Source organism: Vibrio sp. Y29_XK_CS5 (assembly GCF_024181835.1).
Taxonomy (GTDB): Bacteria; Pseudomonadota; Gammaproteobacteria; order Enterobacterales; family Vibrionaceae; genus Vibrio; species Vibrio harveyi.
On sequence record NZ_JAMZAM010000004.1, the window covers coordinates 173,015 to 288,357 of the forward strand.

The following is a 115,343-nucleotide window of genomic DNA, read 5'->3' on the forward strand; positions in this document are numbered from 1 at the left end:
TTGGTTTTTGTTCGACCCAAGCTCGATTACGCTAAACCCGATCGGTCTAGTGGCTATGCTCTCTGCCATTATGTGTATTGTGATCGGTAGCAGCGTAACTAAGTCTCTAGGTTCAAGAATGCATTGGTGGACGGTACTCACTTGGCAACTTATTTTAGGCGGCGTTGTTTTATCTATCGCGGCAGGTGTACTAGCAAGCATTAACCCTGAGCCATACGTTCAAGCAGTCGAAAACATCACTCTAAAAAACCTAAGTGGACTACTGTGGGTAATCATACTCAACACCGCACTCGGCTACGGCATGTACGTGTGGTTATTGCAGCGTATGTCGGTTGTGGACTTTACTTTCGGTGGCATTGCTAACCCTGTTGCGGGCATTGTCTCTGGTTTGGTTTTGATGGGTGAAAGCTTCACGCCTATTCAATACAGCCTAATGATCGGCATGATTACGATGTCACTTGTGCCTCAGTTGGTTCTTTCACTCAAAGAAAAGCGCAATGTCAGCCTCACTAAACCTTGTGAATCCAAATAACGCAGAGCGTTAACAGATCTCATTAATTCACAATAAAAGCCCGAGTTGATGATCGGGCTTTTTGTTGTTTCGTTAATCCCTTCACCTTTATCGTTCTATAAAAAATGCCCACCGAATCGGCAGGCACTTTGTACTGTTCTATACCCAAGTAACCTCGAGATACTAGATGGCGCTCTTTAAGAGAGCTTCTTCATTTGCATCCCCATAAAGATAAAGCTAATGCCTTCAATCAATAATGAGATACCAACAAAAGTGCCTAGCAATGTAGTCGAGAACGCAGGAGCGTCGAGCAACATAAAGAAGTAGCCACCAATCAGAACAGAAATCACGCCACTGAACACGATCACATTACTGCTTGGTAAACTGCGATTACTTAAGCCGAAAAATACACGGGTTAAACCATTTAGAATCATCACGATCACCATCAACATAGTAATGGTCACCAAACCTGCCAATGGTTTAAACAGAATGAACAGACCGCCGACAATATACAGCACAGCACTTAATACGTACCAAAGCTTCTCTTTCCACACATTAATAGAAAACGTGTGGTATGCCTGAACCAAACCACTGAACAGTAGTACCGCACCTACGATAGTCGATATCGTTACGCCCGCAAGCGCTGGCAAACTCATAGCACCAATGCCCATTAAAGAGATAATAACGCCAACGATAACGAAGTATTTCCAGCCTTTAGACAAAAATGTAGGCTGTTGTGATTGATTAGAATTTTCCATTGAATGCCTCTTGAATTAAACGCGAGCCGCCTTTTCAGTCTAGTCTAATAAAACATAGGGAGTTCACAGACTTAACAGAAATACGTGTCCCGTTTGCATAATTGGATGTTAAACCTGTATCACATCATCGGCTATACGCTATTTTTGAATAATAAGTTTCAAGATTGCTGGATTAAACCAGTGCAAAACAAAGAGATGGAGAGTAGGATGAGCGGCTTTCTAACGCCTGTTGCCTGACCTCTTCAAAGAAGTTCTCACTTCTTCATTCAGGTTACATTTTGAGGATGACATTTTGCTCGATCATCACATTCGCACTTTCATAGCAGACAAACTCAGTTCCGTGGGCATCAATAGTGACCCTTATGGCATCGAACTCACAACCGTTTTCATTCTTGCGAGCTTAACCGCAGCAGCGATCAGCTACTTGATAGTGCATCACCTGATCGTGCGGTCAGTCAATAATGTTCTACAAAAAGCCAATAAACCACTCGCTGAAAGCTTGGCGAAGTATGATGTCTTAGAGAAGCTCTCATTACTGATCCCAATCATGGTGTTGGATGTCTTTATCCCTCTCGCCGTAGGTCACTACGATTGGTTAGCGAACATCTTTGACCGGATTCTAAGCATCTCTATTTTAGTCATTTTTATCTGGATGATCTTTGCCCTGCTTGATGCGTTAAATGACATTGCGACGTTTAAAGGCATCACGAGAAGAATGCCGATCAAAAGCTTCGTCCAACTGATAAAACTGTTCACCTTCTTTGTTGGTGTTGTGGTTTCCATGTCGATTCTTGCCAACGAATCACCGGTGATTTTCCTATCAGGTTTAGGCGTTGCGACGGGCTTCGTCATGTTGGTGTTTAAGGATACGATATTGGGCTTTGTTGCAGGCATTCAACTATCTGCAAACCGCATGATCAGCCTGAACGATTGGATTCAAATGGACTCTTACGGTGCGAATGGCACAGTAGAGGAAATCTCACTCACCACAGTAAAAGTTCGAAACTTCGATAACACCGTGAGCATGCTGCCTGCTTACGCATTGGTGCAAAACGCCTTCATTAACTGGCAAGGCATGTCAGATTCTGGCGGTCGCCGTATCAAGCGCTCCGTGAATGTTGATGTCACATCAATTCGCTTCTTATCTGATGAAGAAATTGAAAAGCTAAAAAGCATCCGAATCCTTCGTCAGTACATTTATGAAAAATCGCGTGAAATCAGTGACTACAATCAAGAAATGAGTGAGGAACCCGCCTTCGGCAACCTACGTCAAATGACCAACTTAGGTATGTTCCGCGCTTACATTAATGCTTACTTGAAAGCGAACAAAGACATTCACCAGTACATGCTGATTATGGTGAGGCAGCTAGAGCCGACACCAGAGGGTATTCCGTTGCAGGTTTACGCTTTTACCAATAATACTGACTGGGCTTACTATGAAGGTGTGCAAGCGGACTTGTTCGATCATATCTACTCAATCATGCCTTTGTTTGGTCTGCGTCCATACCAAATGTTCACGAGTAATGATGCTAGACAAATCGCTTTAGAAAAAGTAACCAGCAAGAGCAATTCATAAGACATCTTAGAGAGTGGAGTTTACTCTTCACTCTCTAAATTTAGGCTAAGACGTTTTCGATCATAACGATGCTCGGCAAGCACGCCCCCTTCAACCTTATATCTCAAGCCATATTTACCAATACAGCCTCGCAACCTTAAACGGGTTAAATCCGACAAATCAGAAGCAGTGCCAGCTTTATCAACCAACTGAATCCAATATCTCTCCATTTTATCCTTCATGCCACTTCCCCAACTAACATTTATATATTTAGGGAGATTCTGGCAAATATCCGAGGAAGTCTGGATAGCATACGCTAGAACATTTCTGAAAGAATGCCTATGAGAATCGCATAAAACCGAATTAAAAGGCTAAAAACAGCACTTTCTGCCTGATTTTCTAATCTTAGCTATATACCTCGAGATACCTGATTCAGCGAGAACGAATTGGTTTAAAGACGCGGCGGTGGTTTAAAGGTCTAGTGGGTCTAAATCAAGAATCCGCTACAAAGCATGCAAGCTAAGCCCCTTACTATTTGCAAAGGATGCCCTTTGGGAGCGTGTCGTTGAAAAAGAGAGATTTATGAAAAGAGAAGGGAAAGAAAAGGAAAATGATTGAAAGAGAACAGGCTCTCACCTGCTCTCTTGGGTTTATGAATTAAAGACGGATTTCTTCAACTGTAAACGAGCCGTTATCAAGTTTACGTTTAAGCTCCTGCTTTTGGTTAAAGTCTATCTTTTTCAAATCAACCTTTTTAATTCGGCTGTCATGCATGGTTGTGTAGTAAAGCGCACCATTTCCTTGGTCGATCACTGATGTCCATTGAGTGGCACTTGGCAAATTTGGGATATGCTCACGATATTCGGCGTTAAACTCAGTACCAATTGGAATATCGAAGTTGTTTAGAATATGGAACGCTTGAGAGACCGCTTCTTGCGAGTTTTTTGATTCTGGCGCGGTATTAACAAAGAACGCAGCACGAACAAAACGTGATGGCGGCGTAATGTCTCCCGGCAAACCTAAGAAACCAGAGCCAATACCAAAAGATTTCGCTTCAACGTCACCAAACTTGGTCGGCGCACTGGTGCCCGGTTGCAGATGGATGTAGTTGTTCAAGTTCGTTACTTGCCATGGGAAGGTTGGCGAATTAGTCAGTACACCCACCTCATTGTCGTAAATATGTACCTGACCACCATCCATAATTTCAATTACGATGTTGTTGCCTGCTTTATCAGTAACACGCCAATGTCCGGTTGGTGATGGCTGCCCTTTTTCATCGATATACACTGGCACAATATCGATGTTTTTCATTGCGGTTTTCACTTCTTCAACGGTTTTAAATTGTGACAACATCCAACGGACAAAGTCCATATCAGCGATACTATTTGCGCGATCTTTCGGGTTGTAAGCCTTTAAAGAACCGTACCCTTTAAAGTAGAACAAACCAGCTGTTAGCCCTTCTTCGTTAATACCTTCGCCAATAAAGCGGTCATCACTCACTGAAATACCAACAAATCCATATTTGCTCTTCCAGCTTAAACCGTGCTTTTGGTCTGGCATGGTTGATGTGAACATATAGTCACGCGGGGCGACAATCAGTTTACTATTGAGATCGCTCTCACCCCATTCAATCGTTCGAGCGTGAATATGGTCATTTGCAGTAGTTGAAAGAGAGATGCCAGTACAAGCGATTGCAGGCGCAATAATACTGGCAGAAAGTGCCATAGCTAGGAGGGTTTTCTTTATCATTTTTAGATCCACCAAGGAGGGGTAACATTTCGCGATTGTATTCCTTTTTAAGTAACTTACAATCGAAAATATATAAAATCGGTAGAATATAGAGAATGAACAACTAAAGCGCTCAAAGTGATTAGCTTTGAGCGGATACCTAGCTAAGACAAAAGACTATAAGTAAAAAGTGACACTGTCATTGATTTCCAAGGTATAAGAAATCGTCCTCTAACCCAGTCCCTCCCAATTGAAATCACAACAACCCCTAGTTATTACAATCGTAACTAATGCCCTCATACATGGTACTTATGTCGATGTACTTTTCGTAGTTCAGGTACGCGACAATTCGAGCATCGGTATTGAACATCAATCGATTTACCGCATGTATCGCATCATAAAGATCTTTACCGTCCACCCCGGCTTCCTTAAAGCAATGTCTGACATAACGGTAATCTTTGTAGATCTCGTATGCCAAGAGCTGATTATTCGCATCGTTACTCGAGAAGTCGTGTTGCAAAATGCTTGAAGAATATTGTACGTAACGCAAAAGAAAATCGTGATTAATTTCACTGATTTTGAGTGCTTTCAACACTGCTTCCACGTCGTCACGGATGTGATTGTGATTCTTGTCGATTCCTAACAATGAATCGGATACGTCCTTCTTAATAGAAGGATTTGATATCACCCTCTCTAACTGCGAACTCATACTTGGTCCAATAATGACCTCCGCTGAATATATTGGGTGGCTAATGAATAGAAAAAAGGTAGAAGCGATAACGCATCGAGAAATAGACATTTTAATTATCGTTGTATAAAAACAAAATTAAATGCTATCGATTAATGATTGAAAAATGAAATAGACATTTATTATTCCATAATAAATATCAGTAATAAAAGAGCTTGGTAAGTACCAAGCTCTTTTACTAAACAACCCCACTTAATAGTGAGCACATAAAAATTATAATGACAACAGCAAACAGTGGATTACACATTAGTCTATCGTTAATACAACTCGACGGTTACAGCCAGATACTTTGTTTTCATTTACCTTACAAATCGGCGCAGACTCACCGAATGCTTTTTCAACAATCCTGTTGCCTAGACCTAACCCTTGTTTCAGGTATGTTGTTGCGGCATTCGCGCGACGAGCAGACAAGCCTTTGTTATAAGCCTGAGAGCCGACCTCATCAGTATGCCCTTCAACAAGAACACGAGTACCTTCGTCAACCAGTTCCAAGTATTGCGAAATCGCTTGTTTGTGAGTGTCTGTTAAACGATATTTATCAGTATCATAGTTGAGGATCAACGACATCGAGTTCTTATCAAAGGTGCAGCTGTCGGTCGCATTCAACCCTTCAACCTTAACTACTCTCTTATCCTGTACAATAGAGCGTTCTTCATTTACCGTCACCGCTAACTTACCAACAACCTGAGTGACTTTTGTTTCGGAACTTTTAAGAATTTTAGAGCTCACGTAGTTTTCATCATGATTAATACAATTAGCGAGTGCGACATTTGAGGTAAAAATAATCGCGATTGATAATAATTTTTTCATTTTAATCTTTTAATCGTCCTGTCTCTTCGTTAATCAGATTTAATATGTATTTGTAGACATCTTTACCATTTTTTGCGTGATAAATATTTTTCTCGCCAACACAATCACCGAATCCATCGTCCTTTTGTACGTTGTAGTTAACACCTATAACGCCCATAGTGACTTTTGTTTTTTCACCTTCTAACTTCGCGTGTTCACTTTGAAACTTATTTTCTTTGCTAGAAATTCTTTTCTTGAGCTGTTCACAAAGGTTGTGTTCACGCACTAATGACTTCAAGAACTTGTCGTAAACTTGTTGATACTGAATATAACCATAACTGTCTCGATAACTTTTCGTGACCACGTCGTATTTGTTTCTATACGTACTGTTTCGATGGAGATAGTCAGGGAACCGTACGTCTGTATCTGCACCATCAGAAAGGAAGATAAACACCTGTTCTGGGTTACGCTCTTCTTTCTTAACTTTGTCTGCCTCTTTCGCTGCTGCAATCAGACCTAACCAAGAATTGGTGCCGCCGCCCCTAGCAGGCATTACCTTATTCGAATTCAAGATATTGATAAATTCCTGATAGTTGTCTGTTATTGGAATATCTCGTGCCTGATTGTAATAACTAGAGTGGTACACGTTTTGTTCATCCACAGACTGGTCAAACATATCATCGACAATGCTTTGGAAAGATGCTTCTGTGTGAGAAAACTCACTTGCATAGTCGTAGAATTTTAGTCTGCGATCTTTTTTATCGTATTTCACGTTGTAGGCGTTGTAAGTCAACAAGGCAACGCGACTCTTCTTATTCTCACCGGTTTTGAAGTCCTTCAAATCTTCGACAACTTTGGTGATCGTTTCCTTCACCACCTGCATCTGGGTTTTGTTGTTTTGCCCATACCACAGGTTACTCATCGATTGACTGGTATCCAGTATGAAGTAGATATCCACCGGTTGAGGTAAGTATTTCCGGGTGATCGAGTCGCCAGACACTTTGAATTTTGGCTCTACGCCGATTTCATTATGTGAAATCCATGAATCATGCTCAGAGGTCGCAACCACGGTGAAGTCTGCAAATGGCGATAACTCATTGGCTTTCTGAACACAACCGTCTTTGTACTCACACTTCTTGGTCGATACGTTGATCTGAATGTCGCTAATATTGTCGGTAATATATAAGTCGACAATTCTCTGCGCATAGTCTTTGTCTTCTTGATTGTCTTTACCTGGACTTGCAATCAAGGCAAGACTCGCAACTTCAGCCGCCTCCTCTATTTTTGAGTGCGCAAGCAAACGTTGCGTATAGCCAACAGAAAACGAGAAAGTGATGATTAATATAGGGAGAAACGAAAGAAATATGATCCCAGCAACCCCTTTTTGCTTAGTGAAGCGCTTCATATTAAATCCTTGCAAATGAATAGGAACTGGTCACGACTTTGATCGGCTCACCGCTCATAAGACCGATAATGTTAAACGGCGTTTTGTAGCAAAGAGACACATGATAAAGAGGAAGGCGTCGGTTCTGCGTAGTCAAAGGCAATAGTTTTGTTGCTTTTTCCACTGTAATTTCCTCTAGATCCGGAAAATTACACCCTGCCGTCATGCCTTTTAAGGCGGTGGTTCTAACAAGCTTCTTGTCTTTATCAATCAAAGATAGCTCTATGACTCGCATCCCCAGCTCATTTTCATCAAAATCTGGTAGTGTGCGTTTCAACATGCCTTTCGCCATATCGAACGAATTGTTCATGTGTGTCTCGCACTGCTTACCTCCTGCGCCACAAATATCGAGCTCATTGGCAAACAACTGTCGGCGTTCACTAATAACACTGACGATTGAATACACAACCCTATCCAACTGCCCTTTTTTATTAACGGCGATGGTGTAGTTGATATGCATGGCAATAATGGAGCCAAAAAAGAGTAAGACCAATGCAAGCTCAACAATAAAAGCACCGGTTTGCTTTGACTTAGTTACCACAACTGATCTCCTCTCCTAACTTGAACGTACAGCGCTCGTACTCCTGAACCGCGACCATCTCGCGACTAATGTTCATGCTTGGCATAACAAAGTTAAACAGAGGCTGATAGGTGAAGCTCAATTGGTATATGGCAATTGGCATGTTGACTGAGTTTTCAGCAGTGTCGCCTTTCTTGATGTTTGGGCATTCACTCAACACTTTTCCACTGCGATTACAATGGATAAAGTCAGTTAGGTTTTTAAAGTAATAAACCGATGCCGAAACTGTTGAGTGATCAACAACTTTTGACCATAGTGCACCACCACTTGATTCAAGCTTGGTTTTGATTACGTCTTGGTAATCGATTTTTTCAGTACTGTGAGAGCTGCCTTGCTTTTTACTGCTCATCACTGCTGTGGTTAATGCATGATCCGTCACACCCATTGAGTACGTTAAAACCGACAAGTCAAACCAAGTAAACAGAACCATTAGTAAAACTGGCAAGCCCATTGCGGTCTCAACTGTCAAACTTCCCTTTTGAAACTTGATCATAGCTCGACGTACCTTTTCTTCGTGTAATCAACAACAAAAGCACCTTTGACATCCATGTTTTCAAGAAATTTCTTTGCGTCATTGATGTCACTGAACTCACCAATGCAGTAACGCTTCCATAAGCCGTGCGTGTAAGAATACACACTTCCATAATTGCCTTTCAGATAGTTTAAGTAATCCGAAGGAATCACCTTATAGGTTGCCAAAACTTGAATTCGGTAAATTGACGGCGCTTTAGGGCGTAAATTTTTTGGATCTAGAACTGAGCGTGCTACGTACTTTGGTTTCAAATCGACTGATTTCGTTTCCATTTCCATATTTTTCTTTTCCTTTACTTTAGCGACCTGCTTTGGTGGAGCTTTTTTCGTTACTTTTTTAGGAAGCGGTTTGACGCTCTGCATGAGTTTTTTCAGTTTGACTCGCGCTTCTTGTTCACTGCTGTCGTGCTTTAACACTTCCAATGCCACATCAGGTCGGTGTGATCGAGTCGAAGCTAATAGAAGATTTGAACGGACTTTTTCATCGTTCGGATTAGCCGCAAACAAGCTGTATAGCAGCTCCATTGCAGGTTCTGGACGACCTTGCAGCATCATCACGACGGCAATATTGTTATTCGCTTCTCGGTCAGACGCGCCGTTTTTCTTGCTGTCGTTGAAGTTGGCGATTGCACCGCTGTAGTCTTTCTTACGCGCTAAAATCTTACCCTTTAATAGATAATAATTACCTTCCGGACCACCATTTTCTAAATAATCATCTAAATAACGATCACTTGCGTCATAATTACGCTTTAGATATTCCAACTTAGCTAAGATGTAAATAATCTCTGGATCTTCGAGGTCTTTTTTCTCAAGAGTATTTATATATAATTCGGCAGACTTTTGATCTTTGTTATCGAGATATAAGTTAATCAGTTTTATCTTATAGCTTGGAACTTCAACCAAATTTGCTTTATAAAACTCGATCAATTGTTCAGTTTGTCCAGAGTTAGTCAGCAATTTTTCTTTGGTTACTAATTCCTGATTGATGGTGGAACACCCACTTAAAAGCAATAAAACAAAAAGGGAGATATAGTTTTTTACATTCATTATCCTAGCATCCTCATTATCCCTGGCGCTGCGATTAGAACAACAATAGGAACCATGATAAAAGTGATCATTGGTATGGACATTTTTGCCCCCATCTTTCCTATTCTTTCTTCCAAATCGAGCATGTTTATTTCTCGAATATCAGAAGCGAGGGAGGCTAATACCGCACCTACTGATGAGCCGTACTTCAAGCTTTGAGTAAGTGTCATAACAAAGCTTTGTGCCTCTGGGGTTGGAACCAGATCATAGAACTCAGTAAGTGCTCGATCCAAACCAACAATTTTGGCTCGTTCTGAAGTTTTTTTAACAACATAAGCCAGGTTTTCATCGACTGTTTTTAACTCGTTCGATAAATATTCCAAGCTCGCTTCGAGCGTCATCCCGGTATGCACACACACGTTCATTAAGTCGAGTAAGAAAGGTAGTCGACTACTCACGTGACGAACATTCGCATTCCCTTTCGAAGAGATGTACATATCTGGCGCAATCAAACACACAAGCATCGAGACTGAGAATGAAATAAACGCAGATGAAAACTCCATGTCTCCTTGCATGTAAGAATAGCCAATAAATGCTAAACAAAATAACAGCGGTATAATCTTCAGCAGGTAATAGGCCTGTGCAATAAAATCACTATGAATCCCTGCTCTAACTAAGTTGTTTTTCGTTTCTTCTTTATTAAAAGACAGACGCGAAAGTTGTACTGCTAACTTTTCAGAAAAAGGCGTCTTTTCTTGGGTTGAGTCAATGATCTTTTTTGTCGAAATATTCGCTTTGGTTTTATCAAACACTTTTAATGAGTAATACGCGACAGATAATGAAATAAACAACCCTAATGCTAAAAAGATTAATTTTATATCGACCACTACTTCACCCCTCTTAATATCATGTAGATAAAGAAGAATCCGATGGCTTCACTGATCAACACGTAATAGAAAATAGGCTTCCCCCCATCTTCGAACATCACGAAGTTATAGTTATCTGGGCTTGTGAACTTCAAAATCATGATAAAGATAACTGGCAGAGCCGCGATGATTTTTGCTGAAGCACGCGCCTCTGACGTCAGTGCATTTTTCTTCTTCTCGATCGCCCTTGCTTCAAACATGATTCGGTTGATACGGTTAATGACGTCTTTTAGTTGGCCACCTCGACTCAAGTTGATTCGAATCGTCGCCGCAAAGAAAAAGTACTCAACATAAGGGAAAGACGAAGCACTTCGCGCCAATACATCATCTGGGTCTTCACCGATAAGTAGACGCTCTGACATCTTCTTGAACTCTTCGCCTACTTCATTATCAAGCTGAGTACCCACGTATTCGAACGCATGGACAATACTCTGACCCGAGGAGAGCGCACCAGAAAGAATGTTCAGCGCATCCGGGAAGTTATCCTTGAATCGCTGCGCTTGGATGCCACTAAGTTTGAGAATAAACATCACAAACAATATTGGCTCCAAAGCAAGCAGCACTTTCCAATACTCAAACATGAAGAACCAATCGTTAACGAAGTAAACCGCTAATGAAGATCCCGCGAAAAAGCCAATCAATTTGATTCCTGCATTAGGACTCAACAGCTTTTTCAACTGCTTAAATTTATCCTTAATCTTTTTTCGGTAGCTGATATCAAAGCTTTCTGAATCGATAACCGCTCGAGAGCCAGAAACGCCCTCGAACGTATTAGATTGCTCAATGATTGATGTGATTTCTTTCTGTTTTTTCGAATGCCCAATAAACAGAAACAACGCAACTACAACCCATAGCAAAATGACAATCAGCATCATGAGAACAGCTCCTGCAGCGCCCCATCCAAGCCAAAGAACTTCGCGCGCTCATAAATTACAGAGCGCTTAGAAAGACCTGGCGTTCGAAATTCGCCCGAGATCTTGCCTTCATCACCCATTCCGTTGTTTTCAAACCGGAAGATATCTTCCATAACAACGTTGTCACCTTCGAGACCAACAATTTCACTGATAAACAAGATCTTACGACTACCATCATGGAGTCGTCGTACTTGGACTATCAGGTCAACCGCACTCACGATGGTTCGACGAATCGCCTCAAGCGGTAGACTGGCTGTCGCCATCATTACCATACTCTCCACACGAGCAATCGCATCACGAGGGGTGTTCGCGTGAAGCGTAGACATTGAGCCATCGTGACCAGTGTTCATTGCTTGAAGCATTTCAAACGCTTCACCACCACGACACTCACCAACAATGATTCTATCTGGTCGCATACGCAGGGCGTTGATTACCAAATCTCGCGCAGTGATTTCACCCGTCCCTTCAACACTTGCTTGACGAGTTTCCAATCGAACAATGTGTGGTTGTTGCAATTGAAGTTCGGCCGCATCTTCAATGGTAACGATACGTTCACCACTACCAATGAAACCGGACAATGCGTTCAACAAGGTTGTTTTACCTGAACCCGTACCCCCAGAGATAAGGATGTTGCACTTACAATGGCTGGCAATCGAAAGCAGCTTTGCCATTTCAACCGATAGCGCGCCAAACTGAACCAAGTTTTCTAGCTTGATTTTTTGCTCTTTGAACTTACGAATCGAAATGGATGTCCCATCGATTGCAAGAGGCGGAATAACAATGTTTACACGACTTCCATCTTCCAAACGAGCATCACAAAGCGGTTTTGATTCATCAATTCGACGCCCCACATTTGAGGCAATACGCTTAGCAATGGTGTTGAGCTGTTTCTCGTTGACGAACTGAATTGGTGACTTTTCTACCTTACCGTTCAATTCGATAAAAATGTCTGAGGGACCATTGATCATGATGTCCGAGATTTCATCGTTATCGACCAACGCTTGAAGGGGTCCAAGACCTTTCAACTCGTCAAGCAGTGCTTTAACCAGCTCTAAACGCTTTAAGCTACTGATTTGAAGTTGCTTCTTCTCAATAAGAATATTAACGGAATCTTTTAGTTGGCTCTCAAGCTCCAACGGTTCAACGTCAACTAACGAGGCTGCATCTAAGGCGTCAAAGATTTCGTCCCGGATCTCGATATAAACTTCTTTCAAGTGATTCATTTCTTAAACCACGCGAACTTTTTCTGTACTTTGACTTTTTTACCCGTCAACGAATTCACAATATTGGCAATGGCAGGTGCAAACTTAAGCTTTGCCGTGTTTTGAATGCCTTGTTGAATAATGAGCTTCTCTAGATTGGCTTCATAAGCAAAATCAATCGCGTCTTTTGCTTTGATTTTCTCTTTCGCCCCTTGAAGCGGCATCATGTAGTCCTTCTGAGATCGCGTCATCGAGAAAATCACTCGATGCTCAGACTTACCCAACTTCTTCTTGATCGAGTGGTACGCTCTTAGTGACGCCACGGAAGGTTCACAAACAATAAAAATACGGTTGTATCGGTCACTGATGTCTTCTGCTGTCAGCTCATCAATCGCACTAAGCGGCATGGAATCAATGATAAAATTGTATTGATCAACCAGTTCGTTAGAGATGCGAAACAACGAATCTACATGATCGCTCAAGCAAGCAACGTTCTTTTCTAATGTGAGGAAGTTGAGCTTATCTTTAACGGGTTTTACATAGCTTCCAGCAATCGCGGCATCCAGTTCAGACTGGTTCAAATCAATGCTGTTTTGCTGCGCTTTTAGCCCTTTTAAGCCTAGAAATATGTCTGAGTTTAGTGCGATGGTGTCATGCTCAACAAGCAAGGTTTTTAAGTTCGCTTGTTGACTCAAACTGTGTGAAAGAAAGGCACTGATCGTCGACACGCCCACCCCACCTTTGCTACCAAGCACTAAGACTCGCTTGGCAATGCGAGACTTCTTCTTAACTGTTGGTGAGAATGTTGCAGCACTTGACTCTTTAAGCGCCCCTAACAAACCATCGAGTTCAGGGTCCCAAAGAATGTAGTTGGCACCCAATGACAGGACTTTATCTCGCATCAGTATTGAGTCCATGTTACTCACTACAATAAGAGAAATGCTGACGTCTAATCTTGAAGAGATCTCCGCAACTTCTGAAATCAACTCACCACATGCTCTTAAGTCAAGAATGACATGTTTTATTTCAGCGTTAGTTTTATGCCAACTTTCGTCATCAATATCGTCGACTTTTAAAGGTGAAGCGAAACCTTCGATTGCATAGAGCTCGTCGATTGCTTGAAGAAAAGCCAAATCATCTGAAACAACCAGATCAATGGTGTTGTTCTTCTTATCTTTGCTTGATGAAGTCGTTTTGAATAGGTTATCTAAATCCATTTTTTACTCCGCCACAGGATTCGTCATACTCAAGCGTCTGTTGTATTCCAAGCTGCACCCAAATGGATGATGTTTAAGGGTGTTGAATGAAACAGCATCACAAGTTTGCTCTTGCATCTTGTGGTATTTCGCAACGATTTTTACGCCTTTGCTTTCGCTGTTTGCGTTTAGGGTATAACGCAACTTGTTTACGCCTTTGGCTTTGATTTCTTTTACAAAACCATCAACAAACTGACTTTCTTTGGCGTCGTAATTGATCGCAAATGTCGACTTTGGATACTGAAGATTAATTTGATTGACGAAGTTAACTGACTTATCCATCGCCACTTCTTTGTTTGTGACTCGAAACTCAAAGGTTTCTACAATTGTGTCTACGGTTGTTTTGTTTGGTGTTACCGATACCGAGCAACCCGAGAGTAATACAGAAACCACCAACAATAGGTTTGCCTTCATTAGTTAAAGCCTCCCGCCTTTATCGTATTTTCCAGCTCTTCGTCATCAACATTTGAAAGATCAAGTTTCAACAAACGCTCAAGGTCACTTGTTCGTTTAAACTTCGGCAGTTTGATATCGGTTTCTTTAACAGGATCGACGAGGTTAACTGTCGCTACGATAATCAGCTCAGTCTTTCTTCTTTCAGTATTGGTTTTACTAAACAGTGCACCCAAAATCGGGATATCACCCAGGTAAGGGATTTTGGCTAATGATTCCTGTTCTTCTGATGTCAACAGACCCGCTAGAACAAAGCTTTGACCATCTTTCAATTGCACGGTCGTTTGGGCTTTGCGAGTCCTCAAAGAAGGCACGCTGACTAGACCAGTATTCACGCCATTTGTCTTATCAATAGAGCTCACTTCCGGCAGCAGTGACAAACGAATGTTTTCAGAATCCGTTACCTTAGCCACCATCGACAGCTTTACGCCGTACTCTTTGTAAGTAACAGAGATGCCGTCGTTATCGCGAACTGTAATAGGAATTTCACCACCAACTAAAAAGCTTGCGGACTCACCGGAAATCACAGATAAATTTGGCTCGGCAAGCACTTGTCCAATGCTGTCATTGCCACTCGCTGAAATAACCGCAACGATATCCTCAGCAGTAAAGTCCAAAATCTTATTGACGAACTGACCAGCAGTACCAACAGTCTTACCGTTTGTTTCGGCGTATGAAACTCCCAATTCGGTCAAGAATGAACTGGAGACTTCTGCAACCGTCAGTTTTACGTTGATTTGCTCTGTCGTGAGAACTTTCAGGTTGTTGATAATGTCTTCATACACATAGCTCGCTGTGTAATCGAGAGGGTCACCATCTTCGCCGTTTGCGTTAGTAAGCTCAAAAGTATTTCTTTCTTTGCTCTTTTTCAGCATTTCACCTACGTGGCGATACACCTTGTTTTTGATTTCTTCGCTGCTCACGACACCATCAATGACAACCTGCTCACCAATGTTGGTCAGCTTAATATCTTCATCGGGATATCTTGCAATAAGTGTTTGTTTTAAAAGCCTTAAGCTTTTATTTACGACTACTTCTGCGTTGTAAATTTCGTTTCCTGCTCGGTCGTAAGCGATAATGGAAGTGGCACCACGGCCAATGCCGTAAATCACTAATTTCCCGTTTGCGATGACCTTGTAATCCGCAATTTGGGTATCCGCGACAAACACGGTATCAATGTTGCGTTTTACATTAATCGTCTTCGCTGCACCTTTATCAAGGCTTAATAGATCCCCAGCTGACGCGGAAGCTGGGAGAAGCAAAACCAATCCCAGCGTGACTGATAATATATTTTTATTGAACACCCTTAATTCCCTCTCAGCTGTCGAACGCCAAATCGATGCTCAATCAAATCGCTACTTTTTACAGATAAGTATTTATGAACCATCTTTGCTGGAACCAAGGTAATGGCTCCGATCTTCTGCGCCATTTCTAGCTTAAGTACCTGTTTAACGGTCAACGCGATAATCAAGCCATATTCTTCATTTGATGAATCATCATCTTCAGCAACGTTCATCGCTTGCAAGACCAAAGCCCCGTCAATGATGACGTTGCTTGTTAAGCTATCGATATCGGAATAGCCACTTTCTAATAAATTGGATTGAGATGAGGTTGTGGCTACAAAACTGACGCGATCGCCAGGTTGAATAGGAAGCGCTTCCACAATGCTACTGCCTTGCGACAAGTAGTAATAAGGCACTTGGTCTTTTTTAAGTGAAAGATACATGTAATCTTTTTCACCAGGATTAGAAACCAAGTCTGGTGTTAATTGCATACCTTCTTTGACGTCTTTCGCCCATAGCGCACCTGAATCAATCTTAATGCTCGAGTAAGGAACGTATGAATGCTGTTTTGCTTCCGACTCGGGAAACTCACGAATATCTATTGCATTGGCGTTAACCGGCTCAGCTTTGTTTACAGCTTGATTAACGAATGCGACCTCTACAAACACTTCATTTTCGACCACTGCCACTGGCTCAGGCTGATCAAAAAAATCGCTGACGTAGAAAAAAGCCAAAAACATAGTGATGGCAACAAATACAAAAACTAATGCTCTACTCATAGAATAAAAACCTTAAAAGAGAGGGAATCCCCTCTCTAGGCGCTTTAATTTTATAATTGCCCGTTCGTATAATTAAACAGACCCTTTTCCACTATTTTGCAGCGCTACTCATCGAAGTCTTAATTGCAGTCATGGCTTCAGTAAGAGTGTCTGATAATGTGCCATTCTTGAACACAAGCAAAATGATTGATGACATTGCAACCGCGATGATTGCGTATTCCACCGCAGTTACACCACGTTTGTCTGCCTTGAATTTATTACGGATATTACGAAGTTTAGAATTGATATTTAAAAGCATGTTTACCTCTATTTATTTAAATTAGCCACTCATTTAGTGAACGTAGAAAATCTACCTCAATAGAAACAATCACACCAATTAAGCTTTTTTATTCATTTATAAATAGTTGTTATAAACACATGTAATCCGTTACATAATAATTTATTATTAGGAAGCAATTGAATTCCAATCTCCCTCCATTAAAATAGTAAAATGAATTATATAAAATTTATCTTTTGGCTAACCTGCCTTGCCAGCGTGATGTGTATTTTTTATGGTGATATTCGCTATAGGATTGTGAAGCATCGATTCATTTTTCTTATCAGTGTTACCTCACTAGCTAGCTTGTATTATTCTCCAGCTCCTTTTAATCAAGTTCTGGTGAGTACATGTATTTTTATTGCATTCTTTTTGCTTTGGATGATGAACGTAGTTGGAGGTGGGGATGTAAAATTAATCGGTGCACTATTTTTAGGTGTACATAGTGAATATATGTTATTAGCAATGATTGCTATTGGATTATTGGGCGGAATTCAAATTCTTTTGATGTGGATGACGGCCATTTTTCGTCAAACTACTCCTTTTAAAAATGGCATTCCTTACACAATACCGATCGGTATTAGTGGACTTTTTTTCTTTTATCTATCCCTTGTTTCTTGACTATAAATACAAACGCCATGCCTATTTATAATAGGCATGGCGTTTTACTACATTACTTCACAACTGGTCAGTAAGGAAGTGGGAGGTTTTCTACTTACCACTCCTTTAGATGTGAGTCGGAAAGTTTCGGTAATCAAACTTCTTAAACGTTCTTGATCAATTTTCTTGGCTGCCGAATCGTTGCACCAAACATACATCTCAATGTATTTTGGTAATAAATATTGGCTACATTTGTGATCACCTAAGGTCCAACTTGGACAAACGACAAACGTGTTTGCTGCTTGTAGTTCGTTAATCATCAGTCGTGATGATGAGGTCGTAAGCCAATGTTTTACCTTAGAAATATCTACACCAAAAGAATCAAGAAGCACCTCGGCATCTCGCCTAGAAAGAGAGTTGCAAAAGACGATTCGCTCGGGATAGCACTCTTCAGGATCAACCGCGCAGTCACAAGCTAAAATGTATTGTTCTCTGTTTAGGGGAAATACACGCCCTTCCACAGATGTGGTATCACCGATGGCAAACACCAAATCGTGGTTTTCTTTATCGACACAATTAAGGTCGCTATAACTTGTCACAGCCAACTCGACGTCGTTATATACTCTGAAAGAACTGATTACTTTTGCGACTAACTCAGGGGCGAATGAATCAGAAATCGCAATAGAATACCGATCAAACATATCAACTTGAGCCAACTCATCAAATAATTGATCATATAACGACATCGTCTGATCCGTATAATCTAGTAATATTTGACCATGTTTAGTCAAGTTAAAACCATCCTTTCGGTCAAAGACTTCTGCGCCTATAGTACATTCAAGTTTTTTAATATGTTGTGAAACGGCTGGTTGGGTTAAATATAGACTTTCTGCAGCTGCAGTAAAACTTCTATGCCTTGCAACATGTGAAAAAGTGCGTAAGTACTTTACATCAATGGTTCGTTTATTAGCTTTCATTTAATTAACACCAAGACCCAATAATTATCCGATAGTTATAATTGTTATACATCCATAAAGCTACACATTGAGCCAGTTAATAATTGGCTTCCCGCTATAACTCAGCGTCTTATTCTACGTCTAACTATTCAACAGTTGTATAAGAAACATGTTGCTTATTTCTCAAATTTGCAACTGATCAGAGGAGATTTATTTTGGTGTAAATAACTGTTTTATTTATTATTTCGCGTTGCGAAATAATTGGTTAAAAAAAGATAATTTTATAATATTGTGTCTTAATCACCCCCTTTATGAGGCCTAAACCCCCCCTTTATATTTCGAGTGACTACTTAATAATATGCATACAGTTTTAATTTATAACAAACGATATACATTATAAGAACGACAATATTATTAATGGAAATTAAGTCATTATAAGTATCCATGTATGTGAGTATAAGCTAACGTTATTAAAAATCAATCTAAAACCAACTCATTTATATTCGAACGAAAATAGCAAACGTTTGCAATTTTCGTTCGAATGACCGAGCAAGCATTAAACGACTAAAGAAATGATAATCTTATTAATAACATTACATGTAGAGTGGCTATAGACCATAAGATAAATTTATAATTAGACTTTTGCTTGCTTTTTCTTGCGATATTCAAGTGGTGAGCAATCATTTTCTCTCTTGAATATCTGCCTGAAAAATTGTGTATCCACATAGCCAGAACGACTAGCGACCTCATCAATGGACAGTTTTGTTGATCTCAACAACTCTTTAGCGAAAGACAAACGGCCTAGTTGAATAAACTTAAGTGGACTAATAGAGGTCGCATCTTTAAAACGGCGCTTTAATTGCCTCTCTGACAAACAAGCTTCATTCGCTAGGTCGCTGATGGTAACGATGTCCAAGTCCATAGTAAGAATCCATTTTTGGATTTTAAGAATTAGCTCATCCTTGTGTTGCATGTAGCGAAAGACATCACAATATGAATGCGAGTTTCCACTCCCTTCTATTGTGCTTAAGAATTGGTTACCTAGGTTTCTAGTCTGTTTTCCGAAGTACTCTTCGACAATCTCCAACATGACGTTTGAGTGAGAGTACGGTCCTGAAGATAAGTAGAGATTCCCATCGATGAGCGCTTTCTGCTCTGTCACTAACATGATCTCTGGGAAAAGCTCTCTAAAAAGGTGGGCGAAGTATGAGTGCATTACCGCTTTGTTCTGCTGCAAAAGCCCCGCCTTCGCAACGACAAAAATACCGGTATCAATGGCAACTATTTTGCTGCCTTTTTTATGTAATTTTTTGATCCAATCAACCAGTGCAGGATCAATCTTATCAAGCGATTCTAAGGGGTCTCCTATGGAGCCAATAATTAGTATGTTAGTAAAATCAAAAGATTGCCATTGAGAAGTTGGTTGAACGCTTATCCCTCCTCGACCGCTCAATGGCCGGTTGTTTGGCGTTACGATATGTGTCATGAAACCCGGGAACTCAGCAAACTCAGCCGCTGTTTCTAGGATCTCTAATGAGCTTATTATTGACGCAAAATACCTCCCTGTCGGAGCTAATGCTACGACACGGAGGTTTTTCTTATTGTTTTCCTTCAATCTGCATTCATCCTGTGCATATAAGGCAATGAATTATAATGCTTTTCTACGGAATATCATTCCTTATTATGAATCTGTACAAATTATTACTCTTTGTTCTTAGGCTAATTAGCATCATACACAAAGTAATCCACAAGCCCATTGAGCCACCTTCTTCACTTTTACCAGGATCGGTTTCCGACACAACAGCTTGCTTAACGACCACTTCAACGGTTTTGGTAATGATCGCGCCATCTTTGTCGTTTACCGCCACTTCAAACGTCAGCTTTTCACTTTTCTTGCTGACTTTCGGTAAAGTCACTTCCACATTTGGTGTCTCTGTGGTGGTAAACTTAGCGGTGGTTCCTGAAACTTGGCGCCATTTGAACGAGTGATCAGCTGAGTCAACATCTTTTAGATCAAGGGCTGATAATGTAACTTTGTCGTTTTCTAGGCCCTCTTTACGGCTTGCTTTTACCGCAAACGTTGGTTCATCATTGACCGCTTCAATCGTTATTACAGCCGTTGCAGTGTTAGATTCACGCCCGTTTTCTTTCACAATTGCAAATTCAAACTGGTCGTTACCAAAATAGTTTTCATCACTTTGGTAGGTATCGCCATCTAACTTACCATGCTTAGGCGCGGTTTTAATCACGATGGTGTCACCCTTCTCCAATCCTTGCTGCTGACGCAATTCAAGTGCTAAAGGCTTGTCTTCTTGGGTTTTGTATTGAAGGTTGCTCGCTGTGACAACTGGAGAATTGACGGTGATAACAACTTCACCTTCAGCCGTCGTACCAAAATCGTCAGACACTTGATACTTCATCACTGTTCTCTGCTCAGGAATATCTGAAACAGGTACTGAGTAACGAATTTTCTGCCCAGCAATTTCTGCACTGCCAATCGCTGGTTTTGTTGTGATTTTGTCCAACTTAATGGTGTTATTTGCATCAGAAGAACGATCGTTCGCTAGTACATCAATCGTAACGCTTTCACCACTCATCAACGTCACAGAGTCTCTCTGGGCAGTGATGCTCGGTTTTGCTTGAGGTTTCTCTAACAAAGCAGCAAATGGATAGTTACGACCACGACCTTCGCTTAAACCATTCGTCTTGTACGTATTTGTAGTACCGAAAAACTGCTTCTTTTTCTGTCCGTTAGACAAGTAAGCATCTAAGAATGAGTAGCTGTATTCCGGCTTTGCGTTTTCTAATTCAATCACCAACAGCTGTTCGCCGTCATCAATCTCAAATGGTGCAGCAAACATCACTCGACCGCCCGAATCAGGAATCGCACCCGATGACACTTCAACTTGTGTATCAACGTTGATAGATGCATTCCCCCAGCGGTTAGTCGTTAAGTCATACTTAAACATGCGGTAGCGCATATCGGCATTTGGCTGAATTGGTTTCGCATACAAGTAGAAACCTACCAATGTCTTGTAACCTTCGTTGTTATCTAACCCAAACCCTATTGTGTTATTGCGTGAGTCTTCATAAACGTAAGTTCTTGACAGTGAGGTGATCCACGCCGATTTATTGTTTGAAGAAGGTATTGACGCTCGTAGCGATCCATTTTGCGCTGTGCTCGCAATATCATTAATTGAGATATTGGTTTCGCGCCCGCCAGTGATTGTTTTTAGCGAAGGCGATGTATCGTCCGTAACTGTCACTACATTGCTTGAACCAGGGAACACGTCCCCCTGATCAGACCAACCACGCGTTTGTAATTCATCAAGCCCATCCGCTTGGAAAACCTGTACTTGCATTGGACCATTGTCGTTAAAGCGATTGTCCACGCTCACTGCTGTGATTAGTAGCCCTTCACCAGATAACGCACGGTCATATTGGTTTTTGCGGCGGTTTTCGAAGTACGCTCTAGGTCCTTGTTGCTTCAAGTAAGGGTCGAGATACATCACTCCCTCGCCTTGTGCCGTTTCAATGGTCGCGGAACCAGAAGTATCAATGACCTTAGGTTTAATGAAACCAGCAGCTTCCTTACTCCACGCCAGCATATTGACCGGAGTTTCCCCTGCGTAGCTATCGCCTTGTTTTCTTGCCCAGCTTCCTCCGCCCATAAGACCCCATTGGCCCACAGAACCAGAATGCTTGTAGGAGTATAAATCCGGAAGTCCAAGCATCAAGTGTCCAAGCTCATGGGCAATGACCCCCATCGTAGACTGATGATTGCCTTGGAAGTCCGCAAACAAACAGTAATCACGGATCGTCTTACCATCGATCTCAACTGTATTGTGACTGAAGCGGTGAGGCCAGATATATGGTGTGTTAATTGAGCCCGCAGATTTATCGTATCCTGCAAATACAAACATCACCGACAGCTCATCAGGGCTAATTTTGTCATCGTTGTTATCGTCGTAAGTCGACAAATCTACGTAACGATCTAACTTATCGTAAGCCGCCTTGAACGCCGCTTTTAGCTTACCATCACACGTCGAATCATTTTTTGAATGGCAATTCGGATGTGCAATATCCAGCGTAATATCGATAACACCATCATTCGCTGTGCCTTGTGTTTCTCTTGCCGGTTCAACGATATAACGTCCGTAACTGTTCTTGTGGAAGTAGTCTTTGACGCTTTGTTGGTTGTCACCAAAAATCACATCGGTAAAGTCGTTCACAAACGCTTCATCATTGAAGCTTACTTGGACAACCAACAAAGGCTGATGCTTTGGGTCATCTGTCGCGTTAACCGCTCGAAGTGGCGTTTGCTCAAAATAGGCATCGCTTAGCGGATCAATACGACTAGAAGGTACTAAAGAGGACGTCGGACTGACTTTTTCTTTTAACAGTGCTTTCACTGATTGTGGTGTTTCTAATTTGGCTTCCACACCAATTGAAGTCGCAACAAAGCGACCATCAACCACTTCGTGTTGACCATAAAACCATCCTGTATCTTCGTCATAGACGTAGATAATGCCTTCCCGGTCTTGATACCAAAAAGATTCTTGGTCGCCATAAAGTTTTAGCTCTTTCCTAGAGCCGTCATTTAATTGGAATTCATGCCAAGTAGGTGCAGGTAACGTATTAGCATGGGCAAAAGAAGCCATCAGTGTACTGATGATCGGAAAATATATTTTTTTCATATACTCGTCGACTAAGGTTAAAAAGTGACGTTATGTATATCAAAATCAATTTTTCCTTCCCAATTAACAATTCTACTAACGTTATAAAAAATGGTTATCTGATTAATATCACATTTAAATATCCTCAAGGATCATAAGACATATTTATTTTCTTATTAAATCCTATTATTTAACTATGGATTAGTAAAAATATATATTTAAATCCCATTTTAATTACAATACTAATTCTATGAAAAATATTACAACCGCATGTCTTCTTTTATCCATGCTTGGTGTTTTAACTGGATGTGGTGGCGATGATTCTTCCGGTGGTGTCACGACAGTTCCTATCGCTGATGTGGATTCCGGCGATAAAAATGATGACACCACTGACGCAGATTCAGATTCAGATTCAGATTCAGATTCAGATTCTACAGCAGATGACGACGATACGGATACTGTCAACGATGACGACACCGTTACCGATGATGATACAACATCAGACGATGATAAAGACTCAGATGATGACACTACGGGTGATGATGACTCTACCAAAGACGACGGAACCACTGACGACGATACTGACGTAGATGACGATACCGAGCTTTTCCCACACAAAGGAAAATGTACTGTTACGGAACTTAACCTTGACCGAGTTAATATCGAATCACGTGTCGCCAACAGCGACTACGAGTGTATGAGAACTTGGTTCTCCCCTTCTGCTGAACAAGCAGATACCGTTTTTAGCACATTGAGTGTCACACGAATTAACGCTGGCTTAAAAAAAGCAATTGAAGCTTATAAAGGGAAAAAGGAACAAGCTCAGCAGATTTATTACTTGGGCGAGTTTATCAAAGCAGCGTATAAGAACCGACACGACACGTTTGCACGAGACTTACAGCCTTTCCCTTCGGAATTGGGCGCAGAGATCGCCGCTACGATCCAAGAGTTTTTACGCTCACCACACGCATTAACAGATGGACGTGAACAACAAGAAGCACTGGCATCAATGTTGATTGTTGTTGATAGCATTAGACAACTTGCCATTGCCGCTCCCGATGTTTTCGCTGTTCTCGATACCTTTTCTGAAGACAAAAGCGAGAGCTACTATTATCGTAAAGCGATCAACAATGTTTTTATCGCTATGGCAGGGCATTCCCAAACCAAAGCGTTTTACGATCTTATCGAGTCTGACCCACGTTATATTCATCGTTTGAGTGCTTTTATAACCAACAACGAATGGGCGATCGGAACGGATTCTGAACAATTGCTCGGCAACGCCGCCCGTGAGCTCGCTAGACTTGTCAAAACCCAAGATGCGAGCACAAAACAAGTCGTCATCGATGCTTTGCGTAGCTTGTTGGCACGTTACCCACTCGGTGGCAAATCGGACCGAATATGGGTTGGTATTGCTGAAATGGTCAATGCTTATGCGCCGGATTACCTAGAACAACTCGGGCTTGGTAATGCGAAGCAAGATCTAAAACAGAAAATCATGACATTCAGTTATGACTGTCGTGGACCTGCGCAAATACTCGCTCAGGAAATGACTGAAGCTCAAGCAGTGACAAGCTGCGAAACATTGAACCTGAAAGAAGATGACTTCCACCAAATTGTTAACACGGGATATCAGCCTGTCGCTGATGATCATAGCGACAGTGTTGACGTTATTGTTTTTAAAACCAAAAACGACTATTCAACCTACTCTAGCTTCCTATTCGGTAACACGACCAACAACGGCGGACAATTCCTCGAACGAGACCCTTCCAAGCAAGGAAATGTACCTCGATTCGTCGCTTATCAAAACGGATGGGATGACGACTTTTCGATTCTAAACTTAGAGCATGAATACATTCACTATTTGGACGGACGATTTAACCAATACGGTGACTTCCACGAGACAATGCGCGAAGGTAGCATCGTTTGGTGGTTAGAAGGCTTCGCTGAATACATGCACTACAAAGACGGCTATACCGCAGCATTAGTACTTGGTAAAGACAAAACTCATACTTTAGATGAAGTGTTCCATACCAACTACAGCGACGGTTTGAATCGTGTTTACCGTTGGGGCTACCTAGCCGTGCGCTTTATGTTAGAAAAGCATCCTGAAGACGTAACCGAGCTTTTGGGATATTCACGTACCGGACAATACAAAGAGTGGGTTAAACTCCTTGAACGACTCGGTCCTACCTACAATACAGAGTTTCACTCATGGCTAGATGAAGTAACCAAAGACATTGATGACACGGACATTTCTAAGCCGAAGCCAAAAGAAAAACCGAAGAAAATTGAGCTCAATACCAGTGTTCAAGTTAGTGGTGAAAAGTTCGCAGAGAAACTTTTCTTCGTCGACGTGACGCAGAACTTCAATCAATTGGAAGTATCGATTACCGGTAGCGGTGACGCCGATTTATATGCTTGTTATGACAAAGTCTGTCACTACTTTGAGTACGAGTGGACCAACTTTACTCATGGCAGTAACGAATCCATTTCGATTCCAAAGAATGAAGACGGCACCATAAAAACGGGTCAATACTATTTCAGCATCAGTGGTCGTGACGAGTTCGACGTAGAGCTATCAGTGGTCGCGAAATAAGCCACTCTCAACCTTCATTAAGCACCTGCTTTCCTCACGGTGCTTAATGAACATTAAATATAATTTATAGCGCTATTATAATTCTTAATTTCCTGAAGCAATTACTTTGGATATAAAATGCAAAACAATGCTTAAGTGTAACGTCGTAATATTAAATTGAAAAAGTGAATAATATGCAAAGGAATAAGCCTTACCTGCCTAACTTCAAATTGACTGACTTTGATATAGAAACATTAGTACAACCTATCATTTGCCCTAAAAGTCAAGAAATTCAATATTACGAAACGTTATCGAAGATTTGTACTTTTGACAAAAATAACATTAATAACGACGTCTTCTTTTCAATTGTAGATAATTCGTTTATTCAAACGCTCGCTTTACAGCAAATTCAATTTTCTCTCGCCCAATACCCACACCAGCGACACTCATTTAATATTAAGCTTTCATGTTTGGCTGACGAGCACTTTGTACAAAAGCTCTTAAGCTTCAACGGAGCCAAGTTCGCATTAGAAATCAGTGAGCTTGATTGCTATACCGAATCGAAAGAAATACACCATAACTTGTCGCAGTTACAGGCAAACAACATCGAAATTTGGTTGGATGATTATCATAGCAACAACAAACTCGCCAATATGTCGCTCGACACCATCTTTTGGGACCGTATTAAAATCGACAAAAGCTTCCTCAAGTACGCGGATCTAGAGTCTATACAAGCGTTAGAGTACTTCTTAGCACCATTTTGTTCTCGTGGTTTGATTTTTGAAGGTGTCGAAGACGCTCAACATCATGAGATGCTTAAAGAGTGCCACTCTTTGGTCCAAGGCTACCACTATTCGCGCCCTTACCCATTGCAGTCTGAAGAAGCTGTTTCGTTGTGTTCTTAACAAACGACTTTCTTTTCCTAGCCATTCCTCCAGATAACGAAACGCCCAAAGATTCCCTTTTTGGGCGTTTTCACTTTCAAGCCGCGTTCAAACTCAATCATCCGTAATCTAGCTAAGGTATTGATCTCAGTTTGCACATCCAATTTATGTTGTTTCAGGTCAAGTAACCACACTATAAACATAGAAATACAACCTTTCTGATACAACACTTAATAAAAAGGAGGTGCGTATGAAAAGATTCAAAAACATCTTGTTCGTTAGCCAAGGATTGGCTGGCAAAAGTGACTCACTGGAACAAGCAATGAAACTTGCCACAATCCATGACGCTCGCTTATCTGGGCTTATCGTGTGCCCTGAGATGCCATCCAATATGCGCGAATACCAACAGACCTACGAAAATTCTCTGATAGACTCACTATTTACTGACATTAAAACCGCACAGTTGAATGATCCTTTCTCTGACGATGTAGAGCCTTTCCCAATCAGCGTTGAGAGTGGTGACAAACCTGTTGTCTCTATCATTCAACAAGTTAATAAACATCACTACGATCTGGTAATCAAAGATGCTGAGCCACTGGATGAGGGAACAAAAGGGTTTAAAGCGCTCGATATGAAATTATTGCGTAAATGCCCTTGCCCTGTATGGCTAAACCGAGCAGCAAAACATGTAACGGTATCGAAACGAGTGGCGGTGGCTATCGATCCCATCATTTCCAGTGAAGAGCAACAAGAATTAACAGTTCATCTTCTCCAGTTAGCCCACTCCATCGCAGACTCCTACAACCAACAATTGCACATCGTGTCTTGTTGGGAGTATCAGATGGAAAGCTATCTAAGGCATCATATTTGGATTCAGATTGAAGATGAAGTGCTCGATCAACAAATCGATGCTCACCGAATCGCACACCGTGAAGCATTGGATTCCATCATCCAAATTTCTGAAATTGATGGTGAGTTCTTTATCCATCACTTACACGGCTCCGCTGATGAGCAGATACCAAACTGGGTCAATAAAGAGGATGTAGATGTGCTTGTAATGGGCACCATTGCTCGAACGGGCATTCAAGGCATGGTCATTGGTAATACTGCAGAGAATGTCTTGCAGTCACTTGACTGTTCTTTGGTGGCGTTAAAACCAAAGAGTTTCGTTTCTCCCCTTTCGGTTTGAGTCAAAACACCAACACCTGGAGGGAATATAAGGACGAAATATGCCTATATGCCCAAGTGACTTCAAGGTATGGATTCTGCGCGTTACGTTAGATTTGAACCCAAGGAACACAGGTTGCAACGGTCATTAAAAAAGGATGCCACTTGGCATCCTTTTGTTTTAAATCACTAAAGCGCAATTAAACGTCGTAAGTTGTCGACGCTGTGTTACCGCCTGTACCAGTCCAGTTTGTGTGGAAGAATTCACCACGTGGACGATCCGTACGCTCGTAAGTGTGAGCACCGAAGTAGTCACGTTGAGCTTGAAGCAGGTTCGCTGGTAGACGAGCAGTTGTGTAACCATCTAGGAAAGATAGCGCAGAAATCGTACATGGCATTGGGATACCAGACTCTAGAGATTTCGCTGCTACTTTACGCCATGCCGCTAGGCTGCCTTGTAGGATGTTTTTGAAGTACTCATCAGAACCTAGGAATGCGATATCTGGGTTCGCTTCGTACGCATCACGAATGTTGCCTAGGAAAGCAGAACGGATGATACAACCACCACGCCACATTAGTGCTACGTTACCGTAGTTTAGGTCCCAACCATTTTCGTTCGATGCTTCGCGCATTAGCATGAAGCCTTGAGCGTAAGAGATGATTTTAGATGCCAGTAGTGCTTGACGTAGTGCATCAACCCACTCTTGCTTGTCGCCTTCAACTGGTGTGATTGTCTTACCGAATAGAGACTCAGCTTCAACACGTTGGTCTTTCAATGCAGATAGGCAACGAGAGAATACAGATTCAGAGATAAGAGTCAGTGGAATACCTAAGTCTAGTGCGTTGATACCAGTCCATTTACCAGTACCTTTTTGGCCCGCTGTATCTAGGATCTTCTCTACTAGTGGTTCACCGTCTTCATCTTTGTAGCCAAGGATGTCAGCAGTGATTTCAACAAGGTAGCTATCTAGCTCAGTCTTGTTCCAATCTGCGAATACAGCTTGCATCTCATCTGCAGACATACCAAGACCATCTTTCATGAACTGGTAAGCTTCGGTGATAAGCTGCATGTCGCCGTATTCGATACCGTTGTGTACCATCTTAACGAAGTGACCTGCACCATCGTTACCAACCCAGTCACAACAAGGCTCACCAGCGTCAGTTTTCGCTGCAATACCTTGGAAGATAGGCTTAACAGCTTCCCATGCTTCAGCAGAACCACCAGGCATAATAGATGGACCAAAACGAGCACCTTCTTCACCACCAGATACACCAGTGCCGATGAAGTGGATGCCTTTTTCACGTAGTGCAGCAACGCGACGGTTTGTATCTGGGTAATTAGTGTTACCGCCGTCAATAATGATGTCGCCTTTGTCTAGTAGAGGTACTAGAGCTTCGATGAACTTGTCTACAACTTCACCTGCGCGAACCATCAACATCACTTTACGTGGCGCTTCTAGCTTCTCTACTAGTTCTTCTAGAGAGTATGCACCGATGATGTTTGTGCCTTTCGCCGGACCTTCCAGGAACTCGTCTACTTTAGCAGCAGTACGGTTGTGAGCCACAACTTTAAAGCCGTGGTCGTTCATGTTTAGGATAAGGTTTTGACCCATTACAGCAAGGCCGATTACACCGATATCACCTTTCATTGTTTCTCTCCAATTGTCTTTTATTCGACCAGCGACCGTCTTAAACGATTTTCGCCGCTGCGTCTAAATCTAAATACCATTCCGTCAGACCCGATGTCGCTTGGATCTTCGCCGCCGGATATGGAAGTACGCGTGCTGGTGAGCTGTTAATCTCTTCAATGATATCTGCTTTACCAGCACCAAGTACTAAGTAACTGATGCGCTTCGCTGCTTCTAATACGCGTGCCGTCTTTGATACGCGAATCTGACCAGACTCAGGATGAGACGCCAACACTGATAGGTTCTCATCATCGTAGTTTGTCTGACCTGGGAACAGTGATGCAGTATGACCATCTGCGCCAACACCAAGCAAGATCCAATCAAACACAGGAGTGCCATTTTCAGTTGGAATCACTTCTGCCATCTCTTTCGCAAAACGTTCTGCTTCTACTTTTGGCTCTTCTTCACCACGGATACGGTGAATGTTCTCAGCAGGAATATTGACCTGCGTAAAGAGTAGAGCATTTGCTTCGCCATAGTTGCTTTCTGCATCATCAGGCGCAACGCAGCGCTCATCACCCCACCAAAAGTGGAGGTTTTGCCACTGAATTGACGTCGCGTAAGCCTCTGTTGCCAAAAGCTTAAACAGCATTTTAGGTGTGCTGCCGCCAGAAAGAGAGATGTGAACAGGTCGGCCCATTTCGCTAAACGCTTTCATATCGTTAGCAAGGCTTTCTACTACCTGCTCTGCTGTTTGGTAGATCTTGTGGTTGATCATAGTTCGCAGTAGTCCGTATCTGTTAGGTTTTTACAAGGGAAACGCCATGCGCGGTTAGCTCGCTGTAGCAAGTCGTCCGCTTCTTTTGGTCCCCATGTACCACATGCGTATCCGAATAGCGCTTGTGGGTCTTGCTTGAAATCTAGAATTGGTTGCACGTATTTCCAACACGCTTCAACCGCATCGCTACGAGCAAATAGCGTCGCATCACCGTTTAGGGCATCAAGAAGTAGACGCTCATAAGCAGTTAGCATTTGGGTTTCTTGCAGGTCAGCGTAGTGGAAGTTCATTTTCACTTCCTTCGCTTTAAAGCCTGCGCCCGGCTCTTTCAGACCAAAGCTCATTTGGATGCCTTCGTCTGGCTGAATACGAATAATCAGCTTGTTCTCTGGTGCGTTTTGTCCAAACACTGGGTGTGGTGTTTGTTTAAAGTGGATAACCACTTCTGTCACGCGAGTCGGTAGACGCTTACCTGTACGTACGTAGAAAGGCACGCCATTCCAACGCCAGTTGTTGATGTAAGCTTTCAGACCGATGTAAGTCTCAGTACGAGAATCGTCTGCTACGCCGTTCTCTTCACGGTAACCTGGAAGTTGTTGACCACGAACTTCAGACGCCGTGTACTGACCCAATACTAAATCGTTACGAAGTGCGTCTTCATCCAGTGGTTTAAGACACTGAAGCACTTTCACGACTTCATCACGCATCGCGTCAGCATTGATTTGTGCAGGTGGCTCCATACCAACCATTGCCAGTACTTGTAGCAAGTGGTTTTGGAACATGTCGCGAACCGCACCTGAACCATCGTAGTAACCGCCACGCTCTTCTACGCCTAAGAATTCTGCGCCTGTGATTTCCACGTAATCAATGAAGTTACGGTTCCACAACGGCTCAAACATAGCGTTAGAGAAACGAAGTACAAGCAGGTTTTGAACCGTTTCTTTACCTAGGTAGTGGTCGATACGGTAGATCTGATGCTCTTGGAAGTGTTCGTGGATCTCTTTATCCAGTGAACGCGCTGATTCAAGGTCGTACCCGAATGGTTTCTCAATGATCAGACGCTTCCAACCATCTTCCTCATTGTTCAGACCGTGAGCTGCAAGGCTTGCAGGAATCACGCTGTATAGGCTTGGTGGCGTTGCAAGATAGAAAAGCGTATTACGTTGTTCGAATTGGTATTCGTTTGCCAGTTGGTCTAAGCGTGTCGCCAACTTGCTGTAATCTTGTGTGTCAGAAGTATTGATTGCTTGGTAATGCAGGTGATTGATAAATGCATTAAGCGTTTCTGGCTCAGTTTTCTCCATTTCCTGAAGCGATTTTTTCAGCTTTTCGCGGTAAGAATCGTCGCTGTACTCAGTACGACTTACGCCAAGAATGGCAAAATTCTCTGGAAGCTGTTTGTTCGCATAGAGGTGGTAGAGAGCAGGAATTAACTTACGGTACGTAAGGTCACCTGAAGCACCAAAAATAACGATGCTGCTGTTTTCTGGTATTACCATCATCTTTCCCTTAAAAACGAGGTACTTATTGTGTGCCCGGATACGGCTAAAGGATTGAGCCAACCCTATCAATGGCACTCAAAAATAGAAAATTGGTCTTACCTATTACGTTGATAGGTAAAGCCTATAGTCTCAAATCACTACAACTACTGAGCCCCTTAAACATAGTCAGGTTCTCAACATTTGGAGGTCATATAAGACGCTTATGTCTCTCGAGTACAACCTTGCACTCTTCGGAGGAGATTTCCGACACGGGGGCGTATTGTCTACGACTATTTGATTTACATCAACACTTGGCGGTGCAAACGTTTAAATAATTTACACAAATCATCATAATTAATTGAATTAAAAGAAATAAATACCCTGCCCGGCCTAGTGATAAAATTTAAGCAAAAACTCTAAAAAGATTATTTATTGTTCAATTTTGCAATCCATTACATAAGCTCTGTGCACTATGCAGAATTTACAACTCTACTTCATAGTTGTTGATAATGATACTTAATTAAAGATAATGGAGAATTCTATCAGCACACGTTAGGACTGCTATGAATCAGGGCTCAGCAAAACAGCAATCGACGCATCGTATTCAAGGCGTATTGGATTACATTCATAGTAATCTTGATTCCCCTTTGAGCGTTGATGACATTTCGCAACAAAGTTGCTGGTCTCGCTGGCAGTTGCAGCGCGTGTTTCAACAGCAAACAGGACTTTCGGTTGCAAACTACGTTAGAGAGCTTAAGTTAAGCTACGCAGCAGAGCGATTAGTCGGCGGAAGTGAGCGCTCTTTGGATATTGCGCTGGAAATGGGGTTTGCCTCCGAGCACGCATTCAGCCGCGCATTCAAGCAGATGTTTTCTGTCAGCCCTCGCGAATATAGAAAGAACCAACAGTTATCAGGGTTACGTAAACCATTTACGTTACGCCACCTTCCAGAAGCGTCGCACAATGACGGGCACTTTATCGAAGTAAAGATAGAAACGAAACCAAGCTTTTATCTACAGGGGCTTTCTCAACCAATCAGCGGTTTGTTCTCCCCTTCTCCAAACTTCCATTACAAAGTCCCGCAGTTGTGGCTTCAGCTTTCTCTTATTGCCGATCAAGTCGAAGAGCCACCAGTTCGCCATCTCGGTGTTATTGATGTTACCCACCCTCACTTTGATGGTTCGAATCTTCAATATTGGGCAGGTTATGAACTCGACGACAATGTCCATTTACCAAGCATTCCAAATGCAGTGTCTGACCAGTTAGAGACCTTATTCGTACCACAGCAAACTTATGCCGTAATCACTCACATCGGTAAGGCAGCGAAACTTGCACAAACCCTTGAGTGGTTCATCATGTGTTGGTTACCTGCTTCAAATTATCGCGGCGTCGATGGGTATGAGCTTGAAAACTATCCGGCAGACTACCAACCCGACAGTGATAACGCCCAAATGCAATACTGGTTACCCGTAGAGCGTTGTTACAGCCGACACTCGAAGTAAGAGAAAAGTCCTATCCTTTAGAGCGAGTTGCACCAAATTGTTAACTTTTCTATTTTTCCCATCTATAAAATACAAATAACAATCATTATCAATAACTAGAAAAAGTAGTGGAATTAGGAAAAATGGAAACCCCGATTAAATTTCATCGCTCAACACTTGCAGTTGTTGTTTCTGCGCTGATCGCAGGACACGCTGTTGCTGACGAAGACGTAACTCAACTCGAAACAATGACCGTATTAGGTGAGACTTACCGAAATACGGCAACAAAAACGTCATTAGAACCAGAAGAAACCCCACAGGCAATCACCATCATCACGAAGGATGAAATGGATTTACGCGGAGTGAGCACGGTCAGCGAAGCACTTCGTTACTCATCTGGTGTAAATACCGAACTACGCGGTGGTGCCGTTACGCGTCTAGACCTATTCAATATCCGTGGTTTCATTAACTACACCAACTTCTACGATGGTCTCCCTCTCCTATTCAACGGTTGGAACTTACAGCCACAAATTGATGCAGCTGCGGTTGAGCAAGTTGAAGTGTTCAAAGGACCTACGTCTGTTTTATATGGAAACATTCCACCAGGCGGCATGGTCAACATCATCGCAAAGACTCCGCAATCTGAGCCAGCTAACACGGTATCAGTCAGTACTGGCACCAACAGCCTGAAAGAAGTGAACTTCGACACCACGGGGCAAATTGGTGATTCAAACGTGAACTACCGCATCGTAGGGATGGCGAAACAGCGAGATGGGCAAGCAGAGACATCAGAAGACGAGCGTTATCTGATTGCGCCGTCATTCGACTGGCAAGCGACAGACAAAACGCTTGTTAATGTCAACGTGTACTACCAAAACGATCCTTCGGCAGGTATTTACACCACAGTTCCAGCAGCGGGCTCCGTTCTCGATAACCCACTCGGTTCGTTGTCTCCTGATACTTACTTGGGCGACAAAAACTGGAACACCTATGAACGTGAAGTGTTGATGATTGGCTACAAAATTCTGCACGACTTCAACAACAACTGGCAGTTCTTGCAAAATGCACGCTACATGACAGCTGACTCGTACCAAGAAAACACGTACAACAGCCCATTAGCCGCTGATAATCGTACGATTGGTCGTAATGCTTACCTCACGGATGAAGATTCAACTTCATTTGTGATTGATAACCAATTATCAGGCTACGTTGCCCATGGCAATTTCGAGCATAACTTGCTACTTGGGTTAGATTACCAATACCTAGATTCTGATGTGAAATACAAAGACACCTTAGGTTACTCACTTACGCAAGACATCTTTAATCCTAATCACAATCAGATTGACCGCGACGCTCTAAAGTTCGCTTACCAGCAGGCACTGGATATCAAGACGAAACAGCTTGGCGTTTACTTCCAAGACCAACTTCGCTACAACAACCTTGTGATGATTGCCGGACTTCGCTGGGATAAATACGAATCCGACACCAACACTGTGAGTGATTACCTAGGCACAGTCACACCGAGCAAGGAAAAGCTTGATGAAAACAACGTATCTTTCCGAGTTGGTGCGTTATACGAGCTTGATTTTGGTCTGTCTCCTTACCTGACTTACTCAGAGAGTTTTGAACCAATCGCGGGAGCTGATGCATCAGGTAAAGCGTTCGACCCTTCTACTGGTCATCAATGGGAGCTGGGCTTCAAATACGCCCCTCTGGGTGGTGACGTATCAGGCAACCTAGCGCTGTTCCATATCACCAAGAAAAACGCGATCTTGACCGATCCTAACAACCCATACGCACCGCAATACCAAGCTGGTGAAGTGGTTTCTCAAGGTGCAGAGCTAGAAGCGAAATGGCAAGCAACGCCGCAAGCTGACCTAACGCTAAACTACACCTATATCAATATGGAAATTAAAGAAGACAGCTATTACCACCAAGAAGGCAAAACGCCAGTGTGGGTACCAGAACAAACCGCTTCTTTATGGGCAAATTACTACTACGAAGGTACTTTAACAGGGCTTCGCACCAGTGCTGGCGTTCGTTACGTAGGTAAAACAGAAATGGATGCACAAAACAGTGACCAAGTGCCAGATTACACCTTGGTTGACCTAGCGGCGAGCTATGACTTATCGGCGGCTTCACAATCACTCGACGGCGCAAGCGTCACGCTGTCTGCGAGCAATATCTTTGATGAGGAATACTACAGCTGTTATGACAAGAACAACTGTTGGTTTGGTGCTGAACGATCTATCGAAGCGAAGCTTGAGTACAAGTTCTAACGCCTAACAAGCCGCTCAAACAAGTTCTTTTTCGAGAACATAAAAACAAACTGTATATCTCACAAATCAAAAGCGGTGGCTACCAATAAGCCACCGCTTTTCATTTCTCTTAGCTTTTACTACAGAACGCTTCTGAACAGTATTTAAAGTTCGAATTAAGTTACCTTGTCACTTTTCTATAACAACGCTCAGGTCGCCCTACCGTGCCATAGTTTAAGTCTGCCTCTAATTCACCAGAACTGATCAAGTATTCCAAATAACGTCTGGCCGTTGTTCGGCTGGCACCAATTTGCTCTCCAGCTTCATCCGCCGTATACATCTCTTCACCGACGAACAATCCTCGAATTTTATCCAAAGTTACCCCATCAATCCCTTTGGGCAATCTGTGCGACGACGTGTCTGGTACCACATTTGATTGCAGCATCTTATCAACTAAATTCTGGTCCAAGCTTTCTGCGACATTGAGTTGTTGGCGTTGCGAAATGTACTTTTGCAATGCGGCCTCCAACCTTGGAAACATCACTGGCTTAAGCAGATAATCAACTACCCCGCCTCGCATCGCTTGTTGCAGTGTATCTACGTCTCTTGCCGCGGTAATTAAAATCACATCACAAGTTTGATTGTTCGCACGCAACGTATTGAGGATCTCTAATCCTGTTCCATCGGGTAAGTACACATCCATGAGCAGCAAATCAGGCTTGAGCACCTCAAGCTGTAACTCTGCTTCCATCCGTGTCGTTGCAATGCCCACCACTTCCAAGCCAGAGAGTTGGCTCAGATATTTATGATGTAACTCTGCAATGGCAATATCATCCTCGATGATCATGACTCGCGTTGCCGTATTCATACTTGTTCTTCCTTAGGCAAATACACGGTAATTCTCGTTCCATGTTCTGTATTTGGTAGCATCTCAACATAACCGTGATAACGCGTCGCCAGTTGATTAACAAGATGCAATCCCACACCTCGATTCTGACGCGACTTGGTTGAAATGCCCTTTTTCAAGAGCTCTTGTGGCTCAATGTTTTCCGGCAGTCCACACCCTTGGTCGACAACCTCTAAAATCACTTCGTTGCCATAATCACTGATCGACACATCAATGCTGCGGCGCTCTAATGCAAACGCAGATTCAACACGAATAGCAGACAGCGTCGCATCGAAAGCGTTGTCGATTAGGTTGCCAAGTACCGTGACCAGATCTTCTGCATTTAACCACTCAGGTAATGGCTCCAATCGACTGCCTTCTTCTACCACTAACTGTAATCCCAGTTCACGTGCACGCTCGGTTTTACCCAGTAACATGCCAGCAATAAGCGGGTCTTTGATGGTATCGCGTAAAAATTCTATCATCGCTTGATAGTGCGCTGTCTCTTGCCCAATCAATTGTTGAACCGCTTCGAGTTCCCCCATCTGAACCAATCCGCTGATCGTATTAAGCTTATTTCTGTGCTCGTGAGTCTGAGAGCGAAGCAAATCGGCGTATTCTTTAGTTTGCGAAAGCTGTTCAGTAAGTTCGTTTATTTCATCACGCAGACGGAAACTGGAAACCGCACCGACGATTTTTCCTTCGACGTAGATTGGCGAACGGTTGGCAATTAAACGCTTGTGATTAAGGAAGATCTCGATATCGTGATCTTCTTGCCCTGTTTCCAGCACGGTATACAAATCGCTGTCTCGCAGGGTATCTGTCAGCGGTTTATTCAGAGCCAATTCCCTTTCAATACCTAAAATCTGACACGCACTTCGGTTGATGGAACGCAATACACCTTGGGCATCAATACTTAATACCCCTTCTTTAATGGTGCTCATGGTGACGTCGAGTTCACCGTACAAACGTCCAATTTCCTCTGGTTCAAAACCCAAAATGGCACGCTGAAATTTTCGGGATGCATAGTTGGAAACAATCGCGTTGGCAGCAACAACGATCAATGCCATTAAGATAAGGAATGCAAAGAAAGGCTCGATGCGGTCTTGTAAGCGTTCCAGCAAATAACCGACCGAAACCACACCAATGATGTTGCCTTGTTGATCGAAAATTGCCGCTTTACCACGGACGGAATAACCCAATGATCCTTGAGCCGTCGAGATGTATGATTTACCTTCCACCAGCGCTCGTTGGTTGTCGCCGCCTTTCATTGGCTTACCGATGCGCTCGTCGACAGGGTGAATCAAACGCACACCATTTTTATCCCCAATCACAATGAACGCAGCACCAAGTGCCTCAGTCATTTCACGAAACCGCTGTTGATAAGGATCGGTATTCTGAGACTCAATCATTTCGCGAACAATATGAGAAGTAGACAAGAAACGAGCAACGCCAAGCGCTTTCTCCCCCATCTCTTGTTCTTGGTCGAATTTTAGGTAGGTAAAGCCCGCAGCCACCAGAATAAGAAGTTCGATCAACCCCGACAGCGTCATAATAATAAGCATGCGCTTACGAAAGCTGATCCGACTCCAACTCATTGATATTTCCTTTATCTTCGCCAGTTTTCCACGTCACTGTGGCACACTTGCCTAAGTTAACACTGAGTTAACATGCTCGCTCTAATCAAATGACAAATCTGTGAACAGACGAAACGTTCTGAACGGTTTACGGTTAATTTATAGGCGTGCCGTGCTTTCTTCAGTTCGAACAAACCCGTTCCAACACTTAGCTTTGTCACTCATGGCTCATTTAGCGCATTTATAGCCGCCGTGAAATATCAAAATTCAATCATAATGCTAACGAAATAATGTTGTAATTTATTCAACATCATACATAAATTGCCATCTAAATCTTGAACATGATCACACCAAATTTAGCGGTTTTTGAGGCGTTTTTAGACTTTCGATCGTATAATTTTTAGTCAAGAAGCCTAGCAGAGCTTCGAATAAAGAAAGCAGCCAACTGGAAGTCTATTTAACGCTCAACACTTGCGTCAGTAAATTGAAGATACATTGATAAAAATACAAATACTGACCGTAGGACAACCACTTAGACACCATCTGCAATTGCAATAACTATAAACAGAGGTGCTTTTATAGTTAGAAGGAACACCAAAACATGGAACGCGATACATTTGGAATTTGCCTGAATAAGGCTATGCTGTCAGAGAATATGTATTCAACGTTTACGCACGTCAGGGCTTATGAAAAGAGTGACACCAGTTCTTCTGATCTCAAGGTGCTGCTTTCATTCCCACAGATGAGTGGTAAAGACTTACTGAATACTATGCGAGGCTCTCGTCAGCTTGAGTGGAGAGCAGAATTTCACTGCCCTTCGATGAAGTGAATCAGTACAAGTCACACAACAACGGTGCGTCCAGCTAAGCCCCACTTAACTGGGCGCAACATTTAACCAACATTTCTTTTGCCCAATCACTTAACACTTTGTAGTGAATACTTTATATTAGAGCTTATACTCTAAAACAAAGTAGCCACTATGAAACAAACCGGAAAGTTCTGGATTTTGGGTCTTCTCAGCAGCTCAATTTCTCTTGCCTGTCACTCGGCTCCCATCACATTCGATGATGCATGGAATTTGTTGTTAGAAAACAACTATTCCCTTAAAGCACAACGTGCCAATGTTGAAAGCTACGAATACCAACAAAGCGCAACTGATAACCTCAATTTACCGCAAGTCAGTATTGGTGCGAACTACACACGCTTAGATACCGACGTAACACTGTCTGGTCAGCAAATTCTCGACAGCACTGGGCAACACATTAGCGTGCCACCTGTTTTCCAACCTATTTTTAGCGCTCTTGCGAATACCACATCGACGATCACCGAACGCGACATCTTCTCTTCTTCGATTCGTGCTATCTGGCCGATATTTACTGGCGGTCGCATCAATGCAGCTCAAACCGCCGCAGAAGGTAAAACGGACGAGGCAAAAAGCCAACTCGCAATGGAGCAGCAAGCTCGCTTTGAAGATCTCTCCAAATACTACTTCTCGGTCGTGCTCGCCAAAGAAGTATTAGCAACACGTCAAGCAGTAGAAAAAGGCTTAACCAAGCACCGTGATTTTGCGATTAAAATGGAAGAGCAAGGTCAAATCGCCCGTGTTGAGCGCCTTCAAGCGGAAGCGTCATTAGACAAGGCTAAGGTCGAGACGCGCAAAGCCGCCAGTGACCTGAGTATTGCCCAAGCGGCTTTGGGCAAGATCTTAGCGCAGAACGATTCAGTAGAACCTTCAGAAACGCTGTTTATCAACAACAACCTTCCACCGTTGAGTGCGTTTGTTGATCAAACACTACTGACCTACCCCGGCTTAGATTTGTTGGATGCCAAGCACAAACAAGCGTCGAGCTTAATCAAAGCCGAGAAAGGCAAATACTATCCGGAAGTTTACCTATACGGTGATTACAGCCTATATGAAGACGATTCCCTTGCCAGCCAAATGAAACCGGATTGGCTAGTGGGTGTTGGCGTTAACATCCCTCTGATTGAGTCCACTGGTCGTAGCGAGAAAGTAAAAGCGGCACAAAGCATGGTCACCCAAGTGGATGCGCTGAAATCACAAGCGAAGCAAGACTTGTCGCTTCTGGTACAAAAGACCTACCTAGAAGCACAACAAGCCATTGATGAAGTGCAAGGTCTAGAATCTAGCATCGCCCTTGCGGACGAGAACCTACGCTTGCGCGAAAAAGCATTCACTCAGGGCTTATCGTCCTCTTTGGATGTCGTTGACGCGCAACTGTATGTCGCCAGCGTAGAAACACAGCAATCAGCGGCACGTTTCCGTTATCTGATTTCTTTAACCAAACTATTAGCACTGAGCAGCGAAATGAACAGCTTCGTTCAATACCAACATACTGCTTACGTTCCAGCATCAGCATCCAAAGAGGCAAAATAAGTCATGGCAGCAAAATCTCTAAAACCCGCTCTACTATCACTTTGCGCTTTGGGTGTCGCTTCTTGGGTTGGTTATCAGTTCTACCAAGCGTATCAACCAGAACCGGCACGTTTACAGGGGTTGATTGAAGCGCAGCAATACAGCATCTCTTCTAAAGTTCCTGGTCGTATTGATGAAGTCATGGTGCGCAAAGGCGATGATGTCGAAAAAGGTCAGTTGATCTTTACCCTTCACAGCCCAGAAATAGAAGCAAAATTGGAGCAAGCCAAGGCAGGTGAAAAAGCCGCTGGCGCATTGGCCCTAGAAGCAGAAAAAGGTGCACGTGAGCAACAAATCCAAGCCGCAAAAGACCAATGGTTGAAAGCGAAAGCGGCTGCAGATTTGATGGAAAAGACCTACCAACGTGTAAACAACCTTTATAAAGATGGCGTAGTTGCGGAGCAAAAACGCGACGAAGCCATGACGCAATGGCAAGCATCTAAATACACCGAAAGCGCAGCGTTCCAAATGTACAACATGGCGAAAGAAGGCGCGCGTAGCGAAACCAAAGTCGCAGCAGCAGAAAAAGCACGCATGGCGGCTGGCGCAGTAGCGGAAGTAGAAGCGTATGCCAAAGACACGCAAATCTACAGCTGGTTTGATGGTGAAGTCTCTCAAGTTTTACTGCAGAGCGGCGAACTTGCACCTCAAGGCTTCCCGGTTGTGACGGTTATCGATACCCAAGATTCTTGGGCAACACTGAACGTACGCGAAGATTTGCTCAAACACTTCACCAAAGGCACGACCTTTAAAGCTTACCTACCAGCATTGGATAAAGACGTTGAGTTTAAAGTCACCCATGTTGCCGTAATGGGCGATTTCGCTACATGGCGCGCGACAGACGCATCGAAAGGTTTTGATCTTCGCACATTCGAAGTGGAAGCTCGCCCTACCCAACCAGAGCCTGAGCTACGCATGGGCATGAGTGTTGTGGTTGAGCTGTAATCGCGTTGGCTTAAGATTATGACGATTCAAATCTCACAACGACAAATCCTGCGGCGCGATAAGTGGTTATTATCTTGCCTGACATGGGTGCCGATCTTATTGGTCGTCACTATTTGGGGTGTTTTCTCTGCAGGTATTGCAAGAGATCTCCCGATTGGTGTGGTTGATTTGCAGCACTCGCAGTTGTCACGCAAGATGATTCAATCTCTTGATGCCTCTTCCACTCTTTCTGTTGATTATCACTACACTAGTTCAACAGAAGCGAAGAACGCGATGATCGAGGGTGATATCTACGCTTATGCTGTGATTCCACCTAAATTTGACCAAGACATTCTTTTGCATCGACAACCGCAGTTATCGGTCTTCTTTAACAGCCAATACATTTTGGTCGCCAAGTTGATCAACTCGGCAGTCGCGCAATCTCAAGGGTATTTTGATGCGCAGCTAGAAACCATGGGTAACTTAGCAAAGGGGAATACCACAACGCTTACTGCCGTTGGTCAAGCAGTGCCGATTTCGACTCAGATTACGGCTCTATTTAACCGCAATACCAACTACGCTCAGTTTTTGGTGACAGCGATTGTTCCGGCGATCTGGCAGATCTGTGTCGTAGTCAGCACCATTTTGATCCTCGCGGCGCATTTTCGCCTTTATGGTAACGGCAACAATAGTTTTGCTTTCTTAGGCGAGCGCCCTTTCACTCGACTAAGCAAAATTCTAAGCCAGTACATTCCTGTCTTTATAGCACAAGGCGCGCTGTTCTTAGTCTGGTTCTACATGGTGCTTGATTGGCCGATGGAAGGCAGTTATCTGGTGATGCTATTAGCGCAGTTCGTAACGACTATCGCATGCATCATCATGGGGGCATTGTTCTTCTTCCTATCGATGGACCCAGCTCGCGCGATGAGCTTTGCTGGCGCATTTACCGCGCCAAGCTTCGCATTTATGGGTATTACCTTCCCCGTTTCAGACATGAATGCACTTGCCCATGCATGGAGAGGATTGCTGCCAATTACGCATTACATCGAAGTTCAAGTGGACCAAGCAAGCTACGGCGCAAGTGCGGCACAATCTATCGGCTCACTCTGGCCGATGGTTGGGTACATTATCCCGCTACTGATGACGGCAGCTTTATTAGCAAAACATCGCAACACAGCTTTGCTAAACAGCGCATCTTCAACAGATAGCAAACAGGAGGTTGTATGACACTGTGGCAACTGATTAAAACAGAACTTCGCTCAGTGATGACCAACCCTGTCGTGGTACTGACGGTCTTTGGTGGCGTGGTGTTTTATTCGTTCTTGTACCCGCTTCCATACGCGCAACAAACACCGAGAGAACAGCCGATTGCGATTGTGAACCTCGATGGCAGCCAAACCAGTTTAACCTTAGAGCGTATGGTTGACGCGACGCCCCAGGTTAAAGTCGTGACACGATTACACACGATTGCCGATGCAAAACAAGCATTCTTAAATCGTGAAATTACCGGCTTCTTGGTGATTCCAGAACACTTCTACAAAGATTTGATGCTTGGCAGCAGCCCAACTCTGGCTTATGCCGCCGACGCTTCTTACTTCTTGGTGTACGGCACCGTCGTCGAAGGTTTAGCACAAGCTGGTGGTACGCTTGGCGCTCAAGTTAAAGTAAGCAAGATGGTAATCGATGGTGTGCCACTGAGTATGGCGAGCCATGACTACTCTGCAATCAAACTCAACATGAAACCAACCTTCAACCCAACCATGGGCTACATCGAATACGTGGTGCCAGCGGTGTTTGTATTGATCCTTCAACAAACATTGATCATGGCAGTCGGGTTGCAAACCGGTACTCAGCGCCATGGTCGTGGGTATTGGTCACAAGTGCCAACAGGCGCTCTGTTGCTGGCCAGAACCTTGGTCTTCGTTGCCATTTACTACCTGCTTAGCGCTTACTACTTTGGCTTTAGCTTCGAACGCTTGAACGTCAATCATGTTGCCAATGCCGGTGAATTGTTGACCTTGCTGTTGCCGTTCTTGCTCGGCTGTTGTGGCTTAGGTTTATGGCTCGGTTACTTGTTACCAAGACGCGAGTTGGTGACATTGGTCGTGCTGGTTAGCTCAATGCCATTAATCTTCTTAGCAGGCTTTATTTGGCCGGTTGAATCGATTCCTGCCCCACTACTTTGGTTTGCAGACTTGAGCCCGAGCACTTGGGCAATCAAAGGCTTTTTAGCACTCAACCAAATGGGCGCAACATGGCAGCAAGTCGCAAAACACTGGACTGCTCTTTGGGTGCTTACAGTACTTTGGGGCGGCGTTGCTTACTGGATTGCCAAACGCAATACCAAACCAGTAGTAACAGAAAGCTTAGGTTAACGGCTGTTTATCCAATAAAGCAAAGGGGCTCACGTAGCCCCTTTCTGTTTGTGTGGGTGTTCTAGTGACTGAGCTGAGCTGAAGAGTCATTGACTTACTTCTGGACATTTCTGAGTTACGACCCATAGAGCACTCTGACGATTTGCATTATCTGAAGTATGGCAAATGAATTCAAAAACTCAGCCTGTTCATTACTCTTACTTAGTTATTCATAATCGATTAGTCCGCAGTTCAAGTCTGCGAAGTGTCACCATATACAGAAAGACTTGAGAGTGTTTTTACTTCTTAGGCCTATTGCTTTTCTGCTTGCTGTGTAACATCTCTCAAATTAGCTCACATTTCGGCTTATCATCCTCACCCTGCCAGTATTACTCCATTAAGCCCGATCCCACAGTAGCTCCCTTTGTTGTTTATTGATTTGCAAAATACATTCGCAAAGAAAGTTAAATCAAACAAAATTTGTTCTATTCGGTAATGTCGTGACATTTTTAGTATGCAATATGGAATAAACTTTTATACCATATAGCGCAAACAAACACTCAAACTACAAACACTTACAGAGACAAACAAACATGGATAACCAACGTCAACAACACGAGCGCAGAGTAATATGTTCTATTCAACGCGGGTATGAGAATTCAGAAAGTGACATTGGCAAGTTACGAGCTTTTTATGAAATCTTACCAACAGAAGAAATTGTCCCAATCAATAGCCCTGGAACAGAACTGTTTTGCGAAACGGAACAAGTGTTTGTTACAGGAAGGTTTTCAGAATTAAAGGACAAGTTTGGAGACAAGCTCTTTGAAGCCGTTTGTATTCCAACTAGCTTCGAAGTCCGAGAAGGCGACTGTCGATATGTGACCCGCCTAGGCTCTTGCTCTGACATAAAAGGGCTAACTTGTTGTCAAATATTCGACCACCCATTGCCACCAATCAATGAGCAAATTGTAGTCCTACCATCTAAGCCCTTAACTAAACCTATCCTACTTAGAGACGACGAAAATATCTACGGCCCATTTGACTACTCCTACCTAAAGGACTCATCAAAAGAAGAGCATATTCTAAAAATCAAAGCTATAACTACACCGATCAACACCACTACACCTTCCTTCCATATTGGAAAAATATATTCTCCACAATACATACAGTCACTGTATGAGAAAACTGGTCAACCCACTTTACTAGGAAACATAAAAAAGTGTTTTGAAAACGCCGAGTTCATTGACTACATCTCGAATGATCAAATAATTTCAACTTATGGCTCGAAGATCGCCCAAAATGCTGAAATTCGCATGTTCAACAAGGGTACTATCGCTCAGATTCGTAAGTCATTTGCTTCAAGCCATGAACAACGTAAATTTCCAGAACGTTTCAAGAGACTATTTGAGGCTTTAGAAATTTCAAGTAGCTGGGAAGGAACAAGAAAAGACCTCATTGATAGCTTCTTAGTCACTAATGCTGGTAAAGACTTAATTGCGAAATACATAGATCAACACAGAGAAGATTTCTTCAAAGGCGAGAAGCAAGCCTATATTGAAAAGCTTGAAAACGACCACTCAACTAAAATAGCTGAACTAGAAGAGCTTCAAGAGAAAAAGGAACTCATTGTCTCAGAGATCAGAAAAGCTCAGAGGCAACGCGAGGAAATGGAACTCAACAACGAGTCAACTGAAGCTCTTGAAGCTTTATCGAAAAAGCATCAAGAGCAATTCGATAGAATGATAGAGCAAAAGAAAAAAGAGTTGGATAAAGTAGACAGCCAGCTAACTACACTCACTAGTAAATACTCTGAACTCGATACCGTTGAAAAACTCAATGATGAAATCAAATACCTTGAACGACACAAGAGAAATGAAGAAAAATCCTGTGCGGAGATGCAAGTGGAGGTTGAAAGGGTTCGAGCGGAACTAAAAGCTGAGAATGAAAAACTCACAACTCGACTTCTTAAACTTAAACCAGATGTTGATGCTCTATCAGGGATAGCTCCAAGAAAGAAAGGAGAGTCTATCAATTATTCTGTTCCTGTAAGAACTTCCACTTCCAACGATCCTGATGAAATTAGAGATAGTTTGATTAAAGACACTCTAGAGGCGCTAAATAAGCTAGGAAGAAAAACGGACTACAACACAGTAACTAATATTCTGACTACTGTTGCCCAGTCACAGTTTACTTTGTTCTCTGGCCGTCCTGGTACGGGAAAAACGTCTCTAGCAAAAATGTTAGGAAACAGTCTTGGCCTGCAAAACCGACTATTGAATATCCCTGTAGCAAGAGGGTGGACCAGTTCCAAAGACGTATTAGGCTTCTATAATGCTCTTTCTAGTTCATTCAACTCATCTGCTACGGGGCTCTATGACCTTTTAACTCAATTGGATCGTGAGGTAAAAAAGAAACAAGAAGCAGCTCCTGCAATATGTTTACTAGATGAATTCAATTTGAGTCAACCTGAACACTACTTCAGTCCATTTTTAGAAATGTCAGATCCTGAATCTAAGAGAATAGTTGCAACAGGAGACCAAGAAGTGCCTTACCTTGAAATTCCTCAGTATCTAAGATTCCTTGGAACCATCAACAACGATGAGTCAGTTCAAGCCTTGACCCCTAGAATGCTTGATCGTGCCTCCATCATTAGCTTTGACGAGATCGAACCTGATTATGATTTATCTCTAAATACAGCATCTAGCCTAGGGGAATTAGATATAACACCTATCTCGGGTAATCAGTTTATAGAAGCCTTTTCAGCTAAGTCTCTAGAGCTTCCCCAAGACATTGACAGAACATTGAAAGTGATCATCGATACTTTAAGAGATGACAAAGCTGAATTTGGAACACCAGTAAATGTGTCATTCCGTAAAGTGAAAGCTATTCGTGCTTACCATAACGTTACATCTTCGATGTATATCGATAGTAGGCTTACGGCTTTAGATTACTCGGTGAGTCAGCACATTATTCCGTTGCTCAACGGATACGGCAAGAATTTCGGTCAAAGGTTAGAACAACTTAAAAATGTTATACCTGATGAAATGGAGCTGTCTCAGAAAATGTTGAGAAGAATTATTGATACTGGTGAACAGAACATGTTCACTTACGGCTTTAACTTATGATTAACTGGAAATTAATCTCAGTTCATAATGAAGATGAGGTTGTGCATGACCTCACTTCAATCTCTGACGCACAGATAAATATTAGAGAAACTAGTAATATACAGTTTCTGGTTTCAGTTGATGAGCAATCTTTCGAAAAGCTAGGCCACCCTCATATTGTTCTATCTGACATCCCGTTAGAGTTAGAGTTTAGCCACTTTGATGGTACTGATAGAAACTTCAGAACTACAGAGGAGTTTGGCTCTCACTCTTCTCGCTATTTCTATAACTTCTTTGGCGAGAGTGAAGTGAGTCTTTGCTTTGAGAAAGAAAATAGCTTATATCATTCTCAAACTATCAATATTTTAGCTAGAAGGGACAACGCCCAACTAGCCAACGAGATGTTGAGCTACATAACTAACCATTTAGATGATGCCGTTTCAATTTGCTTCTCTAGAAGCAAACTGTCTGTTGGTTATGACGACTCAAAAAACTTCAATTTTAGCCGCTTAGATATAATCCAAAGTGCTGTTTCTTACCTAACAGAAGCAATTCCTATGTTTGTTCGAGAGCACAAGTATACATGGAAACCCGAACTCGAACTTTCTGAACAGGGGCAGCCAACAGGCCCCGATTCAGTTCATTGGGTTTTGACAAACCTAGATATAGTGTCTCCAGCTAGCATTGATGAAGCTAACCTGCTTTATAATAATAGAGGGTATCGACTAGACTCATTACCCAAAGAAAACATAATTAAGGACAGAGATGTTTTTGAAAACAGGGTGATTCATACCTTTCTTCATAACATCATGCACTTTCTTTATGAGATCAAAGAGCAACTATCAATAAAAAGCAGCACTGATGATGCTTTAGTAGATCAGGAATACGTTAGATTTGACCATACAATGCGCCAGTACACTCAACTAGCATTAGATCACAAGTCGAATCAGATAGACGCGCTAATCTTGTCTGTCGAACAACTCAAGAGAACCTTTTCTACAAAAATTCCAGCTAAAACTCAGCCAGGGATTCAACCTAAACTAACGTCATATGTTGTAAGACATCCTCACTATAGAAAAACATTTGGGCTAATAGAAAAGTGTTATAAAGCTCCTGCACCGACATTTGAAGGCGCAAATTTACTATTGGGACTAAAAAATCTGTCGATAGTATACGAAACAGCTTCTCTTTTGATTGTCCATGAAACGATCAAAAACTGTTTTGATGTTCAGCTCAGTAATCAATGCTACAAAGAGCATGGTGAGCAGCACCCTTTCGGAGGTGTAGAACGCCAAAGGCCTCAAGGAGAAACCAATAATCACTTTAGCTATGAGAGTGAAGCCTTTGATATTGAACTTTTATATGAACCAAAGATATATCCGTTCTCATCAAGTAGCTCTTCTGGGGATCTAGTTGATACAAGTCTATCAAGACGGAATGAGTACGGGGCTCACCACTACTGCCCTGACTTCGTGTTAAAGATCGAATCAAAACACTGGCATAAACCTGTTACCATTGTTCTAGATTCTAAATACAAAGATGCTTCGACTATTAGACGCTTTGATATTGACTCCTTAACACGAAAGTATTTACTAAACATACATCAAGTAAATAGTCAGGGCAGGTTAGGTGTATCTCCTATCAATTTACTACTACTGATGTTTCCTCATGACAAGAGTGGGACAATAGTTCGAACAGTATCTCCACAGCATTGTTTGAACGGCAAATACCCTGTGCTTCCACAAGCTACGGCTATATTAGTAAAGCCAACAGAGCACACACTCTTAAAAGAGCATCTGCTATCAATATTAGAGATTATGAACGCTGAAATGAGGCTAATTAGTTGATCTAAATGGTATATTAGCTCTGCGTTTACTATAAACTACCCCGCTTCCCCACTTCAATGAAGTGGGGATTTACTGGACTTCAGTTAGCCCACAGAATTCAGAAGTAGATTTTGCATAACCTGATTTCTTAACAGAGAACGATAGAACAAGTGCGGGAGCTTGGAGTATTAACGGAGACTTGAATCGGATGACTTTTGATAGAACAAAGCACTAGGACGAGGTGGGAAAGAACTTATGCTCTGAATCGTTTTGGGGAAGATCTGAGCTAGCCACGATAGCTAGCTCATCATTGGACAATTTCGTGTCAGTTATATTACTAAATTAGAATGTAACGGATTAGTTGAGGTATGGAAAAGTAACTCTGCACACACCGGAACCAAAACCGCAGCGACTAAGGTGCGAAGATTTTGGTTTCTGTGTGAACTGCTTTGACACTCATTGAGCCTTCTCCTCCAACTTAACCTCTCGGCTAAGCTGGAAGGCGACAAAACCAAAACGGAGAAGACCCTATGAGATTTTACAACCAACTGCATAACGCACGCGTAAGCGGCAGGTTTTTGCGTAAGTTTGTTGTGTAAAAATGAAGCGAAACGAAATACACAATAAGCTGGAGCGAAAACCTGTCCGCTTGACGAGCTTGTTATATTCGCCGAGTTAGAATTTCCAGCTTACCTTGCCTTCGCAACTAACTTTACCACTTGAATCGGCCTTACAGCTTACAGAACCTTCACCTCTAGGTGTAGGACCCGCTTGGAGGGTGCGAACTTGAACATCTAGATCACCAAAACAGCCACCAAAGTCCGGACTATCAATTACGTCAATAATTCTACTCTTAACTCCCTCAACATCTGTTAAATCACAATCGCCGATGGGAAAAGTAATACAACAATCTTTAATACTAGCCATAACTTAATTTCCTATTGTTAATAGTTACTTCAAAAATGCGCTATTAAAGCGCCCATTATTCCCCAACAAACGCGGATGCTGAGGGAATCTTTCTGTAACCTTCTCGGTAACATTATCTATTAGCGAGGCATAAGACATAGACGTATTTTGTTCTAAAAATCTTGTCGCATAATAAGAAAACGCTCCGTGCCGTAAGCCGTCGTCCATTTTCGCATCCCAAGCAGATTCGATATCTAATGCTGCACTTACTATCACATGGTTGATACCATCCTCTTGATTTAGACTCCCCATGCGCTTAATAGGCAAGTCAGGTATTGTTCGGGCTGCGATGTCTGATGGTAGAACGATAGATCTAGCTATATCTGTTTCATCGGAAATCACTACCGTTCTTGCCATTCCACCGGAGTGGCAAGAATCAAAAATGAATGTGACATTCACTGAATCTGGTAGATTTTTAGATTGAATAATACCTAAAAGTTCATCGTCAAATAGAAGGTGCTCTTGAATGTCCTCTTTCACTTCAGGAAAGCAAACTAATGTTTCATCCATGTTATCGTCTAGATCGCCTGTTTCATAATCTCGTCGCCGGAGCCGCGCGCCGTGACCAGCAAAAAACAGTACAATTTCATCAAGACCATCTCCTGAAAATAGCCACTCTAACCGGTCTAATATATTCATTTTCGTGGCTCTATTATCTGCGAGCAAACGAGTTCCCTCAGTTGTGAATCCATAATGCGATTTCAACAAGGAAGCCCATTCATTCATATCGTTTAAGCAACCGGGTAGATTTGAATACTTACCGTTGTAGTTTGAGATACCTATAAGTAGTGCTTTTTTCATCTTCCTTCCTCTAGATATACTTCAAAATAAAATATAACATTCTTAATAACAGGTCGGCTCGTATTGTCGCCAGCCTAACTTTTAATCGAAAATCATAACCATATAAAACATAGAGCATATTGATATTATTTACTACTTCATCACATGAAAACGAGCCGGCCTGTTATAATTTTTTAACATGGCACGTTATATTGAGTTTCTTCAACATAAATCCATTTATTAACAATAATCTTCCCGTCTACGACTATCTGTAGACATTCACTAACCAATCAACCTTGTCGCCATCATTTGCACGACTCCGCACCACGAAAGGCTTTAAAACGTACAGCACAGCGAGCAAGGTTGTTTAATAAGCGGGTTACTTGTCATACGTTTCGTCACAGATTTGCGACAGAATTACTGTGTTCTGGACAGGACATCCGAACAGTTCAAGAGCTATTAGGACATTCAGTTGTAGCGACGACACAAATCTATACGCATGTTATTGGCGAACATTTTTGCGGTTACTGTAAGTCCACTAAATAAAACCTCTGTTGAAAACCACAAGGCAAACAAATAATCTGGTCGCCGATTTATGTTCGTCATGAACCGAACATAAGAAAAACTAGGGCTTATTTGGAGCAGATAATCGAACTGAGTAAGTAGTCTAAATTACTTTGGGGCAATTTCGTGTTACATACCTTGTCAGCACGCCTTTGGACAAAGAAACGTTACTAAGAATTGACCATTAGCAATTCATGAAGAATATAGGGATTGGAAGAGCAGCTCTTATAAGAGTCTAATCTGTCTGATAAGATCTACACACTAGAGGAAGACGGTGAAACAATATATTTCATCAGAGACATCAAGCTCATACAATGACTCCAACCTCAACCGATACATTAATAATAAGTTCACTGATGGTCTCGCTTTGAACGAGCTACAGATCCAACTTCGGCTGAATAAAATCAATGAACGCAGAAATCCTCTTGGCGACAGAAGAAGATTTATAATAAACCGCATTGATTTGTTCTCGACCGGAATGACTGATTTTTTCTCCCTCTAATAAAGAAATTAATCTTCCCTCAGCAATGTCTTTCTTAACCATAAACCCAGACAGACAGGCGATACCATTTCCCATCAAAGCAAGTTGTCTTACTGTTTCACCATTACTTGAAGTTAGCGTTGGTATTAGTCCAGAAAAACCTTTCAAAGGCCATTCATTAAGCGTTTTCGGCGTTGAAAACCCTATCGTACTATGATGCTCTAAATCACTACTTTGGCTCGGAAAGCCACGCTTTGCTAAATAATCAGGTGAAGCCACAATGTAAAGTAAACTTCTACCCAAAGGCTTCGCATGTAACGTTGAGTCACTTAATGCACCGATTCGAATAGCGACATCGGTTTTCTTCTCTAGCAAATCTACGAACCCTTCGTTGGAGGTCAGCTCCAAATCAATATCAGGGTAAGCTTGATTAAACGACTGTACCAAAGGCACTAACTGATGAAAGACAAATGGACTGGCGGCATCGACGCGTAACTTCCCTTTGGGTAATTCACCACGGGATATGATCTCATCTTCTGCCAACTGCAACTGCATTAATCCTATTCGTACCGAATCAACAAATTGTCGCCCCTCATCCGTTAATTCAATCCGCCTTGTCGTTCTGTTTAATATCGTCACACCAAGTTGGCTTTCCACCTTACTTACCGCTCGCGATGCCCGTGCCACCTGTATATTTAAACTGTCTGCTGCCGCTGTAAATCCGCCAGTATCGATCACAGAAAGTAGAATTTCTAAATCATCCGATTTTGTACGCATTTTTGCCTACCATTTTCTGAACCGTTTAATTTTAATTATTGCATTTATAACAAATATCATTTGTTAAATAACCTATTTTTTGCAATGGAATTTCAACGCAGAATCTCTCCACCAAATCAGGACTCAGCAACATCTTGATAAACACATTCGTTGCTATGTACCTGAACCTAACAAACAAGAGAGTAAATGAAATGCCATTAGCACTACTCGCATTGACGCTTAGCGCCTTTGCCATTGGAACAACAGAATTTGTGATCGTAGGGTTGATCCCAACGATGGCTTCTGACTTAAATGTCTCACTACCATCCGCAGGACTGTTGGTGAGCCTTTATGCACTGGGTGTTGCAGTAGGCGCACCTGTATTGACAGCCTTAACAGGTAAAATGAACCGTAAACACGTGTTACTTGCGGTTATGTCACTATTTGTGATCGGCAATCTATTAGCCTGGCAAGCACCTGGTTATAACACTCTTATCTTTGCTCGCATTTTGACTGGTTTAGCCCATGGTGTATTTTTCTCTATCGGTTCTACGATCGCTACAGGTCTTGTGACTAAAGAAAAAGCAGCAAGTGCGATTGCGATTATGTTTACAGGATTAACTGTTGCGCTAGTGACAGGCGTACCACTTGGGACTTACATCGGTCAAACCTTTGGTTGGCAATCGACTTTTCTGATTGTTGCGTTATTGGGGCTAATTGCGTTGGTTGGTAGTGCTTTCTTAGTTCCGAGCAACCTAAAACAGCCTCCTGCAGCTAAACTGTCATCACAGTTAAAAGTGTTAACTCAGCCAAGACTTCTACTCGTTTATGCGATTACAGCACTAGGTTACGGTGGTACATTTACTGCTTTCACTTTCCTTGCTCCAATTTTGCAACAGGAAACAGGATTCAACGCCAATGCTATCAGCCTTATTATGCTGGTATACGGTGTATCCGTGGCGATTGGTAACATTTGGGGCGGTAAAATGGCCGATAAGATGGGACCAATTAAAGCGCTGACAATTATTTTTTCTGGGCTCGCCGCTATCCTAGTTATATTTAACTTTACTGCAGTTAACCCTATCACAGCGGTAGCGACCATTTTAGTTTGGGGGGCTTTTGCATTCGGTAATGTACCTGGTCTACAAGTTTATGTAGTGAAACTAGCTGAAAAATACACTCCTGATGCGGTAGACGTCGCATCTGGTCTAAACATTGCGGCGTTTAACGTTGGTATTGCTCTTGGTTCTTGGGGAGGCGGTATGATCGTGTCTGAAATGGGGCTGATGCATACCCCTTGGATTGGTGCCGTGATAGTTCTCGTTGCGCTGGCTCTGACTCAAGTCAGTGGTAGTCTTGATAGACGTACAACAATTCATTTGTCAGAAAAAAGCGTACTTGTGAAATAAGCCTTGTAATGTCCACTAAAAGCTGGTCAATACTCTGTATTGACCAGTTCATTCTTAATTTGAATGAATTTAGGTACTACACAATGAAAACCATTTTATCTCCAGAGCAATTCGGGACCAAAAACGGTTTAGTTCAACAGAACTAAACCGTTTCTATCAGGTTAGAAAAATGTTCTTCAAACCATAAATCGTACAATGAGCCTATCTAACGAAAGCTTGGGATAATTGCTGGTATCCCTGGTAGTAGACCAACCAGCGCCATTACGCTTGTTAGCACAACAAACATAATGCCAGGCAACACCCAACGGCTCATTTTACTCAGCTCCCCACTACGTTCTTTACAGCCGACTAAGCCTAAATTATCTAGCAACATGGTGAGAGACCAGCCAAATGCAGGGTTAACGAGCGCTGAAGAAAATACAACAATCGCCGCCGATTGAGTGGTTTTCCCTTCACGCGTCATTTCCATTCCTGCTTCTAGCAAAGGAACAAATACCCCAACAATAAGCGCAACACAAAGTACAGGTTGCCAGATCGCTAAGTCCATTGGGTAGCCCCAAACAGCGGCGATGATACAAAACAGCGCCGTCAGCAAAGCGCCAGCTGGAATTGGACGTTTAGCGATAGCCGCCGGAACGATGTAAGTTCCCCAAGAAGACGTAAAGTTAGTACCACCGAGCAGAGAACCGAACGTCTGACGAATGGAAGCGGTGGTCATGGTATCGTCGATGTTCATATGTACTTTTTCTGTACGTTTTGGATAGCTGATTTTTTGAAACACTTGATGCCCTAAAAAATCAGGCGACCACATGGCTACGGCTAAAATAGCAAAAGGCAATACCACCATGAAATGCTCAATCGTAGGTAAACCTAGCATCCAACCCGTATCTTCCCCCCACCAATACATAGGGTTCATGTTGGGTAAGCCGGGCTCAGTTTGAAAAGAAAACGGCGCGCCCATGGCAAAAGCTAACGTGCCGCCTAGCAAACAACTAAGAGGGACAGCTAACCAACGCTTACGAAAGTGTTCCAATAATGCGTATAAAATAATGGTGCAAAAGATCACGACAAAAGCAAGACTTGTCGCTTCTGGTACAAAAGACCTACCTAGAAGCACAACAAGCCATTGATGAAGTGCAAGGTCTAGAATCTAGTATCGCCACTGATTACTTTCCCTGCAGATTAGTTTTGTAGCCCCCATTGTTCATGAAAAACTTCAAACTCTTCAATAAACACCTTAAAGCGCTTCGGCGTATGTATGCTCTGTTTGTATAAAATATAGAGTGTACCTTCCTCATACCATGTGCCATTGAACAACTTAATGAGCTCGCCGCAACGAACTTGTTCACGCACCTGGTTATCAGGAATTAAACCAATACCAAACCCCTCTTGAGCCAAATTAATCGCGATGTCGATTGAGTTAGTCGTCATATCACCTGTCACTTCAATTTGGCGCTTTTCTCCGCTCTCATTCGTCAGATTCCAATATCTTTCCTGACCTGGTGTGTTCGTGTGAGTAATACATTGGTGTAGCTCTAAATCATGAACATATTTAGGTTCTCCACGTTTTTGAATGTACTTTGGTGAGGCATAGCAACACCGCGTAAATCGAGAGGCTTTTCTGCATACGACTGACTCATCATTCGGTAAAAACGGGGCAATCATCAAATCTACATCTTCAAATAAGCTCAAAGTATTTGGCGTCAATGTATGGAAATGAATGTGAATATTCGGATACTTTTCGTGGAAATCCGGTAAGAAGCTTTTTGTTAAAAACCTCGCCATCGGGTGCAAACAGCCTATACGTAGTAGACCGCTAACACCTTTACGTTCAACATGAAGCTTTTCTACAGTGTGGTCGATAAGATCTAGAATTTGACCTGCAGACTCTAAAAACGTTTCGCCTTGTGGCGTAAGACTAATACTGCTCCCTCTCCTGTGAACCAAAGTAACATTTAAGCTTTCTTCTAATGCTTTGATTTTTCGGCTTAATGTCGGTTGGCTTACATCGAGTGCTTTTGCTGTTTCGGTGTAGTTTAATTTTTTAGCCAAAACAGAGAACATTTTAACGGCTTCGATATCCATGTTTAGCTCCTAATCGTGTCTCTAAGATATTACTGACTATTATGTAAATTTTCTCTGTTCATCACTGTAAGTAAAAAAATATCTACCCTTTATTTGATCTCAACTCTGCTATTCAGTTTCTGAATTGCTGCTATTTCCTACTCGCGTATTGCCAAAAGAACAACTCTATATAATTCGACACAACTTTTCATAACTACCACCTTAGAGTAGGTCTATTCATGCAGTTAAAACACTCTTTACTATTTTCCACACTCGCTTTGTGTACCACGCCTGTCGCGGCAACAACCTTTGAAGCACCCAACTTTTATGGCGACATTTTAGGGCAAGTACGCTGGGAAGCGGGACAAGATTATCAGTCAGAAATTCATCGCGCTAATGCAGGCATCAAAGGTAAACATGATGCTGATCTTTTGCGTGTTATCTATAACCTAGAAGCTGAGTATTCTGAAGATTTAACTCAAAAGGTTACAGAGGAGCAAGACTTCGATACCCGCGTTAGCGAAGCAAACTTAATTCTAGTAACCAAAGATTTCGGCGGCATCTACTTCGGTAACGGGACCACTGGCACCTATAAAGATCTCTACTCTCATGTAGACATTTTTGAAAGCAACAATATGCACCGTTCAAGTAATGCAGCTTTATTTCGTCAAGCAAAATCTGGCGACAATCAACTTGCCTATATGACACCCAAATGGAAAGGTGTGTACGCAAAAGTCGCGGTCATAAGCCCTGACAATAGCAATGGAGAAGACATTGATATTCTTGGTCTGCGCTTATTGTATGTGACTGATAACTTTGATCTGGTACTGAATCGTGCCCAAGTCGACGAGAAACAAATGCCAGGGCATCAAAACGATGACTACGTTCGTTACGCTCTGTCGTCTTCTTACACTTGGGATAACTTCTACCTAGGTGGACTTATTGAACTGAATTACGACGATCCCCAAGGCGACAGCGCGGTATATGGTATCTCAGGCAAATACTCTTTAGATAAGCTGACCTTTAAACTCGGAGCTCAACACAAAGCTTTCGACGATTCCAATAAAGATAACCAAACACTTTACCTAGCAAGTCTTAACTATGCCTTTAGTCAACAGTTCTCTACCTATGTTGAAGTTGCTGAGTACGCTGAAGATTCAGCTACCAATGACCCGGCGAACAACAACGGTGAAAATCGAAATGACAACATTAACATCGGCCTCCACTTCAAGTTTTAACGCCTTGTGCTAAGGATCTAACAGATGAAAAAGCTACTCCTAACGTTGAGCTTACTCTGCACAGCTCAAGCCTATGCAGGTGTCTCCATTACCGACTGTATCATCGTTGAACCCGCTCCAGGCGTCAACAAAACCGGACTGTTTTTTAATGCGAGCTTTACTGAAGACGAAGAAGTAAAAGCACTGAGACTCCCTTCTCCAGAAGCCATTCTAGGAGCGGAAATACCGGAGCTTACCAATGAGGTTCAAATGCACAACACCATTATGAAAGATGGCGTGATGAAGATGCAGCGTTTTCCGAAACTGTTCCTCAAAAAGAACACGGTGACCAAACTAGAACGCGGTGGAACGCACTTTATGTTAATGGACCTTAAGAAGCGCCCACTCGCCGGTGAAAAGTACACGGTCAACTTATGGCTCACCTACCTTTCAGACCAACAATGTGAAGCGAACGTTCTTAAATCTTCTGACTTTCCTCCGAAGCATAAAATGTAGGTGAGATGATGAAAATTATTGAGCAAATTAAACAAGTGAAACGCTCGGTTAAGCTTGCCATTGTCGCAGTCGGCATCGGTATTGGTTTGATCTCAGCACTCCCTGCAACCGAAGTTTTGCATGTATTCAGTACCAATGAATTTTGTGCGTCATGCCATACGATGAAACCAATGGCTGAAACGTTTTCTCAATCGATACATGGCGGCAACAACCAACATGGTTTTGTCGCAGATTGTATCGATTGTCACCTGCCAAAATCGAATATTGTTGAAGAGCTTTGGGTAAAAGGAACATCCGGAACTCGCCACCTATGGGGAGAGTTTGTGCTGGGTATGGAATCGCTTGATTATGATGAACTCCACCCTAAACGTGGTGAGTATGTTTATGACTCAGGCTGCATCAATTGCCACCGAGGCTTGGAAGAGCGCGCTCAAGGTGCAGACGAAAACTCACCCGCATCAGACTTTTCTCACAACCTTGCGTTTAACAACAAAGCTAACGATCCATCTTGGAAGTGTTCGAGCTGCCACTACGATATCGCCCACCCTAACTTAAAGCGTGAGATGCGTTTGCGTGATGAAGAACGAATTCGTAATTTGGCGGCAACTGAGGGCTTATAAATGAAACATTCAACCGCATTGTCACTTGCCATCAGCTTAGCGTTGGCTGGTAGCACTTTTGCAGCAGAAGACATCGATAATGGATACGGTGATTACACCATTAATCGAACGTTTGAAGATTTAAAGAAATCACCTAAAGACTTAAAAGCAGCAAAACGTATTGTGTTTGGTTGTTACCTCGGTTGCCACCGACCAGCAAAAGAGGAAGTACCTGAGACCTTGAGCCCCAAGCTTGAAGGTTTTGATCCACAATGGTTCTTAGACCAATGGTTCTCTATGGATAATGAGCGCCACGCAGGTATCTCCTCTCAAATGAAAGAGATCGTTTACGCTAACCCGCCTCGTGATATGGCATCAACCGCGATCCTTCTTGGTGCACAAAAAATGAAGTACAACCCAATGCCGGATGTACTAGAAAGTGAAGAGTTTAAACGCGGAAAAGAAACTTACGACAGAACCTGTAAAGCTTGTCATGGAGAGCAAGGTGCATCAACACAGAAAAACTTCCCGCCATTGAAAGGTCAAATGCCAACGTACATCTATGAACAGATGATTGCCTACCGCGACGGCAAACGAACCAACGGAGCACTGGCAGGTATCATGATGCCTTACGCTAAGATGCTGTCAGACCAAGACTATCGCGATGTAGCGGCTTATGTTTCTGGTCAACGAGTTAAGCCGATTGAAAAGGAAGAGTTTATTACTGGTATCGGAATGCCCGCACCTAAAGGTTTCAAGTTACCAGAAACAGGTCAAATACAGAACTTTACTGACACCTTTGGCGAAGACTCTGACTACCAAGGTAATGAGCCTAGCTACACTATCTCTGAATCAGGGAAAGTCGTTCTCGACAACAATACTCAGTTGATGTGGGAACGTGACTCCTCCCGAATCTGGATGACGGCGGTCGAAGGTAAAGAATACTGCGCAAACCTAGAAATCGATGGTTACACAGACTGGCGTTTCCCGCTAATGAAAGAGCTATTCTCCATAGCTGACATGGGTGAGTTCCGTCCAGCGATTAATACCGATGTGTTCTTGAACATGCCACGTCAAAACTCTGGTATTTGGACGTTCCCTGTTTCTGATCGTCACGATCACGTTTGGCACGTCGGCTTCCCTGATGCTCATATCATGGGTCAACATACTGCTTCAACCAAGCTGGTTCGCTGTGTTCGCGCGGATAACGACGCCGCATACCACAACATGCAATACGTGGATAACGGTGACGGTACTGTAACAGAAAAAGTGACCAATCGAATGTGGCAACAAAATATTGATTATGTGAAACGCAAGTTCGATGACTCCCTGAAGTACTGCCAAGACTTAGAATATGCTGGCTATGATGACTGGCGCACTCCAGATATCAAGGAGATGAACTCAATTGTTAACTACAACAAAGTTTCTCCAGCTATTGATGAAGAGTTTTTCCCGAACACACCAGTGAAATCATTCTTCTGGACCAGCACCTCTGATGTTGCCGGCCCTACGCTTCACGTAAGACCGCTATCGGCTCGTAAGAAAAACCAAACGCCTGAGCAATTGGATTTGAGGTTTACTGGTGATAACGAAGGTTGGGCGCATGGCTATTTGACAGGACAAGGCTTCGGTATGTCAAAAGACTCCGAGTTCTATACTCGCTGTGTTCGCAACCCTTAGTTTTTCAATGAAGCCCTCTTGAGGGCTTCTTTACTTCCACACCAAGAATGTCGCCCCAAAAATCATTTATGGCTCGATTGCGATGATGCTTTCTATTGTTCGAGGTTACTATGAACAAGATTTTAATTCCCCTACTTACCTCTTTGCTTACCTTTTCTGCGTACGCCGATATCGAAGGTCGATATGACGATGGTGCTCGTTGGGCATTCATTTCTGACGATGACTCAAAAAACGTCGCCGTTATTGACACCTTTACGTTTTCCTACACAGACCAGATCGAACTCAAGGCAAAACCGATTCATCTTGAAGTGTCAGACGTACAAGACGTTCTCGTCTACATCGACGGACAAACACCAACCGTCTATGTCTACGACTTAGTTAAAAAGACACATTGGCAGATGGAGATGGAAAGTGTTCCTACAGAAATTACCTTTCATGCTGATGAAGCCCAACTGGCAGTGGCAATGAAGGATCGCATAGACATTATTAAACCGCTAAAACGTGAATACATCGCCACGATTACCGACATCAAATCGCCGTTTAGCATGAACTTTGATAACGGCGGCTACAACTTGTATGTTTCAGAAAGCAAGTCAGGAAAAACACTTATTTATCGTAATCACGATGGTCAAAGAAGCTATATCAATGTCGGCGAAGGTAACGTATCTGAACTGACTTTGTCACCAGACGCGCGCTTAGCGCTTACCTCCCAATATAAAGATAATTCAGTGGTCGTTTGGGATCTCTCTATGGAAATGGAATTCAACACCTTCCATTTCGACTCACAACCTTGGCGTCCTTACGTGAGTTCAGATTCTGAATATATTGTTCTTGCCAGTGAAAGTGGTCAAGCGCAAGTTATCGAATCCTGGGGAGGTGAAGTTGTCAAGGAACTCAAGCTTACCGGGGCTCCAAAATCTATTCGTACTGGTTGGATCGAGACAATGGGCATCATTGAATCAAAGGGAGCTCTGGACATTTTTGAGCTTTCGACCAATACACCAGTCCAATCTGTCTCGTTAAAAAATGACTTACGAGAAGTGGTTGTGGTTTCAGACTCAAAGACGCTCTTTGCAACACAAGAAGGCTCTTCAAAACTTTTCGTATACGACATCCGCACCAACAAGGTGTTGAAAGAGATCGACACTAAGTTGTCCAAACCCCACCTGCTAGCGATGGGCATTACAAATACTGTATGTCACTAAAGGAACGCACAATGAGACGACAAACTTCCTACACTATCTATGCTTTCCTAGCGGCGTGCTTCCTGAGTTTTAGCGCCGCGGCTAAACCTTTAAAGTTTGAACTGCAAGAGAATACCTTAGGTACGGTGACCGAGAAAAATTGGCAAGGGAAATTCTTATTAATGGGTATTGGTTACACCAGTTGCCCAGACATTTGCCCCACCACTGTCATCGATTTAGCGACAGCGGTGAATTCGTTAAAAGAGGAGACTGATAAGGTCACGCCAATCTTCATCTCTGTTGACCCTAACCGCGATACCGTTGAAAACTTGGACATGTATGTAAAGTACTTTGATCCCAAAATGGTTGGATTAACCGGAACTCAAGAGCAGATCAAAGCAATAGCAAAGAGTATGAAAGCAACCTATGGCTATTCTCTTGAAGGCAAGCCGATTTATCCCCCTCTCCCAAAACAATATGAAGTTTACCACTCTGCCTACATCTACCTTTACGGACCAGACAGAGAGCTTATCGATGTATTTGGCTATGGTGAAGGTGGTGCAAAAATCGGTCAAAGTTTGAAGAGGTATATCAATGAATAAATGGACCTCATTTGCACTGGTTAGCGTAACGCTATGCTTGAGCTTCTCTATAACAGCAAAAGAATGCATCACTCCAGAGGGGTTTAAGCTAGCAAATGCTACTTATCAGCTTACCGAGTTAAAAAGCCCAGTAAGTTTGGTCAATCTATGGGCGGTTTGGTGCCCTCCTTGTTTAAAGGAGTTGCCTGCGCTCGACAGCATAGCGAATAACGAAAATTATAGTGTTGAAACAGTACACATTGGGGACAATCTTCCGGCGATCGATGAGCGTTTTTCTAAATTGGGGATTCATCATTTACCGAAAACCATTGAACCAGACATGGGATCAATTCATGCACTTGGTTTTCAAGGGTTGCCAGCCACATTGGTAGTGATCAATGGTGAAACTAAGTTTCGTTATTCTGGGTATATCAAGCACTCCCCCGAAGTGATTCAAGACTGGCTAACTTGCTTAAGAAAGGAGCTGTAATCATGAAACGTACGCTTATCTTACTTATTCTCTCCATCAGCTTCTCTGCTTTTGCCAGCCCTGAGACTGAAAAAGGCAAAGCGCTATACATCGCCCCTGGGAAAGGTGGTTGCGCCACGTGCCATGGTGAAACCGGAAATGAGCCAGTGATGCCTATGTACCCGAAAATCGGCGGGCAAAGTGAACTTTACCTCTTCAATCAAATGAAGGATTACAAGATGAAAAAACGTAAAAACGGTTTGTTCATGACCATGGAGGTAGCAATGGAACACTACACCGACGAAGAAATTCGCCTTATGGCTAAATACTTAAGCGTAGTGAGCAGCAACTAAGGGCATCGCTCTTAGAAATTCTGCCAGAAGTATTCAGCCAAAACGGTTTAGTTCAACAGAACTAAACCGTTTCTATCAGGTTAGAAAAAGGTTCTTCAAACCATAAATCGTACAATGAGCCTATCTAACGAAAGCTTGGGATAATTGCTGGAATCCCCGGAAGTAAGCCCACCAATGCCATTACGCTTGTTAGTACAATAAACATAATGCCAGGCAACACCCAACGGCTCATTTTACTCAGCTCTCCACTACGTTCTTTACAGCCGACTAAGCCTAAATTATCTAGCAACATGGTGAGAGACCAGCCAAATGCAGGGTTAACGAGCGCTGAAGAAAATACAACAATCGCCGCCGATTGAGTGGTTTTCCCTTCACGCGTCATTTCCATTCCTGCTTCTAGCAATGGAACAAATACCCCAACAATAAGCGCAACACAAAGTACAGGTTGCCAGATCGCTAAGTCCATTGGGTAGCCCCAAACCGCGGCGATGATACAGAACAGTGCTGTTAGCAAAGCACCAGCAGGAATTGGGCGTTTAGCGATAGCCGCCGGAACGATGTAAGTTCCCCACGAAGACGTAAAGTTAGTACCACCGAGCAAAGAACCGAACGTCTGACGAATTGAAGCGGTAGTCATCGTATCATCGATGTTCATATGTACTTTTTCTGTACGCTCTGGATAGCTGATTTTTTGAAACACTTGATGCCCTAAAAAATCTGGCGACCACATCGCGACTGCCAAAATAGCAAAAGGCAATACGACCATGAAGTGTTCAATCGTCGGTAAACCTAGCATCCAGCCCGTATCTTCCCCCCACCAATACATAGGGTTCATGTTGGGTAAGCCGGGCTCGGTTTGAAAAGAAAACGGCGCGCCCATGGCAAAAGCTAAAGTACCGCCTAGCAAACAACTAAGAGGGACAGCTAGCCAACGCTTACGAAAATGTTCCAGCAATGCATATAAAATAATGGTGCAAAAGATCACAACAAAAGCAATGTGGCTCATCCCTATTCCCTCTGCCCACGCGAACAGCTTTTTGACTTGAGAGACGGTTCCAACAAAGCCAAGGTAGAGCAATAAACCACCACACACGCCTTTACTGGTGAGATTTGCCAACATGCTGCCACCTTTACTGATGGCTAACAGTATGCCAAAAGCGCCAATCAGCAGACCAAAGGCCATTGGGTGCCCGCCTGCTGCAACGACGATAGGAATTAATGGGATGAGCGGGCCGTGTGTACCCGCGAGGTTTGCGGTCGGCAACAGAAAGCCTGAGAAAAGAATAATGAAAACAGAGGCGATGAGTAGTTCATAACGTACATTTTCTAAAACAAAGCCTTCATTCAACCCTAGCGCTCCGGCAAAGGTTGCTGCAATGGCTCCCACCATAACAACTTTACCAATGGTCGCGGCCATCGCCGGAATGGTGTCTTCTACCTCGAATCGATAATCTTTAAACGGCAAATTAGGACGCCAACGTTTAGGCGCCATGATTTGCAACTCGTGCTCTAAATATTGTTCTCGGGACTCAAACTCCGAGCTAGGTTTATGTTGTTGTTCATAAGTGAGTTCATCCTCACTGGCTTTAGGCTTATCTGTTCGAATATGTACGGACTCTAAAGTGCTGCTCATTGTGATTCCTTTCGTTCACACTCTAAGGTGTGTTTTTCCAACCAACGTTGTTTGCTCAATAAACGAAGATTAAGCAAGTCGTTGTCTCTATATTCTCTGCGACAAGATCTCGATAACTGACGTTTATGAACCCTTTAAATTAAGTTGCTAGTACCTTATACCAAACGAAAAAATACAAATAGTCTCAGGTGGTTAGACATTAGTCGTAGGGTTCGGGCTAAAGGTATGGGCGTTGTGATGCGATTTGATAGACCTAGTTCAAGGTCTTTGGCGAGAACGAACGAAAGAGGTGGAAACGTGGTGAGCCAACAGCAACAGAAAGCTTGGGTTAGCGGCTTTTTATCCAATTAAGAAAGGGGCTCACGTAGCCCCTTTTTGTCTGTTGATTCATTTATCGCAATTAGTCTAACAGCACATCAACTGGATAACATTTTTCGAAACACTCGCTGCTTCAATGTCTTCCAGCGCACCAGCAACAAACCAATGGCGATTAGGATATAGATGGTTGGCTCTGCTACCTCTGACTTCACCGACCAATAGAAATGAATCGGTGCCAATATAGCCGCTAGGTAAACCCAGTTATGCAGCTTTTGCCATTTAGGACCCATCTTGCGTTGTATAGATTGAGTCGAAGTCACCGCCAGAAGTAACAAGATTACCCACACTGCTGCACCAACGGTCAAGTAAGGGCGTTTGACGATTTCAGAGGCAAGTAAGCTCCAATCTAACCCTAAATCAAGAACAGCAAACGCAACCAAATGAAGCACTGCCCAGAAAAAGCTGTAGAGCCCGAGTAGTCGTCTGACTCGAACTAACAATCCCTGCTTGGTCCAACGCGTAAGCGGAGAAACCAACAAGGTAATAAACAGCGTATTCAGCGCGCTAATACCCGTGTAATGGATAATGCCTTGAACAGGGTCGCCACCTAAGTTGTCGGTATTAATCGCAATAACCAGCAGACCTAAAAAGCCTAAAGAGACAAGATGGATAAGGACCTTAAGCGCAATGATGTGTTTTGGCGTCAGCTTTCTCAATAGAACTTCCTCAGGTCCATATTCTTATAGAGATGCGCCACCTCTTCCTCGTAACCGTTGAACATCAATGTTGGCTGTCTGCGAGTACTGAGCACACTGCCCTCACCGATGAAACGCTCGCTAGCTTGGCTCCAACGTGGGTGGTCAACATTTGGGTTCACATTAGCGTAAAAACCGTATTCATTTGGTGCTAAACGATTCCACGTTGTTGGCGGCTCTCGGTCAGTTAAACGAATTCGAACAATAGACTTAATGCTTTTGAAACCATACTTCCACGGTACAACTAAGCGAAGTGGCGCACCGTTTTGTGGTGCAAGCGTCTTACCGTACAAACCCACAGAAATCAGTGCGAGCGGGTTCATTGCTTCATCAAGACGAAGCCCTTCGACGTAAGGATATTCAATACTGCTAAACGAGCCTTGAGCTGGGAACTGTTTCGGGTCGTAGAGGGTTTCAAAAGCAACGTATTTCGCGTTACTTTTTGGATCCGCCATTTTGATGATGTCTGCTAGAGGAAAACCAATCCACGGAATGTTCATTGACCATGCTTCGACACAACGTAAGCGATAGATTCGCTCTTCTAGTGTGAACTTGTTAAAGATGTCATCGTAATCGAGCTTAATCGGGTTATTCACCAAGCCGTCGATCTCAACCGTCCATGGGTCAGACACGAACTCAGAAGAGTTTTTCGCTGGGTCAGATTTATCGGTACCAAACTCATAGAAATTATTGTATTTCAAAACCTTGCTCTCAGGAGTAAGAGAAAGATCCGCTTGATACTGCTGTGGCTTAGTCACACTAAGATCAATTCGATTATCTGAGACTGGCTTTTCCTTTGACGAGAAGATGTCCAAAATACCAGCTTGTGCATTCGCAGCGAGTGGCATACCGACAACCGCAATGCCTAACTTTTTCAATATTTCACGACGCTCTTTATAGACGGACTCTGGCGTCGCTTCGTTTTCAGATAAAGCCCAGCGATGATTCTTCTTAATCCACATAATCTTCCCCGAATGTGTTCATACTTTAGTAAATAGCGAACTGGTAATACGTTGATTAAGACAGACCGTAGCAATGGCAGTTCTATTTCATAGAAAACGAAAAACCGATATGCATTTAAGTTTGCAATTACTATTCAGCCGCACTGTGGAACACACAGCGACTTCATTATTAACCAAATCTAAAAACTGATTTAGGGATTACCCCTCTTATCATTAACAATCACAACTCTATACTGGCATTGTTCCCAAACTTTCCAATCATGAGCCTTGTGATGCTAGCGATTTCCTCGACTTTAAAATCCGTTCTCGAAAAAACACTGCCGTTAACGGTCGGTCTCTTTGCGATCATGTCAGTACAACTTATTGATGCAGTGTTTATCGGCAAGCTTGGTGTAAACGAGCTTACGGTGCAAGGTATTACCATGCCTTTCCAAGCTGCATTTATCGGCATTCAAGTCGGCATCGGTGTCGCGGCAACATCGATCATTTCTCATGCTTTTGGTGCAAATGACACACGACGAGCTACTAATACGGCTTCACTTGCATTGCTTGTTGGCAGCGCTTTTATCGCACTTATTGGAGTTACATTGTGGTTGATGGAACAAAGTGTGTTTTCCGCGTTTGTCTCTGTGGAAGACAGCGGCGCGCAATATCAGCAACTCGAAGTGTTATTTGGTCAGTTCTGGGGTTTGTGGTTGTTGAGCGCACTATCGAGTGCTGTGCTGTATTTGATGACCTGTGTTTATCGTGCGAATGGTGACACTAAAGTCACTGGCTCCGTTTTTGTCATCGCAAGCCTTATCAACCTCGTACTTGATCCAATCTTTATGTTCGTTCTTAACATGGGGATCGCAGGTGCAGCGCTAGCATCTATGCTTGGTTTTGCCATCAGCGCGGCTTACATGATGCAAAGAGCCAAAGGTCGCCATTGGTTCGCTCCTTTATCTTGTGCTTTAGCCAGCAAAGAGGATTTCAATCTACTGATCAAAACCACGATTCCAACCATGATGAACCAAATCTTACCGTCAGTCAGCGCGTTCGTGACTGTGATATTCATCGCTCATCTTGGAACCAATGAAATTGCGTTTTGGAGTTTGCTCAACCGAGTCGAGAGCTTCTTGCTAATCTTCACATTGGCGCTCACCATGTCGTTACCACCGATGATTGGTCGTGAGCTCGGTGCCGAACGTTTCGATTCAATCCAAGCGCTTGTTCAATCAGCTTCTCGCTTTGTGATCTTGTTCCACTTGGTCATCGCAACTTTGTTGGTGGTAAGTTTACCAATCGTTGTTCCTCTACTATCGGCGGACAACACAATGCAAGATTGGTTGAAGCTAGCCCTTTGGGTGATTCCGTTTAGCTACGGTCCTTTAGGCTTATGTATGGTTGTCACTTCAATCTTCAACGCATTGGGTAAACCCAAAACCGCCCTTTTCGTTTGCTTTGTTAGATTGCTGGTACTGTACATCCCAGCGATTGCGATTGGTTCGTTACAGGGTGACATTTTTACTATCGTCATTGCGGCAACAATAGCGAATGTACTCGCTGGATTGTTTTCATGGTTACAGTTAACGAGCTATGTAAAGCAAAACTTATCCGCTACTCATGCCCCCATGATAGAAGTGAAAACAGCGGAACAATAACAGATAATGAATTAGAAAAGAGAAACGCCCACACCTTCATATAAGTGTGGGTGTTTGTGTTTGTAGAACTGAGAACGCAAAATGTTTAGCTGCTCTTTCTTTTGGCATGTTTTTTGGGCAAGGCGATTTAGCTCTAGCGCGTTAGTATCAGACGAGGTGACATTGGTAAGAATAAATCTTGTTGCACCCTATAAACGAGATCAGTATTCAATCACTTAGACAGTACAACAAAGCGACGCTACATTTTATTCATACGTATTAAACAATCTATCACCTGTATCAGGTCCCTTTCCACCAGAGATGACTTGAACCTTTGCTCCCTCGTACTTGTTATTTGATACTCGTACAGTATATAAATCATAGCTCTCAAGTAGCTCAGTCGAAGAACTTGGGATCACTGTTGTAGCAAGTTTTACAGAGGTAGTATCTGGGAGCTGGTCAATTAGATCAAAAACACTTTTACCCGAATTGATTACTGCATCAACAATTATAATGTCTTTGTCTTTAATAAGTTCGAGGTCTTCATTAGAAACCTTATCATCATAGACGAAAATTATTGATGCATTACTACCCAATTGTTCAAGCTTGTCTGCAATGCCATTGCCAAAACACAAACCTGCACGCATCAAAATCAGTACGGCATAGTTTTTTTGTTGATTCGAAGCTTTTGATATTGGTTCTGCAATTAGCTCTCCTAGCTGATAATGTGCGGTTCTAAGTATATAGCCCATCGACATTGAACCGCTTTTACAAGTCTCAATCAGTTGTTCTACATTATTATTTTGAATGCTTTCATTTAATACGTACATAATTATACTTCTTCTAGTTCACAGAATTTTTTAAGGTCATAAGACACTCCAACTTCAAATATTTGCTCAATATTTGTACACACAATCCCAGCTAAGTAAGATTCCACTGCCTTGTTTAATTTTTCGTGAGCAACCAAATACCCTTGATTTGCTGCTTCTAACATTGGAATATCAATCATCGAATCACCAATAGCCACAACGTACTTCCCTTTTTCCCTTAGTAGATTCGCTATTTCCTTCTTGAACAATGGAGTAACAAGATACTCAATTTCTGGTTTACAACTATTCCCCAACAAAACATCAAAAATTTGATGCTTTTCGTTAACTAAGCTCCAAATATCGAATACGCCTGACGTAACACCGATAACGATTGAATCTTTCTTACTCGATAAATAGCTAGATAAACTCTGACTTAGTTTTATCTTTTGCAAGCTTTGATTCGCAGCTTCTTCCACTTTAATAGAGCTATTCTTTTTGTACAGATTCCAAACTTTAAAGAATTGGTATGACGTATACCTATCATTTCTAAATATATATTTTAACTCTTCTTTTCTTAAGCCTAAATGTCTACAGAAATCATAAGTCCCGTCATTAATTGAAACTGTCTTATCACAGTCAACAAGGATAACCTGATTTGATTTTTCTAGTAATTCTTTATGCTTATTATAAAAACTTAGAGCTGAGCTTTGATTGCAAAGCTTTGAAGAATATGATCTCAGCCAATAAGAAATAAATTGAATACTAGATCGGGTATCTTCATCTAAGATCACTAACTCTTTTCTCTGATTGTTACATATTTTATCCAATTTACATTTTTCGTATTTCTTCCAATTTCGAACTTGTTCCACAGTAACCTCTAAATTTCTTTTATCTCCTTTACTTTTCCTCGAAAAATCTACAACCATTTCTGATGGAGTATCCAAATAAAAGAAGTGATCGTAAACATGTTCATCCTTTTCAGTGAAGACTACTTGGTAAGAATCGCCATCTATAAAAGAATAATGACCATCTACTAGTACGAGATCGTATTCTGAATTTTTTTCATTCACGATATCAGTAAATTTTTCTCGCAATGTTCTTTTTCTTGACTCTTCGAGACTTTTAAAGGGCTGTGAGAACATATCTTGAGCAAGAGCATTCAACGTCTTTGAACCCTCAATATGAATAGCTGTTAACAATGTAGTTTCCTGTAAATAGGCAATTACATTTTTGATTAGATAGTCTTTACCAGATCGAGATACTCCATAGATAGCTAACTTCATCATTTAACCTCAACATATTTGTCATAGTAACATTCACCGTCTTGTAGAGGCTTCATCCTACCCATTTGAAATTCTAAATTTTCAAGGTCCATATCGAATGCACCATAGTTGTAATCTTCATTTCCATAGAATCTGCCGCACGGATAGATACCACGTTTAGTGATGAAAATATTGGTTCGACCTACTCCACAGAGTGTGCCATACATTGTACAGTCATATTTCTTTTTATTATTTTCATCAAGTTGACGAACTTCGAACTGGCTACCTCTAAAATCTTCAAGCAAAGACTGGTATTCGTCCTTTGATATTGTCATACTTTGATCGTGAGAATCAAAAAGGCGTGAAAACGTTACATCCTTAAAATTATTATCTTTAAGGTATGTTCTAAGTTTAGTTTTATTCAAAATAGTTTTGCTGTGCACTGTACAGTTTATAGGTGGCTTGTTCCCAAATTTATACTCATACTTTTTCACTCCACTAAAAACAACATTATATTTCTCCCGACCTAAATTATGAAGCTCTTCATAACCATCCAATGAGAAGCACATCTTTATCGAGTCTTTGTTTTCCAAGAAAAAATCTAATATTTTTTCTGTTAATATAGTTCCATTTGTAATGGTATAGAATGCTAATCTATCCAGATTATTGTTCTTTACATACTCGATAAGACCAACAATTTTTCTATACTGTAAAATAGGTTCACCAGAACCAACTATTCCAATTTTTAAGGTGGTTAAATTGTTAACTCGTGCATAATCATTTAGGTTTTTTGCTATTTTGATTAACTCATCAGTAGTAAACTCTTGCGGTATTCCACTTAACTTCCCATTATCTTCATTATGAAAATGGCAGTAAGCACATTTTAAGTTACATTGCTCTCCAAGAGATATACAAGCTCGATCAATCACTTCAAATTTCCTTTAAATATTTCAAATATATCGCTACTTTTCGGGTTATTTGCATCTAAATAGTCGATTGCTGTCTTGTTATTTCTACACCTAATCATCAAATCAGTTTTTTCAATTAGCATTCTGACCATTTTTATATCGTGCTTAATACAAGCTTTCATCAAAGGTGTATAACCGTTATTATCTTGTTGATTTGTGCAAGAATCGTGAGACAAAAAATAATCTGCCGCTTGTAAAAAACCACTCCACGCAGCAATCATTAGAGGTGTGTTGCCAGCATTCTTACCTCCACTCCCATAGTCAAGATCAGCCCCGTTTTCGACCAACAGCTTTATTATTTCCAATTTCTTAACCTGCGTTGCATGATGGATAGCTGAAAAGCGGTATTTGTGTTTATCCCTTACATCAAGGTTTATTTCTTTTAATGTGAGAAGGTATTTGATCATCGGTAGATCGCGATTTCTTACGGCACAAATCAATGGTGTTAAGCCACTATCAGGACTATGAAAATTAACATCAACACCCAGCATATCGAAATCCATAACTTGTTGAAGTTTCTTCGATTTGACTAAAGAACCAAACTCTATAGAGCGCACGACATCATAATCATTGTCTGCGGTGTGAAACTTCTCTATGTACATATTGGGAGTTATCGCTGTCAGATTTCTTGGTTCTCTAGTCAAAAACTGAAAATAGATATCATCACTTAACAAATATACATCATCGTAAGGACAGGCTTTCGATCTCCTAATTGCTACATCAGCGATCTTTTCGTCATTGTTTCCATCCGTTTTGATGCTTCTTTCTATGCAGAATTTTGCTTTCTTCTCGGTAATGGATTTCATTACCAACCAAGCTTTTTGTTTTGTAGAAGGGTTGCCCCTGTCTTTCAGATTATTCAGTTCTGAAATCACAACTTCTGGTATTACGACTTCTTCAAAAAACTCTTCAAGCTCATCAATGATCGACGGTCTTTTGATCAACGCAGAGGTATCAACAACGATAACCTTTTTCTTGATTGAGGTATTACCAACCAACTCGTCAGTAGAAGTTTTAAATATTTTCGAGAGTTTTAGCAATTGAGACGAAGATGGCTCGTTTTTACCGTTTTCCCAATTTGATATCACAGGTCGAGCAACGTTAAGTTGCTCCGCAAGTTCTTTTTGAGACAGTTTTTGCTCATCTCTAAATGTTTTGATGTTCTTTCCAATTAACTCTGTCAGCATAATTTACACTCATATCCCTTAGCTATGCAACCAACGCCTTATGTGTATTGAAACATAACAGGGCGTTGCCATGGGTACAAGAAACAAGTTGCTGATGTATAAATACTTTACAGCGTGTAACTATGCGTGACACGTATTCTGTCTAGAATGACCTGATTGGGCGATGTTTTGAACATAACTATCACTAGAAAATGCTTAAATGCTGGGACCCTTCCCCGGGATCTGTATTCAACAAACCAAAATAATCTATTACAGAATCGATTAATAAGCGCATACAAAAATAGTTCCCGATTGAATAAAATCATCAGGTTCACATAGCCATATTGATTATGCATTTAGTTGTGCAATAAAGGCATAATGCTGCCCAACTCTTTCGAGGCAAACACGTATTCCCAACATTCGCTCCTACACGCCTTTCAACAGAAACAAACTTCAATGACTAAATATTACCTCTAGAGCCTTTAAGTGAGCCGTGCGATTTGCTCTCTTACAGTCTCTAAAGCGGACTGCAATTGTGGGCGGCTTAGTGGACCTGCAAGTGATATCCTCACCGCTGCTGGCACTTCATACCGACCCACGGCAAACATTTCTGCTTCTCTCACTCTGACCCCATGTTTCAACAACGATTGGTTAAAGTGATACCCTGTTAATGGGTCAGGCAAAGGTAACCATACATTGTAGCCAGGGACGCCAATCTGGATTTCGGGAAATACAGCCTTCCAGATCCGATGACGCGCACTGAGTTCCATCGCGATCTCTTCGTCCACCGCCTGCATCGCTTCGCTGGTTAACCAACGACAAACCAGATCGATTATCAAAGGGCTAACGTACATACAGCTGGCTCGTAGCGCTCGTTGCAGTAACTCTTTGAAAGACAATGGAAGAATGATAAAGCCCAGTCGCAATCCACCCGCGAAGTACTTAGAAAAACTGCCCACGTATAAGGTAATATCCGGAGCAATAGCGACTAAAGGACTCTTTCGATGAGATGGCGGGCAGTAGAGAACGTCGTCCTCAATAATCAACACATTGTAACGACGGCATATTTCTATGATTTTTAGTCTTCGGCTATCTGTTAATTGAGCTCCGGTCGGGTTTTGTATTCCCGGCGTGAGATAAAGCAGTTTTGGGCGATGCCTCTTACAGTGCAATGCCAGATCTTCTGGATCTAATCCATGTTCATCGACTTTTACTGGCACTAGCTTTCGTTCGGATTGCTGACATGCATAGATGAACTCTGGATAACACAGCCCTTCGGCAAGAATAGTATCTTTTGGACGGCTTAATGCTTGAATAATCAGCGAGATCCCGTGTTGCCCTCCATGAGTCCACATTAGACGCCGTGCGTCAATATCGATATTAAACTTGCTCATCAGCCATTGTCGAAGAGTCTCATTATGACCCTGAATGCCATCAGCGGAGTAGTAATCCAACACGGCTGCCTGCGCGATCTCCTCGTGAGATAACTCTTTCAACGCATTCGCCAGAAATTTCGGCTGCGATAATAACAAAGGTCGGCAGCGCGCTAAATCAATGCCTTGTTCTTCCAATACCGGATGATAAAAATGGTTCAGTTCAGTTTCTCTGTTCCGAACATAAGTTCCACTTCCTACTTTTGGCTCTGTTAAGCCCCTCCGCTCAAGCTCCTGATACGCCCTTGTCACCGTTCCAACCGTCACACCCAAGCGATAAGACAAAATACGCTGAGGGGGTAATTTCGTATCTGGTTCGAGTTCACCACTCTCTATCACCTCAGCAATCGCATCAGCCAGTGCCATAAACTTAGGTCCGGAACGACCCGATATATCAGGGACTAACATTGTCTCTCTCCGAAGGGGTACAATTAATTCTTGTATTCAGGATAAATAAGGCCTGACGAAAATGAAATCAAAGAATTGTCACCATGACGCATTAACTGTAGGTCTCTCTCACTTTGCCCCTTTACTCTTGGCTCAGCTGCACTTATTTGAGAGGAAAGGAAATGACAACATTATGGGACCTAATGCCAGCGATGAGTTTATTTGCGTTTGTTACCGCCATCACGCCCGGTCCAAATAACTTATTGCTCGCCAACTCAGGGGCACAATTTGGTGTCCGGAAATCATGGCGACACCTAATTGGTATCCGTATTGGTGTTATCGGGTTAATTCTGCTTTGCGCGTGTGGTGCCGGCGTTGCTCTCCAGACTCATCCAAGTTGGTATCTCGCCATAAAATACATCGGTCTGGCTTACATGTTCTGGTTGATAATAAAGCTGTTGTGTACCAACTCTTTCGCGGGTAAAGCCACCAAAAGCAAACCAATCAACGTAACTCAGGCTACGTTGTTTCAACTAGGTAATATGAAGGCTTGGATGGCATCACTTGCTTTGGTCACAAGTTATAGCCTCCCCTCTAGCTATTGGTTATCTGTCGCATTGATTACTTTCGTGTTTACGACATTCGGACTGTTTGCCAATATGACTTGGGTCTGGGTTGGTCAAAAAATCCGTGTTTATCTCAATACCACATTAAAGCAGCGTATGTTCAATATCAGCCTAGCAGCGATAACATTCATATCATTGTTACCAGTGTTGGAGCACTCAATCTGAGTACTAACGGTTAAGTAATACCGGCTGGTAAATCAAAAAAAGATAAAACGCCCACACTGCTGAACAAGTGTGGGCGTTTTTGATTTTGGCGCCGTACCGAGTAACTGGATGAGCTCAATACTCTTCTGCTCGCTCTACAAAACTGGGACGTGGTGCGCTTCCACTTTTGTTTTATGAATATGGCTCATCTTATGGGTATTAACGAAATCTGTTCCATCCGCAAATTTCTTTTTCACGCTATTTGTCAGTATTGTAATGGTGTTACCAAAAACGGCGTCAGTGTGGCGGGCATATTCACACATCGTTGTCTTAACGCCACGTTCAGCAAACTCCTTCTCCATCTTACGAGAATAAGTAACGAATTCAGCCGGCGTGATTTGCTCGTCTAATTTCGCATTATCTACAACCTTGCTTATCACCTCATTTGGCGTTAGTGATTTATCGAGATTGTCTAAGATCTCCACTGCTTTTTTAGGATGCACAGTTGGCGCTCTTTCACAGGTGTACAATCCATAGAGGAACTCGACAACCATTTCGATAGCTTCTTTGTCGTGTCCACCCATCAGATAGCTTCCGTTACCTACTGCACCACCAGAAAATTTGCTCTCGCCATTAAGGTGCTTAGCTAAATTGCCGTCTGGCTTGATGCTGACACCGATATCGAAGAAGTAGTCTCCGGCATTTAGGGCGAGTAAAGAAACCATGTTCTTTGCAAAGGCAGGACTACCGTAGTTGATGCTTGCCTCATACAGCTCTGTCATCTTCTTCGCAATGGCAGGTGTTGTCATGTTTTTCTTCGTCAGTAATTCATCAACTGAAACGAATTTAACATTCTCAGGAAGCTCTACACGTGAGTCGTAACAGGTTCGACCTTTCGTACGTCTATCGACATAAATAACGTGTTTCACCTTTGGAGTGACTTTAGCATTACTAATTACATTCAGCAGACCATGTTCTTTTTCAACACTTGGAATAACATTGTCTTCGCCACTTTCTGCTTTTGTATTGACCCAGCAATAAGCAACTGTCTTGGTCGGTAGTTTGGAAAAACTCGGTTTTGCACACAACAATGAACTGAGACCACTCTTTTTCTTTTTTTCTTTTAATGGCGTTAGTGCGACGTCGGTGTTTTCGTTGTTGCGCTCAGCAAGGACTCTTTCTCGGTTAGCAGCCCAGCGTTTATTGTCTGCTTGCGTAACTTTTAGTTCTTCCCTTCGAGCTATACGCTGTTGTTCAGCGCGTTCTTGGACGGATTGTTGTGCTTGTTCGGTGTGGTCACTTGGAGGAGATTGATATCGCATTAAGTTTGCCCTAATTACCAAATGTAAGAATTTGTTACAATATGATAAATTCGACACTTAGAATAAAGAGTGGTGATGAAGTAACCGTTCAATAAGGTATTATTACTAAACAAAAGCTCATTATGAAGGGGAAAATTCATTTATTTTCTCTTCGACCTGTTCGCTATTAATACGTTAAAACCAATAAATAATTTATAGTTAAGGTCTCGTCAACGACATTTAAAAAGGGACTCAAATGAGTCCCTTTTTAGTTTCAAATCATCTTAAGCATTCGCTAGTTTTTGTAGCTCTGCTTTGTTTGTTTCTAACCAGGCTTCAAAGCTTTGTGGGTGCTTACCAGTCAGCTTTTCAAATGCCTCACTTGTGCCGTCTGAATAGTTTCCACGGTTGTGTTTGTCCATTGTTACACATAACTCTACGATTGGTGCAGGCAATTCAAACGACTCTAACTGTGCTTGGTAATCCTCATCAGACAAGTTCACCATGGTGGTCGATGTACCCAACACTTTATCTATCACCTTCGCCATTTCCGCATGTGTCATAGATTGTGCACCGTTCATTGGAAGTATAACTTTACCTTGCGCTGGTTTTACTAATGCAGATGCCGCTGCAAAAGCCAAATCTTTACGTGATAACTGAGCCGAGCGACCTTCTGCTGCCGACGTCAACCAATGACCCGATTGTAGAATGCTTGCGAAGTACTCTGCCAAGTTTTCAAAATACCAATTGTTGCGCATGATGGTGGCATGAGGGATGCGACTTTGTTTAATCGCATTTTCAGTAGCTTCATGCTCATGAGCAAACATCACTGGCGAACTCTCTGCAGAAGGCATCGACGTATAAGCGATATGGCTCACCCCTACTTTTTCCGCTGCCGCTACAGCATTCAAGTGTGCTTGAGTACGAGGACCAGAAGCGTCGATGCTAATAAGCAGCATGCTGTCTGCGCCGAGAAATGCTCTCTCTAGTGACTCTGGGCTAGAAAAGTCTGCTTCGCGAACATCCACACCTTGGCTTGCTAACGCTTGCAGTTTGTCTGCATGGCGAGTAGTTACAATCAATTGGCTTGGTTGAACATTTAGCTCTTCAAGCAGTGCTTTTACTACTTGTGAACCTAGTTTACCTGATGCACCTGTTACTAGAATTTTGCGATCTGACATGATGGTTTCTCCATTCAATTCTTAAATAATTTCTTTTTAATAACGCGGAGATGATCAAGCTGCTGTGGCTCCCCGCTGTCGATGGAGACACTATATCGTTTGATGATTGATAGATAATTACCCTTTGATTAAACTGATTGTTAATTACTACTAAACAATAGTGAATAATAAGAACTTCCGGACAATAAGCTATATGATTTCACTCGATGACATGATGGTCTTTGCTAAAGTGGCAGAGAAACAATCCTTTACTCAAGCAGCGGATGAGCTTGATATCGGTAAAGCGCGTGTATCGCAGATCGTCTCTAAACTTGAGCAAGCGCTAAATACACGTTTACTGCATCGCACTACTCGCTCTCTTTCATTGACCGACGCAGGGTTGCGTTACTATGAGAAATGCAAACTGATTGGCGATATTGCATCTGAAGCGAATGCAGAAACGCAAGATGCTAACCAGATTCCAAGCGGTACGATTCGGATATCCACACCTAGCTCAGCGATGGTGGATATACTGAGTGAGTTCATGCACCTCTACCCGGAAATCAAACTCGATATTATTGAGAGTGACAGTTACAGCAACCTGATTGAATCTCGTTGTGATATTGCGCTGCGTGCCTCTTCCGCCCTTGAAGATTCGAGCTTATATGCGATCAAGCTTGGTTATTTCCGAGATGTGCTTTGCGCTACCCCAACCTATCTAAGCAAAGTTAAGGCGGTATCCACACCTGAAGATCTCTTAACACTGGATTGGATTAGTCACCATATCGTTCACGGTGATAAGCAGCTTACGATGACCAATAGCAAAGGTCAGGTGACACGTTTAATTCACAGCCCAAAGGTACAAGTGAGAACCGCTGCGACAGTCAAAGCGTTCGTTCTGAATCATCTTGGTTTTGCCATCATGCCGAGCTTTATGATGAAGGAAGAGTTAGCGCGAGGAGATCTCGTACGTATCCTACCTGATGTGCACGATTTAGAAATTCCGATTTATGCGGTGTACCAAGAGAAAGCGCTAATGCCGCTAAGAGTCCGCACACTGATCGAGTTCTTAAAACAAAAGAGTGATGCGTTTGAATAACGTCAATCACGACTCATCAAAACAGCGCCATAAAGCAAAGCCCACCGACAAGTGGGCTTTGTATTTTACTGCTATCGATACTTTCTACTATGCGTAACAGTAACTAGTAACTCGCTTGGATGCTTACACCGTTGTAGCTTGAATAGCCTTGAATCATTACGTGGTAACGTCCGCTTTGAGTGGCATTAACTGTACATGTCTCACTGTTGCCGTATCTGAAAGGTCGACAATCCCAAGCATTAATCGTTGGCTTAGAGCCAAAGCGTAGATACAAATCTGCATCACCGCTGCCGCCATACATTTGTACCGTTAGACGTTGCCCTGCTTCTACATCTACGTAGTAATAAGCTACCTGCCCTGTTGAACCGCTCAAGCCACTCACTGGCACACCTGAGGTCAATTTACCTTCTGGATCTGGCGTTGGATCAGGACCACCACAATCTTGACCACAATCGGCATCCGTTAAACTGTAAAGCAATTTATTCACACTGCCTCTTGTATCCGTGACTTTGCCACTGGTTGCGCGCTCAACGATCAGCGCTTCCACTTGGCTTGGTGGAAGTGCACTGTTTTCTTGGAGATAAAGCGCAGCAACACCAGCAACATGTGGGGTTGCCATTGAAGTGCCACTTATCGTCTTATAACCGCCATCATACCAAGCAGACTTGATTTGTGATCCTGGAGCAAAAACATCGACACAGCTACCCCAGTTTGAAAAACTAGAACGTGCGTCAGAGCTCGTCGTCGAGCCGACAGTAACACCAGAAGAAACACGCGCAGGTGAGTAGTTACAGGCATCAGCATTGGAGTTACCAGCTGCAAGCATAAAGCTAACGCCGGACTGAACTGCGCTTTGCACTGCGCTATCAAGAGCAACAGATTGCCCACCACCTAAACTCATGTTGGCAACCGAAGGACCAGAAGCATTGGCAGCTACCCAATCAACTCCCGCAATAACGCCGGACGTTGAACCTGAGCCAGAACAGCTAAGCACTCTGACACCAACAATGCTCACGTTCTTTGCCACGCCATACAAAGATCCGCCGATCGTGCCCGCTACGTGTGTGCCGTGTCCATTACAGTCACTGGCATCCGCATCATTGTCGACAAAGTCATATCCCGAAATGGAGCGTCCGGCAAATTCAACGTGCGAGTTGTTCACACCCGTATCGATAACGTAAGCCGTTACGCCCGTTCCATCAAAGTTGGCGCTGTAATTGTTATTGAGAGGCAGACTACGTTGATCAATTCGGTCTAGCCCCCAAATTGCATTACTTTGGTTTACTTCTGCCGAGACTATTGGGTCTAGTGTAAGAATTCTGTCTTGCTCGATGTATTCAACACGTGGATCAGCACGTAACGCTTTCAGCTGTTCAGGAGCTAACGTCGCAACGAAACCGCTGATCGAATTGTCGAATACTGATTCCACTTGTATTGAGTACAAACCAGACATTCGGTCCACAGATTGTTGTGTGAACTGCTGTAATTCAAGTGAATTATTCATCATCATTTGAGGTTGATGAAATACAACGATATAACGATCAGCGATGGCGACGTCTTCAGGCGCAAGCATCAGTGACGCAGGTGTCTGCGCTAAATCCGCATCATTTGGGAGTTCTGTCGATTGCGAAAAAGCGAGAGAAGAATGGAAACAGAGTGCCGAGGTGATACAACAACTTAGTAGTTTCTTTAACATAGAATGTTCCTTGAAATCATAGTCTTGTTGATTTTTACCTAGTACCAAACTGTCAACACGAAAAGACAGACAATCAGCGTAGTACGCTCAATACGTGCTGCAGTGACGTTACACCATCAAATTAGACAATAAGCAACAACATGCATAATTGATAATAATTCGCATACTCAAAAACATGATCAATGACCAAGCTTTATTGAAATTGAAATGTAAAAGCCCATCTAGATTTAGAGCAAAATCCCTAAAATGGAATAACTCTAAACATCGGAGTTGTTAGTTGTTAAATATCCTCTATCCAACCTAAGCTAGCGAGATAAAACCTTCAATCGTGGACTTTGCTAGGGACTCCCTCCTATGGTTCTCACTTAATTGCATAATTGACCTAAATCAACGAACCATTCGTTTATATTCTTTACATATTTGTAAATAAAAAGTAACCACCACCGCTGAAAGCAAGCAAAATCAAATCGTGCAAACTTTGTTCGCTTTTAACATCGTTTTTTGCCATAAAAACCATCGATTTTTTGCATTTTATAGAAAAAAACGATTGCTATACCGTAACTTCCAGAGCGTACCAATAAGAAGTACGCCACCCTAGTGAGAGTGAAAAAATCACTTAAAAAGGAAGTTATTATGAAAACTCTTATAGCAGTGAGCGTCTTGTCAGTCCTATCTTTCGGTGCTTATGCTGAGCGCCAATCCGCAGAACCCATTAAGGTGATCGAACCGGTTGCTGGTCTTAATGCGAAAAAGGTAGAACTGGGTAAAACGTTGTGGTTTGAACCTCGATTATCCGCCTCCAACACCATTTCTTGTAACTCTTGCCATAACATCGCAAAAGGTGGCGTCGATAACCTACCAAGTTCCATTGGTCATAAATGGGCGATTGGTCCTATAAACTCACCAACGGTGTTTAACTCAGACTTAAACTTCGTTCAGTTTTGGAACGGACGCGCCAAAGATTTGCAGGAACAAGCAGCAGGTCCAATTGAGAACCCCCTCGAAATGGCATTCACTCACCAATTGGCTATCGATACGCTAAAATCGATTCCTCAATATCGTGAGTGGTTTAAAGAAGCTTATGGCAGTGAGACAATCACCATCGATAATGTAACCGATGCGATTGCGACGTTTGAGCAAACGTTGCGTACACCAAATGCGCCGTTCGATCTTTGGTTGAAAGGCGACGACAACGCACTAACAACAGCGCAGGTTGAGGGTTATAACTTATTCAAGGCAAAAGGTTGTACAGCGTGTCATAGTGGTCCATTGGCTGGCGGGCAAATGTACCAAAAAATGGGCTTAGTGAAGCCATTTGCAACAGACAACCCAGACATAGGGCGCAAAGCGATCACGGGGAATGATTTCGATAAGTTTGTGTTTAAAGTACCGACACTGCGTAACATCGAACTCACCTACCCGTACTTCCACGACGGCTCTGTTTGGGATCTAGAAGAAGCAGTAGCAATGATGGCTGACCTTCAGCTTGGTCAGAAGCTGACGAAAGAGGAATCGGTTAAAATCACTGAGTTCTTACGTTCGTTAACCGGTGATCAACCAGAGGTGACTCTTCCTCACCTACCTCCTTCAACTAACGAGACTGCTCGCCCGAATATCTAAAGATAGACATTCTAAATACACAAACCGAGCTACTGCTCGGTTTGTTATTCATCAATTTAGTTCAAAGGGGTGACGCTATCACTAGAAACTAAGTAGTTATTGATGACTCGTCCATATGGATCAAATGCAGTGTGAAAAATTCGAACCACATCATCACTTGGCGAAGAAGTAACTTCTGTCTTACCGGTCTCGATATTCATTCTCGTACCAACGCCAACATGGTTGGGGAAAAATACATACAGATCACCTTCAACCACAAATTTGTCATCACGTTGCCAATCATATAAAAACGACGCCTTAGAGCCATTAACATCGACTAGCTTAGCTAGATACGGTCCCATAGCTTCTTTGCCCTCTGGCGGTTGAGTTAAATAAATGGTTTTAGATAATTGATGGTCAGAATATACGTAAGTCACGGTGTACGCTTTATTCAGAGCAATATCATCCTTCCCTAACTCAATTGGGTATCCGTCTAAAAGACCACTAACTCTGTTATGGCTATCAACTAAGTGACAAGTGTTATCTGAAGGCTCACGATATATTTTGTCTAATTTAATCTCCGCATTCGTCGGAGAGGTAACCGTGACATATTGTAGCCCTGGAAATACCTCATTTAATGAAGGTAGACTGTCAATAAATTCTTCAGAACCCCATTGCCAATGACCTCTGTCTAGACTGATTGTACAATCGCTTGATGAAAGGAAACCCGTTGCTTCGAAAACCCATCTAAACTCGTCTTGCGGATACCAGTTGTATTCGCTTGGCGCTGCATTGAGCTTGTATAGCGCATAGAAAGAAGTCGGAAATGGCTTGTCATCACCTAGGAATTTCAACTCACCATCGACAAACTCAAACCATGCTTGATCTCTAGAAATGCTAGATGCAGTGCTTGCTTCAAAGGCAGTAGTATAGCCAAGCAGGTACTGCTGTGTTTCAGGTCGACTTTCAAGGATAATTAGGTCACGGTAACGCTGTAGGTTTGGATTATTCTCTGCTGGTAAAATATCGAAGTAACGCTCGTGTAATGACTGATAATTGCTTCCGAACCAATGGGCATTAGGAGAAAGAAGAGATTCAAAATCAACCTTATCCTCTCTCAACAGAATCATTTCTTCTAATATTTCACTAGCTCTATGAATGACTTTCAAATCGCGACTTAACTGTTCAATATCACTACCGGAAGGAATTAGTGAATAATTAGACCAAGATTCTTTATAAGAGAGTTCAACAGAATAGTTCTTATTAGGTATATAAGTTATTACCGCCCTATCAGTTTTGTATTCTACATCTAGTGTAGAAAGCACACTGTCTAAATTGGTAAAGTCTGCCTTATATTGTTCCGACAAGAAGTTCACATTAACTTCCACTCCTGCAGCAATCAATAACGGCTCAATAACTTTAACCAACTCGCTTTGTGCATTTTCTATTGCGTCTTTCGTAAACAGGTTTTTATACGTATCGAAGTTATCAAATGTCAAATCGGCATCCACACCCGTAACTTTACTTACAATGAGTCTTGTTAAAGCAGATAGATTCACTCGTGAGTCATTGTTATCAAGCAATAAGGAGTATTCAACATTAGACTCGATACCATGAAAGCCTGTTATCTTAAGCAACACTGGATACTCAATCTCATCGGCATTCTGTATCGAAAATACGCCATCTTTAACAACATTGATAACATCATGCCCAAATAGCGCTTTTGGAGAACCACTAAAGGTCACATGCCCTTTTATCGCACCCCCATTAGAAGCTAGACCATTTATCGTTCTATGTTCAGCCTCAACTTCGTTATTCTTTGACTCAGTACCACAACCCGCCAAAGCCATTAACATTAGCGCACAAACTGACTTATTATTTAAACTCATAGTTAATTTCATAAAATCTTAAAAAGCTCACTGTTTTAAAACAGTAAAAAGGGGCGCGCATTCTATATCATCAATACACCTACAGATAGAAAATAAAAGTTTTTAATTTGACAAATTACATTTATCAAATTAAAAGTTTTGAGTGATTAAAAATAGAGCTTGTTCTTATTTAATAACCTTTAGGCATTCTTTTTATTAAAAAATCAAACTTAACAAACCGTCTCATCTAGCAAACATAAGGCTTTTTCAGCTTGACCTTCATACTGCCCCCCTAACCGTTGCATACTTCATCGCATGCGCTCACCCTACTTTTATTAAGAAATTCAATGTAATTGAATCTTTTTGTACGAACTTCCAATAATATGTTGATTCGTTGGATTAAGTTCGAGGTCTAAGGATAGAGCAAGATGGGATTCAAAACCGTTCAAACACAATCACATTATGTCGATGGCATACTCGTCACTGCCGAATATCACCGCCTGTCGACAAGATTTACCTTGCGAATTGGCGAAGAGATCCTCTATTCAAAACGGCTTTATGCTATTGCGTTTAGAAATGCCCCAATGACCATTAACAACCAGTGTTATCGTGTTAGGGTCATTTGGTGCTTAATTTGGCGAGCAAGGTTAACTAAAGACGACACAGTGGTGATAGAAGAACTGATTGATAAACGACGCTCAAAGTCATTATTTACACTTGTATTCTCTACTATCATGCGAAGTTTAAAGTATGTATTCAGTTAAGCAGTTTCAAATAGAGATCCCCCGTATTTAAAACTGCAACATGATCAGGCAAGTCGATTAAGCAACATTCACCGATTTTTTCGCTCCGCGGTCTTGTTCAAAAAACTCGCCATGTAATGCGCAAATCGCTTGTTGGTATTCATCATCACTGACGACAAACTGCACATTCACGTTTCTCATTGATGAATGGAGCGCTATCGGTGTGACTCCTCGATTCATCAGGGCTAACACGCCTTTCGCCAGTGTTTTGTTAGTATCAATTTGAGAGCCAATCGCAGAAATCAGCGCAACCATTTTACCAGTAATAGAAGCTCGTGGATGGCGTTTTTCCGCCTTATAGAGCACTTTATTTAAGCTATCGACACTGCCACCTAGGTAATACGTTATTGAATTCGCATTCATCTCTTTACCGATAAGATTGACGCGGGCATCAGCAATGATTTCCATCAGTTCGTAACTGACATTATCCACTTTTCCAACCATGGTTTGGTCGAACAGGTGAAGCGCAAATACTTTCTGCTTACCCGCAATAATTTCAATGCGGTCACTTTCCGGACGATAATCCGCAGAGATCAGAGTGCCCTTGTGCTCAGGTTCAAAGGTATTTTTGATCTGCAATTCAATACCACTTTCGCGAAGACCTGCGGCGGCATTAGGGTGAATGGCTTCCATACCAAGGTTTGCCAATTGATCAGCCACATCATAATTCGTAAATCCAATCGGATTGACACTGTCGACACCGACCACTTTTGGATCGGCAGAACTTAAATGGTATTCCTTATGAATAATGGCTAAATCGGCTTTGACTGTTGCTGCAATTCGGCTGAAAGTCATCTCGCTGTAACCACGGTCATACGTATGCATCAACCCTTCTTTGCAGTACGCGTAACCTGTCACGATTGGAAGTTCTTGGGTAACATCAATCCCTTCAAAGGCTTCATGTATTGTGTCATCCAAGCTTAGAGGCTGCTGATTATCCCAACCGGACAGATCAACAAAAGTCGAATTAATCCCCATGTTCTTGAGCTTTAATGCCGTATTGTAGGCACTGTGTGCTTCACCAATTGAAGAGAGAAACTCACGGATTTGAGGTAAGTAATGACGCAGAGAGAACTGCCCGTACTGACAAGTTTCTAGGATGTTAGTCACGCAAGTTTTTGCTTCTGAAATGCGAGACCTAATGAACTTATCAGCTCTCATGCGATTCATCGGGTCAGCAAAAATGTGCTCGTTGGTCAGGAGCATACGGCTTTCAACATACGCTAACGCGTCTTGCCACGCTTCATCTCGTTTGGCTATCAATTGGTAGACACCCGGTTTACTGGTCTTTTTGCATTCCAATAGTGCATCGGTCATTCCGCCATAAGCAGAGACAACAAAAATACGGTTATATGGATTTTGTGGACGAAGGAGAATATTGTCGAGCACAGCATCAAATGCTGTCATCGATGTACCGCCGATCTTTTCTACGGTAAGTGTCATGATGGGCCTTAATGGTTGGTAATTTGAAAGAATGGATAAGAGAAAGGGGCGAAACCTCGCCCCTTTAAAACCTTAATGGGTTAATCAACGAGAGGATAAACGCCGTTTTCATCGTGAACTTCCGCACCAGTGATGGGCGGGTTGAACACACAAGCCATGGTCATTTCTTTGTTTTTATAAGCTCGTAGATAGTGCTCGTCATGCTTGTCTAGAATATATAGCGTACCCGGTTTAATTGGGTACGTTTCACCGCCGACTACTTCGATCTCACCTTCTCCACTCATACAAAATACAGATTCCAAATGGTTTTGATAATGAATGTGCGTTTCCGTACCCTCATAGATGGTCGTGATGTGAAATGAAAAGCCCATGTTGTCATCTTTCAAGAGCATACGGACACTTTCCCAGTTATCCGATACCACGCGCCTTTCGCTATTGCGACACTCGTCGAGTGTTCTAACGATCATGATCTGTTCCTTATTTATGATGCTTGTTTGAAGTGTTTGTTTGCGATGGCTTCTACCGAGCCCTCGAAGATATTAAGCCCTTGGGTAAGTTCGGCTTCAGAAATGGTCAATGGGCAGAAAAACTTCACCACTTCATCATTTGGGCCAGCGGTTTCAATGACCATACCATTGTCAAAACAGGTTTTTGCAATGTTGCCTGCGATGTCACCACTCTTACATTCAATACCAATCATCATGCCGCGACCTTTACGCTGCACGAACAGCTCAGGATAACGCTGTACGCAACGTTGGATCACGCTCTCGACTTTGCTGGAACAAGATTTGATATGAGCTTCAAAGTTACTCGTCGACCAATAGGTTTCTAGCGCTTTGGTTGCCGTTATGAAAGCATGATTGTTACCGCGAAACGTTCCGTTGTGCTCGCCTGGTTTCCATTTATCTAATTCAGGTTTGAGCAAAACAATCGCCATTGGCAGACCATAACCGCCAATAGATTTTGAAAGCGTCACCATGTCCGGCTTGATAGCTGATGGCTCAAAGCTAAAGAAAGTACCTGTGCGACCACACCCAGCTTGGATGTCATCAACAATCAGTAAAATATCGTGAGCTTTGCACAACTTACTAAGTCGTTGCAGCCACTCGTTGGAGGCAACATTCAAACCGCCCTCACCTTGCACGGTTTCCAGTAGAACGGCCGCTGGCTTGTCCATGCCTGCCGAATTGTCAGTCAGCATGGTTTCAAATAATTTCAGACCATCAATACCCGCATAGCCTTCGAATGGAATTCGCGTGACGTTGTTTAAACTTGATCCCGCTCCTTGACGGTGGTGTTGATTACCCGTCGCTGCAAGCGCACCTGCCGTACAGCCATGAAAACCATTAGTAAAGGCCACAATGCTGCTACGACTCGTTACTTTTTTGGCGAGTTTGATGGCAGCTTCAACAGCGTTAGTTCCCGTTGGACCTGTAAATTGAACTTTGTAGTCCAGCGCTCTTGGTTGAAGAATGTATTGGTTTAACGCTTCAAGAAAGGCGCCTTTTGCTTCTGAATGCATATCCAAGCCGTGTGTAATGCCATCCATTTCAATGTATTCAAGCAACGCTTGCTTAAGTACTGGATTGTTATGACCGTAATTGAGAGATCCCGCTCCAGCAAGAAAGTCGAGGTAACGTTCACCCTGATCTGTTTCTAACCAGCAACCTTTCGCACTACGAAAAACAACCGGAAAACTGTTTGAGTATGAACGTACGTTGGATTCCTGCTTTTTAAAAATATCCATGATAAGACCGTTATTTGATTCCTATTAGTGGGTTTATTTGAGGGGGATACGATACAAATATTCAGTATCGTGCTTGCCTTTAAAGTGTTTATCTTCATCCAAGAAGGTGGTCACTTCACCGCCATTGCCATTTTGCGCATCAAGCTTTTTGAATAATGCCCAAGATGCATCATTTGCCTTGGTGATCGTGGTTTCAATGGCAGTAACATTTTCGAGACCTTCTCGGTCAAGAATGTTTTTGAGCATTTTGAAAGCCAATCCATTGCCTCTAAATCGCGGTGCGACGGCGACTTGCCAAATGAACAATACATTGAGCTCATCCGGTTTCTGATAACCAGAGATGAAACCAGCGATCTCACCTTTGTGCTCGACGAGAACACAGGTTTTGCTGAAATGGCTAGATTGGAGGAAGTTACAATATGAAGAGTTCATATCGAGCGGCGGACAATCTGCGATTAAACCATAAATGTCGTCGCCATCAGACACGACAGGTTCACGAAAAATCCATTTTTTGCTTGGGTCTTCTCCAATTTCTGGATACATCACCCAAGGTGCTGAGGTAATCATATGTAGATACATATCCTTCGTACACTAATTAAATTTCCTTTTTATTATGCACACTGATTGTGCATAAAAATCAAACCGACCAGCTCTAAATACCCGTTTATTTGATCTAGATCGCACGAAAGCAAAGTGCAGATGACTTTAAAAATAGTTTGAGCTCTAATGTATTTATAGGGTTAAGAATATTTTTAGACAGATGCGCTGCACATTATCGATATTGTGGCGTAAAAAAAGCTTTGAACAGGAAGAAAGTCGTAGCCAATTTCTGGCTAGATATGAAGAATTCAGAAAAGAAAACGGCACGTTGAAACGTGCCGTTTTTTTAGTTGTTATGAAGGAAGCTCAAACTACGCTTTCGCTTTCTTCATTGATTTTGATGTTGGGCGAGGTTCATCCATTAAACCTTTCACTAGAGATACCGTTGCAACCAACAATACGATTGTGAATGGTAAACCAGTTGTTACCGCCATTGCTTGTGCAGCCGCTAGACCACCGCCAAGCATTAGCGCGATTGCAACTAAACCTTCGAATGTACACCAGAACACACGTTGAGGTGTTGGTGCGTCCACTTTACCACCCGCTGCAATCGTATCGATTACAAGAGAACCAGAGTCCGCTGATGTGATGAAGAACACCACAACCAGAATAATACCCACGATAGAGGTTATTTGAGACAGAGGCATCACATCTAGCATCGCGAACAGTTTAAGTGGAAGCTCTGCATCAAATACCGCTTGGTAACCATCGTTCACGTATTGGCTGATCGCCGTACCACCGAATGCCGTCATCCATAATACACACACGGTTGATGGGATCAGGATTACACACACGATAAACTCACGAACGGAACGACCACGAGAAACACGCGCGATAAACATACCTACGAATGGTGACCATGAAATCCACCATGCCCAGTAGAACGCCGTCCAGCCTTGAGAGTAATTCACGTCTTCACGACCGAATGGCATCGATAGTGCTGGAACATTCGCAAGGTATGACATGATGTTCTCAAAGAAGCCCGTCATGATTGCGAGCGTTGGACCCACGATGATCACGAACAATAGCAATAGTGCTGCTAAACCCATGTTGATTTCAGACAGACGTTTTACACCACTATCTAAACCCGCAACTACCGAGATTAACGCTAACGCCGTAATGATCACGATAAGCACGACTTGCGTTGTCTCTGTCATCGGGATGCCGAACAAGAAGTTTAGACCTGTTGCTGCTTGTGATGCACCGTAGCCAAGAGAAGTCGCAAGACCAAACACAGTTGCAACAACGGCTAGGATATCAATAACGTGACCAACCCAACCCCAAACTCGCTCGCCGAAAAGAGGATAGAAAATAGAACGCATCGTTAGAGGCAAGCCCTTGTTGAACGAGAAGATCGCTAAACCAAGAGCCAACAGTGCGTAGATTGACCAAGGGTGAAGTGCCCAGTGGTAAATCGTCGCTGCCATGCCTAGTGCAGATGCCGCCGCGGTATCCCCCTCTGCTGCGCCTAATGGAGCCCAGTCAGTACGGATACCATTCTCAACGTTCACGCCGCCAAGTGCAGCACTGAAGTGAGACATAGGCTCAGATACGCCGAAGAATACCAGACCGATACCCATACCAGCCGCGAATAGCATCGCTAACCAGCCTGCGTAAGTGTAATCTGGTGTTGCTTCTGTACCACCGATACGAACGCGACCAAGTGGCGTTACGATCAGAATCAAACACACCACGACAAACACGTTGCCCGCAGATAGGAAGAACCAATCAAGGTTAGATACAAGCCAACCACGCAAACCCGCAAAAAACGGCTCTACTTGTTGTCGGAAAGTCAGTGTTAACACTACGAACAGGATGATCGACATGCCTGAAATAGCAAACACACGGTTGTGAATATCAAGTCCGAAAGGACCTACTTTTAACGCGACGTTGTCCTGACCAATCTGGTAATCAGTATCGATCGGGTTCACCTTACCGTCGGGGCGCTGTATACCGCCATTATTGTCGGTGCTCACGATTTATCTCCTTAAAAACGTGGCTAGATTAAATTCAAATTAAGCTTGTGTAGGAAGCTGAGTGATGACTTTCTTGTGTCACTTGCTGCAAAGCTTATGTGCGATCGTTGTGTCGCTTTTAGAAGGGTTGCTCTACTTTATAATTTTACCCTCAACCGCCATGATATCGCATTGCATTTTGTTATCAGGACGACTAATTATTTTTGTTGTCAATTTACCGAACCACTATTGCCAAACCACGGACAATGGCATGTCACCGTCAAAGTGATACTGCAGTTGTGCCTGCAACAACTCGGCGGTTGCAAGTGCATCCGTAAGGGCATGATGAGGCTGATAAACAGGTAAATGGTAACGCTCACGCGCATGTCCGAGTCGCACAGACCCAGGCTTTTTGCCTTTGAGTTTATTTAACCAACCTTCACATTGTCGACGCTGAATTGCGTATTCGATATCCAAGGTGTCAACGACTGGAAATTGAATCCCCTCACCTATACTGTTTAACAAGGCATTATTGAAGAATTGTCGCTCAATGTTTTTGTAGTGCACGACCACAATCTTACCTGCCAACGCATCAAGAATGGCATCAAGAATTTGTTCAAGTTGAGGTGCATTCTTCACTTCAGAATCGGTAATGCCGTGAATCACCACCGACTCTTCATTCAGTTCTCGATTTGGATTCACAACCCAATGACGAGAGCCACTGCACTGTACGCGGCCTAGGGTAAATGGTACCAAGCCTATGGTGAGAATGGCGTCTTCCTCTGCGTTTAAGCCAGTAGTCTCAAAATCGACGGAGACAAACGGTACCTCTTTTAGTGGCGTATCGCCATTCACAATAGGCGTAGAGTAATAACGTTTTAATCGAGTATCTTTCGCTTGTTCGGAAAGTTGCTCGAAGAAAACCGCCCAATCGGGGGTCTGGCTGGTATCAAGCAAATCTCGACTATCTTGCTTCTGTTTAGAAAACCACATCATTTGCCACTTCTCTGGTAACGGAACTTAATGTAGTTCTGTGCGTTGCTTAGGATTTGGAATGCAGCTTTTAAGTTGCGACGCTCAAACTCCGACATTTCTTCTGGCTCGATGTTGTTATCGGGCTCTTCCCCATTTTCAATATCCAGCGCTTGATGTCGGATTCGCACCATGTAGATCAACTCCATAGCGTCTTTTAAATCCATGCCGCGACCTTTCGGTAAGATGCCCGCATTGTTGATGTCATCCAAACGCTCAAACGAGTTTTGCGAACGAGAGCCAATCGCCAACGCGTGCACCCGAATCAGATCCGCCATTGGTGCGGTACCACGACGCTTCAAGTTGATGGAATTGCGATGACGTCCGTCTTTCTCCATCACAAAGTCTTTGAAGAAGCCTAGTGGTGGTGTACGACGGATTGCGTTATAAGCCATACAAGCCAAGAAACGATTGTTCTTCTTAGCACGACGGACAATGAACCCGCTCAGTTGCTCAGCCCATTTCACGCGTCCATGTACACCAAGTAAATCGAAGAAAATACTGCTATGCAGAAGTCGTTCTGGCGTTGGATTATCAATCCAGTTCGCAAAGCACTCTTCCCATTCTGAGCGCGTTTTACGCCATTGTGGGTTAGTTGCCATAATGTCGCCAGTACAGTAGGTGTAACCGCACTCGGCTAATCCATCACAAACGAATTTCGCGAACTGAGCAAAATACTCACCATGCAATGCTGGGTCGTAGCTGTTGTCTAGAATCAGCGCGTTGTCTTGGTCTGTGACGATAAGCTGTTCATCACGCGCCATGGAGCCCATCGCCAACAAACAATACGGGATGGGCGCAGGACCTATTTCTTGCTCTGCTAGCTCTGCCAATCTTTGCTTAAAACTGCTGCCAATAACCGACATCGCTCGTCCAACCATGTGCGCATTTGCGTCTTCGCTCACCATTCGGACAAAGCAGTCTTTCACTTGTTTAGATACCGCTTTGAGATCTTCTACCGAGTTTTGCTGGAAGATAGAACTTACAAGCAACAAGCTGTTTTGCGACTCATAACGGACGATATCCGTCATGCTGATTACGCCAATCGGCTTTTTATCTTTTAGGATTGGCAGATGATGGACGTTGTAACGCAGCATTGTCAGCATAGCTTCAAACACGTAAGCACTGTAATCGAGCGACACAACGTCGTAGCTCATCACTTCACTTACAGGAATATCGCTGTCTCGACCTTCAGCTAAAACGCGAACGCACAGATCTTTCTCGGTCAAGATACCAAGCAGTTGGTCATCGTCGTCTTCAGTAATGTCTTCTTGCGCGCGGACAATCAAAAGCGCAGTGACGCCCTCTTCTGCCATTAAGATCGCCGCTTCACGAACCGTTGCACTGGCTTCTAGCGTCACTGGCTCACGACTTAAGATCTTGCGCGCTTTCGCAGTCGTAAAGTCATTCCCATCTGAGTGGTTTGATACAGCGGTACGCAGCCTCGCGCTGTCTTCCAACTCCATGAAATCGGCGAAGTTCTCAAACTCGTCACATAGCTCCGTAAAGATATTCTCTGGAATGCAGTAAACCAAGGTGTCTTCAATCGCTTTGGCTGGCATACGGACACGGTTGTTCATCAACAACCCCATTTGTCCAAACAAGCCACCAGCATCGATACGGTTGTACAACTCCCCTTTACGGCGGAAGATTTCCACCACACCACTGCGGATCATGTATAAATCACGAATGTCATCGCCTTTCTTGAGAATGTCCGTCCCTGCGCGGTAATAGGCGACTTCGGCATTCATTGCGATGTTTCTTAGGCGCTCTTCCGGTAAATCATCAAAAGGTGGGTATTGGCTAATGAAATTGAGTACTTCTAATTGCTCGGCTTCCATTCTTTATTCCATGCATTGCCTAAACTAAGGCGATAAATATCACCAAGAAAATAATCAGACAATAAATAAATTGAGACGTCAGATAAAAAGCTGTGCAACCGTCGAAAAGCGGAATAATGACTGATGATTATTGAAACGAGCATGTCTAAAATTGCTTGTACTATCTAAAAAACAGCGGTAAAAAACACAATGCATTCACGCGATAGATGTTTACTTTAAAAGCTCTCGCAATCGTTTTCTTGTGATCTAAATTACATATTGAACGCAAGAACAAAAATCCGTATATTGCGCGTGCCTACGCGGCACACCCTACAATGCACAACGCTATCCTGCTTCCACTGGTGCATTGATATTGGTGTTTAATTACTTCCATGCAAAACAAACCTTCCTCTTTTTCTCGCTTTTTTAAAGAATCGGGCGCTTTGTTACACCTATCGATCCCTATCATTCTGATGCAACTTGCCACTCAGTCGATGGGCTTTATCGATACCACAATGGCAGGACAAGTGAGTGCTGCCGACCTTGCTGCGATCGCACTTGGCACCAGTTTATGGCTACCCGTTTCGCTATTGCTTCGCGGCATCATCATGGCATTAACGCCTGTTGTGGCTTACCACCGCGGCGCACAAAGTTTAAATAACGTGCGTATCGCGTTTATTCAGATGCTTTGGTTGTCTGCGTTTGTCAGTGCGATTCTGATTGTTTACTTACTACTTGGGGAAACCATTCTCGTTGGCTTAGGTGTTGCACCTGAGATCATCCCTATCGCGAGTGATTACGTTGTCGCGTTGGCGTTTGGTGTTCCAGGCATTGCGCTTTTCTACACTTTGAATGGCTTCTGCGAAGGGATGAACAACACTCGCGCACCAATGTTGATTTCAGTGATTGGTTTGTTGGTAAACATCCCTGTTAACTACATTCTGATTTACGGCAAATTCGGCATGCCGGTTCTGGGTGCGGTTGGTTGTGGCTGGGCTACTAGCTTGGTTTACTGGCTAATGTCTGCCCTGCTGTTTAGCTACATCAAGAGCCATCACCACTATAAAAACATTCTTCACTTCACAGAATTAAAACCAGTATGGCAAGAGATCAAACAGCTGTTCAAACTCGGGATGCCGATTGGCTTAAACATTGCGGTTTGTGGCAGTATCTTCGCGGTGATTGCCCTGTTGATTGGTCGTATTGGTGCGGAGAACGTTGCAGCGGCGCAAATAGCACTGAATATCTCTAGCATGACGTACATGATCCCAATGAGTCTTTCATTTGGTATCACGATTCGTGTTGGTCATGCATTGGGTGAACAAAAGCTTGAAACGGCCTCTCACCGCAGTTTGGTAGGCATTATTACTGCCGCGCTACTGTCGTTGATTTCAGTCGGCTTCTTCTTGCTGTTCCCAGAGTGGATCATTCGTTTGTACACCACAGATCCTGTGGTTTCAGCAACAGCGGCTACGCTGCTGATGTTTACTGCGATGTACCAATTCAGCGATGCACTGCAGACCTCTGCAAACGGCGCTCTGCGTGGCTACAAAGATACTAAGATCCCAATGATTCTGGCAATTCTTGCCTACTGGGGCTTGGCACTTCCACTGGGTATGTTGCTGGGTATTACCGATGAAATCGTTCCTGCGATGGGCGAAGAAGGCTTCTGGATTGGTATCGTGACAGGATTAACTACCGCGGCAATTGCAATGCTGATTCGCTTGGCGCTAGTGATTAAGAAGTACAATCAAACTACGAATGAACTTGATGCTAAAGAACTTGTATTGAACTGATGAACAAAGGAGCTCACTTGAGCTCCTTTGTTCATTTTTAGTTAGGGCTGCTTTAACACTTTGCCATAGAACTTAATTAGAGACTGCTCTGCAAATGTATTAAGCATCTTATTGAAGCGCTCTCTCTCAGACACTTCGACCATTGTAGACCTCACTTCAAGTATTGTTCTTACGGACAATTCAGTCGGCGAAATCAGTTCTGCGCTGCGTGTTAGCGAGCCCAAAGAATGAGTCAATTCAAGAGTCGGAGGAATATCCGTAATTTCCCATAAATTGTTGGTATCGTAATACACATCAGACACAACTCTCACTCCATGGAAAAGTGCAGGATACTTCTCATTGTACATTTTCAGGTCAACCAATTCCTTCTTGATCCATGCATCATGCTCTTCATATTGAAGCTCTTCTTCCACGCCTAGAAACGGCTCGATGACCGACTCAGACCGGACAACGGTTCGAGTCGACATAGTGTCGAGATTTTTGACCTGAAATTCGGGGTTACCGATGCTTGTTACCACTTCGGAATATTCATCCGTTAATTTTTCGATACGTTCAGCTTCACCCAGTTCATACAAATTGGCGCGCACTAACCCAGCATATTCACCGACGTAAACCCTTTCTTGAACTTCTTTTTGTCCACCCAAATCATCAAATAAAATCACGGTGTCAGTATTCATTTGCCATCGGTAACGGCTTTGTTGCATTTGTCCAAGTTGAGCGTCTTGCGTCAATGGAAGAGACACTTTGCTTTGAATCCACTCAGGTGTGTACTGCCAATTGGTTTGTGTATCAGTTGGGTCTACACAATAACGTTGTTCACCATACTCAAAACAAACAACTACATGGTTAAATGCCGTCATTGTTGGCAGCAATACCCCTTCTGTTTTGATTTGCTTTGTTGCGACCAAAACTAACTCAGCGTCCAAGCCCAGTTTATTCAATAATCCGAGTAGCAAAACAGATTTATCTTTACAGTCACCCAAGCGGTTTTCAATCGTCTCGGCAAGGTCATGCGGTGTCATCGCATGACCGAACTTTGAACGCGAAACGTAACGAATATCACGAGACACAAAGCTCAAAATGCGTTTGATTTTCTCATCAGTGTCGATTGCGCCATGAGTCAATGTTTGAAACAGCGGCTCTAAGCCCGATTGATCTCTAAACGCTGTGTTCATGGTGGTCGACGCGCGATCCGCGACATCTTGCCATGTTCTCATAGACCCCAAAGCAATGCGACTAATAGCATCACGCCACTTAACCTGATAATCACCATCAAAAGCAGCGATATTGTGCCCCAAACATGAGAGAGTTGAATTGGTCTGTTTACAATTCACATCTTCGCTGTCATTTGCCCAATAAACTGGCGAAGCCTCATCCCACACGACGTCGAGTCGGAAACTATCCATTGGGTAGCTACGTTGTGTATGTAGCTCTTCAGCCCAATCATGTTCCATCATTGAACGTTGAGTAATGATTTCATACTTCAAGACAGCAATACCACCTTCTTCCAAGCCTGGGATTGCTAAAGCGATCTCTTTTTGACTGGAAAAGGTGTTATAAACGCCTGTACCTAGCACCTGAATTTGAGATGGGTCAATCTGCTTTATCACTCCGTTTGGTGAAACTGATGCAGCCGCTTTGATTATCACTTTTTCATAATTAGGGTCAAAGTACAGCCCCATCGTCCCATGCGATTCAACGTCGACAAACCTTGGAAAGTAGTTGACTAATGTTTGCTCTTTTCTAACAACGTCGGCTCGAACATTAAACTTAGTTTCACGTAAAAGCTGAGCCATTGCAGAATGTGATTTATCTTTGGGGATGAGAGCTAACGCGTCCCGTAGACCGTCTTGTGATAACTTCCAGTCGATTTGGGGATACTCGTTAGCATGCACACCTAACGATCCAGCAATAGCGACTAGGCTAAATAACTGAGTTAAATTCATTGTAATGTGAACTCCTTTGCCATCGCTGCAAACTCTGGTTTTCTCTGAGAGTAAGTTTTAGCGGGTTGATCTAGGATTCCCATTAGCTCATAGCTATTATCACCAGAGTGAAGCAAAGTCACGTAACCCGAAGCTAACATTGAGCCACTTTCCTTGGTGCAGACTAACTCTACCTTGAGCGCAAAATCGTTACCGACAAAGCTGCGTGATTCTACACAACGAGACGCACCAATCTCCTCATCAATCCATTGACGACGCTCATGCATGTGCTCGTTAATATCCTGGAGCTCTCGGTTATTAAACACGATTAGGTAAGAACCAAACTCTTCACTCGCAAACTCTGCTAACGCTGAGCCATCACTGTACGTACCAATCTCTAAACGATGCCAATTAGCACCATGGAAAGTGAGCTGAAAATCCTGTCCCTGTTCAATGTAAGTAGATTGATCTGGGTACGCTTCTAAACTGTCTTTCATTACGGAATTGTTGTACATCACGCCATACATTAACAGCACACCCGGTGTCATAATGATTACGACCAACCATTCCAAAGGATGGTAACCACCTTTTTTGCCTGTAAACTCAATATCGCTTCGCTGACGTTTGAAATTGTTTACTCGATAAGAAAAAGCAGTAAATGAAGTAGCAGTAAGTAAATATGCAACGAAATCTAGCCATAAGGGTGTTGCCCACTGCGAAGTTAGGGAGAAGTAAATCGTTGATAACAAGAACCCTAATGCACCTAAATAATAAACGGTACGAACATTGAGGTTCTTATTATCCTCTTCGAGTTCACAAAGCGTGCGATCCAAGCTGCGAAATGCGAAGTATTGGAAAATCGCCAGCCAAGGAACAAAAAACCATAAAAACGGTTTGAAGTTTCTAGCGGATAGTTGGTCTATTTCTTTAATACGGCGATAGAGCCAAAAGTTTGTGTAAAAGCCGAGAGTACTGAAAGCTAAAAACCAATCAAAAATTGATTTTCTTGGATACGCCACTTTCATTTTTTGAATAGGCGCGTCATCAGAAGACGATTTATCTAACACTTCTTCGCAAGGCATACTGCTGGTTTCTTGCATTTTTAAATCCATATTTTAATTCAAAGCCAAAACGTACGTTGATCCGACTGCGTCACATTGCATTTCAGTCATAAGCTCGAAAGATATTTCTAACTCACTCGTTATATTTATATTTTATAAATCAGTGATATTAACAAAGATGCATTAAAACACGAATGAAAGAAGCTTAATGCATCTCCTTTTGTGATTAACGTTAAATAATAACTAACGCAAATTATTCTCTTTTCTGCTGATTTTTACTTCCAAATGTTGAGTTTCAAAAAATCACTACTCATATAGTTGAGTATCGCATTACGCCTCCTTACAAAGCCGTACCAATCATTACAATTAAATTTATAGATAAGCCTTATATTTCACGTTTGTTTCACGTTTTCTTTGATACAAGACGCATCATAAAAACCAAACACATCAGTAAATTAGGGAATATTTATGAAAAAGCCCACCTTTGGGCCTTTACAGCCTGTTGCTGTATTTGCGCTATTTTCGCTTGTCTTTTTGTCCACTTCGCGGATTTTATTAGCCTTTTGGCTCTCTGACCGGATCGAATCTTTTAACGACCTTATTTACATTCTTGGTCAGGGTTTACGCGTCGATTTTGCAACGATTTGTTGGTTGTTTATCCTGCCAGGCTTACTATCTGCGCTGTTACCGGTGACCGGTAAGATTGGTGAGTGCTGGAAATGGTTACTCCGTTGTTGGATGGTCGCTGGTCTATGGATCTTGGTATACATGGAGCTTGCTACCGCTCCATTTATACAAGAATACGATCTTCGTCCGAACCGTTTGTTCGTGGAATACCTCATTTATCCGAAAGAAGTATTCAGCATGCTTTGGACTGGCTACAAGTTAGAACTGTTCATCGGCACGCTTGGTACGGTTATTACGCTTTTCTTAGGTTGGAAATGGAGTAAGAAACTGACGGATAACGCTCAGCAAGTAAACTGGAAATGGCGTCCTGTTCTTGCAATTTTAGTGGTTCTGATTGGTGTCGCTGGCGCTCGTTCATCTTTGGGTCACCGCCCTCTTAACCCTGCAATGGTGGCATTTTCGAATGATCCTCTAATGAACGATCTAGCACTCAACTCTTCCTATTCACTGTTGTTTGCTGTCAACAACATGAAGTCAGAAAAGAGCGCAGAGCAGTTTTACGGAAAAATGGATGATCAGAAGATGCTCGACATCGTTCGCGCTTCTTCTGCTAAGTCTGATTTTGATCCATCTTTACTTCCAACTATGAACAGCAACCAAGCAACATATCAAGGAAAGCCAAAGAACTTGGTTATCTTGCTTCAAGAAAGTTTGGGCGCTCAATTCGTTGGTTCCTTGGGTGGACTTCCTCTTACGCCTAACTTCGACAAGTTGATGAATGAAGGTTGGCAGTTCACTCAGATGTACGCAACGGGTACGCGTTCTGTTCGTGGTATCGAAGCGGTGACAACAGGTTTCCCACCGTCACCATCGCGCGCAGTGGTAAAACTAAGCAAAAGCCAAACAGGTTTCTTTACTATTGCTGACTTACTGAAAAACCGCGGTTACCACACTGAGTTTATTTATGGTGGTGAAGCAAACTTCGATAACATGAAAACCTTCTTCTTCGGTAACGGCTTCGACCAGATTGTGGAAGAAAAAGACTATGAGAACCCTGAGTTTGTTGGCTCTTGGGGTGTAAGTGATGAAGATCTTTACACTAAAGCGGACCAAGAGTTTGAGCGCTTATCAAAAACTGACAAGCCTTTCTTTAGCTTGGTCTTCAGTTCGAGTAACCACAGCCCATACGAATACCCAGAAGGTAAGATTGAACCTTACGATGCTGAGCATATGACGCGCAACAATGCCGTTAAATACTCAGACTATGCGATTGGTACGTTCTTTGATAAAGCGAAAAAATCTTCTTACTGGGACGATACTATCTTCATCGTCATTGCTGACCATGATGCTCGAGTATTCGGTGCGAACTTGGTGCCAGTGAAGCACTTCCACATTCCTGCTTTAATCATTGGTAAAGACATCAAACCGCGCAAAGATGACCGCATTGCAAACAACATCGACATGCCACCAACACTGCTGTCTTTGATTGGTATCGATGCAAAAACACCGATGATCGGTCGTGACCTGACTAAGCCTTTGGCTCGTGAAGATGAACGTGCAATGATGCAATATGACAAGAACTTTGGTTACCTAACCCGAGATAACCTCGTTGTATTCTCTCCGGGTGAGAAAGTATCAACAATGCAATACGATTTTGATAAACAAACCATGGAGCCGATGGACGTTGATCCAGCCGTTATTGAACGCGCGAAAGCCAATGCACTATTTGCCTCTAAGGCGTACCAAAACAACTGGTATGCATCCAAAGCGGTTCAGTAGTCATACCAAACATTCATTGAGCTATAAATGAATAAAAGGAGCGCCCAATGCGCTCCTTTTTGTTTTCTCACATTGTTGTATTCTTAGTGTCTGCAGTCCCTATTCAAGCCACATGTTTTTCAAAGACATCACACCCATTCGGTCAGTTTCTGCTCCATGCAGTTCTTCAGATTGAGAGTAGACAATGTGCTCTCTCCAAAGCGGCGCATAATGGTAGTTCTGTATCAACCAATCCTCCGCTCGGAATAGCTTCTCTAGCAATCCATGACTGTCTTCACTTTCACGCATCAATCCATCAACGAACTGCACTAGACTGTTTTTCTCTTTCTCACTCAAACATCGAGTAAACGCGTCACTGGCAAGCATCCACTCGTAATACTGATAAGCTCGGTCATCGCCAAATACGTAACAACCATAACCGACATCAGCGATCGCACGTTTCTCGTCGTCTGGACTTTGAATCGTCCACTCAACACCAAGCTCGGAAAGTATCTCAATGAGTGGAGCAAGCTCTGCTTTTAAGTTCTCACGAATTTCGATCACCACTGGACGCTTTGGCTTTGTCATTTGGCTTTCAAACAGGTGAAAACCTTTGTCTTGGTGCTCGTTCATCAGACTATTTGCTAACTCTACGCGCTGATCAGCATGCTTTCTAAAGTGATGAACAATCCAAGCACGCTCTTGCTTGCTCAATTGGTTTTTGTGGTAGAAAAAATGAAGGACAGAACAACCATTTTGCTTACTGTGATCATCTCCGACATTATCAAGATGAATCGCGCGCTGCATTTGCTGAATGTGCGCATGACCCACTTTGCTACAGGGTGACAATGACCAAAATTCAGCCATATCAATCAACCCTCCAATGCCAAAATACCGAGGATTTCTTTTGAGTGTCCAATGGTGACTCTCCAATCGTTCCGCATAATAGGGACCTGTTCCAATAGGCTTATGTGGCTGTTCACAATCCATAATTGCCGTGTGTTTGTCACACAATAAATTGAGGAATACAGGGTCATTTTGACGTAGATAAAACGTCACCCATTGCCCTTCGACATTGATAGAATCAAGGTGGCGAAACAGGACCGAAAACGGATGAGCCTCGTTTAATCTTCGCTCAAAGTTCGCTTTAATATCAGTGCCGCTCAATCGCTTGCCATTGTGGAAGGTTACGTCACTGCGCAAGCGAATTCGAACGTGATCACCCTTATTTTCAAATGCGTGCGCAAGTTCGGGCAAGATGCTTTGAGAGTGAGGGTCAAAACGCAGCAATGTATTGTAAATGCTATCTATTAGCATCACCGAACGCACAGAGTGAGCTTGATGTGGTCGCCACTCTGGTAATTGATAAGGTGCGATATAAACCAGGGTATTTTGCTTGTTCAGTTCGGTTTGCGCATCACCCAACCACAGAGGCAAGTTTTCTTGAAACACCAATTCGCCATCAAACTGCTCTGCAAGTTGATGTGCTTGGTTGATTTTTCCCGCTTTCACCCACTCTTCTAATGCCTGCTTTAACGCCTCTTCAAACGTCACAAGTAGTGTGAGCGTGGACACGTTTCCCCGCCCCTTACCCGGAGCCCAAGTCACCCAACCATATGATTCCATTGCCACCATTAATTTACTGACATTTCGATCGCTACATTGCAGTTGTTCTGCTAGTGATGCGATGGTGACTGGCGTTCTCTCCTGAGTTTGATAGTGCCGACTCAATTGACGTAAGCGGCTCAAATGCGAGGTAGATTTAAAAGATGAACTATCCATATTCATGTGTTCGTTATTTGTTCCCAATTAGACTTTCATACTATCTCTAAAGTCATACAGGAGGTCAATATGAATACCATTTACTACTCTTACTATACATTAAGTGCCGAGCGCCATCGAAATACACCAAAACCAGAACCAGTAAGAACCAACCAATCTAGAGTGAGTTCATTCTTTCAAACTGTGTTTTCGGTCTTACTCTTTGTGTAAGCACGGAGCGTGATAAGGAGCGCCCGACGTGCTCCTTTTTGTTTCACTGTTTCACTGTTTCACTGTTTCACTAGTGTGGTGCTAGCCGGTTTTCTTTTGCTTGACGAAGGCATTAACGTAGCACTCAACAGTGCGATCCCCATCCCACCGGCAAGGATGAAATACATCAACACAAACTCTTGTGTATGAGCATAAGTAGAAGCAATAAGCCAATACGCGATAGGTCCGGTACTAAAGCTTAATGTGTACTTAACGGCGTAGATCCTAGAGCGCCATTTCGCATCGGAGTAGCGACCAATAAGCCAGTCGTTCACCGGTATTTGCGCGTACGTACACAGCATCAAACCAACAAACACCAGAACCAATTGGTGTACGCCAGCAGTGGAGTGATGGCGGTCGAGACAGAATCGAAGTTATGGGTCGTTCCGCCTCAAAGAGCGGTGTGGATCCCAGCGCATGAGAGCCACAAGGTCTACATGTATGGTGATGCGGCAATGAAAAACGTTTACTTGCTGCCAAGCATCGATATTGAGCTGCCAAATCAGAGTGATGTTCTCAATGTGTCACCAATGCTGCGTGAGATGATCATTCATCTTTCTGAGCAACCTGCCGATCAAGCAACCACGGAACCGTATTGGCGTATTGTTCAGGTTTTGTTGGATCAGTTGAAAGTCGCGCCACAAGCGTCCATTCAAATCCCTCTTCCCAACAACGCCAAACTCGGACAAGTTTGTAACTCACTGTTGGAGACCCCTGCGGACAATCGTTCACTAAAGCAATGGGCAGAAGAAATTAACGTCAGCAGCCGTACTTTGAGCCGCTTGTTTCGTAATGAAGTTGGCATGTCTTTCATCGAGTATCGTAAACAAGCAAGATTATTCCACTCTCTGACTTTGTTGGCGCAATCTCACCCTGTCACTACCGTTGCATTTGAGTGCGGCTTTACGAGCGTAAGTGCTTTTAATCATCTATTCAAACAAAGCTTTGGGGTGACACCGGGCCGCTTCTTCATCAATTGATATTGAGGACGAATAAAGCCCGTATTTGATGCAGAGTTCGAACGGTCGATACTCCGAGTACTTGACATCCTTATCATCTGAAGATTCTACCAGATACGCCGTTTGCGTATTTACTCACTAAAAAGACGTAAATAATCAGAAAGATCGGTTAAAAATGTGCATTTTAGGCATTCCCATTCAGTCAGCAATAAATTAGACTCAAATCAATGCCCAAGAAGTTTGAATTATTGATAAAAAGGAATGCCCATGAGCTCAAGTATGATCCTTAATGAATCGCTGATTGTAAGTGGCCGAGATATCCCACTAAAAGAATTGTTGTATGCGAAACGTGTACTTGATAATTACATGGCAGTAGCAAAAGAAAGTAGTCCACTAGAACTGCTCACCGAAATGAAGTCTGCAGCAAAGCAAGTTGAATACTTCACCACTGACGATAACCCTTGCGAAGCACGTAATGTTATCAGTGGTATGATTGACCAAATCGACAGCGCAGAGTCTTTCGATGCTTTTAAATCACTGGCTGGTAAACCGTCTCAAGCGTTGAATGAACTGATTGAAGACCGAGCACAATTGATTAAACATGAACGTGAATTGCTATTAGCTTCAGGTTATGACGCTTCTCGCATCTAATCGACATCGAATTAGAGTTAATCCGTTCTGACGGATAGACACAAAAAAGGAGCTCATTGAGAGCTCCTTTTGTATTTCTGAATCGACCAAGCTGGGGAGTGAAAAGCGCTTGCTCTACAGTCCCATCTCTGCCGTAATGTCTTTGATCTGTTTTAGGTCCATCTTGTGAACTTCAATAAGTTGGTCAACTTGGCTTAAACGAGAATTTGCTTCATCGTGTCGGTCACACGCGTCTGATTTCACGTCCCAAGACTTGCCCTCTAGGAAAACGTCACACTCTTTTTTCAACGTTTCGATCTTAGGCAATAGCGATTCACGCTCCTTCTCTAGAGACTCCAACTCTTGCGAGATTTGCAGCTCCTTACGGAACACTTCACGTGAACGCTCAAAGATGGTCGCTTGCATATCGGCTTGGCGATTAAGCTTATCGTTTTCACTCTTAGTGGTACTTAGCGTCGCTTTCTGTTCTTTCACTTGTGACTCAAGTGAAATATTCACTTTTTCTACTTCAGTTAACTGCGCTTGAAGCGCTTTTAGTTCCGCTTTATGAGCTTCTTCTTTTTCTGCCAATAACGTCGCGACTTTTGCATCGATTTCTTTATCCAAGCTCGCTTCGCGTGTTTTCACTTGAGAAACCAAATCCGTCTTGTCTTGTGCTAGTGCTTGGTACTTTTCTTCCAACACTTGGTAAGTGGACTCCCACTTACTTGCTGTCATTGCCGACCCAGCCAAACCACCAAATGCCAAACCCAGTACTGCCGCAATGGCAATATAAATGTGGGTACGCTTATCGCGCTCCTCAATGACAACTACTTCGTCTTGATCTTCAATATTATTCTGAGAAGTCACCGTATCTTACTCCAAGGACTCTACCGGTTTGCTAGCGAGTGAGTTCCGCAATCATGATTGACGCGGTATAAATTAAAAATGCGCTGATCAGCGTAATGACCGTCGCTTTTTGGACTTTTTCATTGGTACGATAACGAAATAGCACAAACGCTAATCCAATCAATACCGCAATGGCTAACAATCTAGTCATACCGCCTCCTTGTCCAATAATGTGAACTTATCTGATTCCATAGACAGTTTCGCAAAGAAACATTGTAACCTATTTCTACGTCGCTTACGGTCAACTTAGCGTAGATTTTGAAGCGATTGCTCCCGTTTTGATCAATTTTCTATTCTAAACTGAATAACTTATCGACACAGCTCTACTCGCCCATCGTTCAATCGAATTAGATTTCGACCATCCATACAAGTAAACAATGAACAAAAGATTGACTCATTTGTTTAATTAATCGACAAACCTATGAAATTAAGACCACAAAGTCCGCATAATGTGTTGAAAATAAATCGTCATTTGGTGTTGAAATGGTAACAAAACATGATAGAGTTCACACGTTAATGGTGACCAGCATCATTAACTAACCTTTACTCATTTAATTGAGTAAATGTTCCGATGAAGACTGCAGGAGAGTGGTTAATAACTAAATTTTAACATTTAGTTAGGGTAACTCGCCGAAGAATTAACTATTTCAGGTGCTACCTTGGTAGCGGGGACTGTAGTTGGAGGAACCTCTGGAGAGAACCGTTAAATCGGTCGCCGAAGGAGCAAGTCCCGCACATGTGTGCGGGGTGAAACTCTCAGGCAAAAGGACAGAGGAGTGGAAAGTAACAACCTAACTATTTGGCGTTCCCGCCTTATTTTGTTTTGAATAGCATGGCTATTAGAGATCCTTGATCTCGTCCTTTCCCTCTTCTCCTTATTAGTTGTTTTATTAAGGGGAAATCATGAACGACCTACAATCTTTACTTCAAACCATTGATAACTTTGTCTGGGGTCCACCACTGCTGCTTTTGCTTGTGGGAACCGGTGTTTACTTCACTTTTAGCCTAGGCTTGATCCAATTTAAACACCTACCAACTGCGTTAGCGATGGTATTCAGTAAAGATAAGTCATCTGATAAACAGGGTGACGTTTCTAGCTTTGCAGCGCTATGTACTGCGCTGTCTGCAACTATTGGTACAGGTAACATTGTTGGTGTTGCAACAGCAATCAAACTTGGTGGTCCTGGTGCCCTATTCTGGATGTGGCTAGCTGCCCTATTTGGAATGGCAACCAAATACGCTGAGTGTCTTCTTGCTGTGAAATACCGCCGTGTTGACGACAAAGGCCAAATGATTGGTGGTCCTATGTACTACCTGCAATATGGTGTTGGCTCGAAAGCGCTAGCTATCATGTTCGCGGTATTTGCACTGGGCGTAGCCTGTTTTGGTATCGGTACCTTCCCTCAAGTGAATGCAATTCTTGATGCAAGTGAGATTTCTCTTGGTGTAAACCGCGAGCTGTCTGCCTTCATCCTGACGCTATTAGTGGCATTCGTAACCTTGGGTGGTATTAAGTCGATCGCTAGCGTTGCAGGTAAAGTCGTGCCAGCAATGGCGCTGTTTTATGTGCTAGCGTGTTTGAGTGTGATCATCATGAATGCAGACCAATTGCTAAATGCAGTTGAGCTTGTATTGGTGTCTGCATTTACTTCGACAGCGGCAACTGGTGGTTTCTTGGGTGCAAGTATTATGCTGGCAATCCAATCTGGTATCGCTCGTGGCGTATTCTCAAACGAATCTGGTTTGGGTAGTGCGCCTATGGCTGCGGCTGCTGCGAAAACGGATTCTTGTGTTAAACAAGGTCTGATTTCTATGACGGGTACCTTCTTCGATACCATCATCATTTGTACGATGACTGGTCTTGCTTTGATCCTTACGGGTGCATGGCAAAGTGACCTTGCAGGTGCAGCGATGACAACACACGCATTTGCGGTTGGTCTTAACGCAGAGACATTAGGTCCAATGCTGGTATCTATCGGTCTTATGTTCTTCGCATTTACCACCATTCTTGGCTGGAACTACTACGGTGAGCGCTGTGTTGTATTCCTATTCGGTACAAAAGCAGTACTTCCGTACAAACTGATTTTTGTTGGTTTGGTGGCTTCAGGTGCTTTCCTTCACCTAGATATGATTTGGCTACTGGCTGATATCGTAAACGGTTTAATGGCAATCCCTAACCTAATTGGTTTAATTGCTCTGCGCCACGTGGTGTTGGAAGAGACAAAACTGTTCTTCAAACCGTCTTCTCAATCAGATGATTTTGATGCAGTAAAAGCCTAATCCAAGTTAGAAACGTGAAGTTCACTTTAATTAAGAGCCCCCTAAGTTGAATGACTTAGGGGGCTCTTCTTATATAGGTATACCCGAGTGACTTCAAGATGCAGAATTCAGAGCGTTGTCATTGATTCGAGAGTAAGGAAAACGACGCAGTGTAATAACTAGATCTTTAAATCGCCGCCCCGTCTACAAACCAAGTCATTCTCGCTGAACCTAGCATCTCGAGGTTACTTGGGTATATTACATTTTACTGCGATACCTTCGCTTTAGAAAAAGCCTAGCGGATTGACGTCGTAGCTGATTAATAGGTTCTTCGTGTTCTGGTAGTGATCGAGCATCATCTTATGGGTTTCTCGACCAATGCCTGATTTTTTGTAGCCTCCGAACGCAGCATGTGCAGGATACGCGTGATAGCAGTTAATCCAAATGCGCCCTGCTTCGATATTACGCCCCATGCGGTAAGCAAGGTTTTGGTCGCGCGTCCACACACCAGCACCCAAACCATATTCCGTGTCATTGGCAATCGCTAGCGCCTCTGCTTCGTCTTTAAAAGTAGTCACAGCAATGACCGGACCAAAGATCTCTTCTTGGAATACGCGCATCTTATTGTGACCTTGTAACAAAGTCGGTTGAATGTAGTAGCCTTGCTCCAAGTCGTTTTCCTGTTTCGCCACATCACCACCAAACACGACTTTGGCCCCTTCTTGGCGTCCGATTTCTAGGTAGCTCAGGATCTTATCGAATTGTTCTTGCGATGCCTGTGCCCCCACCTGAGTGTCAGTATCTAGTGGGTTACCTTGTTTAATGGTCTTCGCGCGCTCCGCAACCTTGGCAATAAACTTGTCGTACACAGATTCATGTACCAAGACACGTGATGGACAGGTACACACCTCTCCTTGGTTAAAGAACGCAAGCAGCGTGCCTTCAATACACTTATCTAGGTATTCATCTTCATGATCAAACACATCTGGGAAGTAGATATTCGGAGACTTACCACCAAGCTCAACGGTTGATGGAATGAGATTCTCTGCTGCGCATTTTAAGATATGGTTACCTACTTCGGTTGAGCCCGTGAATGCCAGCTTTGCAATTCGGTTACTGGTTGCTAGTGCTTGCCCTGCTTCTGAGCCAAAACCGTTGACCACGTTCACCACGCCTGCTGGCAAGAGATCACCAATCTTTTCCATCAGAACGAGAATCGAAGTTGGCGTTTGTTCGGCAGGTTTGAGCACCACACAACAGCCAGCAGCCAACGCAGGAGCAAGCTTCCACGCCGCCATCAACATTGGAAAATTCCAAGGAATGATCTGTCCTACAACGCCAATTGGTTCAGGGAAATGGTAGCTTGCAGTGTGTTCATCAAGCTCAGCCGCACTGCCTTCTTGAGCACGGATACAGCCTGCGAAGTAACGGAAATGGTCGACCACTAAAGGAAGATCCGCCGCCAGTGTTTCGCGCACAGGTTTACCATTTTCCCATGTCTCTGCTACCGCAAGTTCTTCAAGGTTTTGTTCAATGCGGTCTGCTATTTTCAGTAGAATGTTGGCACGCTCAGTAACGCTGGTTTTGGCCCATTTTGCTCTTACATTGTGCGCTGCATCCAATGCAAGGTTGATGTCTGCCTCGCTAGAACGAGCAACCTTACAATACGCTTGACCATTGATTGGTGACGTATTATCGAAGTACTCCCCACCCCTCGGTTTCACCCATTCGCCACCGATGTAGTTGTCGTAATGTGATTTAAAACTCACGACGGCATTTTCACTACCTGGCTGTGCATAGATCATAACTCTTCCTTTTGTTCTCGTTCAGTTTTTTGTTTTAAACAACCGAGTGTTCAACTCAGCGATGTTGTCACTTCATTACTCAAGTCACATGCCAACAACACACGTCTTGTTGTTAATTAAATGTAAAACTATGATTACCAAGCGATAACAAACTAAGTGAGTGACGTTTGAGCGGATGTATGGTGTGAACACCAGTGTTCAAGTGTTCCAAAATGGCACACCCTCACTGTGACAAAATGGTACAGTCATGGAACTTCAACACATTACCAACAACAACTGGCTTTCTACTTCATGGGACAGAAGTGAACAAGCGGGTTTAAAACAGCGACGTCGACCTGACGATATTCGCGTCACTTCTGCGTTTCTGCAGGACAGACGCCACCAGCTTAACTTCTTAATCGATGCCGTGAAGCGGTTTGCCCTGCCTTTGTTTAATCAGTTGTTTGCGCACAGCGACAGTCGGTTAATACTGACCGATGCGGATGGCGTGATCATCGGTAGCTGGGGGCAACCTAAATTCCGAGAAAAACTGACCGAGATTGCGCTCAGTTCTGGCGCGTGCTGGCAAGAAAAACTGAAAGGCACCAACGCCATTGGCACTGCTTTAGTAGAAGCCAAACCGGTGTCTGTTATTGGTGATCAGCACTTTATTCAACATCATCGCTTTATCAGTTGCTCAGCAAGTCCAATCTTTGATCATTTGGGTAACTTAATGGGCGTATTGGACATTACCAGCGAAGAGAAAAAGCACGATTTCTCAACGCAAGTACTGGTCCAGAATATGGTTCAGCAAGTCGAAAACCAACTCCTCAATCAAATCCCTCAAGGACATATTCGAGTCGATTTAGCATGCGAAAAAGGGTTACTCAGCAGTGGGTGGCAAGGCATTATCATCGCCAATGAGGAAGGGCAAATCCTTGCGCATAACCAAGTCGCCTCGCAATTGCTTGATCAACCGAATGTGATTGGACAATCTCTGGATTCGATACTCGATAATTCGCTAAGCCGTCAATCACTGGTGTTTAAAACTCAACCTCTGTCAGAGAGTAAAACGTCTTCCCGCTCTCTTTCTGCATCCAACAATCTTCATTATGGCGACACCACGGTCGAGCATTGTTGGCAACAAGCAAATCGCGTTATCGACAAAGACATTAGCTTACTTATTCTTGGAGAAACCGGTGTAGGGAAAAACGAATTCGTCAAAGCGTTACACAAAAACAGCCAACGTAAGAGTGGTCCTTTGGTATCAGTTAACTGTGGGGCATTACCCAAAGACTTAGTTGAATCTGAACTGTTTGGCTATGTTTCAGGTGCATTCACTGGTGCAAACAGCAAAGGATATCAGGGTAAAATCCGCCAAGCGCACAACGGCATCTTGTTCTTAGATGAGATTGCAGATTTGCCTCTAGAAGCGCAAAGCCGCCTACTCCACGTGTTACAAGACAAAACCGTACTTCCTGTTGGTTCAAACCAAACCATCCAAGTTGATACACAAATCATCGCCGCAACACACAAAGACTTAGAGTTGTTGATTGAACAAGGCGTATTTCGTCAGGATCTTTACTACCGTCTCAACGGACTTATCGTCGAGCTACCTCGCTTTGAAGAGCGCAATGATAAGCAAGCACTGATTGAGAACATTCATCGACGCCATTCTGATTCGGAACAGACCATTTGTCCCCACCTTCTTTCATTGATGATGACTTACGTGTGGCCTGGCAATCTGCGAGAACTCGATAGCTTAATCAAAGTCTCTTCATTGATGGCGCAAGGAGAGCCGCAACTAGAACTTAGCCATGTGCCAAATCATCTTGCTAAGAAGCTTAGTCATACCAGTATGATTGAAGACGTTAGCGTGCCGAAAACCAAAGATATGCGTTCGACTGTCGAAGATAAGCTGGTAAAAACTTATCAAGCGAACCAAGGTAATATCAGCAAAACCTCACGCATGTTGGGATTAAGCCGCAATACCATTTATCGCAAGCTTAAAAGCCTTGGGATGCTAAAGTGATAGATGTTCAGAGATAAAAAAAGAGCACCGCTTCGGGTGCTCTTCTTATTTTGAAACCTAGCCTTACAGTCCGCCTTCTTGCTGCGCCTGTTTTACTAAAGCCTGACGTTGAGTTTCCGTTTCAGATATCACTTTCTGTTCCTTGTGTGTTTCCTGATCCATATCAGTCGGAATGAAAACAAAGTACTTGTTAAGAGTCATCGTAAGAACCTCAATTATTAGTGTTAAATCACCTTCTTGGTAAATGTAAACAACACCAGCAAAAACAACTTATGCCGGATCCTTGTTGTAGGTTTCAAAAAATAGAGGATGTTTGACCATCAAACATCCTCCATATGCAACCTAATTATAGGATGAGTTCAAGGGCTTACCTAGCACTGTTTTTCACCTTTTACGCAATCTTAGTTTCGCCTTCCGATTGAGCACATCATACTCTTACAAGCTAACCCCATGTCACAAAAGGAAAAATTGTTTTAAATTTTATTGGAACAGAGGATGAGAGACACCGATACTTAAAGCTCAATAACCTCAGGTACTGAGCTCGTGAAAAATACTATTGATTTGAATTTGTATCGCTTTCTTTATCTACTCAGCCAGCAAAAATCGCAGGCGAAAGTGTGTCATACCCTCGACATTAGCAAAGCGACATTCACACGACAATTGGCTGAATGTCGTCAAAGATTTGATAACGAACTCTTCAATGCAGAAAAAGGCATTTATACCCCAACCCTGCTTTGCCAGCAGCTGTGTGAAGTCATCAGCGAACCATTAGAACGCCTAGAACAAATCCCCCAGCTGGCACAAAGCTTCAATGCAAATCAGCAAGCCAATGAGTACATATTCAGCATCATTAATCCGTTATCTGGCATGTTGACGACCCCTTTAGTCTCCGCCCTTACAACGGAAGATCAAAAGCCGAAGATTTCATTTATTGATTGGTCGATAGAAAGTATCGAAAACCCAAAACGAGGGGCCGTTGTCATTGGAATTGGCGGTTTTCCAAATGAGCTCAATGAGAGAATGGTTGAGCGCAAAGTTGCTTCTGTTCCCATCTTTGCGTACGTGAATGATCAACACCCACTTAGCCAACATAACGAGCTAGAGCTAAGTGACATTGAAAACCTCGAGACGGTGCGCGTGTCTATGGGCTCTCTTGATGTCAGTGCGTACTATGAACGAATGCGAAAACTCACTGGGGTAAATTTGGAACAGAAACTAACGGTCTCTTCTATGGCGGCAGCGCTTGATTGCGTAAAAGTCAGCCCGTATGTATTTGTCGGGATGCACATTAACGATGATGCCCTACCAGAGGACGTTCTCCGATTGCCGTTAAGGCTGAATGCTAAACCAATGATGTTTGATGTGGGCGTTCAATATCACCGAGCCTTCTACCAACACCCGATCATTGCTCAGGTAGAAGCCTTTATTAAACGAGCACTGCAAGAAACAAATTAGAACGACTATCACTTGTCGTCGCAAATAAACAATCCCTCAAACAAGACCAGACAAAACTGCAACAGAGCCATAAGTACAAGCCAAAAACAAGCAACCGGTCTATCAATTGACCGGTTGCCTCTTCAATTATCTTACTTCACTTCCGTGATATCACTAGGCTTCCACGAGCCGTCATACCAAGGTTCTAATGGACCGTAGACACGCAAGATAGTGAACCAGCCTTTGTTCGGCACAGTCTCAATCCAGTTTGCTTCTTTGCCTTTTGGTGCTTTCGGACCAAAATACAAATCAATCGAGCCATCTGCATTTGTCATCATGTCGTCGCGTTTGTCGTTCTTACTCGGGAAAGGTTGACTGGTCTGTAATTCCGAACGCGTTTGTGTATCGTAAGCCACAACTGACCAGAAGTTCTTCGCCGGAACATTCGCAGGAATGGTCAGCTTGTAGTTTTTGCTGCCATCAAAGAACTCTCCCTGAGCAGATTTATCAACGATTGCGTACTTAGAACCTTTACCAACCATTTTGAGCGCCATTGCCGGCGTATTAACCGTCGCCATATAGAAGAAATAAGTGCGCGCATCTAGATTGCGACCACCGTTGCCTTCTTCAATCAGCCATTGGTAATCATTACCAATGAACGCTGTCTTCCAATTACGATCATCCCAAATGTAAGCGTTCTGGGTACGAGGGTTAAACATCAACGCTCGTGCGGTTGCATTACCTATTGCTGCACCATCTTCCAATATGCTCTGCATTCGTGCATCTGGGGCAAACGGCTTACCTTTTTGTATGCCGATGGTCGCTATCAGTCCACGCATTTCTGGGTCGATAAACTCAATCGGTTCTTTGTCGATCACCGTTTTGATTTCATCGTAAAAATGCTCATCATTTGCATGAATGGTATTAAACGATTTACCACTACCAGAGATGAATTCCATCTTCGGCGGCTCGCCTTTCTTAGATAATGGATAAATCTTTAAACCACTATGGTATGAAATCACCGCCGCGTCTGTTTTACCGTCTTTCAAAAAGCCACGAGCAATAAACCAGTTCACGTAACTTGTTGATTGAGAAACGTGATAACCCTCTGGCACTGGACCTTCATAGTTCGGAGGCAAAATAAGGTATTTGCCACCTTCACCTTTATCTGGTCCTACAACGCCCATGTCCGTCACAAAACGAAAGAATGCATCATTGACGGTCGTTGGTCCCATACCCGGTGGGATTTCGACCACCGTTGGACCATCACGCTCGAGATCGAGAAATGCGGACGCGTATACCGTATCTGTATTTCCGGTTAAGAACAGCGGATTCGAATCCATCAGATCATCAAACAGCATCACCTGATTGGATGTGGTTAACCCCATTTTCTCATGCCCGACTCTTAACGCTTCCAGGGATGCCATAGGAATCGCGTTCATAAACACTTCTGTTGCTCGCATGGTATCGAGGTTGTTGTATAGCGTATCCATCGTCTGCTGGCTTGGTACGCCATCCTTGAAATTCAAAGTACCAATGCTGGTTTCAACCTTATCAGGTGTCATGATACTGGTAGGAATATCTGTATTGTACGCATGCGTGCTTGCCAGAACAGATGATGAAACCAGTAGGCTAGTGATAACAACGACACGTTTAAGTTGAGTCTTGAACATAAGAGTTTCCTGCTTTGTCAATGGGGATGCATTAACTGTAGCCAAAGATGGGAATCAATTTTGACGTTCAGCAGAATCAAAAATGTTGGCATAGACAATGAGCAATGAAACTCATATAAAATCACAAATAAAAAACTGTCTACCAGGTCAATATTTAATCTTTTTTGAGAAATATTTAGCCTGTTTTTTGGGTAAATTCCCCCCAGAAGAGAGACAATACGAATGCGGAGTGAAAGCACTCTGGTTCTACCCACTAAGCTTTGGGAGGCGTTATGAAAAGTAACAAACTTGGTCATGTAATGTCATTCAGCAGAATGTTTTCCTTCATTGCCTTTCTGACTGCCACATTCGCTTGGGTATTAAGTATGTATGCCCTCTTCACGGTTTCCGTCGTGGCACTCTTCGTCAGCGGACTGCTCTACTTGAATGACAAGTTCGGTCATCACCCAAAAGGCAGTACAAAAGAAAAGAGCGCTTAGGCGCTCTTTGAGTTTCAAGCTCTTACATAGCACTAATATCACTCTGTCCGTTCGTTTCAGCCTATTGTCTTTATTTATTCCCAAGTGACTTCAAGATCCAGAATTCAGGGCGAGGTTACTTGGGATAGGGACGATTTTCTGCCCATATTTGCATTTGGTGATATCACCTCACTTACCCCGTCAGTTTATGAACGACGTAAAAAAGCCACTGTCTTTAACTCAAAACAGTGGCTTTCATGCTTGCCTTAGCCAATTCCATTTGGCTACAACCAATGATTAGTTAGCTGGACGCCAAACGCCCCACTTATCTTTTTGGTAAGCCGCTTGTGGGTTATCACCACCTTTAATCCACCATTGTGCTTTCCAATTTTGGTCAGCATACGCGACAACTTCACCACCTAGGTAAGTTTTTGCTGAATCCCATGCGTCATCGCTTGGGTCTGGTGTTGGATCAGGATCTGGCGTTGGCTCAGGGTCTACACCACCATCGTCGACAATCACTTCAAACGTAAATGTCTCTGCACGTTCGCTGTTTACTGCGTTCGCAACAAACGACAAGGTCTCATTCTGCGTAATCGCACGAGTATCAACGACAATCGACGCAGTGCCGTTATTTTGAATACTCACAGAAGAGCCTTGAGTTTGAGTTAAGTTCGCAGCTTCGCTGGTAGAAATCACCACTTTGTCCCCAGCGCTAACTACTTTGTCGCTCTTCACTAACTCGTAGATGTCACCTGCCAATGGTTCAACATTACCGTCATCACCATCAATCACTGAAATCACACCCGACGCTCGACCATCTTTCGAGTTAAAGAAGTTGCGTGATGGATCGTTTTGGAAGTACATGTAATGAGACATTTCTTCATGCCAATCACCAATGAACACCGCTCCATCTTTGAACTCTTCGTGCCAACCATTGATCTCTGACGCCAATAGACGTTGCCAGTCGTTGATGTTCGATGAATTCACTTCAATATCGAAGCTACGTGCGATATCTCCGTATTTATTGATGATGTCATACTTAACCGTATCACCAAGGTCTGGACCAACAAAATTAACTGGGATGTATAGCTCACCTTTCACGAGATCTGGTTGAGGTGTTGGCTCTGGTGGAGGCGTTTCGCCGCCCACAATAGTGATGTCAGAACAGTTGTAGAAGCCTTCACCCGCCGCATCGTTACGCTGCCAGCGCACAAAAAGAATCGCGTCGCCTGAACGATCAGAAGGGATGGTCACATTCATGCGGTATTTACCACCTTCAACTGGGACATTACCTTCGGTTTGAATCAAATCAAGATCGCTCCACGCCAACGCTTTGCTTAGGTCTGCATTTGGTTTGGTTAGGTAAAACTCCCAAAAAGACGGGTTATGTGGTGCCGTCGCATTAAATACAAATTCGAATGTACCCGTATTTAGCTCTGTGCGAGTCCACGCGGTGTGTGGTGCGCCCATGCCCTTTTTCTGAGGGTCATTTGCGTAACACAACGTACCATCTGGAATCGCCGCTTTCACTGCTGCCATATTGTTGTAATCAGTAATGTTCTTCGCGTATTCGTTGCGCTGAACAAACGGATAGGTACCAGAAATTTCTTTTGCTTGAGCACAGGCTGCATTTGGTGGGTTACCAGACCAAATTCCGCCTTGCTCGTAACACGTGTTTTGACGTGCACTAGGAAACTCTGACCAGCCATGAGCATTGGCTGCTGTTGGCAAGCCAGATAGCATTGCCATACCTACTGCTGCTTTAAGAATGTTTTTATTTGCTTTCACT

94 protein-coding genes, 2 pseudogenes and 1 riboswitch (2 of these 97 running past the window's edge) are annotated in these 115,343 nt (G+C 43.0%); of the genes and pseudogenes, 37 read left to right on the top strand and 59 right to left on the bottom strand.

The annotated features are described in order from the left end of the window. A protein-coding gene (locus tag NL647_RS17040; RefSeq protein WP_029788153.1) for a DMT family transporter crosses the window boundary here: on the top strand, positions 1–532 show its 3' portion. The gene continues 374 nt to the left of window position 1, outside the view; the window shows 532 of its 906 coding nt (coding positions 375–906); the start codon falls outside the window, past its left edge; the stop codon is at positions 530–532. Between the two features lie 176 nt (positions 533–708). On the opposite strand, the gene NL647_RS17045 is transcribed toward NL647_RS17040, so the two are convergent. After that, on the bottom strand, positions 709–1,269 hold the full coding sequence (locus NL647_RS17045; protein WP_154203692.1) for an HdeD family acid-resistance protein: 561 nt from the start codon (positions 1,267–1,269) through the stop codon (positions 709–711). A 292-nt stretch (positions 1,270–1,561) separates the two neighbouring features. Here NL647_RS17045 and NL647_RS17050 point away from each other — a divergent pair, with 292 nt between their 5' ends. Beyond that, positions 1,562–2,845 carry a mechanosensitive ion channel family protein gene (locus NL647_RS17050; protein WP_053053216.1) on the top strand — a complete coding sequence of 428 codons (1,284 nt, stop codon included), beginning with the start codon at positions 1,562–1,564 and terminating at the stop codon, positions 2,843–2,845. 20 nt (positions 2,846–2,865) lie between these two features. On the opposite strand, the gene NL647_RS17055 is transcribed toward NL647_RS17050, so the two are convergent. From NL647_RS17055 to NL647_RS17130, 16 genes are all read right to left on the bottom strand, one after another. Continuing rightward, positions 2,866–3,054, bottom strand: coding sequence for a hypothetical protein (locus NL647_RS17055; protein ID WP_005445954.1), 189 nt, complete (start codon positions 3,052–3,054; stop codon positions 2,866–2,868). 427 nt (positions 3,055–3,481) lie between these two features. Continuing rightward, positions 3,482–4,573 (bottom strand): linear amide C-N hydrolase, encoded by a 1,092-nt coding sequence (locus tag NL647_RS17060; RefSeq protein ID WP_026000333.1) that lies wholly within the window; start codon positions 4,571–4,573, stop codon positions 3,482–3,484. A 247-nt stretch (positions 4,574–4,820) separates the two neighbouring features. After that, entirely contained in the window at positions 4,821–5,261 is a 441-nt protein-coding gene (locus NL647_RS17065) for a hypothetical protein (protein ID WP_017818106.1), read from the bottom strand. A gap of 285 nt (positions 5,262–5,546) precedes the next feature. Continuing rightward, positions 5,547–6,110: an OmpA family protein gene (locus NL647_RS17070; protein WP_005445957.1), complete on the bottom strand. Its 564-nt coding sequence runs from the start codon at positions 6,108–6,110 to the stop codon at positions 5,547–5,549. 1 nt (position 6,111) lies between these two features. Beyond that, positions 6,112–7,494, bottom strand: coding sequence for a TadE/TadG family type IV pilus assembly protein (locus NL647_RS17075; RefSeq protein ID WP_005445959.1), 1,383 nt, complete (start codon positions 7,492–7,494; stop codon positions 6,112–6,114). 1 nt (position 7,495) lies between these two features. Beyond that, positions 7,496–8,074 (bottom strand): tight adherence pilus pseudopilin TadF, encoded by a 579-nt coding sequence (gene tadF / locus NL647_RS17080; RefSeq protein ID WP_017190205.1) that lies wholly within the window; start codon positions 8,072–8,074, stop codon positions 7,496–7,498. Then, complete coding sequence (locus NL647_RS17085; RefSeq protein WP_029788146.1) at positions 8,064–8,606, bottom strand: TadE family protein; 543 nt, start codon at positions 8,604–8,606, stop codon at positions 8,064–8,066. Before NL647_RS17085 ends, tadF begins: the two co-directional genes overlap by 11 nt. Then, positions 8,603–9,691: a lipopolysaccharide assembly protein LapB gene (locus NL647_RS17090; RefSeq protein WP_061065036.1), complete on the bottom strand. Its 1,089-nt coding sequence runs from the start codon at positions 9,689–9,691 to the stop codon at positions 8,603–8,605. Before NL647_RS17090 ends, NL647_RS17085 begins: the two co-directional genes overlap by 4 nt. Then, complete coding sequence (locus NL647_RS17095) at positions 9,691–10,557, bottom strand: type II secretion system F family protein (protein WP_005445966.1); 867 nt, start codon at positions 10,555–10,557, stop codon at positions 9,691–9,693. The genes NL647_RS17090 and NL647_RS17095 overlap by 1 nt, the downstream gene beginning before the upstream one ends. Further along, positions 10,557–11,471: a type II secretion system F family protein gene (locus tag NL647_RS17100; protein ID WP_195724113.1), complete on the bottom strand. Its 915-nt coding sequence runs from the start codon at positions 11,469–11,471 to the stop codon at positions 10,557–10,559. Before NL647_RS17100 ends, NL647_RS17095 begins: the two co-directional genes overlap by 1 nt. Next, positions 11,468–12,733, bottom strand: coding sequence for a CpaF family protein (locus NL647_RS17105; protein WP_005445970.1), 1,266 nt, complete (start codon positions 12,731–12,733; stop codon positions 11,468–11,470). Before NL647_RS17105 ends, NL647_RS17100 begins: the two co-directional genes overlap by 4 nt. Next, positions 12,730–13,929 carry an AAA family ATPase gene (locus tag NL647_RS17110; protein ID WP_017190208.1) on the bottom strand — a complete coding sequence of 400 codons (1,200 nt, stop codon included), beginning with the start codon at positions 13,927–13,929 and terminating at the stop codon, positions 12,730–12,732. Before NL647_RS17110 ends, NL647_RS17105 begins: the two co-directional genes overlap by 4 nt. 3 nt (positions 13,930–13,932) lie before the next feature. Continuing rightward, positions 13,933–14,382, bottom strand: a complete 450-nt coding sequence (locus NL647_RS17115; protein ID WP_005445974.1) for a hypothetical protein — start codon at positions 14,380–14,382, stop codon at positions 13,933–13,935. Beyond that, on the bottom strand, positions 14,382–15,725 hold the full coding sequence (locus tag NL647_RS17120) for a type II and III secretion system protein family protein (RefSeq protein WP_017190209.1): 1,344 nt from the start codon (positions 15,723–15,725) through the stop codon (positions 14,382–14,384). The genes NL647_RS17115 and NL647_RS17120 overlap by 1 nt, the downstream gene beginning before the upstream one ends. A gap of 2 nt (positions 15,726–15,727) precedes the next feature. After that, entirely contained in the window at positions 15,728–16,483 is a 756-nt protein-coding gene (locus NL647_RS17125) for a pilus assembly protein CpaB (protein WP_017190210.1), read from the bottom strand. A gap of 91 nt (positions 16,484–16,574) precedes the next feature. Then, positions 16,575–16,781 carry a Flp family type IVb pilin gene (locus NL647_RS17130; protein WP_005445979.1) on the bottom strand — a complete coding sequence of 69 codons (207 nt, stop codon included), beginning with the start codon at positions 16,779–16,781 and terminating at the stop codon, positions 16,575–16,577. A gap of 192 nt (positions 16,782–16,973) precedes the next feature. On the opposite strand from NL647_RS17130, the gene NL647_RS17135 reads away from it, so the two are divergent. Next, entirely contained in the window at positions 16,974–17,420 is a 447-nt protein-coding gene (locus NL647_RS17135; protein ID WP_061065040.1) for a prepilin peptidase, read from the top strand. Between the two features lie 47 nt (positions 17,421–17,467). On the opposite strand, the gene NL647_RS17140 is transcribed toward NL647_RS17135, so the two are convergent. The 3 genes from NL647_RS17140 to NL647_RS17150 form a co-directional block, all read right to left on the bottom strand. Next, a complete protein-coding gene (locus NL647_RS17140) occupies positions 17,468–18,376 on the bottom strand; it encodes a LysR family transcriptional regulator (RefSeq protein WP_009697503.1) in 909 nt (302 codons plus the stop codon). Between the two features lie 613 nt (positions 18,377–18,989). Beyond that, positions 18,990–19,970, bottom strand: coding sequence for a GlxA family transcriptional regulator (locus tag NL647_RS17145; protein ID WP_017190213.1), 981 nt, complete (start codon positions 19,968–19,970; stop codon positions 18,990–18,992). Positions 19,971–20,016: 46 nt separating this feature from the next. After that, entirely contained in the window at positions 20,017–23,052 is a 3,036-nt protein-coding gene (locus NL647_RS17150; protein WP_026138252.1) for a M6 family metalloprotease domain-containing protein, read from the bottom strand. Positions 23,053–23,317: 265 nt separating this feature from the next. Between NL647_RS17150 and NL647_RS17155 the strand changes: the two genes are divergently transcribed. From NL647_RS17155 to NL647_RS17165, 3 genes are all read left to right on the top strand, one after another. Continuing rightward, a complete protein-coding gene (locus tag NL647_RS17155; protein ID WP_253650538.1) occupies positions 23,318–25,627 on the top strand; it encodes a M9 family metallopeptidase in 2,310 nt (769 codons plus the stop codon). Positions 25,628–25,800: 173 nt separating this feature from the next. Beyond that, positions 25,801–26,511, top strand: coding sequence for an EAL domain-containing protein (locus NL647_RS17160; RefSeq protein WP_017818098.1), 711 nt, complete (start codon positions 25,801–25,803; stop codon positions 26,509–26,511). A gap of 229 nt (positions 26,512–26,740) precedes the next feature. Beyond that, complete coding sequence (locus NL647_RS17165; RefSeq protein ID WP_009697497.1) at positions 26,741–27,679, top strand: universal stress protein; 939 nt, start codon at positions 26,741–26,743, stop codon at positions 27,677–27,679. A gap of 178 nt (positions 27,680–27,857) precedes the next feature. Here the strand turns inward: NL647_RS17165 and gnd are convergent, their stop codons facing one another. From gnd to zwf, 3 genes are read right to left on the bottom strand one after another with little or no spacing between them, the layout of a single operon-like run. Continuing rightward, positions 27,858–29,306, bottom strand: a complete 1,449-nt coding sequence (gene gnd / locus NL647_RS17170; protein WP_005445995.1) for a decarboxylating NADP(+)-dependent phosphogluconate dehydrogenase — start codon at positions 29,304–29,306, stop codon at positions 27,858–27,860. A gap of 40 nt (positions 29,307–29,346) precedes the next feature. Next, positions 29,347–30,063, bottom strand: a complete 717-nt coding sequence (gene pgl / locus NL647_RS17175) for a 6-phosphogluconolactonase (protein WP_009697496.1) — start codon at positions 30,061–30,063, stop codon at positions 29,347–29,349. Next, on the bottom strand, positions 30,060–31,562 hold the full coding sequence (gene zwf, locus NL647_RS17180) for a glucose-6-phosphate dehydrogenase (protein ID WP_005445999.1): 1,503 nt from the start codon (positions 31,560–31,562) through the stop codon (positions 30,060–30,062). Before zwf ends, pgl begins: the two co-directional genes overlap by 4 nt. Before the next feature lie 545 nt (positions 31,563–32,107). Between zwf and NL647_RS17185 the strand changes: the two genes are divergently transcribed. Together NL647_RS17185 and NL647_RS17190 are read left to right on the top strand one after the other, a co-directional pair. Then, positions 32,108–33,046 (top strand): AraC family transcriptional regulator, encoded by a 939-nt coding sequence (locus tag NL647_RS17185; RefSeq protein ID WP_045489113.1) that lies wholly within the window; start codon positions 32,108–32,110, stop codon positions 33,044–33,046. Positions 33,047–33,168: 122 nt separating this feature from the next. Continuing rightward, positions 33,169–35,304: a TonB-dependent siderophore receptor gene (locus tag NL647_RS17190; RefSeq protein ID WP_053052801.1), complete on the top strand. Its 2,136-nt coding sequence runs from the start codon at positions 33,169–33,171 to the stop codon at positions 35,302–35,304. 160 nt (positions 35,305–35,464) lie between these two features. On the opposite strand, the gene NL647_RS17195 is transcribed toward NL647_RS17190, so the two are convergent. Then, positions 35,465–36,151: a response regulator gene (locus NL647_RS17195; RefSeq protein ID WP_047516752.1), complete on the bottom strand. Its 687-nt coding sequence runs from the start codon at positions 36,149–36,151 to the stop codon at positions 35,465–35,467. Beyond that, complete coding sequence (locus NL647_RS17200; RefSeq protein WP_053050054.1) at positions 36,148–37,767, bottom strand: sensor histidine kinase; 1,620 nt, start codon at positions 37,765–37,767, stop codon at positions 36,148–36,150. The genes NL647_RS17195 and NL647_RS17200 overlap by 4 nt, the downstream gene beginning before the upstream one ends. A gap of 580 nt (positions 37,768–38,347) precedes the next feature. On the opposite strand from NL647_RS17200, the gene NL647_RS17205 reads away from it, so the two are divergent. The 7 genes from NL647_RS17205 to NL647_RS17235 all read left to right on the top strand — a co-directional run bounded on the left by NL647_RS17205 (position 38,348) and on the right by NL647_RS17235 (position 48,409). After that, positions 38,348–38,575, top strand: a complete 228-nt coding sequence (locus tag NL647_RS17205; RefSeq protein ID WP_005446009.1) for a hypothetical protein — start codon at positions 38,348–38,350, stop codon at positions 38,573–38,575. Positions 38,576–38,725: 150 nt separating this feature from the next. Further along, a complete protein-coding gene (locus tag NL647_RS17210) occupies positions 38,726–40,141 on the top strand; it encodes a TolC family protein (protein ID WP_253650436.1) in 1,416 nt (471 codons plus the stop codon). 3 nt (positions 40,142–40,144) lie between these two features. Beyond that, entirely contained in the window at positions 40,145–41,125 is a 981-nt protein-coding gene (locus NL647_RS17215; protein ID WP_005446013.1) for an HlyD family secretion protein, read from the top strand. A gap of 18 nt (positions 41,126–41,143) precedes the next feature. Then, positions 41,144–42,331 (top strand): ABC transporter permease, encoded by a 1,188-nt coding sequence (locus NL647_RS17220; RefSeq protein ID WP_253650437.1) that lies wholly within the window; start codon positions 41,144–41,146, stop codon positions 42,329–42,331. Beyond that, complete coding sequence (locus NL647_RS17225; RefSeq protein WP_009703302.1) at positions 42,328–43,479, top strand: ABC transporter permease; 1,152 nt, start codon at positions 42,328–42,330, stop codon at positions 43,477–43,479. Before NL647_RS17220 ends, NL647_RS17225 begins: the two co-directional genes overlap by 4 nt. Positions 43,480–44,051: 572 nt before the next feature. Then, complete coding sequence (locus NL647_RS17230; protein ID WP_253650438.1) at positions 44,052–46,583, top strand: AAA family ATPase; 2,532 nt, start codon at positions 44,052–44,054, stop codon at positions 46,581–46,583. Next, positions 46,580–48,409: a hypothetical protein gene (locus NL647_RS17235; RefSeq protein WP_253650439.1), complete on the top strand. Its 1,830-nt coding sequence runs from the start codon at positions 46,580–46,582 to the stop codon at positions 48,407–48,409. Before NL647_RS17230 ends, NL647_RS17235 begins: the two co-directional genes overlap by 4 nt. Positions 48,410–49,063: 654 nt before the next feature. Here the strand turns inward: NL647_RS17235 and NL647_RS17240 are convergent. Together NL647_RS17240 and NL647_RS17245 are read right to left on the bottom strand one after the other, a co-directional pair. Next, on the bottom strand, positions 49,064–49,315 hold the full coding sequence (locus NL647_RS17240) for a hypothetical protein (RefSeq protein ID WP_101945303.1): 252 nt from the start codon (positions 49,313–49,315) through the stop codon (positions 49,064–49,066). A 24-nt stretch (positions 49,316–49,339) separates the two neighbouring features. Beyond that, positions 49,340–50,155 (bottom strand): caspase family protein, encoded by an 816-nt coding sequence (locus NL647_RS17245; protein ID WP_101945304.1) that lies wholly within the window; start codon positions 50,153–50,155, stop codon positions 49,340–49,342. Positions 50,156–50,383: 228 nt separating this feature from the next. On the opposite strand from NL647_RS17245, the pseudogene NL647_RS17250 reads away from it, so the two are divergent. Next, positions 50,384–50,714 (top strand): annotated as a pseudogene (locus NL647_RS17250) (tyrosine-type recombinase/integrase); the annotation flags it as partial. Positions 50,715–51,074: 360 nt separating this feature from the next. Here the strand turns inward: NL647_RS17250 and NL647_RS17255 are convergent. Further along, the gene (locus NL647_RS17255) at positions 51,075–51,956 is read right to left on the bottom strand and encodes a LysR family transcriptional regulator (protein ID WP_005446023.1); all 882 of its coding nucleotides are present in this window, start codon (positions 51,954–51,956) and stop codon (positions 51,075–51,077) included. A 191-nt stretch (positions 51,957–52,147) separates the two neighbouring features. Between NL647_RS17255 and NL647_RS17260 the strand changes: the two genes are divergently transcribed. Beyond that, a complete protein-coding gene (locus NL647_RS17260) occupies positions 52,148–53,344 on the top strand; it encodes an MFS transporter (protein ID WP_029788129.1) in 1,197 nt (398 codons plus the stop codon). Between the two features lie 205 nt (positions 53,345–53,549). On the opposite strand, the pseudogene NL647_RS17265 reads toward NL647_RS17260, so the two are convergent. Next, positions 53,550–54,419, bottom strand: a pseudogene (locus NL647_RS17265) (DUF3360 family protein); the annotation flags it as partial. Between the two features lie 107 nt (positions 54,420–54,526). Then, on the bottom strand, positions 54,527–55,429 hold the full coding sequence (locus tag NL647_RS17270) for a LysR family transcriptional regulator (protein WP_009697488.1): 903 nt from the start codon (positions 55,427–55,429) through the stop codon (positions 54,527–54,529). A gap of 218 nt (positions 55,430–55,647) precedes the next feature. On the opposite strand from NL647_RS17270, the gene NL647_RS17275 reads away from it, so the two are divergent. The 8 genes from NL647_RS17275 to NL647_RS17310 all read left to right on the top strand — a co-directional run bounded on the left by NL647_RS17275 (position 55,648) and on the right by NL647_RS17310 (position 62,007). After that, complete coding sequence (locus tag NL647_RS17275; protein ID WP_154203687.1) at positions 55,648–56,646, top strand: porin; 999 nt, start codon at positions 55,648–55,650, stop codon at positions 56,644–56,646. Positions 56,647–56,670: 24 nt separating this feature from the next. Continuing rightward, positions 56,671–57,141, top strand: coding sequence for a copper chaperone PCu(A)C (locus NL647_RS17280; RefSeq protein ID WP_154203686.1), 471 nt, complete (start codon positions 56,671–56,673; stop codon positions 57,139–57,141). A gap of 8 nt (positions 57,142–57,149) precedes the next feature. Beyond that, complete coding sequence (locus tag NL647_RS17285) at positions 57,150–57,761, top strand: NapC/NirT family cytochrome c (RefSeq protein WP_017190228.1); 612 nt, start codon at positions 57,150–57,152, stop codon at positions 57,759–57,761. Beyond that, the gene (locus NL647_RS17290) at positions 57,762–59,420 is read left to right on the top strand and encodes a DUF1566 domain-containing protein (RefSeq protein WP_009697484.1); all 1,659 of its coding nucleotides are present in this window, start codon (positions 57,762–57,764) and stop codon (positions 59,418–59,420) included. 110 nt (positions 59,421–59,530) lie between these two features. Then, positions 59,531–60,625: a YncE family protein gene (locus tag NL647_RS17295; RefSeq protein ID WP_047516777.1), complete on the top strand. Its 1,095-nt coding sequence runs from the start codon at positions 59,531–59,533 to the stop codon at positions 60,623–60,625. Positions 60,626–60,636: 11 nt separating this feature from the next. Next, positions 60,637–61,206, top strand: coding sequence for an SCO family protein (locus tag NL647_RS17300; protein WP_052127686.1), 570 nt, complete (start codon positions 60,637–60,639; stop codon positions 61,204–61,206). Further along, on the top strand, positions 61,199–61,675 hold the full coding sequence (locus NL647_RS17305) for a TlpA disulfide reductase family protein (protein ID WP_047516783.1): 477 nt from the start codon (positions 61,199–61,201) through the stop codon (positions 61,673–61,675). The genes NL647_RS17300 and NL647_RS17305 overlap by 8 nt, the downstream gene beginning before the upstream one ends. A gap of 2 nt (positions 61,676–61,677) precedes the next feature. Beyond that, positions 61,678–62,007, top strand: coding sequence for a cytochrome c (locus NL647_RS17310; RefSeq protein WP_009697480.1), 330 nt, complete (start codon positions 61,678–61,680; stop codon positions 62,005–62,007). 124 nt (positions 62,008–62,131) lie between these two features. On the opposite strand, the gene NL647_RS17315 is transcribed toward NL647_RS17310, so the two are convergent. The 3 genes from NL647_RS17315 to msrP form a co-directional block, all read right to left on the bottom strand. Then, positions 62,132–63,640: a DUF3360 domain-containing protein gene (locus NL647_RS17315; protein WP_253650440.1), complete on the bottom strand. Its 1,509-nt coding sequence runs from the start codon at positions 63,638–63,640 to the stop codon at positions 62,132–62,134. A gap of 416 nt (positions 63,641–64,056) precedes the next feature. Beyond that, positions 64,057–64,674, bottom strand: a complete 618-nt coding sequence (gene msrQ / locus NL647_RS17320) for a protein-methionine-sulfoxide reductase heme-binding subunit MsrQ (protein ID WP_154203684.1) — start codon at positions 64,672–64,674, stop codon at positions 64,057–64,059. Further along, the gene (gene msrP / locus NL647_RS17325) at positions 64,671–65,675 is read right to left on the bottom strand and encodes a protein-methionine-sulfoxide reductase catalytic subunit MsrP (RefSeq protein WP_050908897.1); all 1,005 of its coding nucleotides are present in this window, start codon (positions 65,673–65,675) and stop codon (positions 64,671–64,673) included. The genes msrQ and msrP overlap by 4 nt, the downstream gene beginning before the upstream one ends. Before the next feature lie 272 nt (positions 65,676–65,947). Here msrP and NL647_RS17330 point away from each other — a divergent pair, with 272 nt between their 5' ends. Then, a complete protein-coding gene (locus NL647_RS17330) occupies positions 65,948–67,318 on the top strand; it encodes an MATE family efflux transporter (RefSeq protein ID WP_154203683.1) in 1,371 nt (456 codons plus the stop codon). Between the two features lie 245 nt (positions 67,319–67,563). On the opposite strand, the gene NL647_RS17335 is transcribed toward NL647_RS17330, so the two are convergent. The 5 genes from NL647_RS17335 to NL647_RS17355 all read right to left on the bottom strand — a co-directional run bounded on the left by NL647_RS17335 (position 67,564) and on the right by NL647_RS17355 (position 73,343). Continuing rightward, positions 67,564–68,127, bottom strand: a complete 564-nt coding sequence (locus tag NL647_RS17335) for a uracil phosphoribosyltransferase (RefSeq protein ID WP_009697478.1) — start codon at positions 68,125–68,127, stop codon at positions 67,564–67,566. Positions 68,128–68,129: 2 nt separating this feature from the next. Then, a complete protein-coding gene (locus NL647_RS17340; protein WP_154203682.1) occupies positions 68,130–69,392 on the bottom strand; it encodes an HAD hydrolase family protein in 1,263 nt (420 codons plus the stop codon). Continuing rightward, entirely contained in the window at positions 69,389–70,297 is a 909-nt protein-coding gene (locus NL647_RS17345) for a radical SAM protein (protein ID WP_253650441.1), read from the bottom strand. The genes NL647_RS17340 and NL647_RS17345 overlap by 4 nt, the downstream gene beginning before the upstream one ends. Continuing rightward, positions 70,294–71,523 (bottom strand): ankyrin repeat domain-containing protein, encoded by a 1,230-nt coding sequence (locus NL647_RS17350; protein WP_009697475.1) that lies wholly within the window; start codon positions 71,521–71,523, stop codon positions 70,294–70,296. The genes NL647_RS17345 and NL647_RS17350 overlap by 4 nt, the downstream gene beginning before the upstream one ends. 461 nt (positions 71,524–71,984) lie before the next feature. Beyond that, on the bottom strand, positions 71,985–73,343 hold the full coding sequence (locus NL647_RS17355; protein WP_253650442.1) for a PLP-dependent aminotransferase family protein: 1,359 nt from the start codon (positions 73,341–73,343) through the stop codon (positions 71,985–71,987). A 161-nt stretch (positions 73,344–73,504) separates the two neighbouring features. Here NL647_RS17355 and NL647_RS17360 point away from each other — a divergent pair, with 161 nt between their 5' ends. After that, positions 73,505–74,113, top strand: coding sequence for a LysE family translocator (locus tag NL647_RS17360; RefSeq protein WP_045489164.1), 609 nt, complete (start codon positions 73,505–73,507; stop codon positions 74,111–74,113). Positions 74,114–74,247: 134 nt separating this feature from the next. Here NL647_RS17360 and NL647_RS17365 read toward each other — a convergent pair whose 3' ends face one another. Together NL647_RS17365 and NL647_RS17370 are read right to left on the bottom strand one after the other, a co-directional pair. After that, on the bottom strand, positions 74,248–75,414 hold the full coding sequence (locus tag NL647_RS17365) for a hypothetical protein (protein WP_009697472.1): 1,167 nt from the start codon (positions 75,412–75,414) through the stop codon (positions 74,248–74,250). Positions 75,415–75,677: 263 nt separating this feature from the next. After that, entirely contained in the window at positions 75,678–76,574 is an 897-nt protein-coding gene (locus tag NL647_RS17370; RefSeq protein WP_253650443.1) for an SDR family oxidoreductase, read from the bottom strand. Positions 76,575–76,767: 193 nt separating this feature from the next. Between NL647_RS17370 and NL647_RS17375 the strand changes: the two genes are divergently transcribed. After that, entirely contained in the window at positions 76,768–77,652 is an 885-nt protein-coding gene (locus NL647_RS17375) for a LysR family transcriptional regulator (protein WP_029788121.1), read from the top strand. Between the two features lie 103 nt (positions 77,653–77,755). Here the strand turns inward: NL647_RS17375 and NL647_RS17380 are convergent, their stop codons facing one another. Further along, a complete protein-coding gene (locus NL647_RS17380) occupies positions 77,756–79,348 on the bottom strand; it encodes a S8 family peptidase (RefSeq protein WP_253650444.1) in 1,593 nt (530 codons plus the stop codon). 633 nt (positions 79,349–79,981) lie between these two features. Between NL647_RS17380 and NL647_RS17385 the strand changes: the two genes are divergently transcribed. Further along, positions 79,982–80,968, top strand: a complete 987-nt coding sequence (locus NL647_RS17385; RefSeq protein WP_005446048.1) for a cytochrome-c peroxidase — start codon at positions 79,982–79,984, stop codon at positions 80,966–80,968. Positions 80,969–81,024: 56 nt separating this feature from the next. On the opposite strand, the gene NL647_RS17390 is transcribed toward NL647_RS17385, so the two are convergent. The 8 genes from NL647_RS17390 to NL647_RS17425 form a co-directional block, all read right to left on the bottom strand. Further along, entirely contained in the window at positions 81,025–82,836 is a 1,812-nt protein-coding gene (locus tag NL647_RS17390) for a hypothetical protein (RefSeq protein ID WP_253650445.1), read from the bottom strand. Positions 82,837–83,636: 800 nt separating this feature from the next. Next, positions 83,637–85,061 carry an aspartate kinase gene (locus NL647_RS17395; RefSeq protein ID WP_009697467.1) on the bottom strand — a complete coding sequence of 475 codons (1,425 nt, stop codon included), beginning with the start codon at positions 85,059–85,061 and terminating at the stop codon, positions 83,637–83,639. 80 nt (positions 85,062–85,141) lie between these two features. Further along, the gene (locus NL647_RS17400) at positions 85,142–85,528 is read right to left on the bottom strand and encodes an ectoine synthase (protein ID WP_005446054.1); all 387 of its coding nucleotides are present in this window, start codon (positions 85,526–85,528) and stop codon (positions 85,142–85,144) included. A 14-nt stretch (positions 85,529–85,542) separates the two neighbouring features. After that, positions 85,543–86,808, bottom strand: a complete 1,266-nt coding sequence (gene ectB, locus NL647_RS17405; RefSeq protein WP_253650446.1) for a diaminobutyrate--2-oxoglutarate transaminase — start codon at positions 86,806–86,808, stop codon at positions 85,543–85,545. 33 nt (positions 86,809–86,841) lie between these two features. Beyond that, positions 86,842–87,375: a diaminobutyrate acetyltransferase gene (gene ectA / locus NL647_RS17410; protein ID WP_182878407.1), complete on the bottom strand. Its 534-nt coding sequence runs from the start codon at positions 87,373–87,375 to the stop codon at positions 86,842–86,844. A 344-nt stretch (positions 87,376–87,719) separates the two neighbouring features. Then, complete coding sequence (locus tag NL647_RS17415; RefSeq protein ID WP_005446060.1) at positions 87,720–89,384, bottom strand: BCCT family transporter; 1,665 nt, start codon at positions 89,382–89,384, stop codon at positions 87,720–87,722. Positions 89,385–89,609: 225 nt separating this feature from the next. Continuing rightward, positions 89,610–90,359: a 3'-5' exonuclease gene (locus tag NL647_RS17420; protein ID WP_009697463.1), complete on the bottom strand. Its 750-nt coding sequence runs from the start codon at positions 90,357–90,359 to the stop codon at positions 89,610–89,612. Then, on the bottom strand, positions 90,356–92,236 hold the full coding sequence (locus tag NL647_RS17425) for a DUF294 nucleotidyltransferase-like domain-containing protein (protein WP_253650447.1): 1,881 nt from the start codon (positions 92,234–92,236) through the stop codon (positions 90,356–90,358). Before NL647_RS17425 ends, NL647_RS17420 begins: the two co-directional genes overlap by 4 nt. A 371-nt stretch (positions 92,237–92,607) precedes the next feature. Between NL647_RS17425 and NL647_RS17430 the strand changes: the two genes are divergently transcribed. Then, positions 92,608–94,011 (top strand): MATE family efflux transporter, encoded by a 1,404-nt coding sequence (locus tag NL647_RS17430; protein WP_053050015.1) that lies wholly within the window; start codon positions 92,608–92,610, stop codon positions 94,009–94,011. Between the two features lie 41 nt (positions 94,012–94,052). Here NL647_RS17430 and NL647_RS17435 read toward each other — a convergent pair whose 3' ends face one another. Next, on the bottom strand, positions 94,053–95,957 hold the full coding sequence (locus tag NL647_RS17435) for a DUF3857 domain-containing protein (protein WP_253650448.1): 1,905 nt from the start codon (positions 95,955–95,957) through the stop codon (positions 94,053–94,055). After that, on the bottom strand, positions 95,954–97,048 hold the full coding sequence (locus NL647_RS17440) for a hypothetical protein (RefSeq protein ID WP_253650449.1): 1,095 nt from the start codon (positions 97,046–97,048) through the stop codon (positions 95,954–95,956). The genes NL647_RS17435 and NL647_RS17440 overlap by 4 nt, the downstream gene beginning before the upstream one ends. Positions 97,049–97,465: 417 nt before the next feature. Here NL647_RS17440 and NL647_RS17445 point away from each other — a divergent pair, with 417 nt between their 5' ends. Beyond that, positions 97,466–99,403 (top strand): LTA synthase family protein, encoded by a 1,938-nt coding sequence (locus tag NL647_RS17445; RefSeq protein ID WP_005446071.1) that lies wholly within the window; start codon positions 97,466–97,468, stop codon positions 99,401–99,403. A gap of 99 nt (positions 99,404–99,502) precedes the next feature. Here the strand turns inward: NL647_RS17445 and NL647_RS17450 are convergent, their stop codons facing one another. After that, a complete protein-coding gene (locus tag NL647_RS17450) occupies positions 99,503–101,170 on the bottom strand; it encodes an SgrR family transcriptional regulator (protein ID WP_172580659.1) in 1,668 nt (555 codons plus the stop codon). 263 nt (positions 101,171–101,433) lie between these two features. Then, entirely contained in the window at positions 101,434–101,739 is a 306-nt protein-coding gene (locus tag NL647_RS17455) for a hypothetical protein (RefSeq protein ID WP_253650450.1), read from the bottom strand. A 24-nt stretch (positions 101,740–101,763) separates the two neighbouring features. Between NL647_RS17455 and NL647_RS17460 the strand changes: the two genes are divergently transcribed. Together NL647_RS17460 and NL647_RS17465 are read left to right on the top strand one after the other, a co-directional pair. Next, positions 101,764–102,393, top strand: coding sequence for a helix-turn-helix domain-containing protein (locus NL647_RS17460; protein ID WP_253650451.1), 630 nt, complete (start codon positions 101,764–101,766; stop codon positions 102,391–102,393). A 246-nt stretch (positions 102,394–102,639) separates the two neighbouring features. After that, positions 102,640–103,023, top strand: a complete 384-nt coding sequence (locus tag NL647_RS17465) for a hypothetical protein (protein ID WP_005446079.1) — start codon at positions 102,640–102,642, stop codon at positions 103,021–103,023. 114 nt (positions 103,024–103,137) lie between these two features. Here NL647_RS17465 and NL647_RS17470 read toward each other — a convergent pair whose 3' ends face one another. Together NL647_RS17470 and NL647_RS17475 are read right to left on the bottom strand one after the other, a co-directional pair. Continuing rightward, on the bottom strand, positions 103,138–103,872 hold the full coding sequence (locus NL647_RS17470) for a hypothetical protein (RefSeq protein ID WP_009702107.1): 735 nt from the start codon (positions 103,870–103,872) through the stop codon (positions 103,138–103,140). A 31-nt stretch (positions 103,873–103,903) separates the two neighbouring features. Continuing rightward, on the bottom strand, positions 103,904–104,062 hold the full coding sequence (locus NL647_RS17475) for a hypothetical protein (protein WP_005446082.1): 159 nt from the start codon (positions 104,060–104,062) through the stop codon (positions 103,904–103,906). Between the two features lie 529 nt (positions 104,063–104,591). Beyond that, a riboswitch (glycine riboswitch) is annotated at positions 104,592–104,693 on the top strand. A gap of 121 nt (positions 104,694–104,814) precedes the next feature. Between NL647_RS17475 and NL647_RS17480 the strand changes: the two genes are divergently transcribed. Continuing rightward, entirely contained in the window at positions 104,815–106,191 is a 1,377-nt protein-coding gene (locus NL647_RS17480) for a sodium:alanine symporter family protein (protein WP_005446084.1), read from the top strand. Between the two features lie 263 nt (positions 106,192–106,454). Here NL647_RS17480 and NL647_RS17485 read toward each other — a convergent pair whose 3' ends face one another. After that, the gene (locus tag NL647_RS17485; RefSeq protein WP_009697454.1) at positions 106,455–107,975 is read right to left on the bottom strand and encodes an aldehyde dehydrogenase family protein; all 1,521 of its coding nucleotides are present in this window, start codon (positions 107,973–107,975) and stop codon (positions 106,455–106,457) included. Between the two features lie 247 nt (positions 107,976–108,222). On the opposite strand from NL647_RS17485, the gene NL647_RS17490 reads away from it, so the two are divergent. Beyond that, positions 108,223–109,986 carry a sigma-54-dependent Fis family transcriptional regulator gene (locus tag NL647_RS17490; RefSeq protein WP_253650452.1) on the top strand — a complete coding sequence of 588 codons (1,764 nt, stop codon included), beginning with the start codon at positions 108,223–108,225 and terminating at the stop codon, positions 109,984–109,986. 63 nt (positions 109,987–110,049) lie between these two features. On the opposite strand, the gene NL647_RS17495 is transcribed toward NL647_RS17490, so the two are convergent. Beyond that, complete coding sequence (locus NL647_RS17495) at positions 110,050–110,187, bottom strand: hypothetical protein (RefSeq protein WP_005446090.1); 138 nt, start codon at positions 110,185–110,187, stop codon at positions 110,050–110,052. 342 nt (positions 110,188–110,529) lie between these two features. Here NL647_RS17495 and NL647_RS17500 point away from each other — a divergent pair, with 342 nt between their 5' ends. After that, positions 110,530–111,441, top strand: coding sequence for a LysR family transcriptional regulator (locus tag NL647_RS17500; RefSeq protein WP_253650453.1), 912 nt, complete (start codon positions 110,530–110,532; stop codon positions 111,439–111,441). A gap of 131 nt (positions 111,442–111,572) precedes the next feature. On the opposite strand, the gene NL647_RS17505 is transcribed toward NL647_RS17500, so the two are convergent. Next, positions 111,573–113,093 carry a DUF1254 domain-containing protein gene (locus NL647_RS17505; RefSeq protein ID WP_253650454.1) on the bottom strand — a complete coding sequence of 507 codons (1,521 nt, stop codon included), beginning with the start codon at positions 113,091–113,093 and terminating at the stop codon, positions 111,573–111,575. A 272-nt stretch (positions 113,094–113,365) separates the two neighbouring features. Between NL647_RS17505 and NL647_RS17510 the strand changes: the two genes are divergently transcribed. Continuing rightward, positions 113,366–113,572 carry a hypothetical protein gene (locus NL647_RS17510; RefSeq protein WP_005446094.1) on the top strand — a complete coding sequence of 69 codons (207 nt, stop codon included), beginning with the start codon at positions 113,366–113,368 and terminating at the stop codon, positions 113,570–113,572. A 276-nt stretch (positions 113,573–113,848) separates the two neighbouring features. Here NL647_RS17510 and NL647_RS17515 read toward each other — a convergent pair whose 3' ends face one another. Beyond that, positions 113,849–115,343: the 3' portion of a lytic polysaccharide monooxygenase gene (locus tag NL647_RS17515; protein WP_253650539.1), read on the bottom strand. It continues 17 nt past the right edge of the window; 1,495 of the gene's 1,512 nt are visible here — the last part of the coding sequence; its start codon lies off the right edge, out of view; it ends in the stop codon at positions 113,849–113,851.

Coding starts and splice junctions, on each gene's coding strand:
- NL647_RS17045 (WP_154203692.1), bottom strand. CDS start 1,269: ATGGAAAATTCTAATCAATCACAACAGCCTACATTTTTGTCTAAAGGC.
- NL647_RS17055 (WP_005445954.1), bottom strand. CDS start 3,054: ATGGAGAGATATTGGATTCAGTTGGTTGATAAAGCTGGCACTGCTTCT.
- NL647_RS17060 (WP_026000333.1), bottom strand. CDS start 4,573: ATGATAAAGAAAACCCTCCTAGCTATGGCACTTTCTGCCAGTATTATT.
- NL647_RS17065 (WP_017818106.1), bottom strand. CDS start 5,261: ATGAGTTCGCAGTTAGAGAGGGTGATATCAAATCCTTCTATTAAGAAG.
- NL647_RS17070 (WP_005445957.1), bottom strand. CDS start 6,110: ATGAAAAAATTATTATCAATCGCGATTATTTTTACCTCAAATGTCGCA.
- NL647_RS17075 (WP_005445959.1), bottom strand. CDS start 7,494: ATGAAGCGCTTCACTAAGCAAAAAGGGGTTGCTGGGATCATATTTCTT.
- NL647_RS17085 (WP_029788146.1), bottom strand. CDS start 8,606: ATGATCAAGTTTCAAAAGGGAAGTTTGACAGTTGAGACCGCAATGGGC.
- NL647_RS17090 (WP_061065036.1), bottom strand. CDS start 9,691: ATGAATGTAAAAAACTATATCTCCCTTTTTGTTTTATTGCTTTTAAGT.
- NL647_RS17100 (WP_195724113.1), bottom strand. CDS start 11,471: ATGATGCTGATTGTCATTTTGCTATGGGTTGTAGTTGCGTTGTTTCTG.
- NL647_RS17105 (WP_005445970.1), bottom strand. CDS start 12,733: ATGAATCACTTGAAAGAAGTTTATATCGAGATCCGGGACGAAATCTTT.
- NL647_RS17110 (WP_017190208.1), bottom strand. CDS start 13,929: ATGGATTTAGATAACCTATTCAAAACGACTTCATCAAGCAAAGATAAG.
- NL647_RS17115 (WP_005445974.1), bottom strand. CDS start 14,382: ATGAAGGCAAACCTATTGTTGGTGGTTTCTGTATTACTCTCGGGTTGC.
- NL647_RS17125 (WP_017190210.1), bottom strand. CDS start 16,483: ATGAGTAGAGCATTAGTTTTTGTATTTGTTGCCATCACTATGTTTTTG.
- NL647_RS17130 (WP_005445979.1), bottom strand. CDS start 16,781: ATGCTTTTAAATATCAATTCTAAACTTCGTAATATCCGTAATAAATTC.
- NL647_RS17135 (WP_061065040.1), top strand. CDS start 16,974: ATGAATTATATAAAATTTATCTTTTGGCTAACCTGCCTTGCCAGCGTG.
- NL647_RS17140 (WP_009697503.1), bottom strand. CDS start 18,376: ATGAAAGCTAATAAACGAACCATTGATGTAAAGTACTTACGCACTTTT.
- NL647_RS17150 (WP_026138252.1), bottom strand. CDS start 23,052: ATGAAAAAAATATATTTTCCGATCATCAGTACACTGATGGCTTCTTTT.
- NL647_RS17155 (WP_253650538.1), top strand. CDS start 23,318: ATGCTTGGTGTTTTAACTGGATGTGGTGGCGATGATTCTTCCGGTGGT.
- NL647_RS17160 (WP_017818098.1), top strand. CDS start 25,801: ATGCAAAGGAATAAGCCTTACCTGCCTAACTTCAAATTGACTGACTTT.
- NL647_RS17165 (WP_009697497.1), top strand. CDS start 26,741: ATGAAAAGATTCAAAAACATCTTGTTCGTTAGCCAAGGATTGGCTGGC.
- gnd (WP_005445995.1), bottom strand. CDS start 29,306: ATGAAAGGTGATATCGGTGTAATCGGCCTTGCTGTAATGGGTCAAAAC.
- pgl (WP_009697496.1), bottom strand. CDS start 30,063: ATGATCAACCACAAGATCTACCAAACAGCAGAGCAGGTAGTAGAAAGC.
- zwf (WP_005445999.1), bottom strand. CDS start 31,562: ATGGTAATACCAGAAAACAGCAGCATCGTTATTTTTGGTGCTTCAGGT.
- NL647_RS17185 (WP_045489113.1), top strand. CDS start 32,108: ATGAATCAGGGCTCAGCAAAACAGCAATCGACGCATCGTATTCAAGGC.
- NL647_RS17190 (WP_053052801.1), top strand. CDS start 33,169: ATGGAAACCCCGATTAAATTTCATCGCTCAACACTTGCAGTTGTTGTT.
- NL647_RS17195 (WP_047516752.1), bottom strand. CDS start 36,151: ATGAATACGGCAACGCGAGTCATGATCATCGAGGATGATATTGCCATT.
- NL647_RS17200 (WP_053050054.1), bottom strand. CDS start 37,767: ATGAGTTGGAGTCGGATCAGCTTTCGTAAGCGCATGCTTATTATTATG.
- NL647_RS17205 (WP_005446009.1), top strand. CDS start 38,348: ATGGAACGCGATACATTTGGAATTTGCCTGAATAAGGCTATGCTGTCA.
- NL647_RS17210 (WP_253650436.1), top strand. CDS start 38,726: ATGAAACAAACCGGAAAGTTCTGGATTTTGGGTCTTCTCAGCAGCTCA.
- NL647_RS17215 (WP_005446013.1), top strand. CDS start 40,145: ATGGCAGCAAAATCTCTAAAACCCGCTCTACTATCACTTTGCGCTTTG.
- NL647_RS17220 (WP_253650437.1), top strand. CDS start 41,144: ATGACGATTCAAATCTCACAACGACAAATCCTGCGGCGCGATAAGTGG.
- NL647_RS17225 (WP_009703302.1), top strand. CDS start 42,328: ATGACACTGTGGCAACTGATTAAAACAGAACTTCGCTCAGTGATGACC.
- NL647_RS17230 (WP_253650438.1), top strand. CDS start 44,052: ATGGATAACCAACGTCAACAACACGAGCGCAGAGTAATATGTTCTATT.
- NL647_RS17235 (WP_253650439.1), top strand. CDS start 46,580: ATGATTAACTGGAAATTAATCTCAGTTCATAATGAAGATGAGGTTGTG.
- NL647_RS17240 (WP_101945303.1), bottom strand. CDS start 49,315: ATGGCTAGTATTAAAGATTGTTGTATTACTTTTCCCATCGGCGATTGT.
- NL647_RS17245 (WP_101945304.1), bottom strand. CDS start 50,155: ATGAAAAAAGCACTACTTATAGGTATCTCAAACTACAACGGTAAGTAT.
- NL647_RS17255 (WP_005446023.1), bottom strand. CDS start 51,956: ATGCGTACAAAATCGGATGATTTAGAAATTCTACTTTCTGTGATCGAT.
- NL647_RS17260 (WP_029788129.1), top strand. CDS start 52,148: ATGCCATTAGCACTACTCGCATTGACGCTTAGCGCCTTTGCCATTGGA.
- NL647_RS17270 (WP_009697488.1), bottom strand. CDS start 55,429: ATGGATATCGAAGCCGTTAAAATGTTCTCTGTTTTGGCTAAAAAATTA.
- NL647_RS17275 (WP_154203687.1), top strand. CDS start 55,648: ATGCAGTTAAAACACTCTTTACTATTTTCCACACTCGCTTTGTGTACC.
- NL647_RS17280 (WP_154203686.1), top strand. CDS start 56,671: ATGAAAAAGCTACTCCTAACGTTGAGCTTACTCTGCACAGCTCAAGCC.
- NL647_RS17285 (WP_017190228.1), top strand. CDS start 57,150: ATGAAAATTATTGAGCAAATTAAACAAGTGAAACGCTCGGTTAAGCTT.
- NL647_RS17290 (WP_009697484.1), top strand. CDS start 57,762: ATGAAACATTCAACCGCATTGTCACTTGCCATCAGCTTAGCGTTGGCT.
- NL647_RS17295 (WP_047516777.1), top strand. CDS start 59,531: ATGAACAAGATTTTAATTCCCCTACTTACCTCTTTGCTTACCTTTTCT.
- NL647_RS17300 (WP_052127686.1), top strand. CDS start 60,637: ATGAGACGACAAACTTCCTACACTATCTATGCTTTCCTAGCGGCGTGC.
- NL647_RS17305 (WP_047516783.1), top strand. CDS start 61,199: ATGAATAAATGGACCTCATTTGCACTGGTTAGCGTAACGCTATGCTTG.
- NL647_RS17310 (WP_009697480.1), top strand. CDS start 61,678: ATGAAACGTACGCTTATCTTACTTATTCTCTCCATCAGCTTCTCTGCT.
- NL647_RS17315 (WP_253650440.1), bottom strand. CDS start 63,640: ATGAGCAGCACTTTAGAGTCCGTACATATTCGAACAGATAAGCCTAAA.
- msrP (WP_050908897.1), bottom strand. CDS start 65,675: ATGTGGATTAAGAAGAATCATCGCTGGGCTTTATCTGAAAACGAAGCG.
- NL647_RS17330 (WP_154203683.1), top strand. CDS start 65,948: ATGCTAGCGATTTCCTCGACTTTAAAATCCGTTCTCGAAAAAACACTG.
- NL647_RS17335 (WP_009697478.1), bottom strand. CDS start 68,127: ATGTACGTATTAAATGAAAGCATTCAAAATAATAATGTAGAACAACTG.
- NL647_RS17340 (WP_154203682.1), bottom strand. CDS start 69,392: ATGATGAAGTTAGCTATCTATGGAGTATCTCGATCTGGTAAAGACTAT.
- NL647_RS17350 (WP_009697475.1), bottom strand. CDS start 71,523: ATGCTGACAGAGTTAATTGGAAAGAACATCAAAACATTTAGAGATGAG.
- NL647_RS17355 (WP_253650442.1), bottom strand. CDS start 73,343: ATGTTAGTCCCTGATATATCGGGTCGTTCCGGACCTAAGTTTATGGCA.
- NL647_RS17360 (WP_045489164.1), top strand. CDS start 73,505: ATGACAACATTATGGGACCTAATGCCAGCGATGAGTTTATTTGCGTTT.
- NL647_RS17365 (WP_009697472.1), bottom strand. CDS start 75,414: ATGCGATATCAATCTCCTCCAAGTGACCACACCGAACAAGCACAACAA.
- NL647_RS17370 (WP_253650443.1), bottom strand. CDS start 76,574: ATGTCAGATCGCAAAATTCTAGTAACAGGTGCATCAGGTAAACTAGGT.
- NL647_RS17375 (WP_029788121.1), top strand. CDS start 76,768: ATGATTTCACTCGATGACATGATGGTCTTTGCTAAAGTGGCAGAGAAA.
- NL647_RS17380 (WP_253650444.1), bottom strand. CDS start 79,348: ATGTTAAAGAAACTACTAAGTTGTTGTATCACCTCGGCACTCTGTTTC.
- NL647_RS17385 (WP_005446048.1), top strand. CDS start 79,982: ATGAAAACTCTTATAGCAGTGAGCGTCTTGTCAGTCCTATCTTTCGGT.
- NL647_RS17390 (WP_253650445.1), bottom strand. CDS start 82,836: ATGAGTTTAAATAATAAGTCAGTTTGTGCGCTAATGTTAATGGCTTTG.
- NL647_RS17395 (WP_009697467.1), bottom strand. CDS start 85,061: ATGACACTTACCGTAGAAAAGATCGGCGGTACATCGATGACAGCATTT.
- NL647_RS17400 (WP_005446054.1), bottom strand. CDS start 85,528: ATGATCGTTAGAACACTCGACGAGTGTCGCAATAGCGAAAGGCGCGTG.
- ectB (WP_253650446.1), bottom strand. CDS start 86,808: ATGGATATTTTTAAAAAGCAGGAATCCAACGTACGTTCATACTCAAAC.
- ectA (WP_182878407.1), bottom strand. CDS start 87,375: ATGATTACCTCAGCACCTTGGGTGATGTATCCAGAAATTGGAGAAGAC.
- NL647_RS17420 (WP_009697463.1), bottom strand. CDS start 90,359: ATGATGTGGTTTTCTAAACAGAAGCAAGATAGTCGAGATTTGCTTGAT.
- NL647_RS17425 (WP_253650447.1), bottom strand. CDS start 92,236: ATGGAAGCCGAGCAATTAGAAGTACTCAATTTCATTAGCCAATACCCA.
- NL647_RS17430 (WP_053050015.1), top strand. CDS start 92,608: ATGCAAAACAAACCTTCCTCTTTTTCTCGCTTTTTTAAAGAATCGGGC.
- NL647_RS17435 (WP_253650448.1), bottom strand. CDS start 95,957: ATGAATTTAACTCAGTTATTTAGCCTAGTCGCTATTGCTGGATCGTTA.
- NL647_RS17440 (WP_253650449.1), bottom strand. CDS start 97,048: ATGGATTTAAAAATGCAAGAAACCAGCAGTATGCCTTGCGAAGAAGTG.
- NL647_RS17445 (WP_005446071.1), top strand. CDS start 97,466: ATGAAAAAGCCCACCTTTGGGCCTTTACAGCCTGTTGCTGTATTTGCG.
- NL647_RS17450 (WP_172580659.1), bottom strand. CDS start 101,170: ATGAATATGGATAGTTCATCTTTTAAATCTACCTCGCATTTGAGCCGC.
- NL647_RS17460 (WP_253650451.1), top strand. CDS start 101,764: ATGGCGGTCGAGACAGAATCGAAGTTATGGGTCGTTCCGCCTCAAAGA.
- NL647_RS17465 (WP_005446079.1), top strand. CDS start 102,640: ATGAGCTCAAGTATGATCCTTAATGAATCGCTGATTGTAAGTGGCCGA.
- NL647_RS17475 (WP_005446082.1), bottom strand. CDS start 104,062: ATGACTAGATTGTTAGCCATTGCGGTATTGATTGGATTAGCGTTTGTG.
- NL647_RS17480 (WP_005446084.1), top strand. CDS start 104,815: ATGAACGACCTACAATCTTTACTTCAAACCATTGATAACTTTGTCTGG.
- NL647_RS17485 (WP_009697454.1), bottom strand. CDS start 107,975: ATGATCTATGCACAGCCAGGTAGTGAAAATGCCGTCGTGAGTTTTAAA.
- NL647_RS17490 (WP_253650452.1), top strand. CDS start 108,223: ATGGAACTTCAACACATTACCAACAACAACTGGCTTTCTACTTCATGG.
- NL647_RS17495 (WP_005446090.1), bottom strand. CDS start 110,187: ATGACTCTTAACAAGTACTTTGTTTTCATTCCGACTGATATGGATCAG.
- NL647_RS17505 (WP_253650454.1), bottom strand. CDS start 113,093: ATGTTCAAGACTCAACTTAAACGTGTCGTTGTTATCACTAGCCTACTG.
- NL647_RS17510 (WP_005446094.1), top strand. CDS start 113,366: ATGAAAAGTAACAAACTTGGTCATGTAATGTCATTCAGCAGAATGTTT.